83 protein-coding genes, 2 tRNA genes and 5 pseudogenes (1 of these 90 cut by a window edge) are annotated in these 115,343 nt (G+C 69.1%); 38 read left to right on the top strand and 52 right to left on the bottom strand.

Annotated elements, in window-relative coordinates; genetic code table 11:
• The 3 genes from QF027_RS27310 to QF027_RS27300 all read right to left on the bottom strand — a co-directional run.
• Positions 1-5,365 carry the 5' portion of a polymorphic toxin-type HINT domain-containing protein gene (locus tag QF027_RS27310; RefSeq protein ID WP_307077692.1) on the bottom strand. The gene continues 1,484 nt to the left of window position 1, outside the view, so only the first 5,365 of its 6,849 coding nucleotides appear in the window; the start codon lies at positions 5,363-5,365; its stop codon lies off the left edge, out of view.
• A gap of 102 nt (positions 5,366-5,467) precedes the next feature.
• Positions 5,468-8,341 (bottom strand): LamG-like jellyroll fold domain-containing protein, encoded by a 2,874-nt coding sequence (locus tag QF027_RS27305; protein WP_307077690.1) that lies wholly within the window; start codon positions 8,339-8,341, stop codon positions 5,468-5,470.
• Between the two features lie 1,934 nt (positions 8,342-10,275).
• Positions 10,276-12,522, bottom strand: a complete 2,247-nt coding sequence (locus tag QF027_RS27300) for a sigma-70 family RNA polymerase sigma factor (RefSeq protein ID WP_307077688.1) — start codon at positions 12,520-12,522, stop codon at positions 10,276-10,278.
• Between the two features lie 183 nt (positions 12,523-12,705).
• Here QF027_RS27300 and QF027_RS27295 point away from each other — a divergent pair, with 183 nt between their 5' ends.
• Entirely contained in the window at positions 12,706-15,408 is a 2,703-nt protein-coding gene (locus QF027_RS27295; RefSeq protein ID WP_307077686.1) for a pectinesterase family protein, read from the top strand.
• Between the two features lie 1,486 nt (positions 15,409-16,894).
• On the opposite strand, the gene QF027_RS27290 is transcribed toward QF027_RS27295, so the two are convergent.
• The gene (locus QF027_RS27290) at positions 16,895-21,760 is read right to left on the bottom strand and encodes a DEAD/DEAH box helicase (protein WP_307077684.1); all 4,866 of its coding nucleotides are present in this window, start codon (positions 21,758-21,760) and stop codon (positions 16,895-16,897) included.
• Between the two features lie 306 nt (positions 21,761-22,066).
• Between QF027_RS27290 and QF027_RS27285 the strand changes: the two genes are divergently transcribed.
• Together QF027_RS27285 and QF027_RS27280 are read left to right on the top strand one after the other, a co-directional pair.
• The gene (locus tag QF027_RS27285; protein ID WP_307077682.1) at positions 22,067-22,741 is read left to right on the top strand and encodes an HAD family hydrolase; all 675 of its coding nucleotides are present in this window, start codon (positions 22,067-22,069) and stop codon (positions 22,739-22,741) included.
• Positions 22,738-23,595 (top strand): NAD(P)-dependent oxidoreductase, encoded by an 858-nt coding sequence (locus QF027_RS27280; RefSeq protein WP_307077680.1) that lies wholly within the window; start codon positions 22,738-22,740, stop codon positions 23,593-23,595. The genes QF027_RS27285 and QF027_RS27280 overlap by 4 nt, the downstream gene beginning before the upstream one ends.
• 37 nt (positions 23,596-23,632) lie before the next feature.
• Here the strand turns inward: QF027_RS27280 and QF027_RS27275 are convergent, their stop codons facing one another.
• Together QF027_RS27275 and QF027_RS27270 are read right to left on the bottom strand one after the other, a co-directional pair.
• A complete protein-coding gene (locus tag QF027_RS27275; protein ID WP_307077678.1) occupies positions 23,633-24,193 on the bottom strand; it encodes a phosphotransferase-like protein in 561 nt (186 codons plus the stop codon).
• On the bottom strand, positions 24,190-25,230 hold the full coding sequence (locus tag QF027_RS27270) for an AAA family ATPase (protein WP_031037661.1): 1,041 nt from the start codon (positions 25,228-25,230) through the stop codon (positions 24,190-24,192). Before QF027_RS27270 ends, QF027_RS27275 begins: the two co-directional genes overlap by 4 nt.
• 212 nt (positions 25,231-25,442) lie before the next feature.
• Between QF027_RS27270 and QF027_RS27265 the strand changes: the two genes are divergently transcribed.
• The 10 genes from QF027_RS27265 (at position 25,443) to tyrS (ending at position 35,050) form a co-directional block, all read left to right on the top strand.
• Positions 25,443-25,640, top strand: coding sequence for a hypothetical protein (locus tag QF027_RS27265; protein ID WP_307077676.1), 198 nt, complete (start codon positions 25,443-25,445; stop codon positions 25,638-25,640).
• Positions 25,641-25,814: 174 nt separating this feature from the next.
• On the top strand, positions 25,815-26,624 hold the full coding sequence (locus tag QF027_RS27260; RefSeq protein ID WP_307077674.1) for an HAD family hydrolase: 810 nt from the start codon (positions 25,815-25,817) through the stop codon (positions 26,622-26,624).
• On the top strand, positions 26,609-27,622 hold the full coding sequence (locus tag QF027_RS27255) for an alcohol dehydrogenase catalytic domain-containing protein (RefSeq protein ID WP_307077672.1): 1,014 nt from the start codon (positions 26,609-26,611) through the stop codon (positions 27,620-27,622). The genes QF027_RS27260 and QF027_RS27255 overlap by 16 nt, the downstream gene beginning before the upstream one ends.
• Before the next feature lie 17 nt (positions 27,623-27,639).
• Positions 27,640-28,791, top strand: coding sequence for a hypothetical protein (locus QF027_RS27250; protein ID WP_307077670.1), 1,152 nt, complete (start codon positions 27,640-27,642; stop codon positions 28,789-28,791).
• Positions 28,785-29,681: a radical SAM protein gene (locus QF027_RS27245; RefSeq protein ID WP_307077668.1), complete on the top strand. Its 897-nt coding sequence runs from the start codon at positions 28,785-28,787 to the stop codon at positions 29,679-29,681. The genes QF027_RS27250 and QF027_RS27245 overlap by 7 nt, the downstream gene beginning before the upstream one ends.
• Positions 29,678-30,694: a hypothetical protein gene (locus QF027_RS27240; protein WP_307077666.1), complete on the top strand. Its 1,017-nt coding sequence runs from the start codon at positions 29,678-29,680 to the stop codon at positions 30,692-30,694. Before QF027_RS27245 ends, QF027_RS27240 begins: the two co-directional genes overlap by 4 nt.
• Positions 30,695-30,788: 94 nt before the next feature.
• Positions 30,789-31,553 carry a class I SAM-dependent methyltransferase gene (locus tag QF027_RS27235; protein WP_307077664.1) on the top strand — a complete coding sequence of 255 codons (765 nt, stop codon included), beginning with the start codon at positions 30,789-30,791 and terminating at the stop codon, positions 31,551-31,553.
• 125 nt (positions 31,554-31,678) lie between these two features.
• Complete coding sequence (locus QF027_RS27230; protein ID WP_307077662.1) at positions 31,679-32,641, top strand: hypothetical protein; 963 nt, start codon at positions 31,679-31,681, stop codon at positions 32,639-32,641.
• Complete coding sequence (locus QF027_RS27225) at positions 32,638-33,549, top strand: glycosyltransferase family 2 protein (RefSeq protein WP_307077660.1); 912 nt, start codon at positions 32,638-32,640, stop codon at positions 33,547-33,549. Before QF027_RS27230 ends, QF027_RS27225 begins: the two co-directional genes overlap by 4 nt.
• Positions 33,550-33,646: 97 nt before the next feature.
• Positions 33,647-35,050 carry a tyrosine--tRNA ligase gene (tyrS, locus tag QF027_RS27220; RefSeq protein WP_031037691.1) on the top strand — a complete coding sequence of 468 codons (1,404 nt, stop codon included), beginning with the start codon at positions 33,647-33,649 and terminating at the stop codon, positions 35,048-35,050.
• A gap of 267 nt (positions 35,051-35,317) precedes the next feature.
• Here the strand turns inward: tyrS and QF027_RS49680 are convergent, their stop codons facing one another.
• From QF027_RS49680 to QF027_RS27210, 3 genes are all read right to left on the bottom strand, one after another.
• Positions 35,318-35,668: a DUF6527 family protein gene (locus tag QF027_RS49680; RefSeq protein ID WP_373432510.1), complete on the bottom strand. Its 351-nt coding sequence runs from the start codon at positions 35,666-35,668 to the stop codon at positions 35,318-35,320.
• Between the two features lie 74 nt (positions 35,669-35,742).
• Entirely contained in the window at positions 35,743-37,014 is a 1,272-nt protein-coding gene (locus QF027_RS27215) for a ThiF family adenylyltransferase (RefSeq protein WP_307077657.1), read from the bottom strand.
• Positions 36,989-37,267: a multiubiquitin domain-containing protein gene (locus QF027_RS27210; protein ID WP_158806152.1), complete on the bottom strand. Its 279-nt coding sequence runs from the start codon at positions 37,265-37,267 to the stop codon at positions 36,989-36,991. Before QF027_RS27210 ends, QF027_RS27215 begins: the two co-directional genes overlap by 26 nt.
• A gap of 187 nt (positions 37,268-37,454) precedes the next feature.
• On the opposite strand from QF027_RS27210, the gene QF027_RS27205 reads away from it, so the two are divergent.
• Entirely contained in the window at positions 37,455-37,766 is a 312-nt protein-coding gene (locus tag QF027_RS27205) for a hypothetical protein (RefSeq protein ID WP_031037699.1), read from the top strand.
• Positions 37,763-38,863, top strand: a complete 1,101-nt coding sequence (locus tag QF027_RS27200) for a hypothetical protein (RefSeq protein WP_307077653.1) — start codon at positions 37,763-37,765, stop codon at positions 38,861-38,863. Before QF027_RS27205 ends, QF027_RS27200 begins: the two co-directional genes overlap by 4 nt.
• A 10-nt stretch (positions 38,864-38,873) precedes the next feature.
• Here QF027_RS27200 and QF027_RS49675 read toward each other — a convergent pair.
• Together QF027_RS49675 and QF027_RS27195 are read right to left on the bottom strand one after the other, a co-directional pair.
• A pseudogene (locus QF027_RS49675) lies at positions 38,874-39,077 on the bottom strand (IS1380 family transposase); the annotation flags it as partial.
• A gap of 40 nt (positions 39,078-39,117) precedes the next feature.
• Positions 39,118-39,588: a hypothetical protein gene (locus tag QF027_RS27195; RefSeq protein ID WP_307077651.1), complete on the bottom strand. Its 471-nt coding sequence runs from the start codon at positions 39,586-39,588 to the stop codon at positions 39,118-39,120.
• A 251-nt stretch (positions 39,589-39,839) separates the two neighbouring features.
• Here QF027_RS27195 and QF027_RS27190 point away from each other — a divergent pair, with 251 nt between their 5' ends.
• The 3 genes from QF027_RS27190 (at position 39,840) to QF027_RS27180 (ending at position 41,990) form a co-directional block, all read left to right on the top strand.
• Positions 39,840-40,631, top strand: a complete 792-nt coding sequence (locus QF027_RS27190; protein ID WP_373432434.1) for a DUF317 domain-containing protein — start codon at positions 39,840-39,842, stop codon at positions 40,629-40,631.
• A 116-nt stretch (positions 40,632-40,747) separates the two neighbouring features.
• Entirely contained in the window at positions 40,748-41,197 is a 450-nt protein-coding gene (locus tag QF027_RS27185) for a hypothetical protein (RefSeq protein ID WP_307077648.1), read from the top strand.
• Between the two features lie 100 nt (positions 41,198-41,297).
• Positions 41,298-41,990: a hypothetical protein gene (locus tag QF027_RS27180; RefSeq protein ID WP_307077646.1), complete on the top strand. Its 693-nt coding sequence runs from the start codon at positions 41,298-41,300 to the stop codon at positions 41,988-41,990.
• Between the two features lie 254 nt (positions 41,991-42,244).
• On the opposite strand, the gene QF027_RS27175 is transcribed toward QF027_RS27180, so the two are convergent.
• The 5 genes from QF027_RS27175 to QF027_RS27155 all read right to left on the bottom strand — a co-directional run bounded on the left by QF027_RS27175 (position 42,245) and on the right by QF027_RS27155 (position 47,799).
• Positions 42,245-43,963: a relaxase/mobilization nuclease domain-containing protein gene (locus QF027_RS27175; protein WP_307077644.1), complete on the bottom strand. Its 1,719-nt coding sequence runs from the start codon at positions 43,961-43,963 to the stop codon at positions 42,245-42,247.
• Positions 43,960-44,613, bottom strand: coding sequence for a plasmid mobilization relaxosome protein MobC (mobC, locus tag QF027_RS27170; RefSeq protein ID WP_307077642.1), 654 nt, complete (start codon positions 44,611-44,613; stop codon positions 43,960-43,962). The genes QF027_RS27175 and mobC overlap by 4 nt, the downstream gene beginning before the upstream one ends.
• Before the next feature lie 186 nt (positions 44,614-44,799).
• Positions 44,800-45,609, bottom strand: coding sequence for a DUF2637 domain-containing protein (locus QF027_RS27165; protein WP_225890232.1), 810 nt, complete (start codon positions 45,607-45,609; stop codon positions 44,800-44,802).
• A gap of 448 nt (positions 45,610-46,057) precedes the next feature.
• Positions 46,058-47,341, bottom strand: a complete 1,284-nt coding sequence (locus QF027_RS27160) for a DUF3631 domain-containing protein (RefSeq protein ID WP_307077640.1) — start codon at positions 47,339-47,341, stop codon at positions 46,058-46,060.
• A 227-nt stretch (positions 47,342-47,568) separates the two neighbouring features.
• On the bottom strand, positions 47,569-47,799 hold the full coding sequence (locus tag QF027_RS27155; RefSeq protein WP_031037732.1) for a hypothetical protein: 231 nt from the start codon (positions 47,797-47,799) through the stop codon (positions 47,569-47,571).
• A 94-nt stretch (positions 47,800-47,893) separates the two neighbouring features.
• On the opposite strand from QF027_RS27155, the gene QF027_RS27150 reads away from it, so the two are divergent.
• Together QF027_RS27150 and QF027_RS27145 are read left to right on the top strand one after the other, a co-directional pair.
• The gene (locus QF027_RS27150; RefSeq protein ID WP_031037735.1) at positions 47,894-48,574 is read left to right on the top strand and encodes a helix-turn-helix domain-containing protein; all 681 of its coding nucleotides are present in this window, start codon (positions 47,894-47,896) and stop codon (positions 48,572-48,574) included.
• The gene (locus tag QF027_RS27145) at positions 48,571-50,172 is read left to right on the top strand and encodes a tyrosine-type recombinase/integrase (protein ID WP_307077636.1); all 1,602 of its coding nucleotides are present in this window, start codon (positions 48,571-48,573) and stop codon (positions 50,170-50,172) included. Before QF027_RS27150 ends, QF027_RS27145 begins: the two co-directional genes overlap by 4 nt.
• A 163-nt stretch (positions 50,173-50,335) precedes the next feature.
• Here the strand turns inward: QF027_RS27145 and QF027_RS27140 are convergent, their stop codons facing one another.
• The 15 genes and pseudogenes from QF027_RS27140 to bldG form a co-directional block, all read right to left on the bottom strand.
• The gene (locus QF027_RS27140) at positions 50,336-50,917 is read right to left on the bottom strand and encodes a hypothetical protein (RefSeq protein ID WP_199873802.1); all 582 of its coding nucleotides are present in this window, start codon (positions 50,915-50,917) and stop codon (positions 50,336-50,338) included.
• 142 nt (positions 50,918-51,059) lie between these two features.
• Positions 51,060-52,391, bottom strand: a complete 1,332-nt coding sequence (locus QF027_RS27135; RefSeq protein WP_051831906.1) for a hypothetical protein — start codon at positions 52,389-52,391, stop codon at positions 51,060-51,062.
• A 4-nt stretch (positions 52,392-52,395) separates the two neighbouring features.
• Positions 52,396-53,640 carry a hypothetical protein gene (locus QF027_RS27130; RefSeq protein ID WP_307077634.1) on the bottom strand — a complete coding sequence of 415 codons (1,245 nt, stop codon included), beginning with the start codon at positions 53,638-53,640 and terminating at the stop codon, positions 52,396-52,398.
• A 610-nt stretch (positions 53,641-54,250) separates the two neighbouring features.
• Positions 54,251-54,324: transfer RNA gene (locus tag QF027_RS27125), tRNA-Thr, on the bottom strand.
• A gap of 107 nt (positions 54,325-54,431) precedes the next feature.
• Positions 54,432-56,045: an alpha/beta hydrolase gene (locus QF027_RS27120; protein WP_307077632.1), complete on the bottom strand. Its 1,614-nt coding sequence runs from the start codon at positions 56,043-56,045 to the stop codon at positions 54,432-54,434.
• A 98-nt stretch (positions 56,046-56,143) separates the two neighbouring features.
• The gene (locus QF027_RS27115; RefSeq protein WP_057612275.1) at positions 56,144-57,349 is read right to left on the bottom strand and encodes a DNA polymerase III subunit delta'; all 1,206 of its coding nucleotides are present in this window, start codon (positions 57,347-57,349) and stop codon (positions 56,144-56,146) included.
• Between the two features lie 139 nt (positions 57,350-57,488).
• A pseudogene (tmk, locus tag QF027_RS27110) lies at positions 57,489-60,679 on the bottom strand (dTMP kinase).
• A gap of 136 nt (positions 60,680-60,815) precedes the next feature.
• Positions 60,816-63,638, bottom strand: a complete 2,823-nt coding sequence (topA, locus tag QF027_RS27105) for a type I DNA topoisomerase (RefSeq protein WP_307077630.1) — start codon at positions 63,636-63,638, stop codon at positions 60,816-60,818.
• A gap of 260 nt (positions 63,639-63,898) precedes the next feature.
• Positions 63,899-64,096 (bottom strand): hypothetical protein, encoded by a 198-nt coding sequence (locus tag QF027_RS27100; RefSeq protein WP_307077628.1) that lies wholly within the window; start codon positions 64,094-64,096, stop codon positions 63,899-63,901.
• A gap of 264 nt (positions 64,097-64,360) precedes the next feature.
• On the bottom strand, positions 64,361-66,799 hold the full coding sequence (locus QF027_RS27095; RefSeq protein ID WP_307077626.1) for a protein kinase domain-containing protein: 2,439 nt from the start codon (positions 66,797-66,799) through the stop codon (positions 64,361-64,363).
• Between the two features lie 197 nt (positions 66,800-66,996).
• Positions 66,997-68,523, bottom strand: a complete 1,527-nt coding sequence (locus tag QF027_RS27090) for a DUF7059 domain-containing protein (RefSeq protein WP_306978297.1) — start codon at positions 68,521-68,523, stop codon at positions 66,997-66,999.
• 191 nt (positions 68,524-68,714) lie between these two features.
• Positions 68,715-69,314, bottom strand: a complete 600-nt coding sequence (locus tag QF027_RS27085) for a small secreted protein (RefSeq protein WP_307077624.1) — start codon at positions 69,312-69,314, stop codon at positions 68,715-68,717.
• A 214-nt stretch (positions 69,315-69,528) separates the two neighbouring features.
• Positions 69,529-71,937 carry a sodium-translocating pyrophosphatase gene (locus QF027_RS27080; protein ID WP_306978300.1) on the bottom strand — a complete coding sequence of 803 codons (2,409 nt, stop codon included), beginning with the start codon at positions 71,935-71,937 and terminating at the stop codon, positions 69,529-69,531.
• 287 nt (positions 71,938-72,224) lie between these two features.
• A complete protein-coding gene (locus QF027_RS27075) occupies positions 72,225-72,662 on the bottom strand; it encodes an ATP-binding protein (protein ID WP_266561700.1) in 438 nt (145 codons plus the stop codon).
• Positions 72,663-72,782: 120 nt separating this feature from the next.
• Positions 72,783-73,124, bottom strand: coding sequence for an anti-sigma factor antagonist BldG (bldG, locus tag QF027_RS27070; protein WP_006132569.1), 342 nt, complete (start codon positions 73,122-73,124; stop codon positions 72,783-72,785).
• 80 nt (positions 73,125-73,204) lie between these two features.
• Here bldG and QF027_RS27065 point away from each other — a divergent pair, with 80 nt between their 5' ends.
• Positions 73,205-75,700, top strand: a complete 2,496-nt coding sequence (locus tag QF027_RS27065) for a DEAD/DEAH box helicase (RefSeq protein WP_307077622.1) — start codon at positions 73,205-73,207, stop codon at positions 75,698-75,700.
• A gap of 223 nt (positions 75,701-75,923) precedes the next feature.
• Here the strand turns inward: QF027_RS27065 and QF027_RS27060 are convergent, their stop codons facing one another.
• The 7 genes and pseudogenes from QF027_RS27060 to ssd form a co-directional block, all read right to left on the bottom strand.
• Positions 75,924-76,394: an Rv3654c family TadE-like protein gene (locus QF027_RS27060; protein WP_307082504.1), complete on the bottom strand. Its 471-nt coding sequence runs from the start codon at positions 76,392-76,394 to the stop codon at positions 75,924-75,926.
• 239 nt (positions 76,395-76,633) lie between these two features.
• Positions 76,634-76,999 (bottom strand): TadE family type IV pilus minor pilin, encoded by a 366-nt coding sequence (locus QF027_RS27055; protein ID WP_306978320.1) that lies wholly within the window; start codon positions 76,997-76,999, stop codon positions 76,634-76,636.
• Positions 76,986-77,207, bottom strand: coding sequence for a DUF4244 domain-containing protein (locus tag QF027_RS27050; RefSeq protein ID WP_306978322.1), 222 nt, complete (start codon positions 77,205-77,207; stop codon positions 76,986-76,988). Before QF027_RS27050 ends, QF027_RS27055 begins: the two co-directional genes overlap by 14 nt.
• A 76-nt stretch (positions 77,208-77,283) precedes the next feature.
• Complete coding sequence (locus QF027_RS27045) at positions 77,284-78,072, bottom strand: type II secretion system F family protein (RefSeq protein ID WP_307077619.1); 789 nt, start codon at positions 78,070-78,072, stop codon at positions 77,284-77,286.
• Complete coding sequence (locus tag QF027_RS27040) at positions 78,069-78,998, bottom strand: type II secretion system F family protein (protein ID WP_373432046.1); 930 nt, start codon at positions 78,996-78,998, stop codon at positions 78,069-78,071. The genes QF027_RS27045 and QF027_RS27040 overlap by 4 nt, the downstream gene beginning before the upstream one ends.
• A 69-nt stretch (positions 78,999-79,067) precedes the next feature.
• On the bottom strand, positions 79,068-80,240 hold the full coding sequence (locus tag QF027_RS27035; protein ID WP_307082500.1) for a TadA family conjugal transfer-associated ATPase: 1,173 nt from the start codon (positions 80,238-80,240) through the stop codon (positions 79,068-79,070).
• A gap of 185 nt (positions 80,241-80,425) precedes the next feature.
• A pseudogene (ssd, locus tag QF027_RS27030) lies at positions 80,426-81,539 on the bottom strand (septum site-determining protein Ssd).
• Positions 81,540-82,149: 610 nt separating this feature from the next.
• Here ssd and QF027_RS27025 point away from each other — a divergent pair.
• On the top strand, positions 82,150-82,983 hold the full coding sequence (locus tag QF027_RS27025) for an HAD family hydrolase (protein WP_306978328.1): 834 nt from the start codon (positions 82,150-82,152) through the stop codon (positions 82,981-82,983).
• A 335-nt stretch (positions 82,984-83,318) separates the two neighbouring features.
• Here the strand turns inward: QF027_RS27025 and QF027_RS27020 are convergent.
• A pseudogene (locus tag QF027_RS27020) lies at positions 83,319-84,144 on the bottom strand (oxidoreductase).
• A 101-nt stretch (positions 84,145-84,245) separates the two neighbouring features.
• Here QF027_RS27020 and QF027_RS27015 point away from each other — a divergent pair.
• Positions 84,246-85,232 (top strand): ATP-binding protein, encoded by a 987-nt coding sequence (locus tag QF027_RS27015; RefSeq protein WP_306978331.1) that lies wholly within the window; start codon positions 84,246-84,248, stop codon positions 85,230-85,232.
• A 23-nt stretch (positions 85,233-85,255) separates the two neighbouring features.
• On the opposite strand, the gene QF027_RS27010 is transcribed toward QF027_RS27015, so the two are convergent.
• Positions 85,256-86,533 carry a hypothetical protein gene (locus QF027_RS27010; RefSeq protein WP_306978333.1) on the bottom strand — a complete coding sequence of 426 codons (1,278 nt, stop codon included), beginning with the start codon at positions 86,531-86,533 and terminating at the stop codon, positions 85,256-85,258.
• A gap of 297 nt (positions 86,534-86,830) precedes the next feature.
• Here QF027_RS27010 and QF027_RS27005 point away from each other — a divergent pair, with 297 nt between their 5' ends.
• From QF027_RS27005 to QF027_RS26980, 6 genes are all read left to right on the top strand, one after another.
• A complete protein-coding gene (locus QF027_RS27005; protein WP_307077617.1) occupies positions 86,831-89,242 on the top strand; it encodes a SulP family inorganic anion transporter in 2,412 nt (803 codons plus the stop codon).
• Between the two features lie 818 nt (positions 89,243-90,060).
• The gene (gene acs / locus QF027_RS27000) at positions 90,061-92,019 is read left to right on the top strand and encodes an acetate--CoA ligase (RefSeq protein WP_306978336.1); all 1,959 of its coding nucleotides are present in this window, start codon (positions 90,061-90,063) and stop codon (positions 92,017-92,019) included.
• A gap of 152 nt (positions 92,020-92,171) precedes the next feature.
• Positions 92,172-93,590: a Na+/H+ antiporter NhaA gene (gene nhaA, locus QF027_RS26995; protein WP_307077615.1), complete on the top strand. Its 1,419-nt coding sequence runs from the start codon at positions 92,172-92,174 to the stop codon at positions 93,588-93,590.
• Between the two features lie 62 nt (positions 93,591-93,652).
• Positions 93,653-94,156 carry a phage holin family protein gene (locus QF027_RS26990; RefSeq protein WP_306978339.1) on the top strand — a complete coding sequence of 168 codons (504 nt, stop codon included), beginning with the start codon at positions 93,653-93,655 and terminating at the stop codon, positions 94,154-94,156.
• Positions 94,153-95,094, top strand: a complete 942-nt coding sequence (locus QF027_RS26985; protein ID WP_307077613.1) for an alpha/beta fold hydrolase — start codon at positions 94,153-94,155, stop codon at positions 95,092-95,094. The genes QF027_RS26990 and QF027_RS26985 overlap by 4 nt, the downstream gene beginning before the upstream one ends.
• A 127-nt stretch (positions 95,095-95,221) precedes the next feature.
• Positions 95,222-95,407, top strand: a complete 186-nt coding sequence (locus tag QF027_RS26980) for a hypothetical protein (protein ID WP_079072518.1) — start codon at positions 95,222-95,224, stop codon at positions 95,405-95,407.
• A 22-nt stretch (positions 95,408-95,429) separates the two neighbouring features.
• On the opposite strand, the gene QF027_RS26975 is transcribed toward QF027_RS26980, so the two are convergent.
• The 3 genes from QF027_RS26975 to nth all read right to left on the bottom strand — a co-directional run bounded on the left by QF027_RS26975 (position 95,430) and on the right by nth (position 98,616).
• Complete coding sequence (locus QF027_RS26975; protein WP_307077611.1) at positions 95,430-96,629, bottom strand: MarP family serine protease; 1,200 nt, start codon at positions 96,627-96,629, stop codon at positions 95,430-95,432.
• A gap of 120 nt (positions 96,630-96,749) precedes the next feature.
• Positions 96,750-97,439 (bottom strand): NUDIX hydrolase, encoded by a 690-nt coding sequence (locus QF027_RS26970; protein WP_306986601.1) that lies wholly within the window; start codon positions 97,437-97,439, stop codon positions 96,750-96,752.
• 172 nt (positions 97,440-97,611) lie between these two features.
• Positions 97,612-98,616, bottom strand: a complete 1,005-nt coding sequence (gene nth, locus QF027_RS26965) for an endonuclease III (protein WP_373432433.1) — start codon at positions 98,614-98,616, stop codon at positions 97,612-97,614.
• A gap of 252 nt (positions 98,617-98,868) precedes the next feature.
• Here nth and QF027_RS26960 point away from each other — a divergent pair, with 252 nt between their 5' ends.
• From QF027_RS26960 to QF027_RS26950, 3 genes and pseudogenes are all read left to right on the top strand, one after another.
• Positions 98,869-99,543 carry a Crp/Fnr family transcriptional regulator gene (locus QF027_RS26960; RefSeq protein ID WP_015658871.1) on the top strand — a complete coding sequence of 225 codons (675 nt, stop codon included), beginning with the start codon at positions 98,869-98,871 and terminating at the stop codon, positions 99,541-99,543.
• A gap of 142 nt (positions 99,544-99,685) precedes the next feature.
• Positions 99,686-99,886: a hypothetical protein gene (locus QF027_RS26955; protein WP_307077607.1), complete on the top strand. Its 201-nt coding sequence runs from the start codon at positions 99,686-99,688 to the stop codon at positions 99,884-99,886.
• A 374-nt stretch (positions 99,887-100,260) separates the two neighbouring features.
• Positions 100,261-101,086 (top strand): annotated as a pseudogene (locus tag QF027_RS26950) (nucleotidyltransferase).
• Here QF027_RS26950 and QF027_RS26945 read toward each other — a convergent pair.
• The 4 genes from QF027_RS26945 to QF027_RS26930 all read right to left on the bottom strand — a co-directional run bounded on the left by QF027_RS26945 (position 101,079) and on the right by QF027_RS26930 (position 103,720).
• On the bottom strand, positions 101,079-101,909 hold the full coding sequence (locus QF027_RS26945) for an MBL fold metallo-hydrolase (RefSeq protein ID WP_307077606.1): 831 nt from the start codon (positions 101,907-101,909) through the stop codon (positions 101,079-101,081). The pseudogene QF027_RS26950 and the gene QF027_RS26945 sit on opposite strands and share 8 nt — an antisense overlap.
• Positions 101,906-102,775 carry an NUDIX hydrolase gene (locus QF027_RS26940; protein ID WP_306978357.1) on the bottom strand — a complete coding sequence of 290 codons (870 nt, stop codon included), beginning with the start codon at positions 102,773-102,775 and terminating at the stop codon, positions 101,906-101,908. Before QF027_RS26940 ends, QF027_RS26945 begins: the two co-directional genes overlap by 4 nt.
• Positions 102,776-103,088: 313 nt before the next feature.
• On the bottom strand, positions 103,089-103,559 hold the full coding sequence (locus QF027_RS26935) for a RidA family protein (RefSeq protein ID WP_306978360.1): 471 nt from the start codon (positions 103,557-103,559) through the stop codon (positions 103,089-103,091).
• The gene (locus QF027_RS26930; protein WP_086724107.1) at positions 103,556-103,720 is read right to left on the bottom strand and encodes a DUF4177 domain-containing protein; all 165 of its coding nucleotides are present in this window, start codon (positions 103,718-103,720) and stop codon (positions 103,556-103,558) included. The genes QF027_RS26935 and QF027_RS26930 overlap by 4 nt, the downstream gene beginning before the upstream one ends.
• A 118-nt stretch (positions 103,721-103,838) precedes the next feature.
• Between QF027_RS26930 and QF027_RS26925 the strand changes: the two genes are divergently transcribed.
• Both QF027_RS26925 and QF027_RS26920 read left to right on the top strand, forming a co-directional pair.
• Entirely contained in the window at positions 103,839-104,816 is a 978-nt protein-coding gene (locus tag QF027_RS26925) for an ArsA family ATPase (RefSeq protein WP_307077604.1), read from the top strand.
• Positions 104,813-106,210 carry an ArsA family ATPase gene (locus tag QF027_RS26920; protein ID WP_306978365.1) on the top strand — a complete coding sequence of 466 codons (1,398 nt, stop codon included), beginning with the start codon at positions 104,813-104,815 and terminating at the stop codon, positions 106,208-106,210. Before QF027_RS26925 ends, QF027_RS26920 begins: the two co-directional genes overlap by 4 nt.
• A gap of 23 nt (positions 106,211-106,233) precedes the next feature.
• On the opposite strand, the gene wblA is transcribed toward QF027_RS26920, so the two are convergent.
• Positions 106,234-106,572 (bottom strand): transcriptional regulator WblA, encoded by a 339-nt coding sequence (wblA, locus tag QF027_RS26915; protein ID WP_031043210.1) that lies wholly within the window; start codon positions 106,570-106,572, stop codon positions 106,234-106,236.
• Positions 106,573-107,079: 507 nt separating this feature from the next.
• On the opposite strand from wblA, the gene QF027_RS26910 reads away from it, so the two are divergent.
• Positions 107,080-109,341 carry a transglycosylase domain-containing protein gene (locus QF027_RS26910; protein WP_306978367.1) on the top strand — a complete coding sequence of 754 codons (2,262 nt, stop codon included), beginning with the start codon at positions 107,080-107,082 and terminating at the stop codon, positions 109,339-109,341.
• 105 nt (positions 109,342-109,446) lie between these two features.
• Here QF027_RS26910 and QF027_RS26905 read toward each other — a convergent pair whose 3' ends face one another.
• Positions 109,447-109,911 carry a GatB/YqeY domain-containing protein gene (locus QF027_RS26905; protein WP_266561752.1) on the bottom strand — a complete coding sequence of 155 codons (465 nt, stop codon included), beginning with the start codon at positions 109,909-109,911 and terminating at the stop codon, positions 109,447-109,449.
• Between the two features lie 719 nt (positions 109,912-110,630).
• On the opposite strand from QF027_RS26905, the gene QF027_RS26900 reads away from it, so the two are divergent.
• The 3 genes from QF027_RS26900 (at position 110,631) to QF027_RS26890 (ending at position 112,547) form a co-directional block, all read left to right on the top strand.
• Positions 110,631-111,557 carry a metallophosphoesterase gene (locus QF027_RS26900; RefSeq protein WP_306978371.1) on the top strand — a complete coding sequence of 309 codons (927 nt, stop codon included), beginning with the start codon at positions 110,631-110,633 and terminating at the stop codon, positions 111,555-111,557.
• A gap of 96 nt (positions 111,558-111,653) precedes the next feature.
• Positions 111,654-112,439: a Pr6Pr family membrane protein gene (locus QF027_RS26895; protein WP_307077603.1), complete on the top strand. Its 786-nt coding sequence runs from the start codon at positions 111,654-111,656 to the stop codon at positions 112,437-112,439.
• Positions 112,440-112,473: 34 nt separating this feature from the next.
• A tRNA-Pro gene (locus tag QF027_RS26890) sits at positions 112,474-112,547 on the top strand.
• Positions 112,548-112,626: 79 nt separating this feature from the next.
• On the opposite strand, the gene QF027_RS26885 is transcribed toward QF027_RS26890, so the two are convergent.
• From QF027_RS26885 to QF027_RS26875, 3 genes are read right to left on the bottom strand one after another with little or no spacing between them, the layout of a single operon-like run.
• Positions 112,627-113,793, bottom strand: a complete 1,167-nt coding sequence (locus tag QF027_RS26885; protein ID WP_307077601.1) for a site-specific integrase — start codon at positions 113,791-113,793, stop codon at positions 112,627-112,629.
• Entirely contained in the window at positions 113,793-113,981 is a 189-nt protein-coding gene (locus QF027_RS26880; protein WP_307077599.1) for a helix-turn-helix domain-containing protein, read from the bottom strand. The genes QF027_RS26885 and QF027_RS26880 overlap by 1 nt, the downstream gene beginning before the upstream one ends.
• The gene (locus QF027_RS26875) at positions 113,978-115,261 is read right to left on the bottom strand and encodes a replication initiator (RefSeq protein WP_307082498.1); all 1,284 of its coding nucleotides are present in this window, start codon (positions 115,259-115,261) and stop codon (positions 113,978-113,980) included. Before QF027_RS26875 ends, QF027_RS26880 begins: the two co-directional genes overlap by 4 nt.
• Between the last annotated feature and the right edge of the window lie 82 nt (positions 115,262-115,343).

The raw sequence follows: 115,343 nt of genomic DNA, 5'->3' as shown, positions 1-115,343 counted from the left end.
TGGACGAGTCGGCCGTGCCGCCGACGAACGCCTTGTCGCCGGGCCACGCGGTCGGCTTCGCCCCCCGTACTTCGCCGAACGGCAGGGTACGCCGCTGAGTGATCGCCGAGTCCGCGGCCTTGATCGCGATCTCGGAGGTGCCGTTGACCCCGCCGACGAGCCAGGTCACCCCCGCGGTCGTGCGCAGCGCGATCTGCTGGCCGCCGTGCGAGTAGTAACGGGTGCCGCTGAGTGTGTTCTTCGCGGTGTCGAGGCGGATTTCCTGAGCACCCAGGTAAAGGGTGACCGCGCCCTTCTCCTTACGGAGCAGGCGGTTGCCGTCGGCGTCGTAGACGAAGGACGTCCCGTTGGCTTCGTCCAGCTGTCCGGACGCGTACGGAGTGACGGCGGTCAGATGTCCCTCGTCGTCCCAGTCGAGCTTCTGGTCGACCGCGGGAGCGAGGTCGGTGGCCGCCTTGGTGCGCCGGGTGGTGTTGCCCGTCTCGTCGTACTCGTAGGACTGGGCCGCCGTGACCTCCTTGGCGGAGGTGGTGGTGCGCACCTCGGCGGACTTCACCGCGTGTGCGTGCGGTTTGCCCGTGCCGTTCGGGATGTAGGTCGCCGTCTGGGTGGCGGCCGCCGTGCCCGTGGTGCCTGTCGCGTGACGGGTCTCAGCGGTGCGGTTGCCCGCGGAGTCGTAGGCGTACGAGTGCCAGTACGGTGCGGGGCCGCCGATGGTGGCCTCGCCGGCGCTCGCCGCGCAGCCCGTGGCCGTCTGGGTCCAGGCGTCGGTCAGGCGGCGCAGGTAGTCGTACGTGAAGCACTGGACGTCCGCCGTCCTGCCCTCCGGTGCGTCCGCGATCTTCTTGATGTTGCCGGCCAGGTCGTACCCGTAGGTGACGTCCGCGTCCGGGGTCTTGACGATCTCGCGGTCGATGCGGGCGCGTTCCAGGCGCCGGGTGCCCTCCTCGTAGGTGTTGGTCAGCCAGGTGTACTTGTCGGTGCTGGCGGTGCCGAGCGTGAGCTGGAGGACTTCGCCGTAGTTGGAGTACCGGGTCTCGCGGGCGTAGTCGCTGGTGTCGCCCAGGGTGAACGACGGCAGACCGGTGGCGGTGTAACCCGTGGTGATGGTTTCCGCCGGGAGGTCACCGGCCGCGGGGAGTTCGATCTCCCCCACTGAGCCATCCGGCTTGTAGGAGGCCGTGGCGGTGTAGACACCGGCCAGCTTGCCCTCGGAGGCCGGGATGGAGATCGAGGTCTTCAGTGGACGGCCCGCCGCGTCGTAGGCGTCCACGGACGAGGTGTACGCCTTGCCGTCGATCCACTTGGTGGACGAGGCCGGCCGCCCCTTGCCGTTCGGAACCGTCGTGCTGTCGTACTCCCAGCTGGTCAGCTTGGTGTCGCCCCGGGACAGGGAGCGCTTGCGGCCCAGCTTGTCGTACTCGTAGGTGAGCGTGACCCCGCGGTCGTCCTTGACCGTCTTGAGCTGGTCGAGGTCGTTGTACGTCATGTGCGTCTCGCCCACGTCGGGGTCGGTGGCGAGGGTCTGTCGGCCGCGCACGTCGTACTCGTACGACCATCGGTTGCCGGCCTCGTCCTTCACCTCCGTCAGACGGCCCGCCGCGTCGTACGCGTAGGCCGTGGTGTCCGCGTCACCGGTCGGCGAGGATGCCCTGAACTCCAGGACCTTGGTGTTCTGCCCCTGGGCGTTGACGTAGGTCGCGGTCGGCGTCTCGCCGTCCGGCGGGTCGATCGTGGTGTGGTCGCCGTGGTAGGCGGCCTTGGTCCGCCACTTCTCCTCCCCCGCCACGCGGAAGATCTCGTCCGTGGGCCGCCCCGCCCCGTCGTACACCGTCTCCGTCTCCCGAGGCGTCCCCTCGGACGCGTCCGCCACGTTCACGAAGGTCGTGCCGACGGCGGCGGAGTTGTAGAACGGGCCGATCTCGTTGACGGCGAGGCCGCGGGAGTCGTACTCGGTGGTGGTGACGACACGGCCGGAGTTGGCGGCCGGGGTCTGGGTCTGGCGCTGGCGCAGCAGGCCGTCCTGAAGCTGGTGGCTGACCGCGACGGAGCCGTTCGGGAGGAGCGACTTGGTGGTGGTGACGACGGGCAGGTTGTTGCGGACCAGGTAGCCGTACTCCAGGCTCGGGGTGTCCGAGGCCTTGGCACGGCCCGGCAGCCACACCTTCAGCAGGCGGCCCAGCGCGTCGTAGTCCAGGTCGGTGCGCTGCTTGTTGGCGTCGACCGTGGCGGTGACCAGGCCCCAGCGCGGGTCGACCGTGGAGGTGGTCGAGTTGCCGGCCGGGTCGGTGACCTTCATGCCGGTCACCGGGCCGCCCGTGGTCGGCGTGTACGTCGTCTTCGTCGCGTTGCCCTGCTGGTCGGCGGATTCCGTGACCCGGCCGTGGGCGTCGTACTTCGCGGTCGACGTCGTCACGTACTGCGGGGTGCCGTCGGCCGTGTAGCCCTTGACCTTCTCGCTGCGGACCACGTCGCCCTTGGTGGGCGTGGTGCCGTAGGTGTCGGGGTCGTCGTACCAGGTGCGGACGTCGGAGATCGCCTCGCCCTTGTAGGACGGGGGGCCGTCGTCGCAGTTGACCGGGACCACCGTCACGCGCTTGAGGAGCGTGAGCAGGTTGGCCTTGGTGTTGCGGTTGTAGCTGTTCGTCGTGCAGGTGTCGTCGTCCGGGTCGGACAGGTCGCCCGAGTCGGAGGAGCGCTCCAGCATGCCGTAGGAGTCGTAGAAGTGCTCGATGGCGGCGCGGCGGACCTTGCCGTCGTCGAGCGCGGTGCGGGTCTTCGTCGACTTCACGGCCGCGTACGTCGCCTCGTCGCTGCCTTCGGTCGCCGTGGCCTCGGACTTCCAGGGAGTACTGACAGTGCCGGAGATCTCCTCGCTGCCGTTGTAGGTGCGCTGCTCCAGCTGGAAGCCCTGGTGGCGGGCATCGTCGCGGATCTTCGTACCGTCGGAGGCGGTGACCGTGACCGACTTGGTGCCGCCGGACTCCTTCTCCCGGTCGCCGTCCATGCCCTGGAGGTAGGTGGTCGCCGTGCGGAGCTGCTTGCTGCCCGCCTCACCGGTCTTCATGGTGACCGTGCGGAAGCCGCGCCACTGGTTCCAGGTCTTCTTCTTGGTCTTGACGAGCTCGCTGTCGTCGAAGGCCCAGGCCGCGCCCGAGTAGTCGTAGGAGGTGACCTTGTTGGGGCCGGTGACCGTGACCTCGTCCTCGATCACCGTGTCGACCACGAACTTGTGGAACCAGTCCTCCTTCTCCCCGACCGTGCCCTCCTTCGACCAGAAGGACGGCATGCAGCGCTTGGTGTTGGTCTCGGGGGTGGGAAGGCTGGAGGGGGTGCACTCGGTCGGCTTGTAGTTGACCGAGATGGTGCCACCCGTCTCCGACTGGATGGCCCGGATGCGCCACTTGTACATGGGCAGGCGGTCATCCGCGCCCGTGTCCACGCGGTTGGCGTCCTGCCGCTCGTAGAAGGTGACCTTCGGGAGCTTGTTCGCGCCGTCCTTGCCGGAGTGGGTGACCGACTCCAGCCACATGGACGGGGAGTGGGTGGTGTCGGCGCTCTGGTACTTGTGCGCCAGCTCCCACTCGTCGACGTCGTCGTACGTCTTGCCGTCCGCCTTCAGGACCTGCGTGGTGACCTTCGTCAGGCGCTTGCGGGAGAAGAAGGTCGGGGACCACTGGTCCTTGCACTCGGTGTCGGAGGTGCAGATCTGCTCGAACGGCACGTCCGGCCAGCGGGTGGCGGTGGACTCCTTCAGGTCGGCGGGCTCACAGTCGGCGGCGGCGCCCTTGCAGCGCTCGGCAGTGTCGAATACGACCTGGGAGGGGGCGGCGGTGGAGTTCTCCTTGCCCTCCTGCTCGCCGTACTCGATCCGCTTGAGCCAGCCACCGCGGTCGTAGGAGACGACCTTGTCGCCGCGCACGGTGTCGTACTTGTTGGTCTCGGTGCCGTAGTAGTACGTCATCGTGTTGCCGTGCACGTCGACGACGTAGTCGAGGTTCCAGCGCCAGGTCTGCTGGCAGCGGGACTCCTTGAAGGTGTCCTTGTGGCAGGGCTCGTCCTTGTCGTCGCCGAAGACCGGGACCTCCCAGGAGGAGCCGGTGAACTCGGTGTCGGCGGCGTCGCGCTTGCCCTTGCCGAAGTAGTAGCGGGTGCCGTCGGTGGTGGTGACGACCCAGTACTCGTTGTTGTCGTCGGCGTTGAAGCCGCCGGTCCTCCGCTCGACGATCGTGCCGTCGTCCTGCTTCAGACGCCACTCGTCCTTGGCCTTCTTGACCAGCTCACCGGCCCGGCCGCCGAAGTTCATGGTGGCGTTGTCGGAGTGCCAGCACAGGTCGTACTTCTGGGACCCGGCCTCGTCGTGGCCGTCCTCCGTGCAGGAGCGGTACGACCGCTCGATGTAGCCGGCGCTGAGGTCGAAGCCCTCGCCGACCCAGGACGTCTGGTTGTTGCTGGAGGCCGTACGGCCGTCCGTGGACGCCGAGTTGTAGGCCAGGCCCAGCTGCGGGGAGGGACCCGCGATCGCGGGCGGGACACGCAGCGGGTACTGCCAGGTGAACGCGCCGGTCTGGGTCGCCACCTGCCAGGACGCCGAAGGGGCGAGGGAGGTCGCGGTGTAGGAACCGGAGCCGCCGGAGGGGGCGGCGGAGACCGCGAGCAGCGGGGCCTTCGCGCCCACGGTGGCCGGCACGGCTGCGGTGAGCTTCTGTGCGCGGACGTCGTTGTCCGTGGCGAGCGGCGTGACCGTCTGGCACGCGGCCGCCTTCGGCGTGGCCAGCGCGCAGGCCGGCAGCTCGACCAGCCGCAGCCGCTGCGCCCAGTCGCCGCCGTAGGCCTGGGCGAAGGAGGCGTAGTCGACCTCCACCGAGACCTTGGCGGGCGCGGCGGCCGTCGTCAGGGAGGTTCGCGCGTCCGCGTTGGTGACCTTCAGCAGCAGGCCGTCGATGCCGGCCTTGCGCGCGGCGTCGTGGCCCAGGACGTCGACCGTGGCCCGGGCGGGGGTGGCCGCGCGGACCGAGCGGGCCTGGGCGGCAGCGATCCGTACCGGGAGGCCGCCCGCCTTGATGCTCCGCGGGGCCCTGCCGCCGTCCAGGACGACGGTGGCGCTGCCCGGCTTCGGCCAGGACGCTTTCGGGGCCCGCGAACTTCCGTACCCCGCAAGGTGCTTGAGCGGGGTCACCTGGCCGCCCTCCTCCACCACGGGGGTGGAGGGCACGTCCTGGGTCTTGGGGCGCCGCTGCTCCCGGGCGTCGTCGTCGCCGAGCGCGGGGGCCGCTTGGAGCAGGGTCAGGGTCAGGGCCGCGGACACCGCCGCGGCCAGATGTTTCGCCCATCTATGGGCGTGATGTCTCCGTGTCGAGCGCATACGCGCTCCCCTCCCGTGTGATGTGGGGTGCCCGGGCGCCGGTCGACTGCCGTGCGCCCGGGCGAAGCCGCTCTGGTCAGGAGCCGCCGATTGCTGGATGAGCTAGTCGTTCGCGAGCCGGTAGATCTCCGTGCCGGAGAGCAGGCCGGGTACCAGCCGTACGTCGTCGATGTCGCCGGCGAAGTAGTCGCGCCAGGTGCCGTCGTACTGGGCGCGGCCGATGTTCAGGCCCTTGGCCGCGTTCCAGACACCGGTGACGGTGGCGCTGCCCTGTTCCTCGCCGTCGACGTAGAGGGTGAACTTCCGTGCCGCCGGGTCGTAGGTGCCCGCCAGGTGGGTCCACTTGCCGACGGTCGGCGGGCGCTCGCTCGTCGCCATGGCGCGGACGATGTCGGAGCCGTCCTTGTCAGCGATGTGGCGGCCGAAGATCCAGCGCTTGTAGGCCGTGGAGTAGTAGAGGTTGAGGCCGTTGCCGTTGCTTCCGGCCTGACTGATCACCGAGATGTTCTCGCTCAGCGAGGTAGGCCGCACCCAGGCCGAGACGGTGAACGCCTGCCCGGTGTGGACGGCGGATGCGGCGGTGGCGTAGTCGCTGCTGCCGTTGAAGCGCAGGGCCTTGTCGGCGGCCTCGGTGGCCGAGTGGTTGCCCGCGACCCAGTCGGCGCCCTTGACGGTGAGGTCGCGGTCGTGGCCGGAGGTGTCGGGGGCGGTGGCGCCGGAGGTCTGGTCGAGGCCGTAGACGGCGGCGGCGCAGGAGTCGGCCAGAGCGTCGGCGCAGGCGCGGTCGGCAATGAAGATGTACTTCTCCAGCGGGCCGCGGTTGCCGGCCTGGTCAACGCTGCGGACGTAGAGGACGTTGGGCCCGAAGGTGGAGGTCGGCACCTCGATGGTGGCGTTGCCGCCGAGGCTCACGGGCGTGGCCCTGCGGCCCGGGGTGTCGCTGCCGAGGTCCCACTCGTAGTACTCGACGTCGTTCTTGAAGACCGGGTCGGCGTTGCCGTTCGCGGAGAGGGTGAAGTGCCGCTTGGCGCCCACCGGGAGGTCGGCCTCGCCGTCCGCCGGGGTCACCAGCGGCTTGGTGCTGGGCGCCTTCACGTCGACCACGAACTCGCACCAGTCGGACCAGTCCGAGTAGCCGGAGTCCTTCAGCTTGCCGGTGGAGCCGTCGTAGAGCTGGGCGTGCCACTTGTAGCCGTGGCCGTGGGTGAGTTCCCTGACGGGGATGTTCTCCTCGAAGACGCCCTCGTTCTGCGGGCCGTCCTTGCCCTCGTAGACCTTGGGCTTGCCATCGACCTGGTCCCACACGCGGAAGGTGGCGGTGAGGTTCTGGCCGGAGCCGTCGGTGTAGGAGTCGGCGTCGGTGCCGTTGACCGCCATGGTCGGAGTGTCGTCACGGATCCACGGCCGCTTGGTGTTGTCCGTGGTGCAGGTCTTCTCCTCCGGGTTGGTCAGCCGCTCGTTGTACGGCTTGCCCGGAGTGGTGTTGTAGGTGACGACCAGCTTGGCGTTGTCGCCGCGGAACCGCTTCCAGGAGTTGGCGTCGTCCTCGTCGGCGGCCCGCAGCGAGAAGGCGATCGGGTCCTCGGCCTTGGCCTTCTTGCGGACGGTGGCGGTGAGGTTCTCGTTGCTCTCGTCGGGACTGTCCTGGAAGTCGACCCAGCTCGCCGGGGCGTCGGGGCTGCAGCTGTCGCCGCGGCCGTAGGCCACCGTGCGGTCGACCATCAGGTCGCCGTCCTTGGGCTTGTTGTTCCAGTTGGTGGCGGAGTCGACGCCGCCCTCGGCCACCGCGTGCAGGTTGACGGTGCTCTTCTGGCAGGAGAAGGAGAAGGTCTCGTAAACCTCGAAGACCGCCTTGGAGATGGTGCGGTTCTTCCACCCGGAGGTGCCGAACTGGAAGTACATGCGGTTCGTGTACGGCGAGGAACTGCACACGTAGTAGGTGCCGCCGATGGACTTGTACGAGCAGCGCCCGACGCCCTCGTCCTTCTTGAACTTGTGGAACTCCGTGCTCGGGTGGGCGCTGGAGACGTACAGCCACTCGCTCTTGGACATGCCGGCCTCCGGGTCGAGGTAGACCGGGAAGTCGGTGTCGGAGGCGGTCAGCACCGAGTGGTCGGGCTCGACGGTGACGGCGGACGCGGTCACCTCCAGGCCCATGTCGGCGACCTTCGCCGCGGCGTCGGGCGCGTCCTCGACAGGGGCGCCGGAGCCGCCGGCCGGCACGGCGTCCGCCGGGAGGTCCCCGGCGGCGGTGGCCGAGTCCCACATCTTGGGCGCCTGGCCACCGAAGAGCCGCTCACCGGAAGCGTCCACCGCCTGCAGTCCTCCGGCCGGACCGGTGGTCAGGTCGAGCCCCTCGGAGCGCACGGGCAGCCGCAGTCGGGCCAGCTCCGGGTTGTCGGCGGCCTGCGGAGTCTTCACCTTCAGGACGTACGAGTATCCGGTGACCGTCGCGCTGGCCAGCAGGTCGACGCCGGGCAGTACCTCGCGGTACTCGGCGGTGTCGCCGTCCAGAACCGGCTCGGGCAGCGGCTTAGGCCAGCGCAGGGTGAAGGACCTGCCGTCGTCGCCCAGGGTGATCAGGTCGGTCGAGCCGCCCCCGGCGAAGGCCAGGTCGACGACGGCGGCCTTCGGGCCCACGGTGCCGTCGGCCCGCCGCTCGAGCGTGGCGTCGGCCTTCTCCCAGCTCCCGTCGGGGCGGTGCACCCGCTGCGGCTGGACGCTGGTCTCGCTGGTGAAACTGCCGTCCGGGTTGGCGAAGACGAGCTCGTCCTCGGTGCGGCGCCGAACGATCTCCACCGGTCCACCGGTGTCGGCAGCCAGCTCGAACGCGGCCGCCTCGGCCGAGGCCGGCGTGCTGCCGACCGCGTCGGCCGGACTGGTGACGGCGGGCAACGAGCCCAGAACGACGGCGCCGCCGAGCAGCACACCGAGCGTCCGGGCAGCACGAAGCCGCCGGAACCAAGGGTTGGTCATGCCCTTGTCTCCCCCCGGGCTCTCCCCAGAGCCCGCTATGAAATTGATGTGGCCATGCTGTGCAGCAGTGGCGAAGGAAACGTATGGGACCCCCTTTGCCGATTCAAGGGCATTTCAAGAATGAGCCGCCCCATAGGCCGCTTTTGCACTACTTCTAGTACCTATAAAGGACCCTCAACGCGGGAGGAAGCGCGCGGCGCGTACAGCGGATCCAGCCACTTCGGCCGGATCGGAGAGCGGACACGCCGACAGGACGGAACCCACGTCGGCCTCGCGCAGACGTCCACAACCCCATCGGCGTCAAGCTGGGGCCAGCCATGCCGCCGGAAGACACCGTCGCCCGGAGCCGGACGCTGAATCCGGTGGGCATTCCTGCCACGGTTCGGCACGGACCGGCGCAGGATCAGCACAGCATGCGTGGGCACCTCCGCCTCCTTGCCCAGCCTCCCCAGGAGCGGCCACTGCGCGCCGGAGGACACTGTCCCTCATACGACGGCATCGCCGACGGATAGCCGAATACGTCCGAAACTGAAGTTGTCAGGACCAGACAGTCCCGCTGCTTCCGATCGCCGCATCGAAGACGCTCGTATTTTCGCCCGCGGATCCAGGGGAAACGACAGGCCGCTGATGGAGTGTCACGCACACCTGTCCACCGGTCGTCCACCGAACCTCACTGCGGAGGCCCGACCCGCCCCTGCCGGATACACCAAAGTCCAGTTCAGAGACTCAAGTCGGCAACATGGTCACAGAAACACAACCCCCGACCTACGCATGACGATGCGCAGACAACGAGTACCCGATCGGCCGGGATTCCAAGGTCAACGGAAACAAAAATCCCCAGGTCAGAGACCTGATCTGGGGTTCACCATGGAGCCGCCTTCGGGATTCGAACCCGAGACCTACGCATGACGAGGCCACGAGCGATTGTGTTGCGTGGTGCCTCGCTGTGCTGTCTGGTGCTGTTGCGCCTGTTCAGAGCACGTCCAGCAGGTCATCCCGTGCCACCTCGTGATGCACCGTCCGAAGGCGTCTGTCCACCGGCGGGGCTGTCACCGGGGTTGGCAGCAGGACTGCCACGGGACTGCCAACGAAGCCGACGCCCGGGTCGGAAGAGTGGACGGGGCACCTGTCCAATCTCTACAGACGTCTTCTGACAGCCCGCGCCGGACCGCCGTCCCTTGCGCTCCCGGAGGACCGATGGTGGATCAGTACCCGTGGCGGCCCTCGATGTGGTGCCAGAAGTCGCGGAGCAACACTTGTCGAACGCGGTCGCGCTGCCCGCGTTCAGTGGTCGTCCCCCGGGCTCAAGCATGGGCCTCCACCTCCCCGACCGGTACAGCACAGCAGTGCCTGGCCGGCGGTCAGGAGTGCGGTCGACCAGGTCAAGTGGGGCACTCTGCCGTTGACGCGCTTGCGGCAGCTGCTGCCGCAAGCTCCCGCGCGCAGGCCGAGGGCAGCCGCAGGCGCGCGGACTCGGCGGTGTCGAGGAGCGTGCCACTGTGAAGTCCACCCACCACGGCACGGCTCTGCCGGCCGACGGCCGTACGACATTCGACAAGCCGCTGCCCAACAGCGGGCCCGCGAAGGTGACGTCCGGACCACACTCCGCTCAGTCGCCACGACCTGGTGATCCGCCAACGCGTCAGCGGCTCAGCCCTTCTCCCCGCGGGCCCGTCCGGACCCGGATCGCAAGGGCTCTCCGGCGGATCACCATCGCGATCGAGTGGGATCTGCGTCGTGCTCCGCCGAACGCAACGGGAAACGCGGGTTCAGGGGCCGTTGACACCGGGGGCGGTCGGCGCCGGCAGCGACCGTGGCCGCGGGCCTGGCGCGAGGCCGGCCCCGTAGAGGGTGAGAGGCACCGCGGTGAGGCAGTCAAGTGGCTCAGCCACCGATCTGTGGGCGGCGCACGTCCAGTCGTCGATCCGTGGTGGTCAGCGCGTCAACGTGGCGCCGATCGTGGGGTTCTTGGTGTTGCTGAGGAAGGGTGTGGAAGGCAGCTGTCCGTCGGGGCCGCGGTGGGCGGTTGTCGATGTGGGGTCGGTGAGGTGCAGTACCTGCGTCGTCCAGCCCGACTGGTCCCAGGAGTTACCCGCGTGCTGCGCCTGGTCGCCCAGCCAGGAGTCGGGGTGGTTCGCCAGGGCGAGATTGTGCTGAAGGGTCGCTGCGGACGAGACGAAGGCAAAGCCCGCCTGCCCGTTGCGGAAGGCCGTGTCGTTGGTCAGCAGGGGGGCTCCCGCGTTGCCCACCTCGGTGAACCCGAAGCCGGCGTTGTCCCAGGAAGCGCTGTCCGAGGCAATATCGGCGGCCGCAAGACCCGAATCGCCGCCGAGCTTGAAGCCGCTGCCTCCGCCGGAGAAGGTCGCGGTACCCCAGCGATTGACGCCGTTGCCGAACGACCAGGTGTGGTCGACGGTCACAGCGCCGCTGAATCCGCTGAGGTCCACTCCGTCGCCCGAGTTGTCGTACATCCGGCATCCCTGGATCCGGTTGCCCGTTCCGGAGCCGTCCCTGAAGACCAGGCCATCGACGTACCCGCCGGTGGACCCGGACTCGTGATTGTCGAAGAAGTCGCTGTTGAGCACCAGGTTGTCGCGTGTCCCTGCGCCGCGCAGCACAAGTCCGGTCTGGCCGTTGCCGTGAACGCCGAGCCGTGCGAAGACGTCGTTGTGGCAGGACTCGCAGACGTACGGGGCGTTGGGGGCGTTGACGATCTCAAGCCCCTGCACGGTGACGTACCCACCGCTCTGGACGATGAACCAGGCACTGGCCGGGATCCGGGACCCGTCGAGCACGGGATGCTCACCTCGGTAATTGCTCACCGTGATCCGGTGATTCGCGGTACCGGAGGACTTGAGCACGATCGTGGCCTCGGGGTGATACGTGCCTCCGCGGACGGCGACTGTCTGGCCCGGCCCGGCCTTCGCGGCGGCCCGGGTCACGGTGGCGAAGGGCCGGGCCAGGGTGCCCGGATTCGCGTCGTCCCCGCCGGGGGCGACGTAGTAGTCGGCGGTCGCGACGCCGGAGTAGGCGCGGAGTGCGGTCGACGGGGTGGAGGACGGCGTCCGTGTGGCCGTGTCCGAGGCCGCGGAGGTCTGGCCGGGCGACTGTGGGGCGCTCGCGATCGGGGTCGGGGTCGGGGTCGGGCTCCGCATCGCCGGATTGGCGTGCGGGTGGGGCTGGGGCGCCAGATGGATCGCGAGGCCGAGGACGGCGGCGAGGGTCACGGTGCTGCCGACGGCCACGGCGGACTTCACCGTGACCCGTCCCAGACCGTGTGGGAGAGTGCTCAGCAGCGAGGACACCGGCCCGGCGGCCACCCCGTGCTGACCGACGAGGTTCGGGATCCGCGCCACCAGCACGGCCGGGACCGCCAATGCGCCGATCCGGATCGGCAGGTCGTCGATCGAATGCCGGGCACCGGCCGCTGCCTTGCATCGCGGACATGCGGCCACGTGTCGGCTGACCTTGGTGAGCCGCCGTTGCCCGGCCGCGGTCGGGCCGCCCCCGAGGGATTCGAGCTCGGAGCACCGCGGCCGGGCCCGCCAGGCGGCGAGCACGCCGATGGCGACTCTGAGCTTGGCCTTCATCCGCTGAATTCGCACCGCGGTGTGCGGAACGCTCAGGTGCAGTGCGTCGGCGACCTCGGTGCGGGTCAGTTGCCCGGCGGTCTCCTGCCACCACAGGGCCAGCGTCCAGCGCTCGTCATGGCTGAGCCACCGGCTGGCTTCCAGCAGGTCACTGCCGGCCTGGGACAACGCCTGCCGGTCGACGGTGAGTTCGGCCAGGTCGCGGGAGGGATCGAGGACGTTGGCCACGTCGGCCAGAGGCTGCTGACGGGCCACCGTGGCCTTGCTGCGCCGTCCGTGATCATGTATCTGCCGGATCGCTATGGCCACGATCCAGGATCGGAACCGCTCCGGTTCCCGGAGCCGGGGCAGCGCTCGCATGGCGGACAGCATGGTCTCCTGGACGACGTCGTCGACGTCGGCGTGCCCGTGGAGACCTCGCCCGACGACGTTGTAGACCAGGGGCAGATACTCGCTGAACAGGGCGGCCCGTGCCCGCGGGTCTCCGGATCGGGCAGCGTTGACCAGGTCGGTTCCGGACAGACGGGTCGCCGTCTCAGTCGTGGTGTCGGTCGCCGTGTCAGCCGTGGGCCGGGCCGAAGCGTTGCGCAATGCACCCTCACAGAGTGTGATCCCTCAGCGGAGGCGCTCATGATGGCACGGGCCGGCAGAGGGGCCAACCGGAGGGACCACGTCGGGTTGGGCGGGGAGTCCACGCGAAATTCGTTGCCCTGAAAGCGTTATGGGTCGCTGAGGTGGTCCGTCTCCGTAGTGGCAAACGGAGAAGGGACTGGCATGAACCTCAGTCGGCACAAGCGGGGCAGACGAACCCGATGGCCCGTCGCGGCGGTGGGTGGCGTAGCCGCTCTCGTCCTCGCGGGAGTCGGTTTCGCGGCGGCTGCCACCGTCGGAGCGGGATCAGGTGACTCGGCGGCCGGTGTGAAGGCCGGCACCTACAACCTCGCGGTCGCCAAGAGCGGGCTGTGCATGGATCTGGTCGGGGGCAGTGCGTCCAGCGGCGGGCTGGTCCAGCAGTGGGGTTGCAGCCAGGGGCAGAGCAACCAGCAGTGGACCCTGGTCGATCGGGGATCGGGCAAGTTCAACATCACGTCAGCCGCCAGCAAGATGTGCCTCGACGTCCCGGGCGCCTCCACCGCCAGCGGGACCCGGCTGCAGCAGTGGGGCTGCGGGACCGATCACGCCAACCAGTTGTGGACGCTGAAGGCGGCGCGGGACGACACCTTCCAGATCGTCAATGTCAACAGCGGTCTGTGCGTCAGCGACGCGAAGGCGAGCACCGCGTCCGGCGCGGCCGTCATCCAGGAGACCTGCACCACCAACAGCAACAAGCGCTGGAAGCTGACCCCGGTCACCGGCGGCTCGGCCCCGACGGCCACCGCATCGCCCACGACCGCGGCCTCCGGCACGACGATCACGGTGGCCGCTGACGGTTCCGGTGACGTCAAAACGGTGCAGGCGGCGATCGACAAGGTCCCGGTGAACAACACCAAGCCGGTGACCGTCGCCATCAAGAAGGGCATCTACCGGGGCGTCGTCACCATCCCGAGCACCAAGCCCTACGTGACGCTGAAGGGCCTCGGGTCCGCCGCCTCCGACGTCGTGATCGTCGAGAACCACGGGGCGAGCGTCAAGAAGCCGGACGGGACGACGTACGGGACCTTCGGCAGCGCGACCGTGCGCGTCGACGGCCACGACTTCTCGGCCTCGAATCTGACCATGTCCAACGACTACGACAACACGGTCACCACGAGCCAGGCGCTGGCGCTGAGCCTGTCCGGGGACCGCGCGGTCCTCACGAACGTGCGGCTCCTCGGCCACCAGGACACCCTCCTGGTCAATGAAGCGGCGCGGGCCTATGTACGTAAGTCCTACGTGGAAGGCACCGTCGACTTCATCTACGGCGGCGGAATCGCGGTCTTCGACCAGTCCGAGATCCACCAGTTGGGCAACGGTGGTGTCATCACCGCGGCCAGCACCCCGGCGACACGCGCCTACGGGTTCCTCTTCTACAGGTCGAACATCACCGGGGACTCGACCGGCCGGAAGAGCAATCTCGGTCGCCCGTGGCGTCAGGACGCGCAGGTGCTCTACCGCGAGTCCACCATCGGGTCGTCGGTCGACACCGGCCGGCCCTGGACCGACATGTCCACCTCCCTGTGGAGGAAGGCCCGGTTCAGCGAGTACAAGAACACCGGGCCCGGAGCGACGGTCAACTCCGATCGGCCGCAGCTGAGCGACTCCAAGGCGGCGGCCTACACCCCGGCGAAGTACCTGGCAGGGTCGGACGGCTGGAACCCGATGACCACCACGACGACGAGCCCGGCCACCGGCACGGTCTGCAAGCCCACCAGTTACGGGGCGAAGGGCGACGGCAGGACGAAGGACACCGCGGCCCTGCAGAAGGCGATCAACGCCTGCGCGGGCAAGGGCACGGTGGAACTGACCAGCGGCCGGTACCTCTCTGGCGCACTGACCCTGGCCGGCGACCTCACCTTCACGATCGACTCCGGAGCGACCCTGCTCGCCTCACAGAACCCGGAGGACTACCCCCTGTCGGGTGCCAAGAGGTCTCCGCTGCTGGGAGCGTCCGGGGTGAGGAACCTCACCATCAGCGGTGCGGGCACGATCGACGGCCAGGGCGCCCCGTGGTGGGCCAAGACCTGGGCGGCGATCAAGGCAGGCCAGACCCAGCCGTCCCGCCCCGGCCTGATTCTCGCCAGCGACACCTCGAACGTGAAGATCACCGGGATCACGCTGAAGAACGCCCCGAACGTGCACATCACCCTCAACAAGGTGACGACGGCCGCCGTCGACAGGATCACGATCTCGGCGCCGTCGGACGCACCCAACACCGATGGAATCGACGTGTGGTCATCCTCGGGCGTCGCGGTGACCAACAGCACGATCGACAACGGGGACGACGACATCGCCATCGCCTCCTCGTCGGCGGGCGCGTCCCACGACATCTCGCTGAGCAACTGCGTGATCCTGCACGGCCATGGACTCTCCATCGGCAGCTTCACGGGCGGCGGCATCTACGACATCGACATCCACGACAACACCCTGACCGGCACCAGCGCCGGCGTCCGGATCAAGACCGCGCGGGGCCGTGGCGGCAACGTCCACGACGTCACGTACAGGAACCTCACGATGACCGATGTCAGGACCCCGATCCTGATCACCGGGTACTACCCGCGGGTGCCCGCGGACGGCGACGCCGCGCAGGCGATCACCAGCACCACGCCGCACTACCACGACATCACCATCGCCAACGTCACCGCGACCGGCGCCGACACGGCCGGGCAGATCATAGGCGTGCCGGAGCAGCCGATCACCGGCCTGACCCTGTCCTCGGTGTCGATCAGCGCGAAGACCGGGCTGACCGTGCGCAACGCCACGGTGACCACGACCTCCACCACGGTCAAGCCGGCCTCGGGCTCGGCGTTCATCGTGCAGAGCAAGGCCACCGTCAAGTAGCGGCGAGGCGTTTCCCCCTCACCGGTCGTGGGCCGGGCCGACAGGCCCGGCCCACGACCGGCCCGCAACCGGCCTTGGGCCTCATCCATGCCGAAGCGGTGGCGGACACGGGCCGCCGGGCTCGCCGGCCACCGGCACCACGGGCAGGCCCCTGCTGTCCAGGCCAGTCCCGCGTAATGGCCGCCCATCACCTCCGACCGGCTCCTGTGACACCGCTGCGCGGCTACTGTGACAGTCGCCCGCTTCTGAGAGGCCCGAGCGCACGCGCCTGTGAGCACCACAGCACAGGGATCGAACATGAGCGCCCTCGCCTTCTCCCAAAAGAGCGCACATCGGTCCGCCGCCCTCGGGGCGGAACGCGCCGCCAGCAGCCGCTCGAGGACCCGCCACGACCGGGAGCCAAGGAACGCACCGACGACACTGCACAGCTCGCAGCCGCATCCAACGCAGACCACTGACCAGTCGTCAGGCAGCGCGCGGCAGCCGCTCGCACATCGCGCGGAGCCGGTCCGCGAGTCCCGCGCGATCGCGTCGAACCCCGCCACACCCCACCCGGCCGACGTGCTCGCCTCCGCGGCGGGTAGACGGTAGGTCGCTGGTCAGCGGTTGTCAGGTGGCGAATTGCCGCCGCTGGCGGCGGCATCGACCGGCCACCGGCTCCGTCGAACACAATTCAGCCGGCTGGCCGGCTGGGCGAGGTCGGCCGCGCCGCCACGTGCGGCTTCCCGCTAATAGAACACGGTCAGCCTGTCCTTCTGCCGACAGGCAACCAGACCCGCGGCCTGCGACGGATACGGTGCCAAGGGGTGCTCCACGTGCGGCAAGCGGGGACCTGGCCGCAGGGACGAGGACATCTTCGTGCCCGCGGCCGTCGGAGGCGGCGGCTGCTCGCCCGTGGGGACGGTCGTGGGCCTGCTGCTCGTTGCCGGGATCCTGGCCGCGCTGTGGGAGATGGTCTCCAAGTGTCGAAGATGGCCGCATTTCACCCGCCGACCCAGGGGTAACGACAGGCCCCTGATGGAGGGTCACGCACGCCTGTCCACCGGTTGTCCACCGAAACCCATTGCGTATACCTGACTCGCCCTTCCTGGATGAGTAAAAGCCCAGCTCAGAGGCTGAGGTCATCCATACGGTCACGGAAACCACACCTCCGACCTACGCATTACGATGCACAGACCGCAGGTGCCCGATTTGCCGATATTCCAAGGTCACCCGAAACAAGAAACCCCAGGTCAAAGGCCCGACCTGGGGTTCATCATGGAGCCGCCTTCGGGATTCGAACCCGAGACCTACGCATTACGAGGGCCTGCAAGATCGTGACGGGTGATGATCCGTGATCGTGCTCGATCCGGTTTTGCCTGGTCAGATACTTGCCGGCCTCGCCGATGTGACGCTCAATCCAGCGTGTGCCGTCCCGTCCGCTCACGCATCGCTCACGCAGAACGGTGGTCCGGGCAAGCCAGATAGCGCTGGCCCGGACCACGCCCTACTCGATGATGTCCAGTGAGGGCAGTCCATCCACGATCTTCATCGTCTCCAGGCTGACCGTGACGATCCGCTTGAGGAGGTCGATGATGTAGCGCGGGTCGTCAGACCAGTCGTTGGGATCGTTGACGATCTCCGAATCCCTGTCGACCTTGACTTGGTACCGGTCGATGATCCACTCGATCGCGGAGCGAGCGCCGAGCTGGTAACGGTACGCCTCCTCCGGGATGTTGGTGAGGGTCACTCGGTGGTTGTAGACGATCGTCGAACGGTCCGGTTGCCCCTTCACCTTGGGGATCTTCATCTTGGCGACCCGGTACAGCTCACGAGGCGGGGTGCCGGATGCGTCACCGGCGACCTTCTCGACGATGCCTCCGTACAACTCGGCCTGCTCGTAGTTGATGTGCAGGTCGGCGAGCTTGCGGCCGGCATCGGCGAACGCCCGGAAGTCACGGACCTTGGGGACACGCGGGAGAGCCTTCTTCAAATCAGCTGCGAAGCGATCGCGGTACTCCGGGGAGTGGAGCAGGCCGTAGGCGTAGTAGAAGACATCGTCCTTGGTGATGCTGGTGTCGTCAAACGTATTCCGGTAGTCACGGAGAGCCGCGTCAGTGATGTTGTCGACACGCTCGTACCGATCTCCTTCCTCGAAAGTGGAGAAGAGGTCGCCGTCCGTGCCAAGTTCGCGATACGAGTAACGAGTGAAAAAGTAGCCCCCCTTACCGAAGACATCGAGGCACGGAATGAGATCTACGGCCAGGAGCGCGAACTCAGCCGTGGCATGGAACCCATTGACGTAGAAGCCGAGGTTGGTGTGCGCCGGCGTGGGGAACAGCCGGGGAAGCTGGGACCGTTCATGGTTCAGATGGCGGTCGAAGTAGACGCACGCCTTCATGAACGGACGGTAGACGGAGCGGGTGAGCTTTGCTGGTTCGAACTCGACCTTCTCTCGCTTAGCCAGATAGCCCTTGAGGCTCCGTGACCAACTAATCTTTTTAGGGTTCAGGTCGATGAACCCATCGACATGATCGCGCGGCTTGATTACGCCTCGCTTTTCGCAGTACGCAGTAAAGTCGTTCACCTGCGAGTTGTAAAAGTCAATCATCGACTCGACGTTTTCACGCAGCCGCGTGACCGAATAGTTATAAACCCATGCATCACGGTTCGTCTGCAACCCCGCGGAGTACGTCTCGAAGAGCGGAATGGACGTAGTAACGCGGGACTTATCACCGAGTGGCTGGAAGTTGGCAAAGCGTTCGTCCCGCTGATTGACCCAATCGCCGGCAGCGTTCGGAGCGATCTGCTGCCAGTCCACAGTTTCGAGGGACTGAGAGCCGACGATGTTGAGTTTTTCCGTACGGCTGAGATAATCCCCGATGTCCCGGTAGTACAGCGTGCAACCTGCGGCCGCATCGGAACTCGTCATACTCTTGGCGCCTTTGACCAGGATCAGGACGGCGACGGTGTTCCGACTGCCGGAGTCGAAGATCTTGCCGCCCTCCCTACGAGAAAGCTCACCGGAGGTGCGCTGGTTGCCGCGAAGGTTGTAACAGTAGATCACGTCGAATTCGTCGGCCAGCGACTTGCGGAGGCCGTCTGCGGTGTTGCCATCGATATAGCCGCCGTTGGAAACGTAGGCGACGACACCCTCATCCTTGACGCGGTCGGAGGCCCAGCGGATGGCACGGATATACGAGTCGTAAAGGGAGTTCTTGTTCGTGGCGGTTGATAGGGCAGCGTAGGTCTGCTGGATGCGCGCGTCCAGGACCGCGTACTTCAGGTTCTGATTGTTGTCGTTCTGGCTGTCCTGGCCCACCGAGTATGGCGGGTTACCGACGACAACAGTGATGTCCTGCTTCTGCTGTTTTTTCGCTCGCTCGCTGTTGCCCTCCAGGACGTCCATTCCATCGAGCTTCGCCGTGCCCTCGGCGAGCTGGAACGTGTCGGTGAGGACGATGCCTTCGAAGGGCTGGTAGTCACCGCCTGCGAGGTCGTGGAATGCGGCCTCGATGTTGACCGCGGCGATGTAGTACGCGAGGAGCACGATCTCGTTAGCGTGCAGCTCGCTCGTGTACTTGCGCAGCAGATCTTCCGGCTTGATAAGGCCGGATTGAAGGAGGCGTACGGGGAATGTTCCAGTGCCGACGAAGGGGTCGATGATCTGGACGCCCTCGTCCGACAGGGAGCGGCCGAGGTGCCTGGCCACGGCCTGTTCGGTGGCGCGGATGATGAAGTCGACGACCTCGATGGGGGTGTAGACGATGCCGAGAGCATCAGCGGTCTTCGGCAGAGCGGTCTTAAAGAACTTGTCGTATAGCTCGACAATGACGCGCTGCCGACCCTCGTGATTGTCGATGCCCTCGGCCCGAACCTTGACCGAGTTGTAGAAGCCCTCCAGGGTCTTGGCCTCGGCATCCAGGCCCTGGTCGTCGAGGGTATCGAGCATCCGCTGCATTGCCTTCGAGACCGGGTTGTGCTCGGCGAAGCCGTAGTCCTTGAACAGAGCATCGAAGACCGGCTTGGTGACGATGTGCTGGGCGAGCATGTCGATGGCACTGTCGTGGGTGACACCGGGATTTATGGTCGCGCGCAGCTCGCCGACGAACTCTTGGAAGGCGGCCTGCTTCTCGGGGATCGCCAGGGCGGCCTTGATGCGAGTGACGTGGCGGTCGGCGATCTGGGCGATGTCCTTGGCCCAGTCTTCCCAGTAGTGGCGTTCGCCGACCTTGTCGACGATGCGGGCGTAGATGGCGTCCCGCCAGTCGCTGACGGAGAAGAGGGCGTCCTGGATGTGCTGGGCGCTCTGGGCTTCCTTGTCCTTGGCGGCCTGAGCGCTGTCGGCGGTGCTGGAGCCGTCCTGGTCGCCGATCGTCTCGTCGTTGGGCCCGATGCTGCCGATGCCGATCTTGTCGTCGGGCTTGTTCTTGTTGAGCTCGATCTGGTTGACGGTTGCGTTGAAGCGGTCGTCGTGCGCGCGCAGCGCCTGGAGGACCTGCCAGACCGTCTTGAAGCGCTCGTTCTTCTGGAGGGCCGCTTCCGGCGACATACCTGCGGGGATAGCGACGGGCAGGATGATGTAGCCGTAGTTCTTGCCGGGGGCCAAGCGCATCACGCGGCCGACGGACTGGACGACGTCGACCACCGAGTTACGGGGGTGAAGAAAGAGGACGGCGTCCAGGCTCGGGACGTCGACGCCTTCGGAGAGGCAGCGGGCGTTGGAGAGGATGCGAGCCTGGTTCTGCCCGGGGTCTTGCTTGAGCCAGTCAAGGAGCTGGTTGCGCTGCAGGGTATTGAAGGTGCCGTCGACGTGGTCGACCTCGCAGTGCAGCACGTCGTCGTCGGCGTCGTCGTAGGCGTCGACGACCTCGTTGAAGCGGTCGGCGATCGACTTGGAGTCGGCGATGGAGCGGGCGAAGGCCACTGCCCGCTTCATGGGGGCCTCCTCCTCTCCGAAGCCGGAGCCGTCGGCGAAGGTGCCGGTGCGCTTGGCCATTGCGTTCCAGCAGCCGATGATCTTCGCGGCATCATCGAGGTTGAGCTCGGAGGATCCGCCAGCGATGCCCTGCTGGAGGGTCTTGGCGACTACGCCCTCGTCAATGGTGAGGATGAGGACCTTGTAGTCGGTGAGCAGTCCCTGCTCGACGGCCTGGCCGAAGCCGAGGCGGTGGAACTCCGGGCCGAACATCTGCTGGTTGTCCATCGAGGCCAGGACGGCTTCGGCGTTCTTGGCGTCAGCCTTGGTGTCCTCGTTGTAGATCCGTGGAGTGGCCGTCATGTAGAGGCGGCGATCTGCACCGAGGTACGCGTCGTCGTGGACCCGCACGAATGCCGACTCGTCGTGTCCGGCCAGGGTGACGCCGGTGGTGCGATGGGCCTCGTCACACAGGATGAGGTCGAAGCGGGGCAGGCCCCTCTTCTGAGCCTCGGAGACGGTGGCGATGGACTGGTAGGTGGAGAACACCACGGTCAGTCCCGGTGCCGCCTCCACGCTGGCCATCTGCTGGATCAGGCGGTCAGGGTCGGTGGTAGCGGGCAGGGCCAGGTCGTGGGTGGCCATGTCCTTGTCGTCGCCCTTGGGCTGCTGCTTGCCGACCTTGGTGTCCGAGCACACCGCGAAGGCTCGCAGCGACACCTCAGCCTCGAAGGACCACTCGCGCAGGGTCTGCGAGAGCAGGGCGATGGAGGGCACCAGGAACAGGACGGATGTGTGCTCGCCCTCGCCGGCAGCAGCGCGCTCCTTCTGGAGCCGTTCCACGATCTTCAGGCCGGTAAAGGTCTTGCCGGTACCGCAGGCCATGATCAGCTTGCCGCGGTTGTGGTCTACGAAGCCCGTGAAGACATCGTCGATTGCCGCGCGCTGGTGCTTTCGCGGTTCCTTCTTCTTCTGGAGGGTCAGCTCGATGGGCTCGTCGACCGCGGGCAGATGCCATTCCACCGGGCTGTTGGCGATGTCGGACAGGCCGAGGCGCGTGACGGGGATCTGCTGGTCGTCCAGCGCGGCCTCGGCATGGACGCCCCACTTCTCCGTCGTAGAGATGATCATGCGGCGGGTGAAGCCACCCTTGCCGGAGGCGGTGAAGAAGGAGTCGATGTCGTCCTTCTGAATGGTGTGCTGGGGCTCGTAGAACTTGCACTGGATCGCGCAGAAGCCCCCGGTCTCCCGGTCCTGTGCCACCAGGTCAATACCCGTGTCACGCTTGTCGTGCTCCGCTCCCGGCCAGTCCGTCCACATCCATACTCGGCTGAACTGCTCGGTCCACTGAGGATCGGTGCTCAGGTACTGGAGGACCAGCTCCTCGAAGCGCGTGCCGCGATCACGGTTCTTCCCGATCGAGCCCTGGCGGATCGCCCTGATGACATCGTGCACGGACGTGGTCGTGGCCACTACGCTTCCCATCACTTCCGGAGGCACGCGGGGCCGCGCGCCAAGAAAATCGCACCAAGAAATGCTCAGAACCTTACTGGCACTCGTGGACGATACGCACGGCTGATCGCGTGATGGCGAAATCCTGCCCGGATGCGCGGGCACGCGCCCATGCTTCGCCAACAGTCCTTCCGCCCGAACCGTGGTTGGTGAGGAAGCCGATGAAGGCTTCGACGCCCCACGCGACGTCGATGACGTGGGCGACCTTCAAAGTACGGGCGGTTTCCGGCGCGCATTAAGGTGCGGGATGTGCAGCCGCCTCTCGTTCTCTTCGACCTCGACAACACCCTCGTGGACCGGCGGGGAACGCTCGCTGGCTGGGCCGCAGAGTTCGCTGCCCAGCACTGCCTGGAGGACGAAGATCAGGCGAACGTCCTAGACATGGTGGCCGAGCGGGCCTATCCATCCACTTTTGAGGCGATCCGCACTCGGTACCGACTGCCCGTGTCGACTGCGGAGTTGTGGCACACGTACTGCACGGACATCGCGGCCTTGGTGTCGTGCCAGGCCGGGGTCCTCAACGGCTTGGAGGAGTTGCGTGCGGCCGGCTGGCGGGTGGGGGTGGCGACCAACGGTGCGGCGGATATCCAGCGCGCCAAGCTGCGGGCCACCGGTATCTCCGAGCGCGTGGACGGCGTCTTCGTCTCCGAGGAGGCTGACGCGCGCAAGCCGCAGACCCGGCACTTCGCCCTGGCGGCGTCCCGCTGCGGCACCGTACTGGGCGACGGTGGCTGGATGGTCGGGGACAACCCGGTCAACGACATCGGCGGCGGACGCTCCGCAGGACTGCGCACCATCTGGATCGGCAACGGCCGTTCCTGGCCGCCGGACGATCCCAGGCCGGACCACGTGGTGCCGCATGCACGCGCCGCCATCGACCTGCTGCTTTTGCACCCCGTCGACCACACAAGGACCGCGGCATGACGAGCACCATTGGGCTGTTGCACCCCGGCAGTATGGGCTCCGCCTTCGGCGCCCAGCTGCGCGCGAGAGGCCACATCGTGCTGTGGTGCCCCGACGGACGCAGCGACACAACCCGCCACCGGGCCGAGCGCGCGGGCCTCGAAGCCGCGGCGCTGCCCGAGCTTGTCTCCCGCTCCGATGTGCTGCTCTCACTGTGCCCTCCCGCCGCGGCGGAGGAGACCGCCGGCCCGGTAGCCGAGCTCGGCATGTCCGAAGCGGGCACGATCTATGTCGACGCGAACGCCGTCTCACCGTCGCGCGTGGTGAGTATCGCCGACCGCCTGGCCCCGATGCCGGTCATCGATGCAGCGGTGGTCGGTTCGCCTCCGGTGGGCGGCAAGTCCCCGACGCTCTACCTTTCCGGCGCCGTCGAGCAGGCCGACCGGGTCGCCGAATTTTTCGCCGGCACCGATGTGCGGACCCACGTCCTGGGCGACAGTATCGGCAAAGCCTCCGCACTCAAGCTCGCGTACTCCAGCTACCAGAAGGTGTCCCGGGTGCTGGCTGCCGTGGCCTACGGGGCGGCGGACACGTACGGGGTCGCGGACGAACTGCTGGTGATCGCGGCCAAGCGCACCCGCAGCTACCTCGTGGAGACCGACTACATCCCCAAGACCGCTGCCCGCGCCTGGCGTTGGGGCCCAGAGCTTGAGGACGCGGCGGCCCTTCTCGCCGACGCCGGGCTGCCGGACTCCCTTATGCACGCGGCTGCCGCGACGCTTGCCCGGTGGGACGGGAACAGAGACGAGCGGCTGGACATCGCTGAGGCCCTGGAAGCTCTGCGCCTTGAGCGGGACCCGGGCAACCCGAGTTGAGCAGGTCGCGTCCGCTGGGGCGCTGACGTCCTGGCCGTCAGGAGCGAGGTGGCGTGGTGCGGACGATGTCGTCGATCCTCTGTGCGGTTTCATGGGGTGCCGTCGCGTCCGTCTCCACGCGCAGTTCCCACTGGGCTCGCGGGTGAGCCGCAAGATCGGCCTGAGTGGCGTCCCACGCGGCCAGCCGGGCCGCCGTGTCGGTGTCACCGCGCTGTGGTGAGCGTCGAGCGGTGGTCTCCTTGGAGCACCACAGCAGAACGCGCACCCAGCGCGCCGGGTAGAGGGCGGTCACCTGCTCCATCCCCGCCATCTGGCCGAGGTGGACGACTGGGGTCTTGCCGCCCTCCATGGCCTGATCGAGGCCGGGGCGGTCGACGACGTAGATGTTGCCGTACCGGTCGTTGCGGTAGATGACGTCGCCGCGTGCCTCCAGGGCGGTCAGCTGTTCTGGCTTACCCATCCGGTAGCCCTTGGTCTTCCCGGTACCGATCTTCAGCCGGGTGAACAGCACGTACCGGTCGTCGAGTTCGGTGAGCGCCGCCGTGATCGTGTCCTTGCCCGCTGCTGGCGGCCCGTACAGCAGGATGCCCTGCCTCACTGGAACACCGTCCCGAAGACCTGGCGCACCTGGTCCGTGAGCGATATCGCGGAGCCGAGTCGGTTGTCGACAACCAAGTGCGGCACGACAGGCCGCAGCTCAAGATCGATCCCGGCAGCGTACGTGTCCCAGTTCTGGAGTTTCCAGCTGTCCCGGGCTGCGGACCGGAAGCTGATGTACTCGTGCATCGTGTCGAGGTCGCACTGAATCCAGACGACAGCGACGGTGACGCCACGGGCTTCGCAGCGGTTGATCAGGCGCCGCATCCACCGAGGGTCTGTGGTCTCGGCGATGAAGGGTGCGGAGAGGACGGTGCTGATCGCGCAGTCGACGTTCGCGTACGCGGTCTCCAGCAGGCACTGGTACTCCAGCGGGCGGACCTTCTCCCGGTAGAGGTCGGTGTGCCGGTCGTTGGGCTCGCTGCCCATTTCAACAAGGAGGCGCTCGACGAGCGGGCGCGTGATCGGGTCCTTGTCGAGGACAGGCCATCCAGTGAGTTGCGATACGAAGCGGGCGAACTCCGACTTCCCGCTGCCCGCGTAGCCTCCGACCATCATCAGCGTCGGCCGGTTCGGATCACCGCCGGTGTGACGCCGCTTCCAAGCGTCGAGGATTCGCTGCTGGACACCCAAGCCGTCGGCGTCCTCCGCACTCGGCGCCAGCTGGTGCAACGCCCGTTCCACGGCCAGGACGTGGGCGCCGTTCTGCGGTTCGCTCGACGCGGTGAACTTGAGCTTCGTGGCCTCGTCGGGCAGAGCGTTACGGAAGCCGAGCTCGGGCTCGGTCGCGCGGTACAGAAGGCAGTACGCGCGACGGTAGTGCGGTCCGGGATAGACCTCTCCCTGCTCGTGCTGCCACAGCGTCTGAAAGTTGGCGGCCGGCACCGTGAGCCCCGCGGCCCGGGCCACCTCGCGCAGCTGTTCGCCCGCGCCTTCGAGCGTCAGGCCGTGAGCTTCGCGTTGTTGTCTCAGCTTGTCCGGGCGCCACCCCGGGCGACTCTTACCCACCGCGCCTACCGCCTGCCCATCCCTGGTCATGATCCGGAGCCTAAGTCTGCCTGTCATGAACCCATGTGTAAGCGGATGTTGAAAAGTCAGGTCGCCCGGCCATGAGCTGCTGATGAGCAGCTTCAGGAACGGCTTGTGATACTCCGCACAGCTCCAAGCCGCTGTCATGGTCACACCGACGCGGTCGTCCCAGTACCCGCCTCGGTCTCCACTAATCGTCCGAGATCGAAGGGGGCTCCGCGGTGGCTGTCGATGTTGCTGTCCTGCTGCTCCTCGGCATCGTGATCGTCTTCTTGCGCCGCGGAGGTGGGCTCAAGGCGGGTCATGCCGTTGTGTGCGCGGTTTTCGGTCTGTATCTCGCCGGGACCCACAGCGTCGGCCCGTTCGTGAAGGACGTCACGGCGTCGGTCGCCGGCTTGTTGTCGGGGCTGCGGCTATGAGCGCGCCGACGGCTTCACCGGGCCCTGGCGGCTCAGCGCGGCCTCGACCTGGTGGCAGTCCATTCCTCCTTCCTCTGCTGTTGGACGCCCGAGAAGGCGTCATCTGGCCGCAGTCCAGCCAGCCGGAGAGTTCGGTTCTGCACGAGATCACCGATCTACCGATGGAGCCTCACCATGCGCTATCCGCCGACGTGCACCTCCATGTCGACGAGCCTGTCCGCGCCCGCCACACATCCCGTGGGCGACGTGCTGCTTGGCCCTTCACCCCAGCGGAGTTCTGCTGCTTCGGCTCCACGCCCGACCGCAGTGATACTCGATCTATTCGGCACGCTCGTCGCAGCCCCGAGTGTGGTCGAGCGGAGGGCTGCCGCTGCCCAGTTCGCTGCGATCCTGCGCGTATCCCCGGCGGTCGCCGAGTCGGTGCTGTCCGACAGTTGGCAGGCGAGGCACGACGGGCAGATGGCGTCCACCACCGAGGTGGCGGTTCACCTGGTCGCCCGCTGCGACGCCTCTGCGGCCTGTGTGGATGAGTTGGATGTGCTCCTGGCCCGACTCGCCCATGTCCGTCTCCAGGCCGATGCCTCTCTCCTGCAGGCGCTGGAGCAGCTTCGGCGCGGTGGCACCAGGCTGGCCGTCCTCAGCGACGCGTCTCCGGACATCGCCGAAGCGTGGAGCGCAAGCGACCTGGCGCCACACTTCGACGCTGTCGTGTTCAGCTGCCGGGCGGGTGCGGTGAAGCCCGACCGTCTGCTCTTCCGCGCGGTCCTCCGAGACCTCGGTGTTGCCCCGCAGCAGGCCCTCTACTGCGGCGATGGCGGCGGTGACGAGCTTGCCGGCGCAGAGCGGGCCGGCATGCGTGCCGTGCGCGTGGAGCGTCGGGGCGGGCCGAGTGGCCTCGCGTTCGGCGAGACCGCTTGGTCCGGCAGGGCGATACCCGACGTGGAAGCTCTCCCCACCTTGCTGGACAGATGGGGGCAGCAATGACCGGCCCGTACGCGTGGGCAGTTGAGAACGGGGTCCTCTGCCGACTCCCCGCTCCGGTCGCCATGTCCTCGGCACGCGACACGACGCTCGTCGAGACACGCTTCACGGGATTGTGCGGAAGCGATGTCGCGAAGCTCAATCACCCTTGGCAAGGACAGTTGCCGGAACCGTGGTACCCCGGGCACGAGATCGTCGGTGTCGACACGGAGACGGGTGAATGGGTCGCAATCGACCCGCTGGTCTCCTGCCGCTCGTGCCACTACTGCGACCGCGGCCATGTCCACCTCTGCCCACGACTCCAGCGCATCGGGTGGGATCTTCCCGGAGGTCTCGCCAGCTGCGTACGGGCGCCCCGCGACAGCATCATCCCGCTTCGCCACCTGCACGATCCCGCGCACGGAGTGCTCGCCGATCCGATGGCGGTGGCCCTGCACGGAGTCCGCTGCGGGCTACGTGTGCCTATGGGGCGGCTCGGCATCATCGGGGGCGGCGTCCTTGCGGTGTGCACGGCCATCTGCGCGGCAGAGGCGGGGTGGGACGTGCACATGCTGGTCAGGGAACCCTCGCGGTCGCATCAACTGCGCTACGTCCTCGACCAGCACATCACCCTCCACTCTGCCGAGCTGCCGGCGTGCGACGCCGTTGTGGACGCCGCGTCTGGTCACAGCGACGCCCCCATACGCCAGGCACTGAAGGCTGTTCGTGACGGGGGAACGGTTCTCGTCCAGAACGCCTACGCGCCCCGCGTCGTTCTCTCGGTCCCCCTCCGGGACGTCTTCCGTCGCTCGATCACCCTGCGCGGCTCCTTCTCGTACTGCCGCGCGGACGGCCACGACGACTTCCGAGACGCCATCGACGCCATCGCCAAGGGCGGCGACTGGGCCGCCCTCATGACCCGGGACCGATTCCCCCTCGGCGAAGTGCTGCAGGGACTGGCGGCCCTGAACAACGAAGCCCGCCATCGCCCCTTCAAGGTCCTGCTCACATCCGACACATGACGGAAGGAGCCCACGCCATGGCGGTCACAACGCCATTGCTGGCCCACAAGATCAACTCACCGGCCGACATCCCGCCCCAGGACGTCCACGACGGGATCACGCGCATCCTCGCCTTACCGGAGGGCCACACGCGCGACGTGATGCTGGGAAGCGTCCTGACGGGACTGCTCCTGCGGGGGCCACGGCTGGAGGAGGTCGAGGCCGCTGTCCAGGCCGCGACAGCCCTGGACCGAAGCGGCTGGGACTTCCATCAGCCGCCGGAAGGTGTGCGGTTCGTCGGCTACACAGGCAGTGGGAAGAAGACCTTCAAGACGATCAACCTCAGTACCGCCGCCGCGCTGGTGGCGGCCACCGGGGGAGCACACGTCGCGAAGCTCGGATCGCGCAGTGCGTCGTCGAAGACCGGCTCCCGCGACTTCATCGACCTCGTGGGGGCGACGAGCGACACGGTGCCGCACCAGGAGATGGTCGACATCACGGCGGAGACCGGCTTCGGGTTCTTCTCCATCGAGAACCGCGTGCCCGAGTTCGACCGTCGCTACGGCGGCAGGTTCCAGGCCGTGCACGCCCTCAGTCTGGCGTTCCCCGCCCTCCTCAGCCCGGTCACCTGCCCCGCCTACGTGTACGGCCTCTCGCACCCCGCGGTCGGCGCTTCCGCCCGGCTGCTCTCCAGACTCGGCCTGCCCGACGTGACGGTCATCAACTCCAGCCTTGGCAAGGCGGTCCAGGTCGACGAACTGATCCCCGGAAGCACCGTGCGGGCCTGCCGCATCAACGCCGGCGACGAGGACCTGACCTTCAACGACGAGGTACGCAAGGGCGCGTCCTCGATGCCGCAGGACCTGATGTCCGTCACCCAGCACGAGGACCCTCGGGAGAACGTCGCCGCCGCGATACGCGTACTGGCAGGCCATGACACCAGTCAGGCGCGGAACGCGGTCGCTCTCAACGCGGCTTTGCTCATGGTGATGTCCGAGGCGGTGCCCACCGTCCAATCCGGCATCGACACGGCACTCACGATCATCGACGCCGGCGCGGGTCTGGACACGTTGCAGCAGTTCGTACGCCTCACCGGCGGCGCCCCGGACAAGCTCCGCTCGCTCCTGCGGCCCGTCTCCCCGACAGCCCTCATGGTCAGCCCTGGCAGCAAGGAGAAGGCCCCATGCTGACGCACGACGAACTCGCGATCGTTCACCTGGTCCTCAACACCGACTGCAACGCCTGGGACCTGGCACCGACCAGCGCCTCACCGGGTGTGTGCCGGTTCTGCTATCGGGAGCGCAACCGGGTCAAGACGGACCCGGACACCGTCCGGAGGGTCATCGACCAGGTCCGCGCCGAGTCCGAAGCCCACCGGGTCGTGTTCACCGGCGGCGACCCCGTGATGCCCTACGACAACCACCTGGAGGTCGCCCTCCGGCACGCGCAGGAAGCCGGCTTCGAAACCAATCTCCACACCAACGGGCTGCTCCTGAGCGACCGTTACGCGGGGGTGCGCGACCACGTGACCCTCTACTCCCTGGCCGTCGACGGTCCGGAGGCGGACTCGGCCGACTGGTTCCGCGGGCAGGGCTACTTCGAACGGTTCCGGTCCAACGTCGAGTTCCTCGTCGCCGACCGGCGCCGACTCGCCTTCAACACGTTCACCACGGCCGCGTCCGTGCGGGAGCTGCCGCGGCTCGCGGAGTTCGTCGCCGGCATCGCTGACCGCACGGAGGTCGAGTACTGGCTGATCTCCCAGTACCGGCCCATCGGCCGTGCCAGCGCGGGCAAGGCGGAGCTCTACGGCTTCGAGCGGGATGACTTCGTCCGGGCCGTGGACGGGGTGCGCGGTGCCGTCGCCCCGGTGGAGATCTTCGCCCAACCCACACGGGAGCCCGAGGACCCGTACCCGTTCCGCGTCTGGGTCCTCGCCGACGGAACGGTTACCGCGGACCTCGGCAGCGTGGCCGCGCCCCGCAACGCCGTGATCGGGGACCTACTGGCCGACGGCTTCGAGCCACTGGTCCGCCGGGCCTTCGCCCTACGAGAGCAGCCTCAATTGGAGGGGATCGCATGAAGTTCGACACCGCGTACTACGAGAGCGTCATCGACCAGCACCAGTACGAGCATCTTGGCCTCGGCACCATCGACTTCGCCCTCGCGGGGATGAGCCCCGGCGACCTGCACACGAAGTGGGTGTGCCACACCGGTGCGCGGGAGTTCGCGGACGCCGTCGCGGGGGGTCGGCCGCCGATCGTCACCACTGGCGTCGGGCTCGGCGGCCCGCCGCACGCCGGCACCCTCTTCCAGCTGCTGCGCGCGGTCAAGCTCCAGCAGTGCGGACTCGACGTGCAGATCGTGCTGGGCGACCTCGACTCCTACAACGCGCGTCGCACGCCGCTGGACGCGGTGCGCCGCCTGGCCGACCAGTACGAGGAGTTCGCACTTGGGCTCGGCTTCGACCCGGGGCGCGGTGTACTTCGTCGGCAGGAGGGCGAGACCGATGTCATGGCCACCGCGTTCCTGCTCTCGCGCCATCTGGACGACGACGACTTCCACTGGGCCGAGGAGGACCTCGCCGGGCTCTACCGCAACCACGGCGTCTTCGACCACCTCAACTACGGCATGAAGCAGGCCACGTTGCTGATGGCCGCTGACTTCGTGCACCTGCTGCGCGAAGGACGGCACGTGCTGGTGTCCCTGGGCGTCGACGAGCACAAGTACGTCGCCCTCGCCCGGCGCGGGGCGGAACGCTGGGGTCTGCCCGCAGACCGGCTGGCCGGCATCTACACCAAGATGATCCCGGGCCTCGGGGGCCTGCCGAAGATGAGTAAGAGCATCCCCGGCTCCGGAATCGACGGCTCCATGCCCGCCGAGGACATCAGGGCCCTGCTGGCGGCGGACACCGACTCGGCACCCTCCGACGACGGGTCGGCCCTGCTCCAGATGTACGCGTGTCTGCCCGAGGTCGGCCAGGCGGAGTACGACCGCGCCTCCGCAGCGCGACGCGCCGGAGGCCGGGAGTGGCGTGTGATCCGCGAGGAGCTCGTCGAACGACTGATCACGCTGTTCTCCTGCTGGCCGAAGTAGCAGGCACCCCTCCGAGGGAGCGCCGAACCCGCGGCCGTAGCAGGCCCTGTGCCCTCTGCCGCACCACACACCCGAGCAAGCAAGGAGTCTGACTGTGCACGCGGACACCACGACCACATCACAGCCCCTGACCGGCCCCGATGCCCCGCAGCCCCCGGCCCTCTCCGAGTCCTCGCAGCCGATAGGCGGCCCCGAGACCTTCTTCATTCGCCGCGGCTATCGCAGCCGGAGCGAGGTCGAGTACTTCCTTGACGAGACGGACGACACCGTCACCTGGCAGCCCGACGTGTACCCCTACGCCGCCGAACGGGCCAAGGAGCTCGGCCGTGACGTCGTGATCGACATCGGCTGCGGGCAGGCAGGCAAGCTGGCCTCGCTCGCCGCCGAGCACCCCGACTGGACCTTCGTCGGCGTGGACTTCGGGGACAACCTGCGCTGGTGCCACGACAACCACCCCTTCGGACAGTGGGTGGAGGCGGACCTCGAATCGGCAGAGCGGCTGCCGCTCGACCCGGACCTCGTCCGCCGGTCCGTGGTGATCTGCTCCGACGTGATCGAGCACCTGGTGGACCCGGCTCCGGCTCTGTCCCTCATCCTGGGCCTGCTGCGGGAGGGCAGCGCCGCTGCCGTCCTGTCCACGCCGGCCCGTGAGTGCCGCAGCGGCTACGACACTCCTGGACCGCCGCGCAACCCCAGCCATGTTCGGGAGTGGGCAAGCGACGAGTTCCAGGCGCTGCTGCGGGCGTCCGGATTCGAGATCCACTACGCGGGCCTCACCCGAAGCGACGACGCCTCCAACGGTCTGTCCACCCAGCTGCTCCTCGTCGGGGTGGGAGGGACGGAGGTGGGAGAACGGTGACGGCGGTTCCCCGGTCCAGGGGCCTGCGTGTCGTTCACCTGCCGGCTCGTACCCCGTACGCGTGGAAGCTACAGAGCCCTGACTTCCACATCCTGAACGGGACAGAGATTCCCACGGGCGAGACTGTGCCAGAGGCGGTCAGCGCCGCATGGCTCCTCGAACACAGCCCTCTCACATGGCTCGACGTCCTGCACCTGCACCACATCGACTTCGAGGACATCTCCACCCTGGAGCGCCTGCTCGACGCGTGCCTGGGCTACGGGGTCAACGTGGTCTTCACCGCCCATGACACCCGGCCCATGGTCGGCAACGCCGAAGGCTTCGTCGAGCGGCTGCGGCTGCTCCGATCTGCCGAGGTCAGCTGGGTCTGTCTCACTGAGGGATCCGTCACGAAGCTCACGGAGGTCCTCGGAGAGCGTGTCACTGCAACGGTCATCCCCCACGGATACGTCGCTGCCCCGGAGTCGCTGGCTGACCTGGAGCGCGAGGCGTGGGGCCCGGGGGCCAGGTACCTCATGTTCGGTGCCTCCCGGGCCAGCAGGGACCAGTTGTCCACCATGGCCAACTGGAGCCTGGGGATCACGGATCCCCACAGCACGCTCCACGTCCTCCTGCGCGCGTTCAGCCCTGCGGACTTCGCTGACGCCGGCCGTGCCCCGCTGCTCCTGGAGACGGCCCGGCACGATCCCCGTATCCGCCTTACCATGCGCCCGTATCCCACGGACGACGAAGTGGTCAGAGCCGGGCTGGCTTCGGACTCCCTGCTGCTGCCGTACCTCTGGGGGAGTCACTCCGGGCAGCTGGAACTGGCCTTCGACCTGAACCTGCTTCCGGTCTGCTCCCTCACAGGGCACTTGCCCGAGCAGTACGAGCGGCACAAGGGATTCGTCGAGGAACCCGAATGGTTCGATTGGTCGCAGGGGCATCCCAACCTCTTCGGAGAGAAGTTCCTGACCGCGCTGGAGAAGGCGGCGGCACGACTCGACTCCAGGCCCCGCCGCCTCGACCGCGAGTTCCTCGACTACAGGACCCAGGAACACAGGACGATCCTGGACGACTACGCCCACGTGTACGGGGGTGACCTGTGAGCGCCCTTCCGCGTATTTCGTGCGTGATCCTGTGCCACAACTACGGCCGATATCTCGACCAGGCCATAACAAGCTGTCTGGAACAGGAGCCTGGAAACTTCGTCCTTCACGAAATCATCGTCATTGACGACGGATCCAACGACGAAACTGAGGAGGTATGCCGTCGCCACGAAAAGAACGTCAAGGTCATCCGGAGGAGCCAGCAAGGTTTCGGCCAAACCTTGACCGACGCTTTTCTCCTCAGCACAGGCGACTGGGTGGCTCCGCTCGACGCCGATGACTGGTTCCACCCATCGAAGCTCCGTACGTGCGCCGAGGCGATGACGGGTGAAACGCTGTTCATCGAGCACTGGGAGAACGTCGTCGACTCCAACGGAAACCCCAAGCTGAAAGACCCGCACCCGGGCGGAAACACGAGCACGTTGGTGGTCCATCGCCAGGCTGCTCTCAGCCTCCTGCCGGTGAGCAACGAGATCTTCTTCCACGCGCTGCGCGAGGCCGGCCGCGGCGCCGTCCTCCAGGACCCGTTGACCTTCTATCGGGTCCACTCGCACAGCATGACCGACCGAAGTACGCCCGGCCTGTCGCAGGACTATCGGGCCGAGGTGTGTCTGGGGCTCTCGGATCGTCTCCGCATGATGTACGGGGACCCTCCCACCTGGGCGACCACTCGCCAGCTCAGGGGGATCTCCCAGCATTTCCGCGCACTCGCTTCCGGGCACAGAGTGGAATCCGCCCTGCAGCGAAAGGAGCACCTGCCCGCCATGATCTTCCTTCCGGGGATGCTCATCGCCACGCTCCGAGCCCGAGACCCAATAGCCCCGTGGCTCCGGTCCCTCTCCAGTGCGATCGCGGGCCGGCCGCTGGTACAGCTCTCGACAGCCCAAGGAGAGCGGGCTCAACCGTGATCATTCCGGTGATGCGACGAGGGCGGCGATGATAAAATCGCCGCTTCCAATCCCTACTGGTCAGGCCAGTTGTCCGACCCAGGAGCGTATAAGCGCCATGAGCCGTTTGAGCGAGTCTGTCACCCGTGTCATGCACATCCTCGATGGGGCGGACCTGGGCGCGGACTATACGGCCGCGCAGCTGCTCAGCGAGACGACGGCACGGCGCTCCCTGGACCTCTCCGACCTCTCCCCCGAGGAGCAGGCCGCACTGGTCGAGGGGCGTGCGAACCACCTGATCCCTTCGGCTGCGGTGCTCGCCGGGAAGATCGAAGCCGCACAGGCCGCCGGACGCCCGTTCGTCGTCAAGTACGGCATCGACCCGACCTCGCCTGACGTCCACCTGGGCCACGCGGTACCGATCATCATCGCCAGCCGGTTCCAGCGGATGGGCCACCACGTCGTCTTCATCATCGGCGACGTGACGGCCAAGATCGGTGACCCGTCGGGACGGTCCTCGGATCGACCGCCGCTCACCGACGAGGACATCGCCCGCAACCTGAGTGGCTACCAGCAGCAGGTCACGCCGTTCATCGATTTCGAGCGTGCCGACCTGCGCTTCAACGGCGAGTGGCTGAACAAGGTCACCCTGCCGGAGCTCGTCGGGGTTCTTGCCCGGGTACCGGTCTCCATGTCGCTCCAGCGCGAGGACTTCCGCACCCGGCTTGCCGATGGCCATGGGCTGTCCGTCGCCGAGTTCGTCTACTCCGTCGTCATGGCCTGGGACTCCGTGGCCATCGACGCCGATGTCGAACTCGGCGGTGTGGACCAGCTGTTGAACCTCCAGATGTGCCGCAAGGTCATGGAGATCTCGGAGCAGGACCCCGAGGTCGTCATCACCACCCCGCTCATCGAGGGCACCGACGGCACGGGCACCAAGATGAGCAAGAGCAAGGGGAACTACGTGGGCCTGACGGCGTCGCCTGATGACGTCTACGGCCGGCTGATGTCCATCCCCGACCACCTGACCGAGCCGTACCTCCAGCTGCTCACCGAGTGGACGGACGACGAGATCCGCGTGATCACCAAGCGTCTGGAGGAGGGGACCGCGCACCCGATGGCGATCAAGCGCATCCTCGCCGGCGAGGTGGTGGCCGCTCTCCACGGCCTGGACGCTGCTGCCGCCGCTCGCGCGGAGTTCACGGCGCGCTTCTCCAAGCGCTCTTTCGCGGACACCCAGAACCTCCCCGTCGTCTCCCTGAAGGACCACGCCGAGGACACGCTCGGGGCGCTGATCAGCCGCACGCTGGACTTCGCTCCCAGCATTTCCGCCGTGCGCCGTGTGGCTCAGCAGAAGGGCCTCCGTCTGATCCTTGAGGCGGACGGAGAGCAGGCACCTACGCCGCTCACCGAGGCGTCCGTGCAGCAGACGCTCGGTGAGGTCGTGAGCGAGGTTGGGGCACTCGAAGGTGCCGAGCTGTACCTCAAGGTCGGCCGTAAGGTCGCCCGCATCGACGTCTGAGTTCAGGCGCGGCGCCGACTCACCATCGTGAGTCGGCGCCGTTCTGCTTGCGCTCGATGCGACCCGCCAGCCGCGCGATCCAGGAGAGGCACTGATGGCGGGCGATGCCCTGGAGAAGTATCGCTTTCGAGGTTGTGGGCGGCCAGGGCACGCCCGGAGAGACGGTGTGCTGTTATGCAAGACCGTCTGGTGCTGAAAGCTCCTGGTCGTTGCAGCGATGTGCTCGGCATCGATTCTTCAGACGTTATCCCAGTTCGCTGGGGCGATTTATTCATCCAGTTTGCTACGGCTGGTGCCGGAGGAGCGTTGCATTCGGTACCAAATCCGGCCCCACCAAGACGCTTGTCCCGCCAGAGGTTGAGGGATGGCCTCGATGTGCGCGGCGCGGTCGCGGGAGCTAGCGACTCGACTGGCCGCCGCCGAGATTCGTGGCAACCAGTCGATACGGTCGCTGCGGACGTAGTAGTGCGACCTGCACTGCTGTTGTCCGTTTCCAACGGACGGTCTCAGGGACACAGTGCCATCGAAGGTCAGGGTCCAGTCGTGCGGTCCGAATGGTGTGACGACCTTCGAACCACATCCGCACGCGCACAGATGGACTGCGGTTTCGAACTGCATCGAGATGTACAGCTTACCCGGCTCGGGTTCGGCCGGGATGTGCTCGATGAACACCGGCATCAAGGATCGAGCTTTCACGCGGCGGCCTCCGACCCGTCCCCAGCATCAGCGCTGGCCGGGACCGGCTCGGCGCCCAGTCCGATGCCCTCGTCTTGGTTGGTAGAGGTGCCGTAGCGGTTGTAGAGATCATTCGATTCGACCGCATACACGGTGTGCAGCTCGTTCTCGGTGTCAGCATAAAAACCGAGGTACTTCTTATACCGGAAGATTGCCAAGTTCGCAGTGAAGGAGTTCAGCTCGGCTACCTGCAAGTTGGTGTCGTACTCGGCGCCCTCCCCGGCGAAGTACGAGATGAGCCCATCTCGCTCAATATGCTCCACGCGACCCGGAAGAGACGTCGTGATGCGAATCTGCCCGTCGATGCATTCGGCGTCCTTGCTGACCCCGACACCAGTATCGATGAATGGGATACCGTTGACGGTCAGTGCCTCGATGATGACCTTTTTGTCCGGGCCCGTGTCCATCGCAAGAAACACAAAATCGGCGTCGAGGAGTTCGCCGACGTTTTCAGAGGTGACGTTCACCAGGTGAGCCTCGATGTGACGACGCATCTGCGAATAAATCCGTGTGAAGTACTCGACCTTCTTCAGGCCCTCCTGTAGGTCCGCAAGGCTCGCGGCACCGGGGGCCCGGAAGGCGTTATGCGTGCGGAGGACGTCACCGTCGTAGAGATGAAGCGCGTGTATCGGGGTCTTGGCGAGCAGGTCGAGCAGGTATGCGCCAGTGCCCCCGAGACCGACGATCACAACCTTCTTCAGCGCGAGGCGCGCGTTGACCTCGGTGATACCAGCCCTGCTGGAGAATGTGTCGAGGTAGCGGAACACACCATCGTCTTCGTCGGTCTCGACAGGCTTGAAGGTCAGCGGGGTCGCCTCGGGGTCGATGGCCTGGGCTGGCCCGATGACCATCGCGGCGTAGTGGGTGACCTTTTCATAATAATCTGGATAGCCGCCCGCGGGTTTCTGTGAGAAGCCGCAGCTCGCGGTGAGCTCCGGGCCGGCGGACCACTTCTCAACGCCATCGTTTACGAGCCCGTCGATGGGCTCGCCATTCTTGTTGCGGGGTACGCCGCCAACGAAACACATAACGTGGCTACTCGGAGCCGTCGCGGTGTCGCCGCTCAGATCCAGCGGGCAGACGAAGGATCCCCACTGAACCTGGGCGGCATCGTCCGCGAACGGGATGTCGTCGATTACGAGGAACCCGTTGACGACGCGGACGGCGTACCCGTCTTGCACCAGACGGGCCAGGTCGGCGCTACTACGAACGAGTCGTGAGCCGGACATGGAAGTACGTGCCCTTCTTCTTGACCTTCACGGACTCGCCGGCGACCAGGATGCCGTCCCCGCCATGGGGTGCGATGGCGTTCTTGTAGGTGACGGTGAACATCGCCTGCGGGTCGTGGCCGGGGTACGCGAGCTGCCCAAGCTCGTCATAGGTCACGGTGTCGTGGTCGAGGGTGACCATTGTGCCGTTGATGATCACTTCGAACCCTTTATCCCTCTTGTCATGCTCCTGCTCGACACTGGGTGCAGTCATGACAGTCCCCTTCCATGGTGCCCTCCGCTGATCGACGGGCTCGGATGCGAGTGTAGCATCAACATCATCACCCCATGGGTGATGGGGCGGGTGCGAGGTAGGAGGCCCTGAAATTCGGTGATGCCTGTAGACTCCGCGCGAAGTAGGTAGAAGCGTCATCAGCCGATGGGTGATGGAGAACAGGCACGTGGACCGGGAGTACATGGATGAGGAGTTGTATCGCCTCGCTACGGACCCCGGATTCCGGCCGCAAGGCTGGAGCGCCCGGGAGGTCTCGGACTTCCGCGTCCTCGTTCAGTGCGCGCGTGCAGCTCGGCTCGACGCCGACCTGCGGAACTCGCGCATGTTGCGCATCCATCCCGGTGACACCCACGACCTGAACAAGGCGCGGGCGAAGTTGAGTTCAGGCCGCGTTATCAACTTGACGTTCAAGAGCACAGAGAGCCACAGTGCCGTGATCTTCGAGCTATTGACTCCAGAGATGGAAGCCTCGCGATGAGCACCCCTCCACACGACCCGCTGCCGATCGCCCAGGTGCCGGTTGGTGAACTCCTCGGGAGGGAGCTCGAGGCCAGGGACTGGTCTCAGGCTGATTTCGCTGCGGTTCTGGATCGCCCGACTCAGTTTGTCTCCGAGATCATCACCGGCAAAAAGGAGATCACCAGGGAGTCGGCGGCGCAGATCGGCGCAGCCCTTGGTCATACAGCGGAGTACTGGCTCAACCTTCAGGACCAGTATCTGCTCGCCGAGCAGTTCAAGAATGAGAACGCCCAGGTAAAGCTGGATGAGGTGCGTCGGCGTGCCCGCCTAAACGACAAGGGCCCAATCCAGCTATTGAAGAGGCGCGGCTTTCTCACCGGCGCCACCTTGGATGCCCTCGAGGCCGAGGTGAAGGAACTTTTCGAGCTGGATTCCCTTGATGACGAGCCCGGATTCGCAGCGGCTGCTAGACGAGCCAACCGTAGCGAAGATATCAGCTCGCTGCAGCGAGCATGGGTCGCATGCATCAGAAGGGAAGCGCGCAAGCTTCCGCCTCAGGAGAGATACTGCGCGAAACGTCTGAGGGAGCTTGCAGGAACTCTTTCGCGCACACTCAAGTCGGCCGCTGACTTCGAGGACCTACCTGACCTTTTTAGTGCGGCTGGTGTGCGTCTGGTATATGTCGAATCGCTTCCGGGTGCCAAGATTGACGGGTGCTCGATGCTGGTCGACGGATATCCAGTCATTGGCTTGTCTGGTCGCGGCAAGAGACTCGACAAGATCCTATTTACTCTTCTGCATGAGATTGCGCATATCTTGCTTGATCACGTCGACGCTGAACACCTCATCGTCGAGGGGCTCGATGAGGATCAAGGCAATGAAACGAAATGGGAGAAGGACGCAGACACGGAGGCCGCGGAGTGGGTTTTCCCGCACGGCATTCCTGACGTCCCAGATCGTATCGGTGCGCGTTGGGTCAATCAGTTGGCCGTTGAGCTTGACGTGGCGCGCATCGTTATCGTCGGTCACCTTCAACACCGCGGTCACCTTGACTGGCGGACGACCTTGGCGAAGAACGCTCCTTCGGTAAACGATGCTCTGGCATCGTGGGATTAGCTATCTGGTGGGCGGCCGGCTGGCCGATCAGGCGGGAGTCCGTCGGGCCGGAGGCCACCGGCCCGAACACGGCTGGCTCCGCCCGCAGCATGCCCACATCGGCGAGGCAGTCCCGCCCAGCGCGACCGCGAGGGCGACCGTCCAGGAGGACATTCCCCGGGTCGTGGACGGCCCGGTGCCCGGATCCAGGCGGACGCCATTGAACCGATGCGGCGATGCAGGCCGATGTCGGAAAAGGCGCGCTGAACAGCAGGTCAGCTGGTTTCTGCCGCCTCCGCCATGAGGCGGGACCGCTTCTCGGCACGCGGTTCGGCTTTCCAGTCGGGCAGGAACGCCGACAGAACTGGGTCGCTTTCGATCTTCTGTTGGGTGGACCGCATGCCTTCGTCGATGAGCGCGTCCCACTTCTCCGTGGCGAACTCGACGCGGCAGGGCAAGTCCTTGATGATCTTCTCGTCCAGGGTCAGGTAGTTCGACGCACGCCCCCTGGCGCCACGGGCCGCAGGCACGTACGCGTCGTCGCCGGCTTGGTCGGGAAGCAGGGAGATGAGGACCGCGTCCCCGTCCTCGGCGATCCTTCGGGCCGCCTTGTTGGCTGCCGAGATCTCTGCCTTGGAGGGATCCCGTTCCAGCGTCTCGATCAGGGTGCTGCGGATGCTCACCGTCTTCCGGCTGGCCAGCGCAGTCTGCAGGGCCTGGCGGAAGGTCTGCGTCATCGATGTCATAGCGGCGATTGTTGCGAATGGCTGCCCCAAGGCCGCGCGCTTGAGGGCGGCGCTCGGTGCGTGTTCCCCCGTACGTCAGACGCACGGGGCGTGATCCCAGCGTGCTCACCCCTCACAAGTAGATTCGCTGTCACAAAGGCCGAAACTGCTGGGTTCACTGTCAGACGCGGCGATCGAATGGCCATGGGAAATCAAGTTCGCCGGGGGCAGACAGGAAGGATCTCGCAAGGGCTGGTGTGCTGCTGCAAACCATGCCAACGTACAACCCCCAGACGAAACCTTCCCCTGATCCCACGGAGGCGCCCCTGCACCCGCACCACCCCAGCGAACCCTCCGATCCCGACTCGCCGGACCCGGTGTACTGGGTCACCCCGCGCCATCTGGCGGGTGACGACGGGGCCCTCGCCGAACGGATCGGCGACACCCTGGCTGGCCTCGGCTGGCGCATGTGGCCTACCTCCCGTCACACCCTGCTGTACGTCAGCCCAGACGAGCTGCGCGGCGCCGAATGGATCCTCGCGGCCTACCCGTTCGAACTGGGCGGTCTCCCGGTTGCCTGGCAGTTGAGCGCCCGCCCGGATGCCACCTCCGTGGTGCCGGCGTGGAACGCGTACTTCACGGCCGGCGTCCCGTTCGAGGCGATCACCGATCTCCTCGTGGCGATCGACGCCCGCGAGGCACCCGACCTCGGCTCCGAGGGGTCGGAGACGGTCCTCAACGCCCTGAGTGCCCGGGGCTGGATCCGCGATGTGGACCGCCCCCGCACCACCGCCACGGATCCCGGCTTCTCCTGCAACGTCTCCTTGGAGATGCTGCCGCCACTCATCCAGGACGCCGACCCGCGCCCCGACCTGGTGGGCTGGCAGGCATGGGCGGAACCCATCGTCAGCGCCCCCTATTTGTGGTGTGCCAGCTTCAGCACCAGCGCCCCCCATGAGCTGGTGGCGGCGTTCGTCGCCTCGCTCGCCTCACCGGCTCCGGTGCTCCGCCGAACCGTCCCTGCGAGCGCCGAAGGGCGACTCACCGTGGTCCGTCGCAGCTAACGGCGCCCGACCAGAGGAGCCGCTGTCGTAAGCGGCTCCTCGCCGATCTCCCGCGTGGTAGCAGGTCAGACGAGGCGTGCCCCCGCGCCCGCCAGATGACAGAGAAGGAGAGAGCCTTGTTCTTGTTCCGACGCGCTCGCGAGGACCGCGCGTTCCGTGAAGCCCAGCATGCGGGCCACGCGCTGCTCTTGCGGCTGCAGGCCACGCAGCCGTGGCCCAACTTCCCCGAGCCGACCCCCCAAGCCCCCACCGCAGGGGAAGCGGTTGTGCCCGACTTCCTGCCGCAGGAGCTGCGGGTGCCGTCGCGCCAGGACGTGGCCGGGGTGATGATGCGCTGGCAGCCACCGCTCGTCGTCGACGGCGAGGTCCGTACGTGCCCCGAGTGCGGCATGTACCGGGACTGGATCGTCTTCTGCATGCGCGACGACTCCATATGGCTGCGCTGCCGGGCCGGCCACGAGACGAAGGAGCCCGGCCTGGATGCGGTCTGGTTCAACCGCAACTCCGGTCCCGTCGACCGGTTCCACCCCACTCTCGAAGAGGGCCTGCGCCACCTCGGCCATTGACCTCCCGAAACCCCTGCGCCTTCGTACTGCCGGCGCCCGGAGGGCCGGCAGGTCAGACCGTCCGTTTCGCAGGCCACAACAGGCCACAAAGGGGTTTCCTATGCGCCTTCACGCCACGACCGTCCGCGGCCTCAGCGTCCTCGCTATCTTGGTCCTGGCGGGCTGTTTCCACGGCAGCGACGCCTCCTCCCGCACGATGTCCTCCCCAACCGTCCCGGTGCACCCGGACGGCGAGAGTGTGGCGCCCGCTCCGTTGTCTTCGACTGCACTGGCGAAGCTGCTCTTGGACGAGAGCGACCTCGGCGGGGACTACACCCGCATGCCGCAGCGCGCGGCGGCCCACGACGACGTGACCGTGAACTGCCCGGCGCTGGAGAAGCTCGGCGGCGACGCCTCGACCAGCACAAGCCTCGCCTTCCCCCGCAAGGCGAAGGCGTCCTTCACCTACGCTGGGGGCGGCAACTCCGAGCTGGCGGAGGAGTTGTACAGCGCCACCGCGGCGAAGCTGTCCAAGGGCATAGGGGAGATTTTCGATGCGATGGTCTCCTGCCCCACGTACCAGGTGATGTCGGGCCACACCATCGTCACCGTGGGCACGCAGGTGACGCCCGCCCCTGACCTGGGCGACGAGCAGTGGAGCCAGCTGCTCACCTACTCGATCGGTGGGCAGCGCAGCGTCGTCAAGCAGACGGCGATCCGGATCGGCAACGTCCTTGTGCTCGTCTCGGGCGCGCCGGGACTTGTGGACGCCAACCTGGAGAAGGCGCTCGACAAGGCCGAGGCAGCCTTGTGACCACCCTGTCGGCGTCGTTCGGCGCCGGCGCGCATGACTTTGTCGCCGTGCTCGCCGATTCCCTTAGTTCCAGTGCACCGGTGCTGTGCCGGGTACTGTCGGAGAGCACATTCGACCGGCTCCTGGACGCTCCAGCAGTTCCAGGACCTCCCACGCGGTGAAGCCGGGCGTCCCAGTTGGGGAGCCCGGCTTCGTGCTGCGGTGCCTCGTTCTGGCGTCTGACAGCGCGTCACCGCCCGCAGCTGAGATCGTGATCAGCGCCGCCGAGCCTGCGACGGCTGCGGGGCCGGGGCGGCTGCTGCCGTGTGCTCTGGAGCGTCGGGGCGCCGTGCTGCGCTGTCGCCCCAGGCTGGGCTGTGGGCTTGTGCTGCACGGGCTTGTGCGCTGGGTGCCGGCCTTTCGCTGAGGCGTTGGATGCGCCAGGCCAGGACTCGTGCGGGGCGGCGGGCGTCGTTCAGGGCACGCTGGTCGGCGACCTGCTGGAGGAGCCGTTCCGGGTCGTGTCCGGCTGCTTCTGCCTCGGCGAGGGCGGCGGTGAGAGCCGCGAAAGCGGGATCTTCGATGATCTGCTCCGCATGCTCGGGCACGGCCTGGCGTAGGCGGCGGATCTGCCGTTCCACGGCCTGCTGAGGTGGCTGGCGCTGCGCGAGGGCGGCCAGGGGTGCGGCTGCGGCTTGGTCGTAGGCGGCCTGGAGGTGGACCAGTGTCTGCTGGGCGGCGGCGACCTGCTGGTCGTGGTGGCGGAGCTGGTGCCAGCGGGCAGCGGCAACGACCACGAGGATCGCCGCGTCCAGGAACATCGCCAGGACGGCGCCGTCCTTGGAGGCGGGCTCGCGGACGATCGCCCGTACCGCGCCGCGCAGTGCGCGGGCGTGGTGATGTTCGGCCATGATGCGGGAGCGAGTGGCGCGCTCGAACGCGGTCGCCGCCTCTCGGAGTTGGGGGCGCAGGGGCTGGGGTGCGAGGAGGGGGAGGGCGTCGAGGGCTTCGCCGAAGGCGGCGAGGTGGGCCTGGGAGGCTTCGTCGTCCGTCTGGTCGAGGTGGTGGGGGATGCGTTCGGCGGCGGCGGTGGCCTGGTGCCAGGGGTTGGGCCTGCGCCGGCCTGGCTTGTCAGCGGACTGTGGGTCGATGCTCTCCAGGCGCTTTTGGATCTTGGGGAAGGAGAGGTCCGGGGCGAGTTCGGAGCCGGAGAACCAGACGGGCTCGTTGTCGGCGGTGGTGGTGTCTTCGCTGGCGACCTTGTAGCCGCGCACGTCACCCGAGGGGAAGTGGACGACCTCGACGAGCACGCCGTCGAGGTGGTTGAGCAGGTGGACGAACTCCTCCACGCTGGTGGCGGCGGCCACAGCGGTGCGCACGGTGGCGCGCAGCCGTTCGCGGGCGGGCTTCTCCTGGCCGGCGCGGCGGGCCTTCTCCTGCTCGGCACGGGTGGTCCGCTTCGCAGCGGTGCGGTCACCGCGGACCACTTCGAACAGGCCGTATTCCTTCTCAATGGCAGCGAGTTCACGGTCTGCGGTGAGGTAATCGTTCCAGTGACGGGCGGTGCGCAGATCCGCCCGGACCTTGGTGGCAGCGATGTGGATGTGGTCGGGGGCGTGGCGGACGGCGACCCAGCGGCATCCGTCCGAATCGCCTTCCGGTGCTATGCCGGTGGCCGCCACGACGCGGCGGGCGATGTCGGCCCATTCCTCGTCGCTGAGGATGCGGTCAGTCTCGGCGGCGCGGATCGAGCAGTGCCACACGTGCTGCTCGGGCGCGCGGCCGAGCCGTCGGGCCTGCTTGACGTGCAGGTCGAGGTCGGCCACGAGGAGGCTCCTGGTGGCGTCGAAGTCGTCGGCGCGGCCGGGGTCGGGGGCGAAGCCGTCCCAGGAGGCGACCAGATGGGGGTCGGTGTGGTCCTTGGCATTCTTCGTGTCGAACAGGTACCGGATCAGTCCGGCGGTTTCCTTGCCGCTGCGGATCTTCGCGATCATCGGGCGGCCTTCTTGGTGACGGCCTGGTTCGCGGCTGTGGCGATGTGGCGGACGGTGGCGCCGACCGCGGTCAAGGTGCGTTCGCCCTGGGCCAGGACGGTGGTATCCCCAGGCTGTATATGGCCGCCGGAGTTCAGCTTCTTGGCGATCTGGTTGATGTTGTGGCCGATCTTGACGACCTCGCCACGCAGGGCGGTCAGTTCGTCGATGTAGTCGTCGAGCGGGGTTCGCTGGCCGGGCAGGGCGAGGTCGCCCTGGACGTGGGCCATGACGACAGCGCCGACGTAGTGGGCGCCGGCGATGTTCAGCGACCGCGCCATGGCGAGGATCTCGGTCTTCTCGTCGAGGCTGTAGCGGGCGTCGACACGCTCCTTGCGCTGGCCGTTCGGGTCAGGCTTGCGACGTCGGGCGACACGGTGCAGCGCGGCGGCTTCGGCGGCGCGCTGCAGCTGGGCGGTGACGGTGTCGGCGATCTGTTCCTCCTCGGGTGCCCCCTGGCGCCCGAGGTCCTCCGCCACCCCCGGGGTGGAGACTTCCCCGTTGCGGCCGTCCTTGGACGGTCCAGCGGGATACCTTGCTGGCGCACTGGTGGCTGTGGTGGTCGTCATCTCCTGCTGGTGCGACGGGGGTTCGTGGTTCTGGTTGTGCATGAGGTGACTCTCGATAGGGTGTTGATGGCCAGTCAGTGACGATCGACCTCGTCCCGTACCTGTCAGGGCGAGGACGGGTGGAGCGGCGGTGTCGGGTTGACTCGTTGCGGTGCGGTCGCTCGTCCCCGCGGATTTGCGCGGGGACGAGCGATGCGAGTTGCGCCGGAGCGATGGGAGCGCGGGGGCTCAGGGAGCGCCAGCGGGGGTCATGTCGAGGTCGTCCTGCCGCTGACAGGTGGCCTCATCGAGTTCGGCTTGCAGGACGTCCTTGAGCTTTTCCGCGTCGGCCCTGCCGATCGGGAGGCCCTTGCCGCGGATCGTCGCTTCGATGTGGCGGCGCGAGGCACGGTCTCCGCGTCCCAGTGGCGCGGTGCGGGCAATCGCGAGGTACTCGTCGGACACAGCGCTGGGCTTCTGGTCTTCCGGCTCGGCGGAAGACTGCGGGGTTTCCGTCACAGTGGCGGCGCCCTGCGCCACCTCGGCAGAACCCCGAGCCACGTCGGCCTGACCGTCCGCCACGTCGAGACCTGCTGGCTCCGGGAGACCGTTGTGGCGTTCGGTGGCGTCGGGTGGGTCGGCGACGAGCTGGTGGATCTGCCGCATCAAGACGCCGAAGGCCAGCAGCGCGGCTGTCGGGGGAACCGCGGCGACCACGTAGTCGAGGAGAGGCACGGCGCCGGCGTTGCCCGTGCCGTTGACCCCGGCCACGTTGAGGGCGATGGAACCGATCGATCCGGTGGCGGTGAGGGCGATGGCCCAGCCGTCGGCGACGCGGCGCAGACCCGCGCGGAGCATGAGGAGTTCACCCGCGACGATGAAGGCGTCCAGGGTCGCGGGCCAGGCCCACTGACGGACCGGGGAGTTCTTGAGGCCGTGCTGTCCGGCGACCTCGGCGAGGTGGGCGTACGACAGCCAGAACCCGCCGGCGGTGAGTGCCACGATGACAACGCCCGCCGCGACGAGCGCGTACCGCTCAGCAGCCTGCTTGCTCGTCATCGGCCGTCCTTCGCCAGGGCGATGGTCCTGGTGAGTGGGTGTGGAGAGGGTGGTCAAGCGGGGTTCTCCTGGGGTGGTGGCGTGGTCCGTCTTTGCCGTCCTGGCCGTTGCAAGCGCAGGTCAGGGCCGGTACGGCAGGGGGTCGGTGTTCCGTCTTGGCGGCGCCGGCGCGTCCTGTGGGCACGCACGGGCGGCGGGTGCTGCGGTTCGGTGGCCACGGACGGATCGCATCCGTCTTGCCGTCCCGGCCGCATGTGCTGTGACCTGCGGTGATACGGCGGGGACGTCCAGGACGGCACAAGACGGATGTGGGCGGCGTCCCGGCGGGCAGCAACGCCGGTCATGATCATGTTGCCGTCCTGGCCCCGGTTGCCGTCTTGCCAGCATGCCGTTTGACCTGCGGGATTACGGCAGGGACGGCAAGGACGGCAACCGGGGACTGGGGGTCTCAGCCCTCGCTGCGCGCGGGGCCGGTGTCGACCGGGTGGACGGTCGGGCAGTAGCGCCGCCACGCATCGAGGAACTTGTTGCGCGTGTAGCCCTTGCGCTGGGTGCCGTCGGCGAGGCGGACGTTGCCGGGCCTGATGTCGAAGTCGCGCAGCAGCGAGCCGAGCTCACGCGGGCCCAGTCCCTTGCGACCCCACTCCGCCCACGGGCCTTCCAGGTCCTGGCGCAGATGGTGCAGGAGTTCGTCCGTGGAGAGGCTGTCGACCTCACGCTGGGCGACGAAGACTCGCCGGATGTCGGCCAGGATCCGCGCTGAGCTGGGGTGATCCTCCTCGGCCGCCACTTCGGCCGCCACCATCTGCGCGCACGCCGCGCGGGCGAGGCGGGGCCAGGGCCCGGCGGCGAGATCGGCGACGATCACCAGGGGCTCCCAGGTATCGGCGGCACGGTCCTCCACCGGCATCGCCGGTTCCAGGTCGGCGGCCTCGTCGAGCAGCGGCCGCGTCCATGCGGCGATGCGGTCGCGCAGGTCGTGGAGGGCGGGGGTGTCGCGGCGGGAACGGAAGGGTTTGACGCTCTCGCCCTCGGCCCGGCGGCGCATGCGGATGACGACCGACCGGTCCATGATCGTGTCGGGCAGGTCGCCGATCCCGGCCAGGGCGGCCATGGCAAAGGTGGCGAACCGGTGCGGGGTGTGGTCGTTGCCGACGACGCGGGTGACGTACCGGTTGCGCTGGTGGCCGGCGTTGAGCAGGCCACGCATCTCCTCGTTCTTCTCCGCCTGCTTCGGCGTGCCGAAGATGGTGTCGGCCTCGTCCACCAGCAGGGTGGGCGGTTCGTCGGTGATGGAGCGGAAGGTGGCCGCCGGCGTGGTGTTGATGGTGAGCATCGGCTCGTGGACCGTCTCGGTCAGCACGTCCAGGAGCCGTGACTTGCCGCACCGCTTCGCCGGCCCGACCACCGCAAGGCGCGGGGCGTGCTGCCACGCGGGCTGCAGGTGCGTCGCCGCGACCCACAGCGTGACCGCGTCCAGCGCCTGCTGGGAGGGCAGGATCACGAACTGGGCTATCTGGGCACGCAGTTCGTTCAGCAGCTCGGAGCCGTACGTCGGCTCCGGGTCTGGCACCGCCTCCTCGGCGGGCTGATCCACCGGAACCGTATCCAGTGCCCCGCCGTCGGCCGCCGGGGCGGCTTCGGGCGCGTGGCCGGGCCAGCCGGGCACCGCGACGGTCGGCCATGCCGCTTTGCCGGGTGCGGAATAGGGCTCGGGTGTCGTAGGTTGCACAGGGCAGCTCCTTATCCGGTGACGTCGGGCATACAGGCCCGACTCACGCAGGTCGTTCGTTGGTATGCGGGCAGTGGAGTGTGCGGAGCCTCCGGCGTTGGCGCGCCGGGGGCTTACTCGCTTCCCTGACCGGGGCGAGGGAACACGGACAGTACGTCCACGTCCGGCCACAGTCCAGCGTTTCTGTGTCAGCTCAGCGCAGAAGCGTCTGCTATGGGCTCGGGTGGTCATGCGGCCAGGCCGAGCAGGTGCAACAGGTCGGCGGTCACGACGCGGTACGCCTTGCCCAGCCGCAGGACCTTGCACGGGTACTGGCCCCGCTTGGCCAGCTCATAACCCTTGCTCCGCCCCAGCCCCAGCGCCCGGTTGCCGGTGTCCAGGTCAACGGCGGCGGGCAGGGCCAGCAGCTCCTCCCGCGTCATGCCCTTGGCCTGCTCCGCGCTCTCGTTGTCGCGCATAAATGCTCCGTCCATGAGTGAGCCCTCGGCGAACGCGGCATCACGTCCGGCTCCAGGCGATCACTAACCATCATCGAGAAGCTAATGTGTCTCCATGACACAACGCGGTTTTGATCCTGGAGATGACGAGGACGACGTCCCCGAGTGGGTGGATCAGGTGATGGCCACGGTGGCCGCCGAGGTCCGTAGACGAAGGAAGGAGCTGCGCATGAGCGCCCAGGACCTGGCCGACCGCTGCGAGGAGATCGGCCATCCGATCCCGCGCAACGTGATCGCCAACATGGAGTCCGGCCGCCGCGCCAACCTGCCCCTGGTCGACGTCCTCGTCCTCGCCGAAGCCCTGCACACCTACCCGATCTGCCTGCTCTACCCCGTCGGCTACGTCGACCGAGTCCAGCGCCTTCCCCTGCAGCACTCCGACCCGACATGGGATGCCATGCGCTGGTTCACCGGCGACAGCGAGGACTTCGGCATGGAAGACGACATGCTCCGCTCCTTCCGCGCCCACATCCACCACCAGCGCGCCGCCCTGGCCGCCCTGAAAGGCGAGAAGCATGAGCGCTGGAAAGCCGAGACAGCACCCAACCAGGCAGAACGCGAGGAAGCCGTACTCGCCCAAGCCGACTACGCAGAAAGGGCGTTGGAAGCCAAGTACCGGCTCCGCAGCGCCCGCGCCTTCATCCGAGAAGACGGCGGCACACCACCGCACCTGCCACCGGAACTCGCCGACGTCGACCCACCCGTCGGCAACACCGATGAGGAGAATGATCTTTGAAGGGTTCCACCCACCGCCGCTGCTACTGCCGCGACGCCCACACCGGTAAGCCACTCGGTAAGCAGTGCCCGAAGCTCTCCAGCCGCAAGCACGGCTCGTACTCCATACGCCAGGAGCTCCCGCCCCGCGAGGACGGCACCCGCCGCTCCTTCAGCCGCGCCGGCTACGAGAGCCTCAAGGCCGCCCAGGCCGACCTCGACCACATACGCGCCCTGCTCGGCCTCGCCGACACCGACGACCCCGAGGGCATGGCGCTGATCGCCGCCATGCTGGAGGAGGTCGGCGACGAGAAGTCGCCACTGCCGGATGTCGAGGAGACCCGCCGGCGCCTGAAGTCCGGTCAGGACCTGATCGGTCGCCTGACCGTCGGCGAGTGGCTCGATCGGTGGCTCGACGGCAAGCGCATCCGCAAGTCGGGACTCAGCCGCTACGAGACCGATATCCGGTTCCATTTGAAGCCTCGGATCGGCTACCACCGTCTCGATCGGCTGCGCGTGAGCAATCTCAGCGACATGTTCACGGCCATCTCCGACGCCAATGCCGAGATCCTGGAGCAGAACGCCCAGCGCCGGGCCGCGGTCGAGGAGTTGGCCACCGTGCCGTGGAAGGGCTTGGACAACCGTGCCCACCGCAAGGTGATGAAGACGGCGATCGATGCCATGCCGCCGTTCCGGCGTGTGACCGGTCCGGCTACCAGGCTGCGTATCAAGGCCACGCTGCGGTCTGCGTTGAACGACGCGATCGGCCAGCAGATCCTCACCTTCAACCCGGCGGCGCACGTCGAGCTCGACCCCGTGCGCAAGCCGAAGGCCCTGGTGTGGACCGACGCACGGGTCGCCAGGTGGGAGCAGACGGGTGAGAAGCCCTCCCCCGTCATGGTCTGGACGCCCGAACAGACTGGCGCGTTCCTCGACTTCCTCGCGGAGGACCGGCTGTACGCGATGTGGCACCTGATCGCGTTCCGCGGTCTGCGGCGGGGCGAGGCATGCGCGCAGCCCTGGTCGGAGACCAACCTCGACGACCACTCCCTGACGGTCTCCGCCCAGCTCGTCCAGGACGGGTGGGAGGTCGAGACCTCCGAGCCCAAGACGGACAGCGGCTTCCGCGTGGTCGCGCTCGACGACGACACCGTCAACGTCCTGAAGCGGCACCGCGAACAACAGGACGCGGACCGCGAGGAGTGGGGAACGGCCTGGGTCGAGACCGGCATGGTCTTCACCCAGGAAGACGGATCCTGGCTGCACCCCGGCAAGGTGACCGACCTCTTCGAGCGCCTCGTCGCCGCCTCCGGGCTCCCGCCGATCCGGCTGCACGACCTCCGGCACGGGGCGGCCACGCTCATGCTCGCCGCCGGCATCGACGTGAAGATCGTGTCGGACACACTCGGGCACAGCGACACCCGAATCACGCGGGACATTTACCAGAGCGTCCTGCCACAGGTCGGCAAGAACGCGGCCGAGGCCACCGCCAAGCTGGTCCCGCTTCAGAGGAAGACCCAGGCGGAGGAGGCCCGTCAGGCCACCAAGAAGGCCAAGAACAAGGCGAAAGCCGAGGCCAGGGCCAATAAGAAGAGCAAGCGGAAGAAGCCCAAGAAGTAGGGCACCGGACCACTCCGCTCACCCATCGCTCACTCAAGCCATCTCGCGGCACCCCGGCCGTGTGATGCGCCATGCCCCGAGCAACACAAAAGGCCAGGTCACGGGCTATGTGACCTGGCCTTTTCCGGAGCCGCCCTCGGGATTCGAACCCGAGACCTCGGCATCACATCGGCAGCATCATCGCTCCTGGTTCCTCGTCCCAATTGAGACCGAATCGGTGGGGACTGCCGAGGTTGCGAAGCCGCTCCGCTCGCTGGGTTATGAAACCTCGCACATCCCTGGTCAGCACATCTCGCATGGCCGCCCACGCGGCGTGACGGCTGTCTGGAACAACGGGAACCTCGCGCCGCAGCTCGGCCTCGGCGGCTTCTCCCAGCGAATGCGCCCACCGGCCATCCTGCTGCCACGTGATCCACTTGGAGCTTCTGATCGCGTTCTTCAAAGAAGCCACGTTGTACCGATATCCGAGTTGCTTCAGGCAGTAGTCCAGCGCATCCGCTGTCATGGGCTCGTTGGCTGCGAGCAGAACCAGCCGACTCGCCCCTTCCAAATTTCGAGGGCCCGGCAGGGGGCCGTGGCGGTACAAGGAGTAGGTTCCTTGACCGGCCCAACAGAAGCGCCGGTCAGGCGAAAGCACCGCATTGGCACTGGGGACACCGATTTTGTGTCCGTAATCGCTGTGGGCAAGGCGAACGAAGTCACGTACGTGCAGGGGTGATCGGACCGAACAGGCAATCGCGTACATGACCTCTGCATGGCTCTCCCAGCGTGGCCCCCCGCAGCCGCAACGCCTGCTTTCCCATGACGACAGGGCGGCGCCGCAAAGGGGGCAGGCATCACAGGCATCGGCCGTCATCCCGACTCTCCATAACACGAAGTTAAGGAGGTCACCCTGCGCTCCAGTCCAGGGAAGTAGTCACCGGACTCGCCAGGACGGGGCCGATGTCCTCTTCGGTGTCGGGACCGACCGCGTCCAAGTAACGGGTGACGGCCTCCTCGTCGATGATCACTAGGTTGTCACCCGACGCAGCCTCGATCAGACCCTGTGCCTTGCGTAGTACGTCGCGCGGCTTGCGATTCGATCGCCTGAACAACGCATCTACCGCCTCCGACGTGAACGGGTACACGTCCCCTCGCGGCCGATCGTCTTTTTTGCGAGCAGCAGCGAGATACTTAGAAAGGAGCTTGACTGCCGAGTCCAGATCACGAAGCGCCGGCAGGACCACGATCCGGTGCTTGTTGGCCTCCGAGATCTCGAACGTCGGCAGGTCCGCGAGTTCCCAGGCCGTGCCGATGGTTAGTGCTGCTCGAGGATGCATGGTTACCACGATGTTGAGCATGTCGGCCATAGGCAGCGTTTCGAGGATGATGTCGCGGAACCGTTCGGTTTCGAGATCACGCTTGGCCTTCGCCGTAGTGGTGCTCGCGAGGTCCTCCAGCTGGTCGCAGCAGAGCAGGACGTGCTTCATGCCTGCTGCCGCGGCGAAGAGGAGGAACGTCGCGAGATACACAGCGCCGTTCCGGGTCCGCGAAGCAGGCTTGACCTTGTCCAGGTAGTCCTGGGCAACGGTCGAGTCCGCGTCGCACAAAGCCAGGATGAGCTTGTCGTCGGGCGGCCCCAGAGTCCGGCCCCGAAGATCTCGATGCTGCTCGACCACGATCTTCGCCAGGCTCTGCGGATCGTCGGTGGCGGTCCGTGCGACAAGTGCCTCACGTAGGCGCTGGACGAGCGTAAGGCTTGTATTAGCGGCACGGAAATCCGTCGCGTACTCGACGGCCGTGAACAGAGCGGCACTCAGGGAACGGATCTGGGCAGTGTCGAAGCTCGTCAGCAACCCGCAGATCGGTTCCTCGGAGGCATCGTCCTCATCGAGGCCGCAGCTCAAATACGCAGCACGGCCGAAGTCCTCGTTGAGACTCCATGTGAGGTGCTGCATGAGCACAGACTTGCCGAACCCACGGGCGTCAGAGTCGCCCGGGCCGGTACCCGTCGACCACAGGTAACCGAACCGCAGACCGGAAAAGGCTGCCCCAAGCACAAATTTCTCGACGGCCTCCTCGAATTTGTCCGCGTTGACGTCCGGCTCGTAGAGGAGTCCGTTCTCTCGCACGTCGGCGCCCCCCAACCGGGCGATGCCCGTGGTCGGGAAGGGGTTTTGACGCAGTCCCCATTGCTTCTTAAGCCAGACGGGGCCCGCGCTACGGGTTGAGGCGGTCATCGTGTCAGGTCTCCTGGGTGGTGGTTGAAGTGGCGTGGACAGTGGGTTCCTGTGCAACGCTGATCACGTTGAACACACGTCGGAGCCCACTCGCACTGGGAATGATCAAGGGCTTGGTCGAAGCAGGGGCGACCCTCAGCGACGCCTGATCGAGGTGAATACTCAAACCAAGGCCGGGGTGCTCGCCTGCGAGAGCTTCCCGCAACGCCAGATCGAACTCGTCGTCGCTGATCCGTTGCTTCCAGCAAACGGCCGCACGCAGCTGCCAGACGGGCAGGTACATGCCACCGGCTGCGTCGGCCCTTTGCTCGCGCCAGATCGCCCAGACGGCGTCGAGGGCTGCCCGACGCACCTCCTTGCCGACTCGCCGGCTGATCGCGACGGCATCGCCGCTACCCGTCACCACGGCGGTGGGCCAGAGCCGCATCGCTGAAGGTCCTGGTGCGTAGTAGCTGAAGTTGGCCAACCCCAGAAACCGAGTCCACCTGCGTAGCAGCTCGAGGCTGATGTAGTCCAAAGGACAGCCGGCCGCGCCAAATACGAACCGGGCCATGGCCTCTTCGCACGTGGTGGCGAACTGCTTTCGGCTGATCTCCTTCTCCCGGGCGCGCGCCCGCTCCTCGAAGCGGCGGACATAGTCGCGGACGCTCTCACTGATGGCCTCGGGCTCCGCAGTCCAGCCGAGCGTGCCCTGAGCTGCCGCGTCCGTAGCGAACGCGACGAACGCGTCAAGGTACGCCGCGTTAGTGCCGTAGCCCGACGCACTGAACCTCAAGAGGGGAATGGTCAAGTGAGTGGTGCTGCTGTCCGGTCGGGCGCCCAGGAGGCGCAGAAAACCCTCGAATTGCGGATGCGTGTTGAGCAGTACGCCAGTGAGCGCGTTGTACGCGGCGCGACCGTCGGCGGCGACAAGCGCCGCCCATCTCTCCCCCGCAGGGGTGAGAGTGAACACCGAATCGGCATGCGCGTATGCGGAGTTGGGACTGGAGGGAAGGATGTGCTTCTCGACCCATCCGAGACGCATCAGCTCCTTGAGGACGTCGACGGTGTTGTGGACGTGCTTCCTGGTGTCCGACCGCGCTAGCTCCCACTTGCGGGCAGAGTACGAGCCGTCCGTATCCCCCTCACGCGCCACCGCAGCAGCTCGGTCGACGAGAGCACGACGCACCTGCTCGAAGGTTGCGCCCTGAGCAACGTTGCCGATGGCGACCTCGATGTACGCGAGGTCCTGCAGCCGTGGAATGCCCACACCCCCGACGCTCACCCTCGGCCTCCGTGGAACACGGTTGCCCGGAACCACCGGGCCGACGTCTGCGAGCTACGGCACGAACGCCCCCTGAGGGGCAGGCAGTGAATGAGGCGCATCAATGCTCCGATGACAAGAGGGGCGTGGCGGATGACAACCACTGTCACCACAACCAACCCACGCCACAAGGGAGTTATTAATGTAGGCGCTCTCATGGGGCATGAGAGCCGGAACATATATATAAGAGCCCGAGGTTCTGCCCGATACGCGATGACCAGCCCGCCGAGAATCGCTTCGGGCCGACGGCTGCCCCGCGCTAAGAGAGATCACCACGACAAGCAGCGGGTGAGATGAGATGGCCACCGCCGCAGGTGTCAGTACGCCTCGCTCCGCCCGCGCAGCGCACATGCGGAGATGTCCTGCGCTCGGAGCGAGCAGGCCCCAAGGCCGTCGTGAAGGCCAAGCGGGTGAAGCCCAAGAAGTAGGTCGGCGAGCCGCTCCGCTCACGCATCGCTCACGCAAGCACTTCCACGGCATCCCCGTCGTGCGGCTCGGCATGCCCCGGGCATGAAAAAACCCCAGGTCACGGCGAGTGAGTCCTGGGGTTAATCCGAGCCGCCTTCGGGATTCGAACCCGAGACCTACGCATTACGAGTGCGTTGCTCTGGCCATCTGAGCTAAGGCGGCGCGCCGTCCGCACCATGGTGCGATCAGCAACGTCGGTAAGTCTACACAGTTTCCGGGGGTGCTCCGCACCAGCCCTCGGGGCACCCCGGGCGGTCCGGCGACCAGGGCTAAGAGCAGCGTTTGCCGTCCACGGGAGGGGTGCCGCGGAGCAGATACGCGTCGATCGCGGAGTCGATGCAGGTGCTGCCGCGGCCGTAGGCGGTGTGACCGTCGCCCTCGTAGGTGAGCAGGCGGGCCGAGGAGAGCTGGGCGGCCAGGGCGCGGGCCCAGCGGTAGGGGGTTGCCGGGTCGCGGGTGGTACCGACCACGACGATCGGGGCGGCGCCCTCCGCCTTGATGCGGTGCGGCTCGCCCGTGGGCCCGACCGGCCAGTACGCGCAGTTGAGGGAGGCCCAGGCGAGGCCCTCGCCGAAGACGGGGGACGCCTTCTCGAAGGTCGGGACGGCCTTCTCGACCGCCTCCGGACTGTCGTAGGCGGGCGGGAGGTCGAGGCAGTTCACGGCCGCGTTGGCGGACATCAGGTTGCTGTAGCGGCCGTCGGCGCCCCGCGCGTAGTAGCTGTCGGCGAGGACCAGCAGCCCGGCGCCGTCGTTCTCCTTCATCGCCGAGCCGAGCGCCTCCCGCAGCTGGGCCCAGGAGCTCTCGTCGTACATCGCCGCGATCACGCCGGTCGTGGCGAGGGCCTCGCCGAGGCTGCGGCGGTCCGCGTCACCGGTGGGGATCGGGTGCGCGTCCAGCTTGGTGAAGAAGGTCCTGAGGTGCCGGCCGGCCTGCGCGGTCGTCGTGGTCTTGGTGCCGAGCGGGCAGTCCGCCTGCTGCACACAGTCCTTCGCGAACGACTGGAACGCCGTCTCGAAACCCACCGTCTGGTCGAGGTTCAGCCGGCTCGCGGGCAGCGAGGGGTCCATCGCGCCGTCCAGCACCAGTCGCCCCGAGCGGCCGGGGAACAGCCCCGCGTAGGTCGCCCCGAGGAACGTCCCGTACGACGCCCCCACGTAGTTCAGCTTCGCGTCGCCGAGTGCCGCCCGCACGATGTCCATGTCCCGGGCCGTCTCGACCGTCGACACATGCCGCAGCAGCTTCGCCGAGTGCGCGCCGCATCCTTCCGCGAACTTCTTGTAGGCGTCGACGAGTTCGGTGGTCTCGCGCGCGTCGTCGGGGGTGACGTCCGTCTGGGCGTACGTGTCCATGTCCGGCCCGTCGAGGCACTCGACGGGCTCGCTGCCGGCGACCCCGCGCGGATCCACCGCGACCATGTCGTAGCGGGCCCGCACCTCGGCCGGGTAGCCGATCCCGGCGTACGCCTGGAGGTAGCCGATCGCCGAGCCGCCCGGTCCGCCCGGGTTCACGAACAGCGACCCGAGGCGCTTGCCCGGCCCGGTGGCCTTCTTGCGGGTGACCGCCAGCCGGACGTCCCCGTCGGCCGACCTGTCGTAGTCGAGCGGCACCTTCAGCGTGGCGCACTCGAAACCGGGGACCCCGCAGCTGTGCCAGGGCGCCTTCTGTCCGTAGTACGGCGTGAGGGCGGCCGGCGTCGACCGCGGCAGCGCGGCCAGCGCCACGTCGGCGGCCGAGGTGGCCGCATTCGTCGAAGCACCCGCGGAGCAGGCGGAGGTGAGCAGCGCGGCGACGGCGAGGAGGGCGCCGCAGGTACGGGCCGTGCGCGCCTTGCGAACGGGAAGCTTCCTGTTGGTGTGGCGGGGATTTCGCCTGATATGCATCGAGGGAGCCTAACTCTCCGCGTTGGATCACATGCGGTCAGTGAACAATCAGGCCCGTACGAGTGACGCCGTCAACGCGTGATCACCCCGCCCGGACCTCAGCCCGCTCTGAGCGCCATCGTCATCGCCTCCACCGCGAGCAGCGGGGCCACATTGCGGTCGAGAGCCTCACGGCAGGCGCCGATCGCCTCGATACGGCGGAGCGTGGTCTCCGGGGAGCTGCCGCGGGCGAGCCGCTCAAGGGCGTCCTCGGCGTCCGCGTTGGCGATCGCCACCCGTGAGCCGAGCTGGAGGGCGAGGACATCGCGGTAGAAGGCGGTGAGGTCGGTCAGGGCCAGGTCGAGGCTGTCGCGCTGGGTGCGGGTGCGGCGGCGCTTCTGTCTGTCCTCCAGGTCCTTCATCACGCCCGCCGTGCCGCGGGGCATCCGGCCACCCTGGGAGGCACCCATCGCCGCCTTCAGCTCCTCGGTCTCCTTGCCGTCCATCTCCTCGGCGAGCTGCTTGGCGTCGTCGGCCGCCGCGTCGACGAGTTCCTGCGCCGCCCTGAGGCAGCCGCCGACGTCGTCGACGCGCAGGGGCAGCTTCAGTACAGCGGCTCGGCGCTCACGGGCGGCCGGGTCGGTGGCGAGGCGGCGGGCCCGGTCGACATGGCCCTGGGTGGCGCGGGCGGCGGCCATGGCGGCGGCGGGCTCGACGCCTTCCCGGCGCACGAGCATGTCGGCGACGGCCTCCACGGAGGGGGTGCTCAGGTTCAGGTGGCGGCAGCGGGAGCGGATCGTCGGCAGGACGTCCTCGATGGACGGCGCGCACAGCAGCCAGACGGTACGGGGGGCGGGCTCCTCCACGGCCTTGAGGACCGCGTTGGCCGACTTCTCGTTCAGCCGCTCGGCGTCCTCGACCAGGATGATCTGCCAGCGGCCGGTCGCCGGCGAGGTGAAAGACTTCCTGACGGTGTCCCGCATGTCGTCGGCGAGGATCTGGGTGCCGACGGCGGCCACGGAGGTGACGTCGGCGTGGGTGCCGATGAGTGCCGTATGACACCCGTCGCAGAACCCGCAGCCGGGGATTCCCCCGAGAGCCCGGTCCGGGCTGACGCACTGCAGCGCGGCCGCGAAGGCCCTCGCCGCCTGGTTCCGGCCCGCTCCGGGCGGTCCCGTGAACAGCCAGGCATGCGTCATCTTCGACGCCTCGGGCGGCGGGGTGCCGGTGGTGGCCGCGGTGACCTGGGCGTCGGCGTCCCGAGCAGCGGCCGCGAGCTGCTCGCTCACTCTCTCCTGGCCGACCAGGTCGTCCCATACGGTCATGGGTCACGCCGCCCTTTCGTCATGTTCCGCGCTACGGGATCCATTGTGGGGGCGACCACTGACAGCGGGGCCGACGATCGGTCGTCGGCTGCGGGCCGGTGGGGGCCGGCCCCATGCGCCCGCACCCGCGGATCGACCGCTACCGCCCCCGACGTCGGCCGCGATCGTCCCCGTACCCGTCGTCATGCGGCCCGAGCAGCTCATCGGCGAGCGTGGGCAGATCGTCCAACGGCGTCTCCTCGGCCCAGTCCGACCGCGCCCTCCGCCGAGGCGTCCCCGTCTCGTCGACCTGCGGCAGCTCTCGCGTCCGCTCCTCGTCGCGGAAGTACCCCGGCGGCACCCGATCCGAGGGCCCGTCCCCGGGCACAGGAGGCAGCACGGCGGTCTCGTCGGCGGAACCCGGAGCCACCGGCGGCAGCACGGCCGTCTCATCGGCAGCCCCCGGGGGGACTGGAGGCAGCACCGCGGTCTCGTCCGCCGCACCCGGAGGCACCGGCGGCTGAGGCAGCTCGGCCGTCACCTCGGCGTCGGAGGTGGCCCCACCGGGAGCCCCCTCTGCGGACGCGTCCTCGTCACCCTTCTCCATGGGCACCCGGGGCAGCACAGCCGTCTCGTCCACCGGCCCGCCCGACGCGTTCGTCGGCGTCACCACGGGCGTGGGCACGGTCGCCGCGTCCATCCCCGCCGCAGGAGCGGCAGACTGCTTCGGTCCGGCCTCCGCCGCCAAGGCCGCGGCCTCGGCGAGCCGCCGGGCCTCCTCCGCCCTCAGCAACGCCTCCTCGGTCTTGCGCTGCTTCTCCAGCCGCCGCTCCTCGGCCTCGGCACGCAGTCGCGCCTCCTCCTCGGCCCGCTTGCGGGCGGCCTCCTCCTGGGCCTTGCGCCGTGCCTCTTCCTCAGCGCGCGCCTTCTCCTCGGCGAGGAGACGTACCCGCTCCTCCTCGGCCCGCCTGCGTGCTTCCTCGGCCCGCAGCCGGGCCTCCTCCGCCTGCCGCTCGGCCTCGCGACGCTGGGCCTCCTCCAGCTCGCGCCGCTTGCGCTCCTCCTCCTCGGCCTTCAGCCGTGCCAGCTGCTCCTGGCGCTCCCGCTCCAGGCGCTCCTCCTCGGCCTTGCGCGCGGCCTCTTCCTCGGCCCGACGACGCGCTTCCTCCTCGGCCTTGCGCCGGGCCTCCTCCTGCTCCCGGATCTCCTGCTCGGACAGCGGCAGCATCTGGTCGAGCCGATGGCGTACGACGGTGGTGACGGCCTCGGGTTCCTGTCCCGCGTCCACGACCAGGTACCGCCCGGGGTCGGCGGCGGCCAGCGTGAGGAATCCGGACCGCACGCGCGCGTGGAACTCCGCCGGCTCCGACTCCAGCCGGTCCGGCGCCTCGGTGAACCGCTCGCGGGCGATCTCCGGGGACACGTCCAGCAGGACGGTCAGATGAGGCACCAGACCGTCCGTCGCCCAGCGGTTGATGCGGGCGATCTCCGTCGGGGACAGGTCGCGCCCGGCGCCCTGGTAGGCCACGGAGGAGTCGATGTAGCGGTCGGAGATCACGACCGCACCGCGCTCCAGTGCGGGCCTGACCACGGTGTCCACGTGTTCCGCGCGGTCCGCCGCGTACAGCAGCGCCTCCGCCCGGTGCGAGAGCCCGGCGCTCGACACGTCCAGAAGGATCGACCGCAGCCGCTTGCCCACCGGGGTCGCCCCCGGCTCGCGCGTCACCACGACCTCGTGGCCCTTGGCCCGGATCCACTCCGCGAGCGCCTCGGCCTGGGTGGACTTCCCGGCCCCGTCGCCGCCCTCCAGCGCGATGAAGAAGCCATGGTCGGCAGGCACGGTCACCGGGTCGTCGCCGCCGAGCAGCGCGTCCCGCAGGTCGTGCCGCAGGGGGACGCCGGACCGGTCGTCGACCTTGGCCAGCACCAGCGCGGCGACCGGCAGCAGCAGCGCGCCGACCAGCATCAGGGTGAACGCGGCGCCGCCGTGCGCGAACACGAACTTGCCGTTCACCAGCCGGTGCGGGCCGATCGCCGCGGCCACCACGGGGGCGACGAGCGCGCCGAGCGCCACGCCCACCCGCACGACCGCGTGCAGATGTTCGGTGATCCGCACCCGGCGGTATTCCTCGGTCTCCTGGTCGAGCAGGGTGTGCCCGGTGTTGGCGGCCACACCCGCGCCGACACCGGCCAACACGTCGATCAGCAGCACGGTGGTGACGTCCGGGACGAGCCCGGCGGCCAGCAGGGCGATGCCGGTGAAGGCGATCGCCAGCGCGAGCAGCCGCCGCCGCGAGAGCGAGACCAGCACCTTGGGTGCCGTACGGACACCGACCACGACACCGCCGGTCAGCGCGGCGACCATCAGGCCGTACATCACCGGGCCGCCGCCCAGGTCCTTGGCGTGCAGCACAGCGACGGCCACGGCGGCCGCGATCGCTCCGGCGACGGCCGCGCAGGCCGCCACCAGCAGCGGAATCGCGCCGGTACGGCCCTTGTCGACGCCGGTGCCCGTCTTGGGCCGACGCAGCCCCTCCAGCGGCGAACGCGCGCGCGGGGTGCGTGTGCCGGGCAGTTCCAGGAAGGTCAGCACGGACAGGGACGCGGCGAACAGACCGGCCGCGACGTACGACGCGAGGGCCGCCTGGTGCTGGCCGAACCAGTCGAGGCCGGAACCCAGCAGGTTGTTGAGGGCAGGCCGGCGACGACGAGCGCGGCACCGGCCAGCGGGATCGCCACGAAGGTCGTCCGCAGCGACAGGCGGCGCAGTGCGTCCAGGTGGTCCGGCAGGGGCCGTACCGTCGCCCCCTCCGGGGGAGGTTCCGGCAGCAGGGCGGGCGCCGCGCTCTCGCGGCACACCGTCCAGAAGCGCTCGGCGACCCCGATTACGAAGACGGTCACCAGGAGCATCGCGAGGGCGTTGTCCGGCGTCCAGTCAATCCACAGCGGCGCGACGATGAGCAGGGCGAGCCTGACTCCGTCCGCGCCGACCATGGTCCACCGGCGGTCGAGCGGCCCCTCGTGCGAAGTGAGCGAGGTCAGCGGGCCGAGCAGGACGGCGCCGAAGAGCAGCGTCGCCAGGATGCGCGTACCGAAGACGGTCGCCACTGCGAACGCCACGCCCCGGTAGCCACCGCCGAACGAGCCCTGGGCGATGGCCGCCTGAAGGGCCAGCAGCACCAGCACCAGGAGTGCGAGGGTGTCGCCGATCCCGCCGACGAGCTGGGCGCTCCACAGGCGTTTGAGCTGGGGCCTGCGCAGCAGGGCGCGGACGGCGCGCTCGCGGGAGTCCGCGACCAGGGCGTCGTCGGGGGCCGGGTCAAGGGCCGTTGGCTGCTGGGCACGGGTCATGCATTCAGCCTATCGGGAGCCACCGACAGCCTGGGGAGCGCGTCCGCAGGTGCGCACGCCCCGACACCAAAGTGATGCCGGGGCGTTCGCATTGCGAAGCCTCAGTGGAGGAATCCGGCCCGAAACAGGGCCGGACTCAGTCCTCGGACGCCGTCTTGGAAGCGGTCGCCTTCTTCGCGGTCGTCTTCTTCGCCGTCGTCTTCTTCACGGCCGTGGTCGTCTTCTTCGCCGCGGTCTTCTTGGCGGCCGTCGCCTTCTTGGCCGGGGCCTTCTTGGCGGGCGCCTTCTTCGCCGTCTTCTTGGCGGGCGCCTTCGCCCGCTTCTCGGCGAGCAGTTCGAAACCGCGCTCCGGGGTGATCTCCTCGACGCTGTCGCCGGAGCGCAGGGTCGCGTTGGTCTCCCCGTCGGTCACGTACGGCCCGAAGCGGCCGTCCTTGACCACGACCGGCTTCTCACTGACCGGGTCGGTGCCCAGCTCCTTCAGCGGCGGCTTGGCGGCGGCCCGGCCGCGCTGCTTGGGCTGCGCGTAGATCTCCAGAGCCTCTTCGAGGGTGATCGTGAAGAGCTGGTCCTCGGTCTGCAGCGAGCGCGAGTCCGTGCCCTTCTTCAGATACGGCCCATAGCGGCCGTTCTGCGCGGTGATCTCCTGGCCCTCGGCATCGACGCCGACGACTCGCGGCAGCGACATCAGCTTGAGGGCGTCCTCCAGCGTCACCGTGTCCAGCGACATCGACTTGAACAGCGAGGCCGTACGCGGCTTCACGGCGTTCTTGCCGGTCTTCGGGGTGCCCTCGGGGAGCACCTCGGTGACGTAAGGGCCGTAACGGCCGTCGCGGGCGATGATCTGGTGACCCGTCACCGGGTCGGCGCCGAGCTCGAAGTCACCGCTCGGCTTGGCGAGCAGTTCCTCTGCGAGCTCCACGGACAGCTCGTCGGGGGCCAGGTCCTCGGGGACGTCCGCCCGCTGGTGGTTCTCGGAGTCCTTCTCGCCGCGCTCGATGTACGGGCCGTAGCGGCCGACCCTGAGCACGATGTCGTTGCCCACCGGGAAGGACGACACCTCGCGCGCGTCGATCGCGCCCAGGTCGGTCACCAGCTCCTTGAGACCGCCTAGGTGGTCCCCGTCGCCGTTGCCCGCCTCGGCCGCGCCGCCCGTGGCCGTGCCCTCACCGAAGTAGAAGCGCCTCAGCCACGGCACGGACTGCGCCTGACCGGCCGCGATGCGGTCGAGGTCGTCCTCCATCCTGGCGGTGAAGTCGTAGTCGACGAGCCGGCCGAAGTGCTTCTCCAGGAGGTTGACCACGGCGAAGGACAGGAAGGACGGCACGAGCGCCGTGCCCTTCTTGAAGACATAGCCGCGGTCGAGGATCGTGCCGATGATCGACGCGTACGTCGACGGGCGGCCGATCTCGCGCTCCTCGAGCTCCTTGACCAGGCTGGCCTCGGTGTAGCGGGCCGGGGGCTTGGTGGCGTGCCCGTCGACCGTGATCTCCTCGGCGCTCAGGGCATCGCCCTCGGCGACCTGGGGCAGCCTGCGCTCGCGGTCGTCCAGCTCGGCGTTCGGGTCGTCGGCGCCTTCGACGTAGGCCTTGAGGAAGCCGTGGAAGGTGATCGTCTTGCCGGAGGCGCTGAACTCGACGTCCCGCCCGTCGGCGGCGGTGCCACCGATCTTCACGGTCACGCTGTTGCCGGTCGCGTCCTTCATCTGCGAGGCGACCGTGCGCTTCCAGATCAGCTCGTAGAGCTTGAACTGGTCGCCGGTCAGGCCGGTCTCGGCGGGTGTACGGAAACGATCACCGGAGGGGCGGATCGCCTCGTGCGCCTCCTGCGCGTTCTTGACCTTCCCGGCGTAGGTGCGCGGGGACGACGGCAGGTAGTCGGCGCCGTACAACTGCGTGACCTGGGCGCGGGCCGCGGTGATGGCGGTGTCGCTCAGGGTGGTGGAGTCCGTACGCATATAGGTGATGAAGCCGTTCTCGTACAGCTTCTGGGCCACCTGCATGGTCGCCTTCGCGCCGAAGCCGAGCTTGCGCGAGGCCTCCTGCTGGAGGGTCGTCGTACGGAACGGGGCGTACGGCGAGCGGCGGTACGGCTTGGACTCGACCGAGCGGACCGCGAACCGGGTCTGCTCGAGGGCGGCGGCCAGGGCGCGGGCGTTCGCCTCGTCGAGGTGGAGGGTGTTCGCGCTCTTCAGTTGTCCCACGGAGTCGAAGTCGCGGCCCTGCGCGACCCGCCTGCCGTCGACGCTCTGGAGGCGGGCGACCAGCGACGACGGGTCCGAGGAGTCCCCCGCGCGGCCGGTCGCGAAGGTGCCCGTCAGGTCCCAGTACTCGGCAGAGCGAAACGCGATGCGCTCGCGTTCCCGCTCCACGACGAGCCGGGTCGCGACCGACTGGACACGGCCGGCCGACAGGCGCGGCATGACCTTCTTCCACAGGACCGGCGAGACCTCGTAGCCGTAGAGGCGGTCGAGGATGCGGCGGGTCTCCTGGGCGTCGACCAGCTTCTGGTTCAGCTCGCGCGGGTTGGCGACGGCGGCCTGGATCGCGGCCTTGGTGATCTCGTGGAAGACCATCCGCTTGACCGGGACCTTGGGCTTGAGCACCTCCTGGAGATGCCAGGCGATCGCCTCGCCCTCGCGGTCCTCATCGGTGGCGAGGAAGAGCTCGTCGGAGTCCTTCAGCAGATCCTTGAGCTTCTTTACCTGGGCCCGCTTGTCGGCGTTGACGACATAGATCGGCTCGAAGTCGTGTTCGACGTCCACGCCGAGGCGGCGGACCTCGCCGGTGTACTTCTCGGGCACCTCCGCGGCGCCGTTGGGGAGGTCGCGGATGTGCCCGACGCTCGCCTCGACGACGTATCCGGGGCCGAGATAGCCCTTGATCGTCTTCGCCTTGGCAGGCGACTCGACGATGACGAGTCGGCGGCCGCCCTTTGCGGTCTCGCTGGTCGGGGACAACTTCGCTCTTCTCTCCGGTCGACACTGGGGTCTCTCCCCAGGCCTTGGTTCCCGGGGTCGGGTCATGCTGACGCTGCGGAGTGTGACGGTACATCCCGCCCCCGTGTCAAACGGGAAAAGCCCGCAACGGCCACTCGAACGGTAACCCGACTACCGCCATTCCTGCCGCCTCGAGTGCCCACCGGCCTTTTCGAGCTCATCCGGAGGGTGATCTCCCCATTACCGGTCGACCCGCTCGCGCGGACGTTCCGGGAGCCGTTCTAGAGGCGGGTGAAGCACCATGCGGCAAGGGCCAGCGTGATGAGCCCGGCGAGGCTCGCGACGGTCGCGGATGCGACGGGACTCACACCGTGGGCGACGGGCTCGCGATGGCGCACCCGGGCCGCGGTCCACACCAGCAGCCCTCCTCCGAACAGGGCGAACACCATTCCCGCGAAGATCGCCGGTCCGCTCTCCATGGTTCCCCGTGCCCCTTTTCTCCTGCCCGCGCGTGCACCTTCGACGGAGACTGGCACGCGCGGGCGGCGGACAGACGAACCCCGGGTGAACGCCGCACCGACACGACCGCGGACTCCCCCGGACCGGTCACCGGCCGAGCGCCGGATCGCCACCCCGGCCCTCCCGGTCGGTCACGGAACCCGTCCGGTTCTCGCCCGGCTCTCGCTCGGATCCCGCGCTTCTCCGAGGGGGGCGACCGGATTCGGCGCGGAAACCGACCGGATTCAGACCGCGCCGGGCGGGGGTATCTTCCCGCTCGACTTCTTGTTGTCGGTCAGGCTGACCGTGCACACGATCTTGTTGAATCCCTTCTTCCAGTCGTCCTCGTCGGCCACCCAGCCGTACACGAGACGCTCCTGGCCAGGCGCCCAAATCGACTTGAATCTGTTGCCGCACAACTTGGTCGCGTTGTCGGTGCCCTTCTTGTAGCTCATTCCGGCCGGGGCCTGAACAGTGCCGATGACCTGGTCCGTGTGGGCTTTCGAGCAGTCGGTGAGCGGAGCCTTGTAGCCGTCGTCGAGCTGCTGGTAGACCCAGCAGTCGCCGACACTCATCTGACCCACCCACAAGTCGGTGCCCAGGTCCCGGAAGCGGCCGACCTCACCGCCTATCGCGGCATGGCGGCCGAGTACGAGACATGCCGTACCGCTGCCCGCCGCACCGAAGCCCTCCTCGGTCGGCACGACGGCGTACCCGGCCGCGTCCGGCAGCGCGTCCACGACGGCCCGGCTCAGGTTGGCGCAGCGTTTCGCGCCCTGGGCCTTGGCGTCGGCGAAGTCGGCGGCCGTGTCGACGGCCACCACCTGGCCGTCCGGCCAGTCGTCCGCGCAGTCCACGACCCCCAGGTTCGGCGCCGACTTGAACGGCGTCCCCGACCAGACCGCCTGCACGCAGTCCCCGGTCTCGAGGGGCTCCTCGAGCCCGACCACCTCGCCGTACGGCAGTACGGGCCCGATGGGCGACGCCCCCTGTGGCGAACTTGCGCTGGTGCTCGGCGAGGACTTGGTCGCCGTGTCCTTCCTGCCATCGTCCCCGGTCAGCGCCACGACTCCCCACGCACCGCCTGTGACGACGAGGAGCACACCGAGGACGAGGGCGACGAGCGCGAGGCGTTTTTTGGCGGCGGGGCGCGGCGGGGGCGGGGCCGGGGCCGGGGCCGGCGAGAACGGCGCCCGTCCTCCGAGTCCGCCAGGACCGGCAGGCCCGCCGAAGGAGGTGGGTGCGCCGGCGACGGTGGGACTGCCGGGCGCACCCGAGCCGCCGTACCCGGCGGGCGTCCCGCTCCCGTACGGCTGCGAGGAGCCACCGCCCGAGTACGGCGCCGAATCTCCACCGCCGTAGGGGGAGCCGGGACCACCGCCGCCGTACGGTGAGCCCGGACCACCGCCGCCGTACGGTGAGCTCGCACCACCGCTGCCGTACGGTGAGCCCGGACCACCGCCGCCGTACGGTGACGAGGAGCCCCCGCTCGCATACGGCGAACCCGCCCCCTGCGCATACGGGTTGCCCGGTTCCGGCGCCTGCCCTGCCGCGGGCGGCCATGGGCTGTACGGCGGCGTCGAGCCGGGTGTCGCCCCCGGCGTGGCCGGTTCCCCGGGGCCGGGGCGCGTGTCTTCCGGACCGCCGTCTCCGGCCGCGCCCACCGGAGTGTGCGGCGATTGTGGAGTTCCCGGCGCCGGCCCCCAGCGACCGACAGGCGGCCCGAACCCTGCCGCCGAGGAGCCGTACCCCGACCCCGCCGCACCCCCGGCGCCCCAGCCCCCTTGCACGACCCGCTCCAGCCCCCGCTTCACCGTCTCCGGTGAGAACCTGCGCACGGGATCCTTGACCAGCAACCCCAGCAGCACCGGTGTGAGTTCACCGGCCCGGACGGGCGGGGTGGGATCCTCGCCCAGCAGGGCCGTCAGCGTGGCGAAGTCGCCGTGGCGGTCGAAGGGCCCGCGGCCCTCGACAGTGGCGTACAGCGTGGCGCCCAGGGAGAACAGGTCGGCAGCCGGGGTGGGCGGTTCGCCCCGGGCGCGCTCCGGCGCGAGATAGCCGGGGGTGCCGAGGATGCCCGCGGTCGCGGTGAGACGGGGCTCGCGGGACTCGGGCCGGAGGGCGATGCCGTAGTCGGTGAGCAGCACGCGCGCGTAGGGATCGCCCGAAGCGTCCGGCGCCAGAAGGATGTTGGCCGGTTTCACATCCCTGTGGAGGATGCCGACGCGGTGCCCCGCGGTGAGGGCGTCGAGGACGGCGAGGCCGATGCGGGCCGCCTGCTCGGGCGACAGCGGCCCGGAACGCCGTACGACCGCCTGGAGGTCGACCGCGTCCGGCACGTGCTCCATGACGATCCACGGCAGCCCCTCGTGGACCACCACGTCGTGCACCGTCGCCACATGTGGATGGCCGCGCAGCCGGGCCGCGTGCCGGGCCTCGCTGCGGGCCCGGGCAATGCTCCCCCACTCTCGGCTTCGCTCGAGCGGGGGGACCCCCACGGCCGCTTCGCCCGCGTCCATAGGCGTGTCCGGAACCGCGATCTCCTTCATCGCGACCTCGCAGTCCAGCTCCTCGTCGTAGGCCAGCCAGACCCGGCCCATGCCGCCAGCGCCGAGTGTCCGCAGCAGCCGGTAGCGGCCGTTGATGGTCCTGCCTTCACCCTGATCCGGCGTCTCCCCCGCCATCACGCCTCCCCCCGAGACCCGGGCACCGGGTCCGAGACAGCGCGTCTCCCCCGAGAACGCGTCAGCTCTGTCTCTCGAAGGTAGCTTCGCACCTGCCACTGACAGGAGCCCTTTTCCGTGGCAATCCCGTCAGAGCGGACACAGGGGCCTCAGGAGGTCGAGTCCGCCTCAGCCGCGGCCGGCCGGCCGGCGTCAGGTCACGCGGGCTCCAGGAACCCCTGCTCCACCAGCAGCCGGATCTGCGCGGGCGTACGGTCGCGCAGCATGACCGGGTCCTCGTCCATGAGCTGGGCGATCGCGTCGAGAATGCGGCCCGCGCTCAGCGAGCCGTCGCACACACCGGCGAAGCCCGCCCCGACGGTGTCCACCTTCGTGGCCCGGCGCATCCCGCGGTGCTGACGCAGCACCACGTGCTCCGGGTCCTCCGCGCCGGGCAGCCCGACCTGCTCCTGGATGATCTCGGGCGCGAGCCTGAAGTGGGCCTCCAGCAGGGCCGCGTCGTCGTGGGCGCGCAGGTAGTCGAGGCGTTCGAAGTGCGCCCTGACGGTGTCGCCGAGAGGCTGCTCGACCGGGTGCGGCCACTCCTCCACGGTGATCGAGGGCACGGCGGAGCCCGTCCTGCGCAGGGTGATCCAGCCGAAGCCGACGGCCCGCACCTTGCGCGCCTCGAACTCGTCCAGCCAGGCGTCGTAGAGCGCCTGGTACTCGGCCGGGTCGCCCCGGTGGTCACCGGCGTCCCTGAGCCACAGCTCGGCGTACTGCGTGACGTCCTGCACCTCGCGCTGCACGACCCACGCGTCGCACCCGCGCGGCACCCACGACCTGAGCCTGTCCTGCCAGTCCTCTCCCTCGACGTGCTGCCAGTTGGCGAGGAACTGCGCGAACCCGCCCTCGTTGAGCAGCTCTCCCGCCCCCTGGACGACCGAGCGGCACAGATCGTCCCCGCCCATCCCCCCGTCGCGATACGTCAGCCGCGCGCCCGGCGAGATCACGAAGGGCGGGTTCGACACGATCAGGTCGTACGTCTCCCCCTGCTTGAGTGGCTCGAACAGCGAGCCCTCCCGCAGATCGGCCGCCGGGGCTCCGGACAGCGCCAGCGTGAGCGCGGTGATGTGCAGCGCGCGCGAGTTGAGGTCGGTCGCCGTCACGCGCGTGGCGTGCTGTACGGCGTGCAGGGCCTGGATCCCGGAGCCGGTACCGAGGTCGAGGGCTGAGGCGACGGGGGTACGGACGGTAAGGCCGGCCAGGGTCGTGGAGGCACCGCCGACTCCGAGGACGACACCCTCGTCACGGTTGCCGATGCCGCCCGCGCCGCCGACCGCACAGCCGAGGTCCGACACGATGAACCAGTCCTCGCCGCCGGGTCCGCCGTACGGCCGTACGTCCACCGTCGCGGCCACCTCAGCGCTGCCGACACGGACCAGCCAGCCGCTCTCCAGACACGCGTCGACGGGCATCACGTCCGCCACGCGCGCGTGGGGCACCGGCTGCTGAAGGAGGAACAGGCGTACGAGCACCGCCAGCGGGGCGTCCCCGCGGGTCGCCCGGAGCGCGGGCACGGTCTCGCTGCGCGCGAGCGCCGCGTACGCGGGCGCGCCGAGCAGCTCTAGCAGCCCGTCTGCGGTGAAGGAGGCCCCGATCAGGGCGTCCCGCAACTGGGCGGTGACGTCGGGACGGCCGGAGGCGGGGGCGGCGGGCAGCGTGGGCAGGCTGGAGGTACTCACGCCCCCATTGTGGCCCGCGCCCGCCGCGCCGCACGCCTTACCGAGCCACTCGCGGCGCCGCTCAGCCACCGCGGCCGGTGCGGACGCCGAGCCGTCGGTGAACGGCGAAGGCGACGCCCGCCCTCATGCAGTGAGGCGGGAACGGGCGCACCACGGCGCGGCCGCTCGGTCGTCGGCAGACCGGAGTGCGCTCAGCTGTCCGTCGCCGGTGCGGAGGCTCCTGGCGACGTCGCGGCCTGCTTGCAGCCCGACTGCTCGGACAGTGCCTGCTTGGTGTCGCCCGACTCCAGGTCCTTCAGCGCGGCGAGCGCGGTCTGGCGCTGTGTCTCCACCTTCTTCATCTCGGCCGAGACATCCTTGAGGCCCGTCGCGAACTTCGCCTGGTCCTTGGTGTTGAGCCCGTCCACCTGCGTCTTCATGTCGGCATAGGCGGCCGAGAGGGCCGTGAGCTGCTTGACGGCGGCCTGGAGCTTCTTCTCACCGTCCTCGGCACCGGGAGGCGCTCCGGCGGTGCGGATGACCGTGGCGCGCGCCTTGTAGCCGTCGGACAGGTCCTGGAAGGCCTGGGAGTCGGCCTTCTGGAGCTCCGCCGGGGTGCTCTCGGTGTCCTCGGCCGCCTTGGTGATCGCGTCGTAGGCCGCCGTGATCTTCTTGTTCTGGGCCGGCACCAGGTCACAGACCTTCTTGGCCCAGGCGTCGAGTTCCTTGTTGTCCTCGCTGCCACTGCATCCCGTCAGCGCCAGTACCAGTACCGCACCGCCGGACAGTGCGGCCGCGAGCTTCTTGTTCACCGGATCGGTCCCTTCCGTGGCCTCTCAGCCCCCGGACCTTACACAGCACACGCACCGCACCCGCGCACCGGATACTACATATGGGTCCCTTTGTGAGGTTTTGCACCGGGAGAGAGAAGCCTCACGGCCGAGAGGCGCGCATGCACAGGGCGGGCGGGCGGCGCATGAACGCGCGCCTCCCGCCCGCCCCTTGAGCTGGGCCTCGTGCCAGAACCTACGAAACCACCGCGGGATCCGCCGACTTGGCCACCTTCTTCTCGTTGTCTTCGTCACCCACGGCGATGCCGCGCCGCTTGGAGACGTAGACCGCGCCGGCGATCACGAGGAACGCGAGGACGGCGACGAAGATCCGTACGCCGATGCTCTTGTCCTCGCCGTAACTGAACTTGATCACCGCCGGGGCGATCAACAGCGCCACCAGGTTCATCACCTTCAGCAGCGGGTTGATCGCGGGCCCTGCGGTGTCCTTGAAGGGGTCGCCGACGGTGTCGCCGATCACCGTCGCGGCATGGGCCTCGCTGCCCTTGCCGCCGTGGTGACCGTCCTCGACGAGCTTCTTGGCGTTGTCCCAGGCACCGCCGGAGTTCGCCAGGAACACCGCCATCAGCGTGCCGGCGCCGATCGCACCCGCCAGGAACGACCCGAGCGCGCCGACGCCGAGCGTGAACCCGATGAAAATCGGCGCCATCACGGCGAGCAGACCGGGTGTGGTGAGTTCCCGCAGGGCGTCCTTGGTGCAGATGTCGACGACCTTGCCGTACTCCGGCTCCTCGCTGTAGTCCATGATCCCGGGATGGTCGCGGAACTGCCGCCGCACCTCGTACACCACGGAACCCGCCGACCTCGACACGGCGTTGATCGCCAGCCCCGAGAAGAGGAAGACGACCGCCGCGCCGGCGATCAGGCCGACGAGGTTGTTGGGCTGCGAGATGTCCATCATCAGGCTCATCGGCGCGCCGTCCCCGCTGAGCTTCTCGCCGACGTCCTGCGCGCCGGTCGTGATGGCGTCACGGTACGACCCGAAGAGCGCCGCTGCCGCGAGGACCGCGGTGGCGATGGCGATGCCTTTGGTGATGGCCTTGGTGGTGTTGCCGACGGCGTCCAGGTTGGTGAGCACCTGCGCGCCCGCGCCCTCGACGTCGCCGGACATCTCGGCGATGCCCTGCGCGTTGTCGGAGACCGGCCCGAAGGTGTCCATGGCGACGATCACACCGACCGTGGTGAGCAGACCGGTGCCCGCCAGCGCCACCGCGAACAGGGCCAGCATGATCGACGTACCGCCGAGCAGGAACGCCCCGTAGACGCCGAGGCCGATCAACAGGGCGGTGTAGACGGCCGACTCGAGACCGATCGAGATACCGGCGAGGACCACGGTGGCGGGCCCCGTGAGCGAGCTCTTGCCGATGTCCTGGACCGGGCGGCGGTTGGTCTCGGTGAAGTAGCCGGTCAGTTGCTGGATGACGGCGGCGAGCAGGATGCCGATCGCCACCGCGACGAGCGCGAGGATCCGCGGGTCGCCGTCCCTGGCACTGATCGCCGTGTCGGTGACGCCGTCGAGGTCGGCGTACTTCCCCGGGAGGTAGACGAATACGGCGATCGCCACCAGCACGAGCGAGATCACCGCGGAGATGAAGAACCCGCGGTTGATCGCGGACATGCCGCTGCGGTCGGAGGGGCGCGGCGCTACCGCGAAGATGCCGATCATCGCGGTGATCACGCCGATCGCCGGGACGAGCAGCGGGAAGGCGAGTCCGGAGTCGCCGAAGGCCGCCTTGCCGAGGATCAGCGCGGCGACCAGGGTCACGGCGTACGACTCGAAGAGGTCGGCCGCCATGCCCGCGCAGTCGCCGACGTTGTCGCCCACGTTGTCGGCGATGGTCGCGGCGTTGCGCGGGTCGTCCTCCGGGATGCCCTGCTCGACCTTGCCGACCAGGTCGGCGCCGACGTCGGCGGCCTTGGTGAAGATGCCGCCGCCGACCCTCATGAACATCGCGATGAGGGCCGCGCCGAGACCGAAACCCTCCAGGACCTTCGGCGCGTCGGCCGCGTAGACCAGCACCACACAGGAGGCGCCCAGCAGACCGAGCCCCACCGTGAACATGCCGACCACGCCGCCCGTACGGAAAGCGATCTTCATGGCTTTGTGGGAGACGGCGGTGAGATCCTTTTCCGGCTCACCTTCCGCCGGAGTGGCTTCTCGCGCCGCCGCGGCCACACGCACATTGCTGCGCACCGCGAGCCACATGCCGATATAGCCGGTGGCCGCCGAGAAGGCGGCGCCGATCAAGAAGAACAGGGATCGGCCTGCGCGCTGATTCCAGTCGTCCGCGGGCAGCAGCATGAGCAGGAAGAACACAACGACGGCGAATACGCCGAGCGTGCGCAACTGGCGTGCCAGATAGGCGTTCGCGCCTTCCTGGATGGCCTTCGCGATCTTTTTCATGCTGTCGGTGCCCTCGCCGGCCGCGAGCACCTGGCGTACCAGGACCCCCGCGACCACGAGCGCCGCCAGGGCGACGACCGCGATGACCGCGATCAGCACCCGGTTGTCGTCGGTGAGCACCGCGGCCGCGAGGGTTGTTGTGGGCTGGTCCAACTGATCAGGGGTAGAAAGCCCCGCCATTCGTCCTCCTTGACGCTTGGGCTGAGCTCAAGATGTGGACGGATTGTAGGTACCCCGTCCTGATCAAAACAGGGCGCGGTAAACGGAATTCGCCTTTACAGAACCTGAAAGCAGTAATGCCCCGGGGGCATTCATGGTCGATATCTAGATCGTGAACCAATTCACGATATGCATCGCACCAGACCACTGTAGGCACAGAAAGCTCACGCCGACATGCGGAAGGGCCCCACCAGTGTGGTGGGGCCCTTCCGCATGTCGAACAGAAATCTGGTTCGAACGGGTGAAAATCAGGGGAGTACTGCGGCCGGCGGCGTGGTCGGCCAGGTCATACGGATCTGTCCGCCGTGCTCCCCTGCGGTGACCTCGACATCGTCGACAAGGCCGCTGATGACCGCGAGGCCCATCTCGTCCTCCTCGGTCTCCATGTCGGGGTCCTCACCCAGAGCGCCCGGAGCCCGGTCGCCCGGGGCCGAACGCGGCGCCTCGTCGCCGACCTCGATGGAGAACTGCTTCTCCTCCTCGATCAGCAGCACCTTGACCGGCGCGGTGATGCCGCCGCTCTGGTGCAGTCCGACGGCACGAGTGCAGGCCTCGCCGACAGCGAGTCTGACTTCGTCGAGGACGGCCTCGTCCACTCCGGACCTGCGCGCCACCGCTGCCGCCACCAGTCGGGCGGTCCTGACGTGCTCGGGCAGCGCGCTGAAACGGAGTTCAACGGTGGCCATGCGTCCCCCTCGGAACTACGGGCGTGCTGTCGGGGGACCGGGCCGCCGAAAGCCCGGACCCCTTCTCTTTTGCTTCTTCCGGCGTCCTGCTGCCGCCCCGGGCACGGGCCCGGGGACGGGTCAGTCGGTCGCCGCCACCGCTTCCTCGACCGAGGTGTGGATCGGGAACACCTTGGTGAGGCCGGTGATACGAAAGATCTTGAGAATGCGCTCCTGGTTGCAGACCAGGCGCAGCGAGCCCTCATGGGCACGCACCCGCTTCAGTCCGCCCACCAGTACGCCGAGCCCGGTGGAGTCGAGGAAGTCCACGCCCTCCATGTCGACGACAAGGTGGAAACTGCCGTCGTTCACCAGCTCGACCAGCTGCTCGCGCAGCTTGGGCGCGGTATATACGTCGATTTCGCCACCGACCCTGACGATCGTGCGATCGCCGACGGTCTCGGTCGACAGGGACAGGTCCACGGATCCTCCAGCACCTTGCTATCGAGCGGTCGCCCCTCGGGACACCTCGGCAGAGCCCCCGGGACGGTTCGCCAGCCGCGATGGCATTCAATCACTTACCGGCAGGCGTGCACGACGCCTTGGTCCCATTGTCCGCCACGCCAGTGACACACTCGGTGCCGATGGCCAAGAATCTCCGATCCGATCGACCCTCGACGGACGCCGGTCCCCGCCCCACGCCGAGCACGGTCCTGGACCGACTCGCCGCCGGGCCGAGCCGGGCTGCGCGCATCACTCATACGGAGCACTTGCCCCCACGTGAGGGTCGCCATGCCGTCTGGCCCGACCGGATCCGCTCGGAGGTCATCGCAGCCGTCCAGGCCTGCGGCATCGAGCACCCCTGGGCCCACCAGGCACGCGCGGCCGAACACGCCCTGGACGGCGAGTCGGTCGTTGTCGCCACCGGCACCGCCTCCGGCAAGTCCCTGGCGTACCTCGTGCCCGTCCTCTCCACACTCCTGGACGGCTCCGAGGCCCCGAACGGCCGCGGCGCCACCACGCTCTACCTGTCCCCGACAAAGGCCCTGGCCGCGGACCAGTGCCGCTCGGTGAAGGAACTTTCACAACCGCTCGGCAATTCTGTACGCCCCGCGGTCTACGACGGCGACACGCCGTTCGAGGAACGCGAATGGATCCGCCAGTACGCCAACTACGTGCTGACCAACCCGGACATGCTGCACCGCGGGATACTCCCGTCCCACTCCCGCTGGTCCTCCTTCCTGAAGGCGCTCAAGTACGTCGTCATCGACGAGTGCCACACCTACCGGGGCGTGTTCGGCTCGCACGTCGCCCAGGTGCTGCGTCGTCTGCGCCGCCTCTGCGCCCGCTACGGCGCCTCCCCCGTCTTCCTGCTGGCCTCCGCAACCGCCGCCGAGCCGTCGGTGGCCGCCCGCCGCCTCACCGGCCTCCCCGTGGTCGAGGTCGCCGACGACGCCTCACCGCGCGGCGAACTGGTGTTTGCCCTCTGGGAGCCCCCGCTCACCGAGATGCAAGGCGAGAAGGGCGCCCCTGTTCGCCGTACGGCCACCGCCGAGACGGCCGATCTCCTCACGGATCTCGCCGTGCAGGGCGTGCGCTCGGTCGCCTTCGTCCGCTCCCGGCGCGGCGCCGAGCTGATCTCCGTGATCGCCCAGGAGCGGCTGGCGGAGGTCGACCGCTCCCTGGCCCGCCGTGTCGCGGCGTACCGCGGCGGCTATCTCCCGGAGGAACGCCGCGCCCTGGAACAGGCTCTGCATTCAGGTGAGTTGCTGGGCCTGGCCGCCACAACCGCCCTGGAACTCGGCATCGACGTCTCGGGGCTGGACGCCGTGCTGATCTCCGGCTACCCCGGCACACGCGCGTCCCTGTGGCAGCAGGCAGGGCGGGCGGGTCGAGCCGGCCAGGGGGCGCTGGCGATCCTGGTGGCCCGCGACGACCCCCTGGACACCTTCCTCGTCCATCACCCCGAGGCCCTCTTCGACCAGCCGGTGGAGTCCACGGTCCTGGATCCCGACAACCCGTACGTCCTCGCCCCGCACCTGTGCGTGGCAGCGGCGGAACTGCCGTTGACGGACGAGGACATGGAGTTGTTCGGGCCGGAGACCGAGAGCTTGCTGGGGCAGCTGGAGTCCGCGAAGCTCCTGCGCCGCCGCACCAAGGCCTGGCACTGGACCCGTCGGGAGCGGGCCGCCGACCTCACCGACATCCGCGGCGAGGGCGGTCGCCCCGTCCAGATCGTCGAGTCGGGCACGGGCCGCCTCCTCGGCACGGTGGACGCGGGCTCCGCCCACACCGCCGTCCACGAGGGCGCGGTCCACCTCCATCAGGGCCGTACGTACCTGGTCCGGTCGCTGGACCTGGAGGACTCGGTGGCACTGGTCGAGGAGGCGAACCCGTCGTATTCGACGGTCGCCCGCGACACGACGTCCATCGCCGTTCTGGAGACGGACGTAGAAGTCCCCTGGGGCGAGGGCAGGTTGTGCTACGGCTCCGTCGAGGTCACCAACCAGGTGGTCTCCTTCCTCCGTAGACGTCTGATCACAGGTGAAGTGCTCGGCGAGACGAAACTCGACCTCCCTCCTCGTACGCTCCGCACGCGCGCGGTGTGGTGGACGGTCACCGAGGACCAGCTCGACGAGGCCCGGATCAACCCGGAGATCCTCGGCGGCGCCCTGCACGCCGCCGAGCACGCCTCGATCGGCCTGCTGCCCCTCTTCGCGACCTGCGACCGCTGGGACATCGGCGGCGTGTCGATCCCCCTCCACCCCGACACGCTGCTCCCCACGGTCTTCGTCTACGACGGTCACCCGGGCGGAGCGGGCTTCGCGGAGCGTGCCTTCCACACCGCCCGGGCCTGGCTCACCGCCACCCGCCAGGCCATCGCCTCCTGCGAGTGCGACGCCGGCTGTCCGTCCTGCATCCAGTCCCCCAAGTGCGGCAACGGCAACGACCCGCTGCACAAGAGGGGGGCGGTACGACTGCTCACGGTGCTGTTGCGGGGGGCGCCGGAGGCGGGGGCGGAGGCGGAGCCTCCCGGGCTGCCGAAGGAGAGGCCCTAGCCTGGCCTCACCGGGGTGCCGATGGAGCGAACGGCGTCGGGAGCACCTCGGGACGCCGACGAAGAACCCGGGCCCGGGCCGCACCGGGATGCCGACGGAGAACCCGGGCCCGGGCCGCACCAGGATGCCGCCGGAGAACCCGGGCCCTGGCTGCGCCGGGGCGCCGACGGCGGACCCGAGCCCTGACCTCACCAGGCACCGACCGAGAACCCGAGCCCTGACCTCACCAGGGCACCGAGCGAGTCAGCGGCTTCTCACCACCCAGGGACCCCGGGACCGGGGCCCCAGGAGCCGCCGGACCGCCAGGACGCGGCGCCCCCTGGGATTCCGGCGGGAGCGGAGCCTGTGACGTAACCGGTCCCGCCGGCCCCGCCCGTGCCCTGACCTCCGCCGTGAACGGCCCCCGCCCCGAGGCCGCCGTCACGTCCGAGATCTCGCCGACCATCGCGCACCGCACGAGCCGCGCGCCCTGGTCCCGCGCCACCCCTTCCGCCCGGGCGCAGGCCACCACGGGCCCGTCGGCCCAGTGGTCCGCCGCGGCCAGCGCCGCGAGATCGGCGCCCCCGGCCGCCCGATGCCGTACGACGACGGCCTGCCCGAGGGCCAGCACGACCCCGAACACCACGCACAGCACCGCGATGGCACCGACACTCCAGACGGTGGCGGAACCACGGTCCGAACGGGCGGCGGTCAGGTGGGCGCCGGCGAACCGGGCGACGGCGCGGCGGAATCCGGTGAGGCCGGCTTCGGCGAACCGGGCTTTAGCCGACCGCGCGGCGGGGGGCCGCGCAACCGCAACCCCGCACTCCGAGGATCCGCTCCTCTTCGAACCGCCGCTCGCTTCCGCGAACCGGGCTTTCGCCGACCGCGCGGCGGGGGGCCGCGCAACCGCAACCCCGCACTCCGAGGATCCGCTCCTCTTCGAACCGCCGCTCATCCTCCTTCCCCCACCGTCTCCTCCGCCCATGCGACGGCCTCCTCCCGCACCTCGAAGGGCAGGCCGTGCAACGCGGGCGGCTTGGCCACGACGACCACGCGGACCCGGTCACCCTCCCGGCGGACCGTCACCTTGGCGTCGCGCGGTGCCGTGTCCCGGGCCACCTGGACGACCGCCTCGGCAGGCTCCTGACGGGCCGCCGCGCGGGCGCCGGTCCTGGCGGCGTCCACGCACTGGATCTGCGCGGCCACCACGAGCAGCCCCCACACCAGCGCCATCGCGAACATCACCAGCACGGGCAGCACCATGGCCGACTCCGCCGTCACGAACCCCTGGTCTCCCGCCCTTTCACGCCTTCGCATCGAGGGCCCGTTTCACGATGGCCTGGAGTTCCGCGCTGACGGCCCCGCTCGTCACCACCTTGTAGAGCACCACCGCGAACGCCACCGCAGCGACGATCCCCATCGCGTACTCGGACGTCACCATCCCCCTGTCCTCGCGCATCGACCGCGCCCCGCTCATCGTCCTGGACACCAAGGCACGCACCCGCGCCCATACCGCCTTGTACATCTCAACCCCCGTAAGGATCAGTTCTGTTGAACAACCGCCTGACTTGCTCGTTCGCCGGATCACCGGCCGCCGACCGTCATCGCCCACCCCCTCCCAGCACTCCACCCGCGAGTCCGATCACGATCGGCAGCACGCCGACGGCGATGAACGCGGGCAGGAAACACAGCCCCACCGGCGCGGTGACCAGCACGGCCGCCCGCCGGGCCCGGGCCGTCGCGGTGCGCCCCCAGTCGGCGCGAGCGTCCGCCGCGAGCGCGCCAGCCGGTCCGGCCGCGGGCAGCCCTGTCACATCCGCGCGTTCCAGCAGCCGCGCCAGCGCCCCGGCGCCCGGTGTCGAGGCGAGCCTCCGCCACGCCTCGCCCGGTTCGCCGCCGAGCCGTACCTCCGCCGCCCCGCGCGCGAGTCCCTCACCCACGGGACCGCCCAGCGCCTCACCCACGGCCTGGGCCGCGATCACGGGACCGGCGCCCGCCGCGATGCAAGCGGCGAGCAAGTCGGCGGCGAGCGGCAGTTGCCGGGCCGCCTCGCGCGTGTCGGGCTCCTCGGCGCCCACGCCGGCCGTCTGCCGTAGCCGCCACCGCCACAAGCCCGCCGCGACGACCAGTCCGACCACGACACCGGCGACTCCGCCGACCAGCACCCAGCACGCACACCCCACGCCGACCACGGGCAGCCACCGCCGCACGAGATCCCGAGCCTCGAACCGCGGGTCCTCGACCGTGGTCTGCGCAACGGCCAGCAACTCTGTGAGCCGCCGCCGCACTCTGCGCTCATGCCGCGCCGCCGCGGCCCAGCGGGCGAGCCAGGCGATCACCAGTGCCGCACCCACAACCGCCCCCAGCCTGTGGACAACTTCCGCGTTCATGCCGCCTCGGCTCCCCGGACGATCCTCGTCGCCCACCACATCCCGACGCCCTCCAGCAGGCCGCCGACCAACAGGCAGCCCAGCCCGGAGCCGGTGTGCAGAAGGACGTGCAGGGGATCGGCACCGAGGGCGGCACCGAGGCCCAGCCCCAGCACCGGCAACGCGGCGAGCATCCATGCCGTGGACCGGGCTCCGGCCAACTGGGCGCGCAAGTCGGCTCGTTGGTCCCGATCGGCCCGCAGCGCGCCTTCGAGCCGATCGAGCCCGGCCGCGAGCCCCGCGCCCTGGTCCACGGCCACCCGCCAGCACGCGGCAAGCCCCAGCAGCCCCTCGGCCCCAGGCCGCCGAGCCGCCGCCGCGAGCGCCCCCGGAACATCCCCACCGAACCTGGCCGCCGCCAACACAGCGGCCTGCGTCTCCCCGAGCCCACCGAACTCCGGCGCTCCAGGACCGAACCCACCCGATCCGGCCCCGCCGACCCCCGTGCCCTCGAAGTCCCGCACAGCCCGCACCAGCGCCTCTCCCGGCTGCCGCCCCGCGCGCACCTCCCCGGCGACCATCGCGCAGAGCGCGATCACCTCGTCCGCCCGCCGATCACGCACTCGGCGCTCCGTCCGGGCCAGCCGCACCCGCCGCAGCAACGGCACCCCGGCGGCTCCCGCGAGGACCGGCAGCACCGAGGACCCCAGCCCGGCGATCACCAGGCCTGCGGCCGCCGCCCACCACTCGAACCCGAGTCGCCCACGAACCTGTCGCAGCTGCCCCACCAGCCGCCGCCACGGCGGAGGCGCGGCCCCCACCACCCCGCCACCCGCCAGCAGCACCTGCGCCCGCCGTGCCCCGGAACGCCGCCCGCCCCACAGCCACACGGCCACACCGAGGCACCCCACGGCCACACCCGTCGAGCCCACCGACATCTCCCTCATCCCGATCACCCCGTCCTCCCGCCGTCCGAGCCATCTCGTCGTCGTCCCCTCGCTCCGAGCCCGCCCAAGTCACCTGCCCTCCCCCGACGGCCCCCGCATCGCGGCTCCAAGCAGCCCTCGCAGCCGCTCCCACCCCCGCTCGTACGCGAACGCCTCCGCTCCCCAGCGCAGCGCCGGCACCGTCCGCACCAGCCCCGAGGAGTCCCGCTCCAGCACCCGCACCTCGGCGATCCGCCGCCGCCCGGCCCGGTCACGCACGAGATGCAGTACGACCGACAGCGCGGCCGCCAACTGGCTGTGCAGCGCGGCCCTGTCGAGCCCGGCCGCCGTGCCCAGCGCCTCGAGGCGGGCCGGCACGTCGGCCGCCGCGTTGGCGTGCACGGTCCCGCAGCCGCCCTCATGGCCCGTGTTCAACGCGGCCAGCAGATGCACCACTTCAGGCCCGCGCACCTCACCCACGACCAGCCGGTCGGGCCGCATCCGCAGCGCCTGTCGCACCAGGTCCTCAAGCGTGACGAGTCCTGCGCCCTCCTGGTTGGCGGGTCTCGTCTCCAGCCGTACGACGTGCGGATGGTCCGGCCTGAGCTCCGCCGAATCCTCCGCGAGCACGATCCGCTCGCCCGGCCCGACGAGCCCCAGCAGCGCGCTCAGCAGCGTCGTCTTTCCGGTGCCGGTCCCGCCGCTGATGAGAAAGGACAGCCGTGCGTCGAGCAGCGCCCGCAGCACCCGGTCTCCGCCCGGCGGCACCGTGCCGGCCGCGACCAGCTCGTCCAACGTGAACGCACGCGGGCGTACGACCCGCAGCGACAGGCAGGCACAGCCGACCGCGACCGGAGGAAGCACCGCGTGCAGCCGGGTCCCGTCCGGCAGCCGCGCGTCCACCCAGGGCCGCGCGTCGTCGAGGCGCCGCCCCGCCACCGCGGCGAGCCGCTGCGCGAGTCGCCGTACGGCGGCCGCGTCCGGGAAGGAGACGGCGGTCAGTTCGAGTCCGCCGCCCCGGTCCACCCAGACCCGGTCCGGCGCCGACACCAGGACATCCGTCACCGAGGGGTCGGCCAGCAACGGCTCCAAGGGCCCGCTGCCCACCAGCTCGGACCGCAACCGCTCGGCCGCGCCCAGCACTTCGGCGTCCCCGAGGACCCGTCCCTGCTCGCGCAGCGCCTGCGCCACACGGGCGGGCGTCGGTTCGGCCCCGCTCTCGGCCAGCCACTGCCGTACGCCGTCCAGCAGCCCGGGAGCCATGTCCGCATCGGCCGTCGAGGAAGCCGTACGATCACCCACCGGGACGGCCCGCAGCCCGATGGCCCCGACCGGCACCTCACCCGACCGCCGCCGCTCGACGGATCCGGTTACCGGATCACCCGTCCGCCACACCTCGGCAGAGCCGTCCCCCGCGCCGTCCGCCCACTCGACTCCCGAGAACACGCTCATGCCGCTCCCGCCTCCGCCAGCGCCCGCTCCCAGAACTCCTTGCAGAAGCGCGCGAGCGGTCCCCGCGCGGCCGCCCCCGGAGGGGAGTCGCTTTCCCCGGGGCCGCTGGAGCGCCGACTCGACCGGCACCTCGCCCAGCAGGGGCAGTCCCAGCAGGCGGGCCACCTCACGGTCGTCGAGGCCGGGTGCGTACGGGCCTCGTACCGCCACCCGCAGGTCGCGCAGGACCATGCCGACGGCGGAGGCCATGCGGCCGGCCGCGGCGACGGCGCGCAGTTCGGCGGGGACCACAAGGATCCCGAGGTCGAGCTGGGAGAGGACCTCGGCGACGCCGTCGTCGAGGCGGCGGGGCAGGTCGACGACGACCGTGCCGCCTCGGCGCCGGGCCGCGGCGAGCACCGCCCGCACGGCCTGTGGCGGGACGGCGATGCGGTCGCCGCGGTCCCAGCTCAGCACCCGCAGTGAGTGCAGCCGCGGCAGCGACTCCTCGAGGGCGCCGCCGCCGACCCGCCCGCGTGAGGCGGCGAACGCGGGCCAGCGCAGCCCCTCGGTGCTCTCGCCGCCGAGGAGCACGTCGAGTCCGCCGCCCAGCGGGTCGGCGTCCACGAGGAGGGTGCGCAGGCCCTCACGCGCGGAGGTGACGGCGAGGGCACACGCGAGCGTGGAGGCTCCGGCCCCGCCGCGGCCGCCGATGACGCCGACGGTGAGGGCGGGCCGGCCGACGCCCTCGGTGACGTCGGCGATGCGGTCGACCAGCCACTGCTCACCGTCGGGCAGCATCAGGACGTGGTCGGCGCCGATCTCGACGGCCCGTTTCCACACCCCGGAGTCGTCCTGGTCCCGGCCCACGAGCACCACTCCGCGCCGACGGGCGGCCCCGCGCACGCGCCGTGCGGCGTCGTCGCCGACCAGGACGAGCGGGGCGGCCTCCCAGCTTCCTCTGGGCTCCGGCACTCCGTGATGCACCTCCGCCTTCGCCCCGGCCGCCGCGCACAGTCGCAGCAGGTCGTCGAGCAGGTCCTCGTCCTCCGTGACGATCAACGGTCGGCCCGGTCGCCCTCCGGCGGCGGGCTGCCCCTCATGTGTGACGGCTGCGGTCACGGTCTCCATCCCCCTTCGCCGCGCCGCGCGAGGGCCCCACAAGGGCCCGCGCGGCGCCTGTCTCACGCGGCCCCTTCGGCCCCGCGATTCCCAAACATGTGAAGAACCGGCAACCGGCCTCCATATGAACGGCCGATACGAACCGGCCAAACACGCCCGACTAACCAGAACCGGCCCTGAAGTCGGCTGGAGCGGGACGTGTGGGAATCACGGTGCAGCGATCCCGGAAATCGTGTGGATCTTGGTCGATAACTGTGGACAACTCAGCGGTTGTGAATATCGCCGTCACTCATACCGGTGAGTCGCGCAGCGCCTGTGCAAAACTTCCGCAGAGCAGCGCGACGGCTACACACGGTGACGGATCATGGGCAGGCAGAGGAGACGACCGAAGCCGCCTCGAGGCAGTCGGGGGACCGCGAACAGAAGAGGAAAAACCCACCCGGACATGCGACGACCCCCACCGGGGGGGAGAGTGGGGGTCGTCTCCACGGCCGACTCGGGGGGGGAGGAGCCGGACCGGGTTAGCACGGTCGCGAACGATCCGTGACTTCCATGGTGTACCCGAGAGCCCTCTCAGGCAAACCCACGCGCCTCACCTTACGCCGAATGGGCTGCACCTATGCTCGGGGTCGTGGAAAACCACTCCTTGCCTCGCACAGCTGCCTTCTTTGACCTGGACAAGACGGTCATTGCGAAGTCGAGCACCCTCACGTTCAGCAAGTCGTTCTACCAGGGCGGGCTGATCAACCGCAGGGCCGCCTTGCGGACCGCATATGCCCAGTTCGTCTTCCTCGTCGGTGGTATGGACCACGACCAGATGGAACGCACCCGCGAGTACCTCTCCGCGCTCGTGCGTGGGTGGAACGTCCAGCAGGTCAAGGAGATCGTGGCCGAAACGCTCCATGACCTGATCGACCCGATCATCTACGACGAGGCCGCCTCCCTGATCGAGGAGCACCACACCGCCGGCCGCGACGTCGTCATCGTCTCCACGTCCGGCGCCGAGGTCGTCGAGCCGATCGGCGAACTCCTGGGCGCCGACCGGGTGGTGGCGACCCGGATGGTCGTGGGCGAGGACGGCTGTTTCACCGGGGAGGTGGAGTACTACGCGTACGGCCCGACCAAGGCCGAGGCGATCAAGGAGCTGGCGCAGTCCGAGGGATACGACCTGGAGCGCTGCTACGCCTACAGCGACTCGGCGACCGACCTGCCGATGCTCGAGGCCGTGGGCCATGCGCACGCCGTCAATCCGGACCGGACACTGCGCCGCGAGGCTCTCGCGCGCGGGTGGCCGATTCTCGATTTCCACCGGCCGGTCCGGCTCAAGCAACGGCTCCCTGGATTCGCCGTACCGCAGCGCCCGGCGCTCGTCGCGGTCGCCGCGATAGGAGCGGCGGCAGCGACGGCAGGCCTCGTCTGGTACGCGAATCGGCGACGGGCGACAGCGACCTGAGGTGATTCCACCTGCTTGACCCTGTTTGAGGACAAAAGTAAAGAACGGCGGCCAGGGGTTCCGCTTGCTCCGGTCCAGGAGTACAAAGGGGTTAACGGCCCGCGAGACCAAGGACATCCGAGAGGATCACCTTAGAAACGCATCTGGCCCCACGGACCGAGCATGGACACCGAGCACCCACGCGACGTCGACCCGTCGATTACGGGCCAGCCGCACCAGGTGACGGGCAAAGTTCCCGACCTGATGGGCAATACATCGAGGACGCTTGGTAACCCGGTGAACATGCCAGCGGCGGTACGAGTCCTCGTACCGCCGCAACTCTGTTCCAGGGGGTTTTACGCTGCCCCGCGCTGGAGCGCCTCGCACACCGCCGTCGACTCGCGCGCACCCAGTTCGATCGCGCTGCCGCAGTGGGCGATCCAGGCGGCCATGCCCTCGGGGGTGCCGGAGACGTATCCGTCGAGCGCCGCCAGATAGGCCGCACGGCCCAGTTCGGCGTGACCGACCTCCGCCGGGCAGACCGACTTGGGGTCGAGACCGCTGCCGACCAGGACGATCCGCGCGGCCGCGCGCGCAACCAGGCCGTTGTGGGACACGAAGGGTCTGAGGGCGAGGAGCTCTCCCTGCACGACGGCGGCCGAGACCAGAGCGGGGGCCGAGCTGCCCGCGATGATCAGCTCGGACAGTCCCTCCAGTCGGCCCGAGACCTCGGCCGCGCCCGGCAGGGGCAGCTCGATGAGCGGCTCGTCGACGGTCTCGCCGGCCTGACGGGGACGCCCGATCTCGTCCTCGTCGGTCGCCGCGGCGACCAGGTGCAGCCGGGCCAGCACCCGCAGGGGCGACTGCCGCCAGATGGACAGCAGTTGGCCGGCCTCGGCTGTCAGCCGCAGCGCCGCACCCATGATCCGCGCCTCACCGTCGACGCCGAAGTCGGAGCGTCGGCGCACCTCTTCGAGGGCCCAGTCCGCGCCGGACAGCGCGGCCGAGCCGCGGGCCCCGCGCAGGGCCGCCTCGGAGGTGATCTCGTTGCTGCGGCGCCCGCATGACACGGTGTCCGTAGACCCGGTCCACGGACTTGCGCACGGACTCCACGGACTCGGCCACACCGGGCAGCGAGCCCAGGGCCGCGAGCGGATCGGCGTTCGCGCCTGTCGTACTCATGAGTACGACCCTACGCAACCCAGCCGCGTACCCCTCGATGGAGTGGTCTTCTTCACGCCCATCTGTCACACACAGCTATCAGGTGACTACTCTTCGTGAACATGAAAATTGCTTTCGTCGGGAAGGGTGGCAGCGGCAAGACCACCCTGTCCTCCTTGTTCATCCGCCATCTCGCGGCCGCCGGAGCACCGGTGATCGCCGTCGACGCCGACATCAATCAGCACCTGGGGCCGGCGCTCGGCCTGGACGAGGGCCAGGCGGCGGCGCTGCCCGCCCTGGGCGAGCGGCTGCCGCTGATCAAGGAGTATCTGCGCGGCACGAACCCGCGGATCGCCTCGGCCGCGGAGATGATCAAGACCACTCCGCCCGGCGAGGGTTCGCGGCTGCTGCGGGTGCGCGAGGACAACCCGGTCTACGAGGCCTGCGCACGGGCGGTGGAACTCGACGGCCACATCGTCCGTTTGATGGTCACCGGCCCCTTCACGGACGCCGACCTGGGGGTCGCCTGCTACCACTCCAAGACGGGAGCGGTGGAGCTGTGCCTGAACCACCTCGTGGACGGGCGGGGCGAGTACGTCGTGGTGGACATGACGGCGGGCTCCGACTCCTTCGCCTCCGGCATGTTCACCCGCTTCGACATCACGTTCCTCGTCGCCGAGCCGACCCGGAAGGGGGTCTCCGTCTATCGCCAGTACAAGGAATACGCCCGCGACTTCGGCGTCGTCCTGAAGGTCGTCGGCAACAAGGTGCAGGGCCGGGACGACCTCGACTTCCTCCGCGCCGAAGTCGGGGACGACCTGCTGGTGACGGTCGGGCACTCCGACTGGGTGCGCGCCCTGGAGAAGGGCCGGCCACCCCGGTTCGCGCTCCTGGAGGACGTCAACCGCCGCGCCCTGCACCGGTTGCGGACGGCCGTCGACGCGACGTACGAGCTGCGTGACGCGGAGCGCTACACCCGGCAGATGGTGCACTTCCACCTGAAGAACGCCCAGGCCTGGGGCAATGAGCGCACGGGGGCCGACCTGGCGGCGCAGATCGACCCCTCGTTCGTGCTCGGCGAGAGTGCGGTGGCGGCCACGACCGCCTGAAGCAGCGAACAACCGACCGACGACTACTGCTGCTTGGCGGCCGACGCCCCCGGCACACCCTTCGGTGCCGGGGCCGGCCGGCCCGACATGAAGGCCGGCCAGCCCTGCTTCGGTGCCTCGCCGACGCCCAGGGCGCCCAGCTTCTCCAGGGTCTTCGGGTCCTGGGCGTCCAGCCAGTCGGCCAGCTGCCGGAAGGAGACACAGCGCACGTCGGGCTTGTTGCACACCTGCTCGACGGTCTCCTTGACGGCGCGCATGTAGGTGCCGCCGTTCCAGGACTCGAAGTGGTTTCCGATGATCAGAGGCGCGCGGTTGCCGTCGTAGGCCCGACGGAAGCCCTTGAGCAGGCCGTCTCGCATCTGGTCGCCCCAGAACTCGTACTTGCCAGGGTCGCCCTGGGTCGCGGTGCCGGACTGGTTGACCATGAAGTTGTAGTCCATTGTCAACTGCTCGTAGGAGTGCCCGGGGAAGGGCACGAGCTGCATCGACAGGTCCCACAGTCCCTGTTTCTTCTTCGGCCAGACCTGGTCGTTGACACCGCTGGTGTCATAGCGGAAGCCCAATTCGCGGGCGGCCTCCATGAAGTTCTTCTGGCCCTCCAGACAAGGGGTGCGGGCCCCGATGAGCTCCTTGTCGTAGTCGAAGGGCAGCGGGGAGGCCTTCGTCATCCCGGTGTTGGTCTTCCAGGACTTCACGAACTTCTTCGCCTGGGCGATCTCGTCCTTCCACTCCGCGACCGACCACTGGCCGACCCCACCGCCGCTGCCGCAGAAGTGGCCGTTGAAGTGGGTACCGATCTCGTTGCCCTCCAGCCACGCGAGGCGCAGCTGCTTGACGGTGTCGGCGATGCCCTGCTCGTCGTTGAAGCCGATGTCGGAGCGGCCCGGGGAGTGCTGCGGCGGCTTGTACTCGTCGCGCTTGTCCTCCGGCAGCATGTACACGCCGCTCAGGAAGTACGTCATCGTCGCGTGGTTCGCCTTGGCGACCTCACGGAAGTGGGAGAACAGCTTCTGGCTGTCCTCGCCGGCGCCGTCCCAGGAGAACACCACGAACTGCGGGGGCTTTTCGCCGGGCTTGAGGCGTTCGGCTCTGGGCAGGTGCGGCTGCGCTCCGGTGTACGCGGTGGAGCCGTCGCCGATCAGGCGGAACGCCCGCTTGGGCGGGGCCTGTCCGGGCTTCACCTTCTGCGGGCCGGCGGCGCCTCCCTCGGGGACGTCGGTGCCGGTCGCGCAACCGGCGAGCGAGGCGGCGCAGACCGCGGCGACCACGGCTCCCGCGGCGATCCTGTGGGTGGCGGCCATGTTCCGCCCACCTTCTTCCTTCTCTCGGGGCCAACGACAGCGCCGCCAAGTTCGCATGGGCTCGAGAAGGAATTAGTACGACAAGCCGATGAAATTTCCACTTCACCCGTCCAGGTGAGCTGTTAACCCATTTGCCCGGAAAGTCTATGCCTGCCCTTTACTCTGCATTACGATCCATTTACAAAGCGTTGAACCATCCCGCCGCTGCACGCCGTGACCCACGGCCGCGACCCGACCCCCGCCATCGACGGGGGACCACCTGTTCCGCGACCGCGCTGCCCCGGAGGAGACGGGAAAATGTCAGCCTGTGTTCCCACCCGCGCCACCGACCCGAGCGACTCGAACCCCACGAGGCGCGTCCACCCACCTCACAGCCCCCCGCCGACCCCGCCCCGCCGTTTCCGTATCGCGGGCGCCGACGTGTCGGCCTCGATCGCGGTCTTCCTGATCGCCCTGCCCCTGTCCCTCGGCATCGCCCTCGCCACCGGCGCCCCCCTCCAGGCGGGCCTCGTGGCCGCCGCCGTCGGAGGGATCGTCGCCGGCCGGCTCGGCGGATCCCCGCTCCAGGTCAGTGGCCCCGCCGCCGGACTCACCGTGGTCACGGCCGACCTGATCCACCGCTACGGCTGGCGTACCACCTGCGCCATCACCGTCCTTGCCGGAGTGGTCCAACTCGGCCTCGGCTGCCTGCGCGTGGCCCGCACCGCTCTCGCCGTCAGCCCAGCCATCGTGCACGGCATGCTCGCCGGCATCGGCGTGACCATCGCCGTCGCCCAGCTGCACATCGTCCTCGGCGGCACCCCGCAGAGCTCCGTCCTCGACAATCTCCGGGGCCTGCCCGCCCAGTTGGCGCGCCTGCAGCCCGCCGCCGTGTCGGTGAGCGTGCTGACCCTTGCGCTGCTCTTCCTCTGGCCACGCATCCCCGGCCGGGCAGGACAACTGCTGCGCAGGATCCCGGCCGCGCTCGTGGCCGTCGCCGGAGCCACCGCCGCCGCCTCGTTCGCCGGGCTGACCCTGCCCAAGGTCGATCTGCCGTCCTGGAGCAGCCACGCCCTGGCCGGGCTGCCCGAGGGGCCCCTCCTCGGCCTCGCCGCCGCCGTGCTCACCACCACACTGGTGTGCAGTGTGCAGTCGCTGCTCGGCGCGGTCGCCGTCGACAAGCTGGTGGCCGGACGCCCCGACCTGATCTCCGGCACCCCCGGATCCGGCCGCAGTGCACGCGTCGGCCGCTCCGACCTGAACCGCGAACTGCTCGGGCAGGGCGCCGCCAACATCGTCTCCGGCACGCTCGGCGGACTGCCCGTCGCCGGGGTGGCGGTGCGGAGTTCGGCCAATGTCCAAGCCGGTGCCGTCAGCCGGAACTCCACCGTGCTGCACGGCGTTCTCGTCGTGATCGCCGCACTGCTGATGGTCCCGGTCCTGGAGTTCATCCCGCTCGCCTCGCTCGCCGCCCTGGTGATGGCCGTCGGCATCCAGATGGTGTCCCTGCACCACATCCGCACGGTGACCCGGCACCGAGAGGTTCCCGTCTACGCCGTCACCACCCTCGGCGTGGTCCTGTTCGGCGTGCTGGAGGGCGTGGCGCTGGGCGTCGCCGTCGCCGTCGGAGTCGCCCTGCACCGCCTCACCCGCACCCGCATCACGCACCACGAGAGGGAAGGAGTCCATCACGTCCATGTGCGAGGGCAGTTGACGTTCCTCGCGGTGCCCCGGCTGAGCCGGGCCCTGCATCTCATCCCTCACGGAGCGGACACCGTCGTGGAGCTGGACGGGTCGTTCATGGACCATGCGGCGTACGAATCGCTGCAGGACTGGCAGAAGACGCACACCGCACAGGGCGGCTCCGTCGAGCTGACCGGACGCAGACCGGGCACGCGCATCGCCGAGCCGTCCGATTCCGCCCACTGCCGCTGCCGTCCCTGGACGCCCTGGCGCAACCACCAGTGTGAGCGCCCGTACACCGCGTCGACCGCCGGACATCCCGGTGCGTCCGGCGAACCCGGTGCGGCCCAGGGTCCGAGCGCGGACCGCGAGTCCAGCGGGCAGGAACTGGCCCGTGGCATCAGCGCGTTCCAGCGCAACACCGCACCGATCGTGCGGGGCGAGTTGGCCCGACTGGCGCGCGAGGGCCAGCAGCCGGACCAGCTCTTCCTCACCTGCGCCGACTCGCGGCTGGTCACCTCGATGATCACCTCCAGTGGTCCGGGCGACCTCTTTGTGGTGCGCAACGTGGGCAACCTCGTTCCGCTGCCCGGCGAGGAGAGCGGGGACGACTCGGTGGCGGCCGCGATCGAGTACGCGGTGGATGTGCTGAAGGTGCGCTCCATCACGGTGTGCGGGCACTCCGGTTGCGGGGCCATGCAGGCGCTGCTCAACTCCGAGCCGGGTGGCACCCGGACCCCGCTGGAGCGGTGGCTGCGGCACGGACTGCCCAGCCTGGAGCGGTTGGCCGACGACACCCGGCCCTGGGCCAGACTCGCCGGGCGGGCGCCCGCCGACGCGGTCGAGCAGCTCTGTCTGACCAACGTGGTGCAGCAGTTGGAGCATCTGAGCGCCCATGAATCGGTCGCCCGGGCCCTGCGGGAAGGGGAGCTGGAGCTGCACGGGATGTACTTCCACGTGGGCGAGGCGCAGGCGTATCTGCTCACCGGGGCGGACGGGGACGGACTGTTCGATCATGTGGAGGCGGCGGCGGACCTGCCGGCGTGAGCCTCGGGGGTGTGCGGCCCGTCCTGGAGGGGGGCCGCACACCCGCGGAGAGGCACCCAGAACGCTGGGATCGGTCCGGCGTCGGCTCCACCGGGCGGGACACAGGGCTCGGCATCGGCCTCGGTCAGGTGGATGGAGACCCTGCCGGCTCTGAGGTGCCGTGTGGCTCCTCACCAGGTGATTCCGGCCGCCCCTGCAGGGATTTGCGCGCCCTGCGCTGCCGTACACGCGCCACCTGGCTGATCCCCCAACGCCGTCGCGGCGTCGCCGACCGCCAGTTCGTCGACCGCGACCAGTTCCAAGACGGCTCTCTCCCGTGCGGGGAGCCGTTCCAGCGCGGCCCCGGCTTGCCCTCCAGGCGGGCCATGTCGTCGAGATCCAGCAGTTCGCCGCCCCGAGATGCTCCGGCCGCGGTCGGTCTCGCGGGCGCCCCGACGGCGCTCCCCGGCGGCGTCGCACGCGATGCCGCACAACCGAGCGCGGATGCCGTACAGCCAAGCGCGGTCGCTGCCCCGGGACGGGCGGTAGGTGTGGGCGGAGTCCAGGAACGCCAGGAAGATCTCCGCCGTCAGGTCGGTCCCGTTGTGCGGTCCGCGACACGCCGGGCCACGAAAGACGAGCGGGCCGCACGGGAGTGTGAAAGGCGTTACAGACACTGAACTCCGCCTGGTCGGCGTACGTGGGTACGGATGACCCGGGCCGCCGGATTCGACGCCCAACAGGTCTAAACCAATTTCAGGTCGACCCTTGTCATCACGCCCCCGGGGTGATGAGCTGTGGCCCGGGACACAACGGACACCCTGGGAAAGGCAGATGCCGTGAGCAACGAAAGCCTGGCCAACCTGCTCAAGGAAGAGCGCAGGTTCGCACCCCCCGCCGACCTGGCCGCAAACGCCAACGTCACGGCGGAGGCGTATGAGCAGGCCAAGGCTGACCGACTCGGTTTCTGGGCCGAGCAGGCCCGCCGACTGAGCTGGGCCAAGGAGCCGACGGAGACCCTGGACTGGTCGAACCCGCCGTTCGCCAAGTGGTTCAAGGACGGCGAGCTCAATGTGGCGTACAACTGCGTCGACCGGCATGTCGAAGCGGGGAACGGTGACCGCATCGCCATCCACTTCGAGGGCGAGCCCGGCGACAGCCGCGCGATCACCTACGCCGAGCTCAAGGACGAGGTCTCCAGGGCCGCGAACGCCCTGCTGGAGCTGGGAGTCCAGAAGGGCGACCGGGTCGCCGTCTACATGCCGATGATCCCCGAGACCGCCGTCGCAATGCTCGCGTGCGCCCGGATCGGCGCCGCGCACTCCGTGGTCTTCGGCGGCTTCTCGGCGGACGCGCTCGCCACCCGCATCCAGGACGCCGACGCCAAGGTGGTCATCACCACCGACGGCGGCTACCGGCGCGGCAAGCCGTCCGCGCTCAAGCCCGCCGTCGACGAGGCGGTCGGCAAGGTCGACAACGTCGAGCACGTGCTGGTCGTACGCCGTACCGGCCAGGAGGTCGCCTGGGACGACAGCCGTGACGTGTGGTGGCACGAGATCGTCGAGCGGCAGCCGGCCGAGCACACTCCCGAGCCCTTCGGCGCCGAGCAGCCGCTGTTCATCCTCTACACGTCCGGCACGACGGGTAAGCCCAAGGGCATCCTGCACACCTCCGGCGGCTACCTCACCCAGACCGCGTACACCCACCACGCCGTCTTCGACCTCAAGCCGGAGACCGACGTCTACTGGTGCACGGCCGACGTCGGCTGGGTCACCGGGCACTCGTACATCGTCTACGGCCCGCTCGCCAACGGCGCCACCCAGGTCATGTACGAGGGCACCCCGGACACCCCCCATCAGGGCCGCTTCTGGGAGATCATCCAGAAGTACGGGGTGACGATCCTCTACACGGCGCCCACCGCCATTCGTACGTTCATGAAGTGGGGCGACGACATCCCCGCGAAGTTCGACCTCAGCAGCCTGCGGGTGCTGGGGTCCGTGGGCGAGCCGATCAACCCCGAGGCGTGGATCTGGTACCGCAAGCACATCGGCGCCGACCGGACACCGATCGTGGACACCTGGTGGCAGACCGAGACCGGCGCGATGATGATCTCCCCGCTGCCGGGTGTGACCGCGGCCAAGCCCGGTTCCGCGCAGACGCCACTGCCCGGCATCTCCGCCACGGTCGTCGACGACGAGGCGAACGAGGTCCCGAACGGCGGAGGCGGCTATCTCGTCCTGACCGAGCCGTGGCCGTCGATGCTGCGCACCATCTGGGGCGACGACCAGCGCTTCCTCGACACGTACTGGTCCCGCTTCGAGGGCAGGTACTTCGCCGGTGACGGCGCGAAGAAGGACGACGACGGTGACATCTGGCTGCTCGGTCGCGTCGACGACGTCATGCTGGTCTCCGGCCACAACATCTCGACCACCGAGGTCGAGTCGGCGCTCGTCTCCCACCCGTCGGTCGCCGAGGCGGCCGTCGTCGGTGCCGCGGACGAGACGACCGGCCAGGCCATCGTCGCGTTCGTGATCCTGCGTGGCACGGCGAACGCCGAGGACGAGAACCTCATCGCCGACCTGCGCAACCACGTCGGCGCCACCCTCGGCCCCATCGCCAAGCCCAAGCGGGTCCTGCCGGTGGCCGAGCTGCCCAAGACGCGTTCCGGCAAGATCATGCGCCGTCTGCTGCGGGACGTGGCCGAGAACCGCCAGCTCGGTGACGTGACCACGCTGACGGACTCGACGGTCATGGATCTCATCCAGGCCAAGCTGCCGGCAGCGCCCAGCGAGGACTGACCGACTCCTTCACCAAAGGGGGGCGCCCGGCGCGGGAACGCGCCGAGCGCCCCTTTTAGCTAAACTAAACAAAACAGCGTGACCCTCATGGTGTGCCGGGAAGTCTGGTCGGCGAACAGCTCAGCCGTGCCCACCGACCGGAGGTCTCCCCCATGTCCGCGCCCCCTCGCAAGGTTCTCGGACGCCTCTCCCTCCCCGAGCGGACCTTCGTCGCGGACGCACTGCGCACCGAGACGGTCGGCGGTGTGCTGCTGCTCGTCGCCGCGGTCACCGCCCTGGTCTGGGCGAACGTCCCTGCGCTGCACAGCAGTTACGAGAGCGTCAGCCACTACCATCTGGGCCCCGCGGCCCTCGGGCTCGACCTGTCGGTCGAACACTGGGCCGCCGACGGACTCCTCGCGATCTTCTTCTTCGTGGCCGGCATCGAGCTCAAGCGCGAACTGGTGGCCGGTGACCTGAAGGACCCCAAGGCTGCCGCGCTGCCCGTGGTCGCCGCCCTGTGCGGCATGGCCGTACCGGCGCTCGTCTACACGCTCACCAACCTCACCGGCGGCGGCTCCCTGGCCGGTTGGGCCGTGCCCACGGCCACCGACATCGCCTTCGCGCTCGCCGTGCTCGCCGTCATCGGCACCTGGCTGCCGAGCGCGCTGCGCGCCTTCCTGCTGACCCTCGCCGTCGTCGACGACCTCTTCGCGATCCTGATCATCGCGGTCTTCTTCACCGCCGGCATCGACTTCGCCGCGCTCGGCGGCGCGGCCGCCGGTCTCGCGGTCTTCTGGTTCCTGCTGCGCAAGGGCGTGCGCGGGTGGTACGTCTACGTCCCGCTCGCGCTGGTGATCTGGGCGCTGATGTACAACAGCGGGGTCCATGCCACCATCGCGGGCGTCGCGATGGGCCTGATGCTGCGCTGCAGCACGCGGGAGGACGAGGAGCACTCCCCGGGCGAGCACATCGAGCATCTCGTACGACCGCTCTCGGCGGGCCTGGCCGTCCCCCTGTTCGCCCTCTTCAGCGCGGGTGTCTCCGTCTCCGGCGGCGCGCTCGGCGACGTCTTCACCCAGCCGGAGACGCTCGGCGTGGTGCTCGGGCTGGTCGTCGGCAAGGCGCTCGGCATCTTCGGCGGGACGTGGCTCACGGCTCGCTTCACCCGGGCCTCGCTCAGCGACGACCTCGCATGGGCCGACGTGTTCGCGGTGGCGACCCTGGCCGGCATCGGCTTCACCGTGTCGCTGCTCATCGGGGAGCTCGCCTTCGCCGGTGAGGCCACACTGGCCGACGAGGTCAAGGCCGCCGTACTCCTCGGCTCGCTCATCGCGGCCACCCTCGCGACCGTGCTGCTGAAGCTGCGCAACGCCGAGTACCGCAGGCTGTACGAGGCCGAGGAGCGCGACGAGGACCACTCCGGCATTCCGGACATCTACGAGGAGGACGACCCGGCGTACCACCTGCGCATGGCGGCCATCCACGAGCGAAAGGCCGCCGAGCACCGCCGGATCGCCGAGCTCAAGAACGCCGAGCGGCTTGCCGAAGTAGCGGGCGGGGCAGGCGAGGAGGACGACCGTCGGGCATGATCTGACGGGACGGTACAAAAGACACGCCACACACAAGAGTCCCAGTGAATAGGGAGACCGCGATGAGCGCACCCGACGGCAGCCCGGTCGGCGCCGAACGCAGCATCGGCCAGCTGTTCGCCTCGGCGACGACCGAGATGTCTGCGCTGGTGCACGACGAGATCGCGCTGGCGAAGGCGCAGCTCAAGCAGGACGTCAAACGGGGCGCGATGAGCGGCGGCGCGTTCAGCGTGGCCGGCGCGGTCCTGTTGTTCTCCCTGCCGATGCTGAACTTCGCGCTGGCGTACGGCATCCGGACCTGGAGCGACTGGAACCTCGCGGTCTGCTTCCTGCTGTCCTTCGCGGCCAACGTCCTCGTCGCGCTCGTCCTCGCGCTGATCGGCGTCGTCTTCGCGAAGAAGGCGCAGAAGAGCAAGGGCCCGCAGAAGGTCGCCGCGTCGATGAAGGAGACGGCGGGCGTGCTCCAGAACGCCAAGCCCCACCCGCGACCCGACGACACCAAGGTCCTGGAGGAGCGGGTCCGAAACACGAAGGCCATCGAGGCTGTGGCACGCTCGTCGTCATGACCGATCCCGCCACCCCTTCGGCGCAGCAGCCCGCCTCTCTCGTACGGCCCGACGGTCCCTGGACGCACCGGGACGTGGCCGCCAACGGCGCGCGCTTCCACATCGCCGAACTGGGCGACGGACCGCTCGTGATGTTCCTGCACGGCTTCCCGCAGTTCTGGTGGACCTGGCGCCACCAACTGGAGGCGCTCGCCGACGCCGGCTTCCGGGCCGTGGCCATGGATCTGCGCGGCGTCGGCGGCAGCGACCGCACCCCGCGCGGCTACGACCCCGCCAACCTGGCCCTCGACGTCACCGGCGTGATCCGCTCGCTCGGCGAGCCGGACGCCGCCCTGGTCGGCCATGACCTGGGCGGCTATCTGGCGTGGACGGCGGCCGCGATGCGTCCCAAGCTCGTGCGACGGCTCGCGGTCGCCTCTATGCCGCATCCCCGGCGCTGGCGCTCGGCGATGCTGTCGGACGTGAAGCAGACGCGGGCCGGCTCCTACATCTGGGGGTTCCAGCGGCCCTGGGTCCCGGAGCGGCAGCTGACCGCCGACGACGGCGCGCTGGTCGCCGAGCTGATCCGGGACTGGTCCGGCCCGCGCCAGCCGGACGACAAGGCGGTGGAGACGTACCGCAGGGCGATCTGCATCCCCTCGACGGCGCACTGTTCGATCGAGCCGTACCGCTGGATGGTGCGTTCGATGGCCCGTCCCGACGGGATCCAGTTCAACCGGCGCATGAAGCGGCCCGTCCGCGTGCCGACTCTCCACCTGCACGGCTCGCTCGACCCGGTGATGCGCACGCGCAGCGCCGCCGGGTCCGGGGAGTACGTCGAAGCGCCGTACCGCTGGCGGCTGTTCGACGGTCTGGGGCACTTCCCGCACGAAGAGGACCCGGTCGCCTTCTCGACGGAACTGATCAACTGGCTGAAGGATCCCGAACCCGACCGGTGACCGTTTCGTCGCGTCCGGTACCTGGACCTGAACACCTGTTCCACGAACGGCCACTTGCCCGGCGCATAGGCCAATTGGGGGGCGTGGGGGCGGTTATGGACCTTGGGGCAGGGGCACACGTCCGGGTATGGGCTGGACGCACGACTACAGTGACGCAGCACGCAATCGACGCTCCGGCGGTGGCCTGAGCTCCCACCATCAGGGCGGTGCCCCGCAACTGCCGGGCGGCACGGACCTGAGGGTGGGCATCCCGCGCATCCTGCGCCGCCGGGCCCGCTGGGTCTCGGTACGCCTGCGTCATCCCCGAGGCTGACGCGCCTTCGTCCTGACACCCCTCACAGCGCGCAGCTGTCGCTGTCCACCTGCTGGTTCGCGGTGCGCCCCTTGGCGATGTCCTCCTGGATCTCGTCCGCGGTGAGCGCGTACCCGGTGTCGGCGTCGTCGAGCGACTTGGCGAAGACCACGCCGTACACCCTGCCCTCCGGGGTCAGCAACGGGCCGCCGGAGTTGCCCTGGCGGACGGTCGCGTAGAGGGAGTAGACATCGCGGCTGACGGTGCCCCGGTGGTAGATGTCCGGTCCGTGGGCGTCGATGCGCCCGCGCACGCGCGCGGAGCGGACGTCGTACGAGCCGTTCTCCGGGAAGCCCGCGACGATCGCGCTGTCCCCGCTGGCGGCGTCCTGGGACGTGAACTGCAGCGCGGGCGCGTCCAGATCGGGGACGTCCAGTACGGCGATGTCGCGCTCCCAGTCGTAGAGGACGACCGTGGCGTCGTACTTGCGGCCCTCGCCGCCTATCTGGACCGTGGGCTCGTCGACGCCGCCGACGACATGGGCGTTGGTCATGACGCGGCGGTCACCGAACACGAAGCCGGAGCCCTCCAGGACCTTGCCGCAGCTCTGCGCGGTGCCCATGACCTTGACGATGGAGCGCTGGGCACGGGTGGCGACGGCGCTGTGGGCGAGCTTGGGGTCGGGCGGCTGGACCTCCTTGATCGGCTCGTTGGAGAACGGGCTGAAGACCTGCGGGAAGCCGTTCTGCGCGAGGACCGAGGTGAAGTCCTTGAACCAGGTGTCGGCAGCGCCCGGCAGCGCCTCCTGCACGCCGAGGAGCACCTTGGAGCTACGGACCTCCTTGCCGACCGTCGGCATGGTGGTCTGGGCGAGGGCGGAGCCGATGAGCCAGGCGACCAGGAGCATCGCGAGGACGTTGACGAGGGCGCCGCCGGTCGCGTCCAGGGCGCGGGCCGGGGACCAGGTGATGTACCGGCGCAGCTTGTTGCCGAGGTGGGTGGTCAGGGCCTGGCCGACGGAGGCGCAGACGATGACGACGACCACGGCGACGACGGCGGCGACCGTGCCGACCTCCGTGTGGTCGGTCAGCGCGTCCCAGATGACCGGGAGGGTGTAGACGGCGACGAGACCGCCGCCCAGGAATCCGATCACCGACAGGATGCCGACGACGAAGCCCTGGCGATAGCCGACGATCGCGAACCACACGGCGGCGACCAGCAACAGGATGTCCAGCACGTTCACCGGTTCGAGCCTCGCCTCATCACTTCGCGTTCACCACAGGTCGGCCGGGGGTCCGGCCCGCCGCGAAGCGGCAATCGGATACAGCGCCCCCCGAAAAGACACAACACGGGGTTCACCCTGTCACGCGCGCCAGTCGAGCGGGACCTGCTTCTCGCGGTCCCAGGGGCGCTCCCAGCCCGCATAGTGCAGGAGTCGGTCGATGATTCCGGCGGTGAAGCCCCAGACAAGGGCCGATTCGACCAGGAATGCCGGACCTCGGTGGCCGCTGGGATGGACGGTCGTCGCACGGTTGTCGGGGTCAGTGAGATCCGCCACGGGAACGGTGAAGACGCGGGCGGTTTCATTCGGATCGACGACCCCGACCGGGGTCGGCTCGCGCCACCAGCCCAGCACCGGGGTCACCACGAAGCCGCTGACCGGGATGTACAGCTTGGGCAGCACGCCGAACAGCTGGACGCCGGAGGGGTCGAGGCCGGTCTCCTCCTCGGCCTCGCGCAGGGCGGCCCGCAGCGGCCCGTCGCCATGAGGATCGCCGTCCTCCGGATCGAGCGCGCCGCCGGGGAACGACGGCTGCCCGGCGTGCGACCTGAGCGAGCTCGCCCGCTCCATGAGCAGCAGCTCGGGGCCGCGTTCGCCCTCGCCGAACAGGATCAACACGGCCGACTGCCGGCCCGCGCCGTTCGCCGGCGGCAGAAAGCGGCTCAGCTGCAGCGGCTCGACCGTCTCCACGGCGTGCACCACCGGGTCCAGCCAGCTCGGCAGGCCGTCCGTGCTGAGCGTCACGCCCTTCGTATGGCTCGCCCGTGTCATCGCCACCCCCGTCGTCCTGCATCGCTCAACGCCTGACGGGCCCTAGATCGTTCCGGCCGCACCGCACAGCGGTGCCGGGGCTGCCCGACCGGCCGCACCGCACGGGCAGCCCCGGCCTCCCGGTCCGGCCCGCCGACCCGCGCCGAACCTCCCGGCCGCGCCCTCCGCATCCTCACTCGGAGGCCCCCAGTGGCAGTGCGGCCTTGCCTCCGGCGTCCAGATAGGCCTGCGGCGGGTTCAGCCGCTGTCCGGGGAAGCCGCCCTTCTCGTACTTGAGGAGCTTCTTCGCCTTCTCCGGGTCCGTCTCGCCCTCGCCGTAGGCCGGGCAGAGCGGGGTGATGGGGCAGGCGCCGCAGGCGGGCTTGCGGGCGTGGCAGATACGACGGCCGTGCCAGATGACGTGGTGCGACAGGTCCGTCCAGTCGCTCTTGGGGAAGAGCGCGGTGACGGCGGCCTCGATCTTGTCCGGGTCGGTCTCGTCGGTCCACTGCCAGCGCCTGACCAGTCGCATGAAGTGCGTGTCGACGGTGACGCCGGGCCGCCCGAAGGCGTTGCCGAGGACGACGAAGGCGGTCTTGCGGCCCACACCGGGCAGCGTGACGAGGTCCTCGAGCCGCCCCGGGACCTCACCGCCGAAGTTCTCCACGAGGGCCTTGGACAGCCCTATCACCGACTTGGTCTTGGCTCGGAAGAACCCGGTCGGCCGGAGGATCTCCTCGACCTCCTCGGGGTTGGCCGCGGCCAGATCCTCGGGGGTCGGGTACTTGGCGAACAGCGCGGGGGTCGTCTGATTGACCCTCAGGTCGGTGGTCTGCGCGGACAGGACCGTCGCCACGATCAGCTGGAAGGGATTCTCGAAGTCCAACTCGGGGTGAGCGTACGGAAACACCTCCGCAAGCTCGCGGTTGATGCGCCGGGCACGGCGGACGAGGGCGGTCCGCGACTCGTTCCGCGGGGACTTCACGGCGACCGTCTTCGTGGCCGAGGCCTTCTTCACCGGGGCCGCCGCCTTCTTGGGAGCGACGGTCGCTTTCTTCACGGCGGCGGCCTTCCTCACGGGAGCCGCTTTCTTCGCCGAAGCCCTCTTCTCCACCGGAGCCTTCCCTGCCGCTTTTGCCGTTTTCTTTCCGCCCCCGGCGCCCTGTTCGCCCACAGCGGAATCTCGACGTACAACCACCCGTCCAGCCCCCTTGGCCTGTGCTCTCACCGGCGTTTTGGACACCCGGCCAGCCTAGGGCCCGGCACTGACATCCGCCCCGGACCTCGAAGTCCGGCCCCCAATTGGACCCCTGCCGCGTACCCCGGGACATGTGTGCGGCATCCTTGTGACAGATCACACTGTTTGGACCGTCCGGCAAAATGGGCACCACGGTCCCCTGGTACCAAGGGGGAACAAGATCCCCTGAGCAGGTCGACAAGGAGAGAACTCGTGGACGACGTCCTCCGGCGCAACCCGCTCTTCGCGGCTCTCGACGACGAGCAGTCCGCGGAGCTCCGCGCCTCCATGAGTGAGGTGACCCTCGCGCGCGGCGACTCGCTGTTCCACGAGGGCGACCCGGGAGACCGGCTCTACGTCGTCACCGAGGGGAAGGTCAAGCTCCACCGCACCTCCCCCGATGGCCGCGAGAACATGCTCGCCGTGGTCGGCCCCGGCGAACTCATCGGCGAACTGTCCCTGTTCGACCCTGGCCCGCGCACCGCGACCGCCACCGCGCTGACCGAGGTCAAGCTGCTGGGCCTCGGCCACGGCGACCTGCAGCCCTGGCTGAACGCCCGCCCCGAGGTGGCCACCGCGCTCCTGCGCGCCGTCGCCCGCCGTCTGCGCCGCACCAACGACGCGATGTCCGACCTGGTCTTCTCGGACGTCCCCGGCCGCGTGGCCCGCGCCCTGCTCGACCTCTCCCGCCGCTTCGGCGTGCAGTCCGAGGAGGGCATCCACGTCGTCCACGACCTCACGCAGGAGGAGCTCGCCCAACTGGTCGGCGCCTCCCGCGAAACGGTCAACAAGGCCCTCGCGGACTTCGCCCAGCGCGGATGGCTGCGCCTGGAGGCCCGCGCGGTGATCCTCCTGGACGTCGAAAGGCTCGCCAAGCGCTCGCGCTGAGCGCAGGTCGTCGTACGACTTCGAAGGGCCCTGCCGCACGGCGGGGCCCTTCTCGCGTCGCCAGGGGTGGGCATCCGCGAGGACGGGGCGCCGGGGTCGGTCCGACGGCACGGGCGGTGGACATCGCAGGGCGAGAGCGGCCTTGGCGACACACCGCCGGCCCGTCATGGACGTCGGCTTCGACCGGTCCCCAGAGGAGCACGCACGGCGAGGACGTCGTCGCGGTGGCGCTGCCGACGTCCGGGGCGGCCGCGAGGCGGTACCGCGCCACGAAGACGGCGCCGCCCGCCCAGGGCGCGTCGGCGTCACCGCCCTCGGCCCGGCCCTGGGCACGCTCGCCTGAACCAACCGGACCCAGCACCGGGGCAGTCTCGTTCCCCTCGGACAAGGAGGCGCGATCCCCTCCTGCTCCCCCTGGCCACCCCGGCTGGTTCCTGTTCGTGCATCGCCGGGGCGACCGTCTCGCCGTTCTCGACCCCGCCGACGGCCGGCTCGTGGCTCGCCGTCGGCCGGGCGGTATCGGATCCGGCCTGCCTGCCGCCATGTCCGGCGACGTGATCGCCACCCCTTGTCGCTCTCGCGGCGCCTCACGCCCCCTGCGCGTCTTCCGCGGGCTTCCACCGGCTTCCACCGGCGCCGACCACGTTCGGCCCCACACGGTCCGTCCAGGGCCGTAAATGAGCTGTCCCCGGGCCCGCCCGCAGGCACAGTGATCCCATGGCCGCCGAAAACGTTCCCCCCATCGCCCGCAAGGGCCTCGACGCCCAGGGCTACATCGAGCGCGAGGGCTCCCTCGGACGGATCCCGCAGCCCTTCCACCCGGTCGTCGCGGCCGCCCGCGACCGGGTGCTGGACCTGTTCGGGCCGAGACTGCACAGCGCGTACCTCTACGGCTCGATCCCGCGCGGCACCGCGCGCGTGGGCCGCAGCGACCTCGACCTCCTGCTCGCCCTGCAGGACGAACCGACCGACGCGGACCCGGCAGGGCGTACGGGAGCTCGGGGAGGCGCTCGACAAGGAGTTCCCGCAGATCGACGGCGTCGGAACGCTGCTGTACAGCCGGGATCTCCTGCTGAGCGAGCTGGAGCGGCACGACCTGGGCTGGTTCGTGGCCTGTCTGTGCACCCCGCTGCTCGGCGACGACCTGGCGGAGTACCTCCCCCGCTACCGCCCCGACACCCTCCTGGCCCGCGAGACGAACGGCGACCTCGCCCTCCTGCTCCCCCGCTGGCGCGAACGGATCGAGGAGGCGGACTCCGACAAGACCCGGACCCGCCTCGTCCGCTTCATGTCCCGCCACCTGGTCCGCACCGCGTTCACCCTGGTCATGCCCCGCTGGAACGGCTGGACGAGCGATCTGGGAGAGATGGCGGAGGTCTTCGGCGCGTACTACCCGCAGCGCGCCGAGCAGCTACGCACGGCAGCCGTCCTGGGACACACCCCGACCGCCGACACGGCCGTACTGCGGACATATGTCGACGATCTGGGCCCCTGGCTGGCGGACGAGTACACGCGTGTGCACGGCACGAAGGCCCCTAGATGAGCCCGTGCTCCTCCAGGTACTCCAGCTGGGCCCGCACCGACAGCTCGGCGGCGGGCCAGAGCGCCCGGTTCACATCTGCGTACACATGTTCTACGACGGCACCGGGCGTGCGGTATCCGTTCTCCACGGCCGTCTCGACCTGGGCGAGCCGATGGGCCCGGTGGGCGAGATAGAACTCGACGACACCCTGGGCATCCTCCAGGACGGGGCCGTGGCCCGGCAGGACGGTGTGGACGCCGTCGTCGACCGTCAGGGACCTCAGCCGCCGCAGCGAGTCCAGATAGTCGCCCAGACGGCCGTCGGGATGAGCCACGACGGTCGTGCCGCGCCCCAGGACGGTGTCACCGGTCAGGACGGCCTGATCGGCCGGGAGATGGAAGCAGAGCGAGTCGGCGGTGTGCCCGGGAGTGGGCACGACCCTGAGTTCCAGGCCACCGACGCGCACCACGTCTCCGGCGCCGAGCCCTTCGTCTCCCAGCCGCAGCGCCGGGTCGAGGGCCCGCACCTTTGTCCCGGTCAGCTCGGCGAAGCGGGCGGCACCTTCGGCGTGGTCGGGGTGGCCGTGGGTGAGCAGGGTGAGGGCGACGCGCCTGCCTGCGGCCTCGGCCGTGTCGACGACCGCGCGGAGATGCCCCTCGTCGAGCGGGCCGGGGTCGACGACGACCGCCAGCTCCGAATCCGGCTCCGACAGGATCCAGGTGTTCGTCCCGTCCAGGGTCATCGCGGATGCGTTGGGCGCGAGGACGTTGACGGCCCGCCGGGTGGCGGGGCCTGAGAGGACCCCTCCCCGCGGCCGGCCGGGGAGGGCTGCGGCGTCGGTCATGCGGAGGCTCCACCGGTCGGGATGTGTTTGGTGAACTCGTCGTGCCCCGGCCAGGAGAGCACGATCTCGCCGTCCACCAGCCGGGCCTGGGCGAGCACAGGGGTCAGGTCACGGTCGGGCGCGGCGGCGAGCGCGTCGGCGGCGGTGCCGTACGCGGTGAGCTGCCGCAGTGTGGCGATGGTGGGCGGCATCATGAGCAGCTCGCCCTTGTCGTAGCCGTCCGCCGCGTCCTGGGGCCGGATCCACACCGTGCGGTCGGCCTCCGTGGAGGCGTTGCGTGTGCGCTGCCCCTCGGGGAGGGCGGCGACGAAGAACCAGGTGTCGTAACGGCGGGGTTCGAACTCGGGGGTGATCCAGCGGGTCCAGGCCCCGAGCAGATCCGACCGCAGGACCAGCCCCCGGCGCTCCAGGAACTCGGCGAAGGAGAGCTCCCGGGCCACGAGAGCGGCACGGTCCGCCTCCCATTCGGCGCCCGTGGTGTCACCGACCACCGACTCGGGCGTCGGCCCGGCGAGCAGGACACCCGCCTCCTCGTACGTCTCCCGCACGGCCGCGCAGACGATCGCCTGGGCCGTCGTCTCGTCCACCCCGAACCGAGCCGCCCACCACGCGCGCGTGGGGCCCGCCCAGTGGATGTGGTGCTCGTCGTCACGGGGGTCGACTCCGCCGCCGGGATAGGCGTAAGCGCCTCCCGCGAAGGCCATGGAGGCTCGCCTGCGCAACATGTGCACAACGGTTCCGGTCGGCCCGTCCTTCAGCAGCATCACCGTGGCGGCGCGTCTGGGCACGGCCGGCTGAAGCGAGCCGTCCGCGAGCGCGCGGATGCGGTCCGGCCATTCCGCTGGGTACCACTGCCCGTTTGCCATGGGCGGAGGCTAACTCTTGGGGAGCGGATGTTCGAGGGCCGGGCGCCTTGCGGAGGTGCCGGTCGGGTCGTCCGGCGGCTGCGGGTCCGTTGTGGCTGGTCGCGCCCGCGGTAGCCGCAAATGAGCCACGAACGAAGCCGCAGGCGCTACGCGCACTCCCATCGACCCCGCGGCGCCGGGGTCCGTCACAGAACACTGTTGGAGCGGCCGAGCCGCCGGACCGAGGACGGACACCCCGCCCCCGACCCACGACGAAACCGCAGGCGCTACGCGCACCCTCACCGAACCCGCACAGGCGCCGCAGGCACCCGCATCAAGCGGTGACCAGCTCCACCTGCACCTCGACCTCGACGGGCGCGTCCAGCGGCAGCACAGCGACACCCACCGCACTGCGCGCGTGGACGCCCTTGTCGCCCAGCACCTCGCCCAGCAGCTCACTCGCGCCGTTGATCACACCTGGCTGACCCGTGAAGTCCGAGGCCGACGCCACGAACCCCACGACCTTCACCACGCGCGCGATCCGGTCAAGGTCACCCGCGACCGACTTCACCGCCGCCAGCGCGTTCAGCGCACACGTGCGGGCCAGCGCCTTCGCCTCCTCGGCCGTGACCTCCGCGCCCACCTTCCCGGTGACGGGAAGCTTGCCGTCGACCATGGGCAGCTGACCGGAGGTGTACACGTACACACCCGACTGCACGGCCGGCTGATACGCGGCCAGCGGCGGCACCACCGCCGGCAGCGTCAGCCCCAGCTCCGCGAGCCGCGCCTCGACCGCCCCGCTCACGCCGTCTTCTCCCGCTTCAGGTACGCCACCAGCTGCTCGGGGTTGTTGGGCCCGGGCACGACCTGCACGAGCTCCCACCCGTCCTCGCCCCAGGTGTCCAGAATCTGCTTCGTGGCGTGGACGAGCAGCGGAACGGTCGCGTATTCCCACTTCTTGGTCATGCGGCCGACTTTAGCCGCTGCTCACCACCGGCTTTCAGCCGCTGCTCACCCACGGCCCGTGCCGCGTTATCCACAGCCCCCTGCTTAGCTTCGCCGCCGACTGGTTACGCTCGAATACGTGAGCAGGCTCCAGGTCGTCAGCGGCAAGGGCGGGACCGGAAAGACCACGGTCGCCGCAGCCCTCGCGCTGGCCCTCGCCACCGAGGGGAAGCGGACGCTTCTCGTCGAGGTAGAGGGCCGCCAGGGAATCGCGCAGCTCTTCGAAACCGAGGCGCTGCCCTACGAGGAGCGGAGGATCGCCGTCGCTCCGGGGGGCGGGGAGGTGTACGCCCTGGCCATCGACCCCGAACTGGCCCTTCTGGACTACCTCCAGATGTTCTACAAACTCGGCGGAGCGGGGCGCGCCCTGAAGAAGCTCGGCGCCATCGACTTCGCCACCACCATCGCACCCGGCCTCAGAGACGTCCTCCTGACGGGCAAGGCGTGCGAGGCGGTCCGCCGCAAGGACAAGTCCGGCCGCTTCGCCTACGACTACGTCGTGATGGACGCGCCCCCCACGGGCCGTATCACCCGCTTCCTGAACGTCAACGACGAGGTCGCGGGGCTCGCCAAGATCGGCCCGATACACAATCAGGCGCAGGCCGTGATGCGGGTGCTGAAGTCCAAGGAGACGGCCGTCCACCTGGTGACGCTCTTGGAGGAGATGCCCGTCCAGGAGACCGCGGACGGCATCGCGGAGTTGAGGGCGGCCCACCTTCCCGTGGGCCGGATCGTCGTGAACATGGTGCGCCCGGAGGTGTTGGACAGCACCGACCTGGAACTCGTACGCACCACACAGCGTTCAGCCGTGGCGAAGGCGCTGTCCGCGGCCGGACTCGGCGGCGCCCGTCGCGGGGGGAACGCCGAGAAGCTGGTCGACCCGCTGATCCAGCAGGCCGAGGAGTACGCCGAGCGGTACGACCTGGAGCACGAACAGCGCGCGGCCCTCGGCGAACTGGGTCTGCCGCTTCACGAACTGCCCTTGCTGACCGAGGGCATGGACCTGGCGGGTCTGTACGAACTGGCCACCGAGCTGCGGAAGCAGGGGATGTCATGAGCCCGGACGCCGACGCGCACGACCGGCACCGTCGTCTTTCTCCCGCCCCCGTGCTCGATCTCGATCCGCTGATCGACGATCCGGGCACCCGCATCGTGGTCTGCTGCGGCTCGGGAGGCGTCGGGAAGACCACGACCGCGGCGGCTCTCGGCCTGCGGGCCGCCGAGCGGGGCCGCAAGGTCGTCGTGCTCACCATCGATCCGGCCCGCCGGCTCGCCCAGTCGATGGGCATCGACTCGCTGGACAACGTCCCACGCCGGGTGAAGGGTCTCGACGACTCCGCGAGCGGCGAGTTGCACGCGATGATGCTCGACATGAAGCGCACCTTCGACGAGATCGTCGAGGCGCACGCGGACGCCGAGCGGGCGGCCACGATCCTGAACAACCCCTTCTACCAGTCGCTCTCGGCGGGCTTCGCGGGCACGCAGGAGTACATGGCGATGGAGAAGCTCGGGCAACTGCGGGCCCGGGACGAGTGGGACCTGATCGTCGTCGACACACCCCCCTCCCGCTCCGCCCTCGACTTCCTGGACGCGCCCAAGCGGCTCGGTTCCTTCCTCGACGGAAGGCTCATCCGGCTGCTCACCGCCCCGGCCAAGCTCGGCGGACGGGCGGGGATGAAGTTCCTGAACGTCGGGATGTCGATGATGACCGGCACCCTCGGCAAACTTCTGGGCGGTCAACTCCTCAAGGACGTCCAGACGTTCGTGGCCGCGATGGACACGACCTTCGGCGGGTTCCGCACACGCGCGGACGCGACGTACAAGCTGCTCCAAGCACCCGGGACGGCGTTCCTGGTGGTCGCGGCCCCGGAGCGGGACGCGCTGCGCGAGGCCGCGTACTTCGTGGAGCGGCTGGCCGCGGAGGACATGCCGCTCGCCGGTCTGGTGCTCAACCGGGTCCATGGCAGCGGCGCCGACCGGCTCTCGGCCGAGCGGGCGCTCGCCGCCGCGGAGAATCTCGAGGTCGCGGAAAATCTTGAAGAGCCCCGCATTGTCGATCAGGAGGGCGGGAAAGCTGGACTTCGTAACTCTCCCGACACGTACGGCAGTTCAGAATCTCCCGCTTCCGAGGCACCGGCTCCTGACGAAGGCTCCCCCGCCGACCCGAAGAACCCGAGCTCGGAGCGCACGGAGAAGGGGCGGTCCGCCGACCCCGTTGACCGGTCCGTCGACCAGCTCACCGCAGGCCTGCTGAGACTGCATGCCGATCGTATGCAGCTGCTCTCCCGCGAGCAGCGCACGCGTGACCGCTTCACGGCGCTCCACCCCGAGGTGGCGGTGGCCGAAGTGGCCGCACTGCCCGGCGATGTGCACGACCTCGCGGGGCTGCGGAACATCGGAAACCGGCTCGCGGCCGGACGGCCGGAGCTGCCCGAGGCTGCCGTGGACTGACACTGACCCGAGGGGTGCCCTCCTCAGCTCACCGCCGCGTAGTTCTCGTAGAGCTCGTCGTCCTCGAGGGGCAGGATGCCGACGCCCCTCTCGTACTCCGTGCGCGCGGTTTCCAGCAGCCTGCGCCACGAAGTGACGGTCGGCCGCCGGCGCAGCAGTGCGCGGCGCTCGCGCTCCGTCATGCCTCCCCACACGCCGAACTCGACGCGGTTGTCCAGCGCATCGGCGAGGCACTCCGTACGCACCGGACATCCGGTGCACACCGCCTTCGCCCGGTTCTGCGCTGCTCCTTGAACGAACAGTTCATCCGGATCGGTAGTGCGGCAGGCCGCCTGCGCACTCCAGTCGACTACCCAGCCCATACCGGCGCCGTCCTCTCCCGAATCGAGGCTCCCCCACGGCGGCAGCGGCATATTCACCGCCGCCAGTTGAGGACGTTACGGAAGGGAGGCACAGCGCAACACCCCCTTCGGGCCCAATCTTGAATGGCCCGAACGGACTATGCGTAAGCGGCAGATCACCCGGGGGAGTGAGCCCGCGACATACATGACTATCCCGGCAAACCAGGACACTTGTCTTGCGTCACAACGGGCACCTGATGACACACGAGGCGGATTCGGACACGCCCCCACCGAAAAAGTTGGGGAACCTCCGGAACGATTCGGGGTCGCCGGACGTATTGATACGTGGCCCTACTGCTGTGACAGTTGAGAGCAGCTTAGGCCAAGGCCTGTGCGCGTGTCCGGCGAATGAGAAGGTAGGCGCTCCTGTCGCCATGCCCGCTCCGACGCGGTCGTGCCCGCTTCCGTCGCCATGCCGTGACATGGGCTCCCTCTGAACGCTCATGAGTACGGATTAGGCTGCCCTCTATGTCGAAGAAGCGCTCGGGTGGCGGTCTGTCGCCCACGCAGCAGGCCGCCAAGTTCCTCGGTGTCAGTGTTCTCGCGGGAGCGGTGATGGCCGGCATCGCGCTGCCCGCGGCCGGCGCGCTGGGGCTCGCGGCCAAGGGGTCGGTGGAGAGTTTCGACGAACTCCCGACGAACCTGAAGACCCCGCCGCTGAGCCAGCGCACCACGATCCTCGACAGCGAGGGCGGCACCATCGCCACGGTGTACTCGCGCGACCGCACGGTGGTCGACCTCAAGAACATCTCGCCGTACATGCAGAAGGCGATCGTCGCGATCGAGGACTCGCGCTTCTACCAGCACGGTGCGGTCGACCTGAAGGGCGTCCTGCGCGCGCTCAACAAGAACGCCCAGAGCGGCGGTGTCTCCCAGGGCGCCTCCACGCTGACGCAGCAGGTCGTGAAGAACGTCGCGGTGGAGGAGGCCGGTGACGACCCGACGAAGGTCGCCGAGGCCACCCAGCAGACCCTCGGCCGCAAGATCCGCGAGCTGAAGTACGCGATCCAGCTCGAAGAGGAACTGAGCAAGAAGGAGATCCTCGAGAACTACCTCAACATCACCTTCTTCGGCCAGCAGGCCTACGGCGTCGAGGCCGCCTCCCAGCGCTACTTCTCCAAGCACGCCAAGGACCTCGACCTCGAGCAGTCGGCGCTGCTCGCGGGCATCGTCCAGTCCCCGAGCCGCTACGACCCCGTCAACGACGAGGCCGAGGCGACCAAGCGGCGCAACACGGTGCTCCAGCGCATGGCCGAGGTCGGTGACGTCTCCCAGGCGGAGGCCGACAAGGCCAAGGAGCAGCCGCTGGGCCTCAAAGTCAGCAAGCCCAAGAACGGCTGCATCACGGCGGTCAAGGGCGCGGGCTTCTTCTGCGACTACGTCCGTGAGGTCTTCCTGACCGATCCGGTCTTCGGCAAGACCAAGGAGGCCCGGGCCAAGGTCTGGAACCAGGGCGGTCTGACGATCAGGACCACGATGGACCCGCAGGCCCAGAAGTCGGCGCAGAAGTCCATCAAGGAGCACGTCTACCAGGACGACGACGTGGCCACCGCCGCGACCATCGTCCAGCCCGGCACCGGCAAGATCCTGGCGATGGGCCAGTCGCGGCCGTACGGCATCAACAACAAGAAGAACGAGACGACGCTCAACCTCTCGGTCAACGCGGCCATGGGCGGCGGAGCCGGCTACCAGCCCGGTTCGACGTTCAAGCCGATCGTGGCCGCGGCCGCCATCGAGGGCGGTATGCCGGCGACGAAGATGTACCCCTCGCCGTACAAGATGGACTACCCGGCCCCGGTCCAGGCGTGCAACGGCAAGATCTGGAACGAGAAGGGCGTCCCGGTCACCAACGAGAACACCTCCGAGGTCGGCCCGTACGACATGAAGACCGCGACCGCGAAGTCGGTCAACACCTACTACGTGTCGATGATCAGCGACATCGGCATCTGCCCGGTGACGGAGATGGCCGCGAAGATGGGCGTGGCGCGCGCCGACGGCGGCAAGATGCAGCAGGCCCCGTCGATCGCCCTGGGCACACAGGAGATGTCCCCGCTGACCATGGCGAACGCGTACGCGACCTTCGCCTCGCGCGGTATGTACTGCACCCCGGTCGCCATCGAGTCGATCACCCAGCGGGTCGGTGAGAAGTCGAAGTCGCTCCAGGTGCCGAAGTCGACCTGCTCGCGGGCGATGTCGGAGAAGACCGCGGACACGATCAACACCCTCCTGAAGGGCGTGGTCGAGGACGGCACCGGTTCGGAGGCAGGCCTCGGCGGCGGCCGTGCCAGCGCCGGCAAGACCGGTACGACCGACGAGCGCTACGCGGCCTGGTTCGTGGGCTACACGCCGAACATGGCCGGCGCGGTCTGGGTCGGCGACCCCGCGCACAAGCGCAAGATGCAGAACATCACCATCGGCGGCGTGTACAACCAAAAGGTGTTCGGTGGCAAGGTCCCCGGCCCGATCTGGCGCGACATGATGAGCGGCGCGCTGGAGGGCAAGGAGGCCCCCAGCTTCAACCTCGTCTACATCCCGGACCCGCCGAAGAAAAAGGACGACGGCGGCGGTGACAACGGCGGGAATGACAACGGCGGCAACGACAACGGTGGGAACGACGGCGGAGACGACGGCAACACCACCTTCCCGACGCCGACCTTCTCCATCCCGGAGAACTTCATCCAGGGCACGAGCAACGGGAACGGCAACGGCAACGGGGGCGGGCGCGGCTGACGCCCCGAGGCGTACGGAAAGTTGAGAGCCCGGTCCCGCCGAATGCGCGGGACCGGGCTCTCGTACGACTGCCTGGTGCCGGTCTCAGCCGGCCAGGAGCTCGTCTCAGCCGGCGAGAAGCTTCTTCACGACCGCGGCGACGCGGCCGCCCTCGGCCAGGCCGGCCACCTTCGGGTTCACGATCTTCATGACGGCGCCCATGGCCCGGGGCCCCTCGGCACCCGCCGCCCTGGCCTCCTCGACCGCCTGGGCGACGATGTCGTTCAGTTCGTCGTCGCTGAGCTGCTTGGGCAGGTAGCCGGCGAGGACCTCGCCCTCCGCCTTCTCCCGCTCGGCGGACTCGGCGCGACCACCCTGGGCGAAGGCGTCCGCGGCCTCGCGGCGCTTCTTCGCCTCCTTGGTGATCACCTTCAGGACCTCGTCGTCGGAGAGCTCGCGCTTCGTCTTGCCCGCGACCTCTTCCTTGGTGATCGCGGCGAGCGTCAGCCGGAGCGTCGAGGAGCGGAGCTCGTCGCGCTCCTTCACGGCGGCGGTGAGGTCTTCCTGCAGCTTCGACTTGAGCGTGGTCATGCGTTTGATTGTCGCAGGTGCGGGGCGGGGGTTGCCCGCGCATTTACGGGACGGCAGGCGCCCCGGGCTACAGGGGAAGGCGGGCGGCGGCTTTGCGGGTGTGGTGTGGGTGGACGGGTGCCGGGCTCTACGGGAGGGAGGGGGGCGGCTTCGCGGAGGGGCGAGGGTTCGAGGGGACTGCGGGCACTCGGCCCTACGGGAAGGCAGACGGCTTTGTGGACGGGGCGGGCGCCGGGCCTGTACGGGACGGCGCGCGGCTTTGTGGAGGGGCGTGGGCCGAGGGGGCTGCGGGCACTCGGCCCTACGGGAAGGCAGACGGCTTAGTGGACGGGGCGGGCGCCGGGCCTGTACGGGACGGCGGCGGGCGCCGGGCCTGTACGGGGGCAGCGGCGGGCGCCGGGCCTGTACGGGGCAGCGGCGGGCGCCGGGCTTAGCGGGACGGCGGGCATCCAGCTCTACGGGATGACGCGCGGCCTTATGGAGGGCGGGCGCCGGGCTTAGCGGGACGGCGAGCACCCGGCTCCAGGGGGCTGCGGGCGGCGCTGCACGGGATGGCGGGCGGCCGACGATACGGATGGCGGGCGGCCGGCTGACGAGATGGCGGGCACCCTGCCCTACGGGGCGACGAACGCCCGGCTCTACGGGAGGGCGGGCACCCGGCTCCAAGGGATGGCGGGCGTCCGGTCAAGGGTGCCTTCGTGATCTGACACGATGGAGGCATGCGCGCGCGATACGGAGTTCCCTTGGGGTTCGCGGCGGTTGGCGCCGCCGGTCTCGTCTACTCGGCGGGTTTCGAAGCCCGTTCCTTCCGGCTGCGACGAGTGACGGTCCCCGTCCTGCCGTCCGGCATGCGCCCCCTGCGAGTGCTCCAGGTCTCCGACATCCACATGGTGAGCGGCCAGCGCAAGAAGCAGCGCTGGCTGCGCTCGCTCGCCGGCCTGCGCCCGGACTTCGTGATCAACACGGGCGACAACCTGTCGGACCCGGAGGGCGTGCCCGAGGTCCTGGACGCGCTGGGCCCGCTGATGGAGTTCCCGGGCGCGTACGTTTTCGGCTCGAACGACTACTACGGCCCCAAATTCCGCAACCCCGCCCGCTACCTGTACGAGAAGGCCCAGGGCCGCCACGGGCTGAACGGCAACGCGCCCGCCGTGGGAGTCGTCCACAACCCGTGGGAGAACCTGCGGGACGGTTTCGAGGCTGCGGGCTGGCAGAACCTCACGAACACGCGCGGCATGCTGAAGATCGAGGGCGTGTCGGTGGAGCTGACGGGCCTGGACGACCCGCACATCAAGCGGGACCGCTACGCGGAGGTGGCCGGTGGCCCGTCGGGCGCGGCCGACTTCTCCATGGGTGTCGTACACGCCCCGTATCTCCGCGTACTGGACGCCTTCACGGCCGACGACTACCCGCTGATCCTCGCCGGCCACACTCACGGCGGCCAGCTCTGCCTCCCCTTCTACGGCGCCTTCGTCACCAACTGCGACCTGGACACGGACCGCGTGAAGGGCCTGTCCACGCACGAGGCGGAGGGCCGCAGGTCGTACCTGCACGTGTCGGCGGGATGCGGGGCGAGCCGTTATACGCCGGTGCGGTTCGCGTGCCCGCCCGAGGTGACGCTGCTGACGCTGGTGGGCCGAGAGTAGGGGATGGCCGCCGTACGACTGAGGCCGTGCCGGGGAGATTAACCCGCACGGCCCGCCCGTATCGCCCCTTTCGCCGGTTATGCCTAGCGTGAGGGCATGACCGCGCCGATACCGAGGGACATCCCGGACCTCCCCGCTGTCCCGGGCATGCCCGCATTCCTGCGCTCCCCCGTCCCCGCCACGGCGGTGGTGGCTCCCGTACGCCACCCCATGGTCGCCGTCTACCGCGTGCTGGTCGCCCTGACGGGCGCGGCGGCCGTAACCATCGAACTGCTCCTGAGCAGCCCGATCCGCACGCTGAGCCACTTCTCGATCCAGAGCACGATCCTGCTGGCGATGGTGCTCCTGCTGTCGGCCCGCAGGGCGTGGACCGCCCGCCGCCCCCTGCCGTCATCCGTGACAGGCGCGGCCCTCCTCTACATCACGATCACGGCCCTCGTGCACCACCTGCTGCTGGCGAACGCGGCGAGCCCCTTCTCCCTCACAGGCGCGGCGGCGCACCCGACGGGGTGGCACGCGGTGACCACCCACCTCCTGAACACGGTGATCCCCGCGGCGGCACTGGCGGACTGGCTCCTGCTGACGGCCCCCGGCCGCCTGCACCTGCGCCAGGCGGCGTCGTGGCTGCTGTACCCCCTGGCGTACCTGCTGTTCTCCTTCACCCGAGGCGAACTGATCCCTCCGGGCACGGGCGGCCGCTACCTCTACCCGTTCCTGGACGTGGACCTCCACGGCTACAAGAACGTCCTCGGCAACGCCCTCCTCCTCGGCCTCTCCTTCTACGCTCTCGCGATCCTCCTGATCGCCCTCGACCACGCCCGCCCGAACCCCATCCGCCACTGCGGCAAAACCGGATTTCGTCTCAAGCCACCGGTGGGCTAAAGTAAACGACGTCGCCGCGACGAGCAGCGACGATCGGGGTGTAGCGCAGCTTGGCAGCGCGCTTCGTTCGGGACGAAGAGGTCGTGGGTTCAAATCCCGCCACCCCGACAGCCGAAACACCAGGTGAGGCACTTACGGATATCCGTAAGTGCCTCACCTGTTTCTGCGTGCGTGTCTATCTGCGTGACTAACGCTCTGGGTCCCGCTTGAAGATGCCGTCCATGACCACGGCGCCGGTCTGGATCACGGGCCGAATCTGCTTCCGGTAGACCTCCTCAGTCACCGCTGTCCCAGAGTGCCCAACGAGCCGGGAGATCTCCTCCAGCGGGACGCCTCGGTCGGAGAGCAGCGACACGAAGCTGTGCCGGAGCTCCCGGGGCGTCCACTCGTCGGCATTGACCCCGTCGACGTCCTTGAGCGCCTGGCGGAAGGCGCGGCGGACGTTGGCGGCGTCGAGCGGCTTGCCGACGGCCGAGGAGAAGACGAGGCCGTGTTCTTCCCACGCGTCACCGGCGGCGAGCCGATCCCAGCCCTGATCTTCGAACTGCTGCCAGAGGGCTTCGACGCAGCGCGCCGGCAGAGCGAGGGTGCGCCGGGACTTGTGGGTCTTGGTGTCTCCGGTGCGCCGGACCGAGCGCCAGACGGCGATGTGCGGAGGTTGAGGCGGGTCCATTTCGGGTCGTCCTTTCAGGAAGACGTGGTCCCAGGTGAGGGCCCGGAGCTCTTCCGTACGGGCTCCCGTCAGCAGCGCAAGGACGACGTAGGCGTACATCGAGGTCCCTTCGGCACCCTTGAGCACCGATTCAGCCTGAGCGAACGTGAGCGCCTTGGACGGCCGCCCGGCCTGGCCTTGAGGGACCGAGCACAGCTCGACGACGTTGCGCTTGACCTTGTCCCGCGCCATGGCCCGCTTGACCGCCCGGTTCAGGCAGGAGTGGAGGCCCTGGAGCGTGCGCGTGCTCAGTGTCTTCGCCTTGGTGGCCAGCCAACGGTCTACGTCCTCCGCGCTTAAGTCCCGGAGCTTGCGAGCGCCGAGCGACGGGATGACGTGCTTCTCGCTGAGGAGCGTGGTGGTCTCGACGGTGCTGGGGTCGAGGCCGGCCAGACCGTAGGTGAGCCAGTCCCTCACCGCGTCCTTGACCGTGTAGTTGGTCGGGGCGATGGCAAGGCCGTCCTCATGGTCCCGCAACACCTCCTTGAGCTTGTTCTTCGCTTCCGTCTTGGTCTTGCCACTCCCCCGCTTCACGATTCGCTTGCCGCTCGGATCGAAGCCGAGGTTCGCCGTGGCGATCCAGCGTTGTCTCTTCTCGTCCCAGTGCAGGCCGCCGTCACCGCGGCTACGACGCTTGGTCATCAGGCCGCTTCTCCCATCTGGTGACGGATGAAGTCGCGTACAGCGTTGTCCGGGATGCGGCGGCAGCCGTCGACCTTGATGGAGACCAGGCGGCGAGTGCGGATGAGGTCGTAGACCTTGGTACGGCCGAGCTTGAGCTGGGTCATGACCTCCGGAACAGTGAGCAGTTCGGGCGTGGCCGTGGTCATGCGGTGGGTTCTCCTTCTGTTCCGGGGGCGGGTTCGAGGGATGCGGACAGCCAGGCTTCGGTGTCGGAGAGGCCTGTTCCGGCGAAGACCCAGTGGGCGAGGACGTATGTCGTGTCCGGCTGTGGGTTGGTGGCTTCTGCGGCTTGGGCGCGGCGGTATTCGGCGCGGGCGTTGCGGAGGGCGCCGAGGGTGGTGGAGTAGCGGCGGGACTTGGTGGAGAAGTGGCCGCGGAAGCCGAGCATGTGGGCCCAGGCGCGGAGGCGGAGGTGTTCGAGGTCTTTGCGGGCGCCGAGGGCCCAGGCGGTGCGGATGAGCTGGCGGGCGTGGTCGCTAATGTCGAGTTGGGCGAGTTCGGCGACGAACTTCAGCGGGCGGTCGAGAGCGCCTGTCGCGGTTTCGGCGCCCTTGGTGGCGTACTTGGCGATGTAGGCGGCGACGGCTCGTTCGGTCAGTTGCTGACCGTCGTTGAAGTCGGCGGAGCGGATGGTGCGGACGTCGAGTTGGCTGCCGAAGGTGAAGGTGTGGGTGCGGCCGTCGAGGGTGGGACCGTCCACGCGGACCTTGGAGACGGCGGCTTCTATGGCATCGGTGAGGAGTTCGGCCGTGGCCCAGGCGGGCGGTGAGGTGTTGCCGCCTCCGGGGCCGTCGAGGCGGATTACCGCGTGGAAGTGGACGGCTCCGCGCTTCTGGTACTCGGCGACCTTGGCGAAGGACACGCGCGCGTGGTCGCGGAGGCGGCGTTGCGAGAGGCCTGCTCGCTTGGCGACCTCCCGGCGGAGGTAGATCGAGAAGCGGCGCCAGAGAGCGCCTGCGTGGGCGTTCCAAAGCACGGCGGCTTCATAGTCGTAGGTGTTCGGGTTGAGCGGGGTGCCGAGGGCTTCGTCGTCCTGGTCGTGGTGGAGGCCGCACCGGCAGGGGCGGCCGTCGGTGCGGCGGTTGTGGACCGGGCCGAAGCCAGGGGCGGTGAAGGTGGCAAACACGCGAGGGTGGGCACCGACTTGTTCCGGGGTGCCCTTGCCGCCCCGCAGTCCGGCGGTGATCAGGTGGAAGGTGTCGCGACGATAGACCTCCGCGCAGGCCGCGCATCGGGTGGTGCGGCGGTTGTTGCAGCGGACCAGGAGTTGGCCGGCGGGGAGACTGGTCGAGTCGAGGTGCTGGAGGATGCGGCCGATCTCGCCGGTGGCGGTGTCGAGGTCGTATTCGGTGCGGTGGCCGTCGAGGCGGATGGGGTGGGTGCAGCCGCCGAGGGTGGAGAGCTGGCGGAGGATACCGGGGAGCATGCCCTGGGCGGCCAGGTTCGCGAGTTCCGGCACGGGGGCCGGGGTGGTGCGGGTGAAGATGGCGTTTCTCCTTCTGGCTTGC

It is taken from the genome of Streptomyces canus, assembly GCF_030816965.1.
GTDB lineage: Bacteria > Actinomycetota > Actinomycetes > Streptomycetales > Streptomycetaceae > Streptomyces > Streptomyces canus_E.
The sequence above is the reverse complement of the archived record's forward strand: the minus strand, read 5'-3'. Positions and strand labels throughout refer to the sequence as shown.

Bases quoted from the DNA above. Each gene is read 5' to 3' on its own strand.
- QF027_RS26980 (WP_079072518.1), top strand. From the start codon at position 95,222: ATGGGCTGGACGCACGACTACAGTGACGCAGCACGCAATCGACGCTCC.
- QF027_RS26920 (WP_306978365.1), top strand. From the start codon at position 104,813: ATGAGCCCGGACGCCGACGCGCACGACCGGCACCGTCGTCTTTCTCCC.
- QF027_RS27015 (WP_306978331.1), top strand. From the start codon at position 84,246: ATGAAAATTGCTTTCGTCGGGAAGGGTGGCAGCGGCAAGACCACCCTG.
- QF027_RS26875 (WP_307082498.1), bottom strand. From the start codon at position 115,261: ATGCTCCCCGGTATCCTCCGCCAGCTCTCCACCCTCGGCGGCTGCACC.
- QF027_RS26930 (WP_086724107.1), bottom strand. From the start codon at position 103,720: ATGACCAAGAAGTGGGAATACGCGACCGTTCCGCTGCTCGTCCACGCC.
- QF027_RS26985 (WP_307077613.1), top strand. From the start codon at position 94,153: ATGACCGATCCCGCCACCCCTTCGGCGCAGCAGCCCGCCTCTCTCGTA.
- QF027_RS26880 (WP_307077599.1), bottom strand. From the start codon at position 113,981: ATGACCACGGCCACGCCCGAACTGCTCACTGTTCCGGAGGTCATGACC.
- QF027_RS27005 (WP_307077617.1), top strand. From the start codon at position 86,831: ATGTCAGCCTGTGTTCCCACCCGCGCCACCGACCCGAGCGACTCGAAC.
- QF027_RS27040 (WP_373432046.1), bottom strand. From the start codon at position 78,998: ATGAGGGAGATGTCGGTGGGCTCGACGGGTGTGGCCGTGGGGTGCCTC.
- QF027_RS26990 (WP_306978339.1), top strand. From the start codon at position 93,653: ATGAGCGCACCCGACGGCAGCCCGGTCGGCGCCGAACGCAGCATCGGC.
- QF027_RS26910 (WP_306978367.1), top strand. From the start codon at position 107,080: ATGTCGAAGAAGCGCTCGGGTGGCGGTCTGTCGCCCACGCAGCAGGCC.
- QF027_RS27245 (WP_307077668.1), top strand. From the start codon at position 28,785: ATGCTGACGCACGACGAACTCGCGATCGTTCACCTGGTCCTCAACACC.
- QF027_RS27200 (WP_307077653.1), top strand. From the start codon at position 37,763: ATGAGCACCCCTCCACACGACCCGCTGCCGATCGCCCAGGTGCCGGTT.
- QF027_RS27115 (WP_057612275.1), bottom strand. From the start codon at position 57,349: ATGACCGTATGGGACGACCTGGTCGGCCAGGAGAGAGTGAGCGAGCAG.
- QF027_RS27165 (WP_225890232.1), bottom strand. From the start codon at position 45,609: ATGACGAGCAAGCAGGCTGCTGAGCGGTACGCGCTCGTCGCGGCGGGC.
- QF027_RS27180 (WP_307077646.1), top strand. From the start codon at position 41,298: ATGCGCCTTCACGCCACGACCGTCCGCGGCCTCAGCGTCCTCGCTATC.
- QF027_RS27025 (WP_306978328.1), top strand. From the start codon at position 82,150: ATGCTCGGGGTCGTGGAAAACCACTCCTTGCCTCGCACAGCTGCCTTC.
- QF027_RS26940 (WP_306978357.1), bottom strand. From the start codon at position 102,775: ATGGCAAACGGGCAGTGGTACCCAGCGGAATGGCCGGACCGCATCCGC.
- QF027_RS27155 (WP_031037732.1), bottom strand. From the start codon at position 47,799: ATGCGCGACAACGAGAGCGCGGAGCAGGCCAAGGGCATGACGCGGGAG.
- QF027_RS27175 (WP_307077644.1), bottom strand. From the start codon at position 43,963: ATGATCGCGAAGATCCGCAGCGGCAAGGAAACCGCCGGACTGATCCGG.
- QF027_RS27055 (WP_306978320.1), bottom strand. From the start codon at position 76,999: ATGCGAAGGCGTGAAAGGGCGGGAGACCAGGGGTTCGTGACGGCGGAG.
- QF027_RS27100 (WP_307077628.1), bottom strand. From the start codon at position 64,096: ATGGAGAGCGGACCGGCGATCTTCGCGGGAATGGTGTTCGCCCTGTTC.
- QF027_RS49680 (WP_373432510.1), bottom strand. From the start codon at position 35,668: ATGCAGTTCGAAACCGCAGTCCATCTGTGCGCGTGCGGATGTGGTTCG.
- QF027_RS27065 (WP_307077622.1), top strand. From the start codon at position 73,205: ATGGCATTCAATCACTTACCGGCAGGCGTGCACGACGCCTTGGTCCCA.
- wblA (WP_031043210.1), bottom strand. From the start codon at position 106,572: ATGGGCTGGGTAGTCGACTGGAGTGCGCAGGCGGCCTGCCGCACTACC.
- QF027_RS27190 (WP_373432434.1), top strand. From the start codon at position 39,840: ATGCCAACGTACAACCCCCAGACGAAACCTTCCCCTGATCCCACGGAG.
- QF027_RS26900 (WP_306978371.1), top strand. From the start codon at position 110,631: ATGCGCGCGCGATACGGAGTTCCCTTGGGGTTCGCGGCGGTTGGCGCC.
- QF027_RS27270 (WP_031037661.1), bottom strand. From the start codon at position 25,230: ATGACCAGGGATGGGCAGGCGGTAGGCGCGGTGGGTAAGAGTCGCCCG.
- QF027_RS26895 (WP_307077603.1), top strand. From the start codon at position 111,654: ATGACCGCGCCGATACCGAGGGACATCCCGGACCTCCCCGCTGTCCCG.
- QF027_RS27035 (WP_307082500.1), bottom strand. From the start codon at position 80,240: ATGGCTCCCGGGCTGCTGGACGGCGTACGGCAGTGGCTGGCCGAGAGC.
- QF027_RS27210 (WP_158806152.1), bottom strand. From the start codon at position 37,267: ATGACTGCACCCAGTGTCGAGCAGGAGCATGACAAGAGGGATAAAGGG.
- QF027_RS27010 (WP_306978333.1), bottom strand. From the start codon at position 86,533: ATGGCCGCCACCCACAGGATCGCCGCGGGAGCCGTGGTCGCCGCGGTC.
- tyrS (WP_031037691.1), top strand. From the start codon at position 33,647: ATGAGCCGTTTGAGCGAGTCTGTCACCCGTGTCATGCACATCCTCGAT.
- QF027_RS26945 (WP_307077606.1), bottom strand. From the start codon at position 101,909: ATGACCGACGCCGCAGCCCTCCCCGGCCGGCCGCGGGGAGGGGTCCTC.
- QF027_RS27050 (WP_306978322.1), bottom strand. From the start codon at position 77,207: ATGTACAAGGCGGTATGGGCGCGGGTGCGTGCCTTGGTGTCCAGGACG.
- QF027_RS27045 (WP_307077619.1), bottom strand. From the start codon at position 78,072: ATGAACGCGGAAGTTGTCCACAGGCTGGGGGCGGTTGTGGGTGCGGCA.
- QF027_RS27260 (WP_307077674.1), top strand. From the start codon at position 25,815: ATGCGCTATCCGCCGACGTGCACCTCCATGTCGACGAGCCTGTCCGCG.
- QF027_RS27240 (WP_307077666.1), top strand. From the start codon at position 29,678: ATGAAGTTCGACACCGCGTACTACGAGAGCGTCATCGACCAGCACCAG.
- QF027_RS27140 (WP_199873802.1), bottom strand. From the start codon at position 50,917: ATGTACGCGATTGCCTGTTCGGTCCGATCACCCCTGCACGTACGTGAC.
- QF027_RS27195 (WP_307077651.1), bottom strand. From the start codon at position 39,588: ATGACATCGATGACGCAGACCTTCCGCCAGGCCCTGCAGACTGCGCTG.
- QF027_RS26905 (WP_266561752.1), bottom strand. From the start codon at position 109,911: ATGACCACGCTCAAGTCGAAGCTGCAGGAAGACCTCACCGCCGCCGTG.
- QF027_RS27215 (WP_307077657.1), bottom strand. From the start codon at position 37,014: ATGTCCGGCTCACGACTCGTTCGTAGTAGCGCCGACCTGGCCCGTCTG.
- QF027_RS27305 (WP_307077690.1), bottom strand. From the start codon at position 8,341: ATGACCAACCCTTGGTTCCGGCGGCTTCGTGCTGCCCGGACGCTCGGT.
- QF027_RS26970 (WP_306986601.1), bottom strand. From the start codon at position 97,439: ATGACACGGGCGAGCCATACGAAGGGCGTGACGCTCAGCACGGACGGC.
- QF027_RS27120 (WP_307077632.1), bottom strand. From the start codon at position 56,045: ATGCATATCAGGCGAAATCCCCGCCACACCAACAGGAAGCTTCCCGTT.
- QF027_RS26885 (WP_307077601.1), bottom strand. From the start codon at position 113,793: ATGACCAAGCGTCGTAGCCGCGGTGACGGCGGCCTGCACTGGGACGAG.
- nhaA (WP_307077615.1), top strand. From the start codon at position 92,172: ATGTCCGCGCCCCCTCGCAAGGTTCTCGGACGCCTCTCCCTCCCCGAG.
- QF027_RS27295 (WP_307077686.1), top strand. From the start codon at position 12,706: ATGAACCTCAGTCGGCACAAGCGGGGCAGACGAACCCGATGGCCCGTC.
- QF027_RS27095 (WP_307077626.1), bottom strand. From the start codon at position 66,799: ATGGCGGGGGAGACGCCGGATCAGGGTGAAGGCAGGACCATCAACGGC.
- QF027_RS27255 (WP_307077672.1), top strand. From the start codon at position 26,609: ATGGGGGCAGCAATGACCGGCCCGTACGCGTGGGCAGTTGAGAACGGG.
- QF027_RS27075 (WP_266561700.1), bottom strand. From the start codon at position 72,662: ATGGCCACCGTTGAACTCCGTTTCAGCGCGCTGCCCGAGCACGTCAGG.
- QF027_RS27135 (WP_051831906.1), bottom strand. From the start codon at position 52,391: ATGACCGCCTCAACCCGTAGCGCGGGCCCCGTCTGGCTTAAGAAGCAA.
- QF027_RS27150 (WP_031037735.1), top strand. From the start codon at position 47,894: ATGACACAACGCGGTTTTGATCCTGGAGATGACGAGGACGACGTCCCC.
- QF027_RS27280 (WP_307077680.1), top strand. From the start codon at position 22,738: ATGACGAGCACCATTGGGCTGTTGCACCCCGGCAGTATGGGCTCCGCC.
- QF027_RS27080 (WP_306978300.1), bottom strand. From the start codon at position 71,937: ATGGCGGGGCTTTCTACCCCTGATCAGTTGGACCAGCCCACAACAACC.
- mobC (WP_307077642.1), bottom strand. From the start codon at position 44,613: ATGCACAACCAGAACCACGAACCCCCGTCGCACCAGCAGGAGATGACG.
- QF027_RS27250 (WP_307077670.1), top strand. From the start codon at position 27,640: ATGGCGGTCACAACGCCATTGCTGGCCCACAAGATCAACTCACCGGCC.